The organism is Streptomyces sp. NPDC052052 (assembly GCF_040680455.1).
GTDB lineage: Bacteria > Actinomycetota > Actinomycetes > Streptomycetales > Streptomycetaceae > Streptomyces.
On record NZ_JBFAWU010000019.1, the window covers coordinates 1 to 115,343 of the forward strand.

General features: G+C 70.3%; 87 protein-coding genes, 2 tRNA genes, 2 pseudogenes and 1 CRISPR repeat array (1 of these 92 running past the window's edge). Of the genes and pseudogenes, 48 read left to right on the forward strand and 43 right to left on the reverse strand.

Annotation, left to right across the window (positions count from 1 at the left end):
- Positions 1-107 precede the first annotated feature (107 nt).
- The 7 genes from AB0L71_RS22465 to AB0L71_RS22495 form a co-directional block, all read right to left on the reverse strand.
- Positions 108-1,253: a dipeptide ABC transporter ATP-binding protein gene (locus AB0L71_RS22465; RefSeq protein ID WP_365245746.1), complete on the reverse strand. Its 1,146-nt coding sequence runs from the start codon at positions 1,251-1,253 to the stop codon at positions 108-110.
- Positions 1,246-2,307 (reverse strand): ABC transporter ATP-binding protein, encoded by a 1,062-nt coding sequence (locus AB0L71_RS22470; protein WP_365245749.1) that lies wholly within the window; start codon positions 2,305-2,307, stop codon positions 1,246-1,248. The genes AB0L71_RS22465 and AB0L71_RS22470 overlap by 8 nt, the downstream gene beginning before the upstream one ends.
- A gap of 11 nt (positions 2,308-2,318) precedes the next feature.
- Positions 2,319-3,260 (reverse strand): ABC transporter permease, encoded by a 942-nt coding sequence (locus tag AB0L71_RS22475; protein WP_365245752.1) that lies wholly within the window; start codon positions 3,258-3,260, stop codon positions 2,319-2,321.
- Positions 3,253-4,185: an ABC transporter permease gene (locus tag AB0L71_RS22480; protein WP_365245755.1), complete on the reverse strand. Its 933-nt coding sequence runs from the start codon at positions 4,183-4,185 to the stop codon at positions 3,253-3,255. The genes AB0L71_RS22475 and AB0L71_RS22480 overlap by 8 nt, the downstream gene beginning before the upstream one ends.
- Before the next feature lie 165 nt (positions 4,186-4,350).
- A complete protein-coding gene (locus AB0L71_RS22485; RefSeq protein WP_365245758.1) occupies positions 4,351-5,991 on the reverse strand; it encodes an ABC transporter substrate-binding protein in 1,641 nt (546 codons plus the stop codon).
- A gap of 436 nt (positions 5,992-6,427) precedes the next feature.
- Positions 6,428-8,299: a translational GTPase TypA gene (typA, locus tag AB0L71_RS22490; RefSeq protein ID WP_365245761.1), complete on the reverse strand. Its 1,872-nt coding sequence runs from the start codon at positions 8,297-8,299 to the stop codon at positions 6,428-6,430.
- Between the two features lie 436 nt (positions 8,300-8,735).
- Positions 8,736-11,081, reverse strand: a complete 2,346-nt coding sequence (locus tag AB0L71_RS22495) for an ABC transporter family substrate-binding protein (protein WP_365245764.1) — start codon at positions 11,079-11,081, stop codon at positions 8,736-8,738.
- 566 nt (positions 11,082-11,647) lie between these two features.
- Between AB0L71_RS22495 and AB0L71_RS22500 the strand changes: the two genes are divergently transcribed.
- Together AB0L71_RS22500 and AB0L71_RS22505 are read left to right on the forward strand one after the other, a co-directional pair.
- Complete coding sequence (locus tag AB0L71_RS22500; RefSeq protein WP_365245767.1) at positions 11,648-13,777, forward strand: TPM domain-containing protein; 2,130 nt, start codon at positions 11,648-11,650, stop codon at positions 13,775-13,777.
- Positions 13,778-13,884: 107 nt separating this feature from the next.
- Positions 13,885-14,598, forward strand: a complete 714-nt coding sequence (locus AB0L71_RS22505; protein ID WP_365245770.1) for a PspA/IM30 family protein — start codon at positions 13,885-13,887, stop codon at positions 14,596-14,598.
- Between the two features lie 34 nt (positions 14,599-14,632).
- On the opposite strand, the gene AB0L71_RS22510 is transcribed toward AB0L71_RS22505, so the two are convergent.
- The 6 genes from AB0L71_RS22510 to AB0L71_RS22535 form a co-directional block, all read right to left on the reverse strand.
- Positions 14,633-17,182: a SpoIIE family protein phosphatase gene (locus AB0L71_RS22510; RefSeq protein ID WP_365246071.1), complete on the reverse strand. Its 2,550-nt coding sequence runs from the start codon at positions 17,180-17,182 to the stop codon at positions 14,633-14,635.
- Positions 17,183-17,372: 190 nt separating this feature from the next.
- Entirely contained in the window at positions 17,373-17,801 is a 429-nt protein-coding gene (locus AB0L71_RS22515) for an ATP-binding protein (RefSeq protein ID WP_365245773.1), read from the reverse strand.
- A gap of 194 nt (positions 17,802-17,995) precedes the next feature.
- On the reverse strand, positions 17,996-18,400 hold the full coding sequence (locus tag AB0L71_RS22520) for a (deoxy)nucleoside triphosphate pyrophosphohydrolase (protein WP_365245776.1): 405 nt from the start codon (positions 18,398-18,400) through the stop codon (positions 17,996-17,998).
- Between the two features lie 42 nt (positions 18,401-18,442).
- Positions 18,443-18,625: an SPOR domain-containing protein gene (locus tag AB0L71_RS22525; protein WP_365245779.1), complete on the reverse strand. Its 183-nt coding sequence runs from the start codon at positions 18,623-18,625 to the stop codon at positions 18,443-18,445.
- A 247-nt stretch (positions 18,626-18,872) separates the two neighbouring features.
- The gene (locus AB0L71_RS22530) at positions 18,873-19,625 is read right to left on the reverse strand and encodes a GntR family transcriptional regulator (protein WP_365245782.1); all 753 of its coding nucleotides are present in this window, start codon (positions 19,623-19,625) and stop codon (positions 18,873-18,875) included.
- 242 nt (positions 19,626-19,867) lie between these two features.
- A complete protein-coding gene (locus tag AB0L71_RS22535; RefSeq protein WP_365245785.1) occupies positions 19,868-21,454 on the reverse strand; it encodes a S8 family peptidase in 1,587 nt (528 codons plus the stop codon).
- Between the two features lie 255 nt (positions 21,455-21,709).
- On the opposite strand from AB0L71_RS22535, the gene AB0L71_RS22540 reads away from it, so the two are divergent.
- Entirely contained in the window at positions 21,710-22,807 is a 1,098-nt protein-coding gene (locus tag AB0L71_RS22540) for a threonine synthase (protein WP_365245788.1), read from the forward strand.
- A gap of 78 nt (positions 22,808-22,885) precedes the next feature.
- Entirely contained in the window at positions 22,886-25,558 is a 2,673-nt protein-coding gene (locus AB0L71_RS22545; protein ID WP_365245791.1) for a discoidin domain-containing protein, read from the forward strand.
- Between the two features lie 6 nt (positions 25,559-25,564).
- Here the strand turns inward: AB0L71_RS22545 and AB0L71_RS22550 are convergent, their stop codons facing one another.
- The 3 genes and pseudogenes from AB0L71_RS22550 to AB0L71_RS22560 all read right to left on the reverse strand — a co-directional run bounded on the left by AB0L71_RS22550 (position 25,565) and on the right by AB0L71_RS22560 (position 29,803).
- Positions 25,565-27,040: a choice-of-anchor A family protein gene (locus AB0L71_RS22550; protein WP_365245794.1), complete on the reverse strand. Its 1,476-nt coding sequence runs from the start codon at positions 27,038-27,040 to the stop codon at positions 25,565-25,567.
- A 232-nt stretch (positions 27,041-27,272) separates the two neighbouring features.
- A pseudogene (locus tag AB0L71_RS22555) lies at positions 27,273-27,449 on the reverse strand (alcohol dehydrogenase); the annotation flags it as partial.
- 32 nt (positions 27,450-27,481) lie between these two features.
- The gene (locus AB0L71_RS22560) at positions 27,482-29,803 is read right to left on the reverse strand and encodes an MMPL family transporter (RefSeq protein ID WP_365245797.1); all 2,322 of its coding nucleotides are present in this window, start codon (positions 29,801-29,803) and stop codon (positions 27,482-27,484) included.
- A 181-nt stretch (positions 29,804-29,984) separates the two neighbouring features.
- Here AB0L71_RS22560 and AB0L71_RS22565 point away from each other — a divergent pair, with 181 nt between their 5' ends.
- The 3 genes from AB0L71_RS22565 to AB0L71_RS22575 all read left to right on the forward strand — a co-directional run bounded on the left by AB0L71_RS22565 (position 29,985) and on the right by AB0L71_RS22575 (position 33,944).
- Positions 29,985-30,779 carry a TetR/AcrR family transcriptional regulator gene (locus AB0L71_RS22565; RefSeq protein ID WP_365245800.1) on the forward strand — a complete coding sequence of 265 codons (795 nt, stop codon included), beginning with the start codon at positions 29,985-29,987 and terminating at the stop codon, positions 30,777-30,779.
- A gap of 156 nt (positions 30,780-30,935) precedes the next feature.
- Positions 30,936-31,244 (forward strand): heavy-metal-associated domain-containing protein, encoded by a 309-nt coding sequence (locus AB0L71_RS22570; protein WP_365245803.1) that lies wholly within the window; start codon positions 30,936-30,938, stop codon positions 31,242-31,244.
- 141 nt (positions 31,245-31,385) lie between these two features.
- A complete protein-coding gene (locus AB0L71_RS22575; protein ID WP_365245806.1) occupies positions 31,386-33,944 on the forward strand; it encodes a heavy metal translocating P-type ATPase in 2,559 nt (852 codons plus the stop codon).
- A gap of 553 nt (positions 33,945-34,497) precedes the next feature.
- Here the strand turns inward: AB0L71_RS22575 and AB0L71_RS22580 are convergent.
- From AB0L71_RS22580 to AB0L71_RS22590, 3 genes are all read right to left on the reverse strand, one after another.
- Entirely contained in the window at positions 34,498-35,787 is a 1,290-nt protein-coding gene (locus AB0L71_RS22580) for a citrate synthase (RefSeq protein WP_365245809.1), read from the reverse strand.
- A 129-nt stretch (positions 35,788-35,916) separates the two neighbouring features.
- Positions 35,917-38,217 carry an ATP-dependent RecD-like DNA helicase gene (locus AB0L71_RS22585; protein ID WP_365245812.1) on the reverse strand — a complete coding sequence of 767 codons (2,301 nt, stop codon included), beginning with the start codon at positions 38,215-38,217 and terminating at the stop codon, positions 35,917-35,919.
- A 102-nt stretch (positions 38,218-38,319) separates the two neighbouring features.
- Positions 38,320-38,715, reverse strand: a complete 396-nt coding sequence (locus tag AB0L71_RS22590; protein ID WP_365245815.1) for a VOC family protein — start codon at positions 38,713-38,715, stop codon at positions 38,320-38,322.
- Between the two features lie 389 nt (positions 38,716-39,104).
- On the opposite strand from AB0L71_RS22590, the gene AB0L71_RS22595 reads away from it, so the two are divergent.
- Both AB0L71_RS22595 and AB0L71_RS22600 read left to right on the forward strand, forming a co-directional pair.
- Positions 39,105-39,554 (forward strand): universal stress protein, encoded by a 450-nt coding sequence (locus tag AB0L71_RS22595; protein WP_365245818.1) that lies wholly within the window; start codon positions 39,105-39,107, stop codon positions 39,552-39,554.
- Positions 39,551-40,660, forward strand: coding sequence for an adenylate/guanylate cyclase domain-containing protein (locus AB0L71_RS22600; RefSeq protein ID WP_365245821.1), 1,110 nt, complete (start codon positions 39,551-39,553; stop codon positions 40,658-40,660). Before AB0L71_RS22595 ends, AB0L71_RS22600 begins: the two co-directional genes overlap by 4 nt.
- A gap of 229 nt (positions 40,661-40,889) precedes the next feature.
- Here the strand turns inward: AB0L71_RS22600 and AB0L71_RS22605 are convergent, their stop codons facing one another.
- Positions 40,890-41,807, reverse strand: a complete 918-nt coding sequence (locus tag AB0L71_RS22605; protein WP_365245823.1) for an EamA family transporter — start codon at positions 41,805-41,807, stop codon at positions 40,890-40,892.
- A gap of 125 nt (positions 41,808-41,932) precedes the next feature.
- Here AB0L71_RS22605 and AB0L71_RS22610 point away from each other — a divergent pair, with 125 nt between their 5' ends.
- Both AB0L71_RS22610 and AB0L71_RS22615 read left to right on the forward strand, forming a co-directional pair.
- Positions 41,933-42,907: a LysR substrate-binding domain-containing protein gene (locus tag AB0L71_RS22610; RefSeq protein WP_365245826.1), complete on the forward strand. Its 975-nt coding sequence runs from the start codon at positions 41,933-41,935 to the stop codon at positions 42,905-42,907.
- A 98-nt stretch (positions 42,908-43,005) separates the two neighbouring features.
- Positions 43,006-44,859, forward strand: a complete 1,854-nt coding sequence (locus AB0L71_RS22615) for a glycoside hydrolase family 3 protein (RefSeq protein WP_365245829.1) — start codon at positions 43,006-43,008, stop codon at positions 44,857-44,859.
- A gap of 69 nt (positions 44,860-44,928) precedes the next feature.
- On the opposite strand, the gene AB0L71_RS22620 is transcribed toward AB0L71_RS22615, so the two are convergent.
- Together AB0L71_RS22620 and AB0L71_RS22625 are read right to left on the reverse strand one after the other, a co-directional pair.
- Positions 44,929-46,392, reverse strand: coding sequence for a S28 family serine protease (locus AB0L71_RS22620; protein WP_365245831.1), 1,464 nt, complete (start codon positions 46,390-46,392; stop codon positions 44,929-44,931).
- A gap of 104 nt (positions 46,393-46,496) precedes the next feature.
- A complete protein-coding gene (locus tag AB0L71_RS22625) occupies positions 46,497-46,868 on the reverse strand; it encodes a hypothetical protein (protein WP_365246074.1) in 372 nt (123 codons plus the stop codon).
- A gap of 232 nt (positions 46,869-47,100) precedes the next feature.
- On the opposite strand from AB0L71_RS22625, the gene AB0L71_RS22630 reads away from it, so the two are divergent.
- A complete protein-coding gene (locus tag AB0L71_RS22630) occupies positions 47,101-47,604 on the forward strand; it encodes a hypothetical protein (RefSeq protein ID WP_365245834.1) in 504 nt (167 codons plus the stop codon).
- Positions 47,605-47,638: 34 nt separating this feature from the next.
- Here AB0L71_RS22630 and AB0L71_RS22635 read toward each other — a convergent pair whose 3' ends face one another.
- The gene (locus tag AB0L71_RS22635; RefSeq protein ID WP_365245837.1) at positions 47,639-51,448 is read right to left on the reverse strand and encodes an ABC transporter ATP-binding protein; all 3,810 of its coding nucleotides are present in this window, start codon (positions 51,446-51,448) and stop codon (positions 47,639-47,641) included.
- A gap of 232 nt (positions 51,449-51,680) precedes the next feature.
- Here AB0L71_RS22635 and AB0L71_RS22640 point away from each other — a divergent pair, with 232 nt between their 5' ends.
- Positions 51,681-52,052, forward strand: coding sequence for a hypothetical protein (locus tag AB0L71_RS22640; protein WP_365245840.1), 372 nt, complete (start codon positions 51,681-51,683; stop codon positions 52,050-52,052).
- 75 nt (positions 52,053-52,127) lie between these two features.
- Here AB0L71_RS22640 and speB read toward each other — a convergent pair whose 3' ends face one another.
- Positions 52,128-53,096: an agmatinase gene (gene speB / locus AB0L71_RS22645; RefSeq protein ID WP_365245843.1), complete on the reverse strand. Its 969-nt coding sequence runs from the start codon at positions 53,094-53,096 to the stop codon at positions 52,128-52,130.
- A 177-nt stretch (positions 53,097-53,273) separates the two neighbouring features.
- Between speB and AB0L71_RS22650 the strand changes: the two genes are divergently transcribed.
- The 4 genes from AB0L71_RS22650 to tesB all read left to right on the forward strand — a co-directional run bounded on the left by AB0L71_RS22650 (position 53,274) and on the right by tesB (position 57,731).
- Entirely contained in the window at positions 53,274-54,800 is a 1,527-nt protein-coding gene (locus AB0L71_RS22650; protein ID WP_365245846.1) for a PucR family transcriptional regulator, read from the forward strand.
- A gap of 206 nt (positions 54,801-55,006) precedes the next feature.
- Positions 55,007-55,420, forward strand: a complete 414-nt coding sequence (locus AB0L71_RS22655) for a peptidase inhibitor family I36 protein (RefSeq protein ID WP_365245849.1) — start codon at positions 55,007-55,009, stop codon at positions 55,418-55,420.
- Positions 55,421-55,678: 258 nt separating this feature from the next.
- Entirely contained in the window at positions 55,679-56,836 is a 1,158-nt protein-coding gene (locus tag AB0L71_RS22660; RefSeq protein ID WP_365245852.1) for an acyl-CoA dehydrogenase family protein, read from the forward strand.
- Between the two features lie 19 nt (positions 56,837-56,855).
- Complete coding sequence (tesB, locus tag AB0L71_RS22665) at positions 56,856-57,731, forward strand: acyl-CoA thioesterase II (protein WP_365245855.1); 876 nt, start codon at positions 56,856-56,858, stop codon at positions 57,729-57,731.
- Between the two features lie 85 nt (positions 57,732-57,816).
- On the opposite strand, the gene AB0L71_RS22670 is transcribed toward tesB, so the two are convergent.
- From AB0L71_RS22670 to AB0L71_RS22685, 4 genes are all read right to left on the reverse strand, one after another.
- Positions 57,817-58,596 carry a phosphatase gene (locus tag AB0L71_RS22670; RefSeq protein WP_365245858.1) on the reverse strand — a complete coding sequence of 260 codons (780 nt, stop codon included), beginning with the start codon at positions 58,594-58,596 and terminating at the stop codon, positions 57,817-57,819.
- A gap of 107 nt (positions 58,597-58,703) precedes the next feature.
- Positions 58,704-60,212: a DUF6056 family protein gene (locus tag AB0L71_RS22675; protein ID WP_365245861.1), complete on the reverse strand. Its 1,509-nt coding sequence runs from the start codon at positions 60,210-60,212 to the stop codon at positions 58,704-58,706.
- Positions 60,213-60,276: 64 nt separating this feature from the next.
- Positions 60,277-61,746 (reverse strand): glycosyltransferase, encoded by a 1,470-nt coding sequence (locus tag AB0L71_RS22680; protein ID WP_365245864.1) that lies wholly within the window; start codon positions 61,744-61,746, stop codon positions 60,277-60,279.
- Between the two features lie 246 nt (positions 61,747-61,992).
- Positions 61,993-62,610 carry a TetR/AcrR family transcriptional regulator gene (locus AB0L71_RS22685; protein WP_365245867.1) on the reverse strand — a complete coding sequence of 206 codons (618 nt, stop codon included), beginning with the start codon at positions 62,608-62,610 and terminating at the stop codon, positions 61,993-61,995.
- A 96-nt stretch (positions 62,611-62,706) separates the two neighbouring features.
- On the opposite strand from AB0L71_RS22685, the gene AB0L71_RS22690 reads away from it, so the two are divergent.
- The 12 genes from AB0L71_RS22690 (at position 62,707) to AB0L71_RS22745 (ending at position 76,941) form a co-directional block, all read left to right on the forward strand.
- On the forward strand, positions 62,707-64,329 hold the full coding sequence (locus AB0L71_RS22690) for a carboxyl transferase domain-containing protein (RefSeq protein ID WP_365245870.1): 1,623 nt from the start codon (positions 62,707-62,709) through the stop codon (positions 64,327-64,329).
- A gap of 7 nt (positions 64,330-64,336) precedes the next feature.
- The gene (locus tag AB0L71_RS22695) at positions 64,337-66,430 is read left to right on the forward strand and encodes a biotin carboxylase N-terminal domain-containing protein (RefSeq protein ID WP_365245872.1); all 2,094 of its coding nucleotides are present in this window, start codon (positions 64,337-64,339) and stop codon (positions 66,428-66,430) included.
- Entirely contained in the window at positions 66,427-67,386 is a 960-nt protein-coding gene (locus AB0L71_RS22700) for a hydroxymethylglutaryl-CoA lyase (protein WP_365245875.1), read from the forward strand. The genes AB0L71_RS22695 and AB0L71_RS22700 overlap by 4 nt, the downstream gene beginning before the upstream one ends.
- An 8-nt stretch (positions 67,387-67,394) precedes the next feature.
- On the forward strand, positions 67,395-68,561 hold the full coding sequence (locus AB0L71_RS22705) for an acyl-CoA dehydrogenase family protein (protein ID WP_365245878.1): 1,167 nt from the start codon (positions 67,395-67,397) through the stop codon (positions 68,559-68,561).
- A 170-nt stretch (positions 68,562-68,731) separates the two neighbouring features.
- Complete coding sequence (locus AB0L71_RS22710; RefSeq protein WP_365245881.1) at positions 68,732-69,400, forward strand: YdcF family protein; 669 nt, start codon at positions 68,732-68,734, stop codon at positions 69,398-69,400.
- Between the two features lie 187 nt (positions 69,401-69,587).
- Positions 69,588-69,803, forward strand: coding sequence for a type II toxin-antitoxin system VapB family antitoxin (locus AB0L71_RS22715; protein WP_365245884.1), 216 nt, complete (start codon positions 69,588-69,590; stop codon positions 69,801-69,803).
- Between the two features lie 163 nt (positions 69,804-69,966).
- Positions 69,967-70,608, forward strand: a complete 642-nt coding sequence (locus tag AB0L71_RS22720) for a GNAT family protein (RefSeq protein ID WP_365245887.1) — start codon at positions 69,967-69,969, stop codon at positions 70,606-70,608.
- Between the two features lie 212 nt (positions 70,609-70,820).
- Positions 70,821-71,672: a siderophore-interacting protein gene (locus AB0L71_RS22725; protein ID WP_365245890.1), complete on the forward strand. Its 852-nt coding sequence runs from the start codon at positions 70,821-70,823 to the stop codon at positions 71,670-71,672.
- A gap of 233 nt (positions 71,673-71,905) precedes the next feature.
- Positions 71,906-73,354 carry an aspartate aminotransferase family protein gene (locus tag AB0L71_RS22730; RefSeq protein WP_365245893.1) on the forward strand — a complete coding sequence of 483 codons (1,449 nt, stop codon included), beginning with the start codon at positions 71,906-71,908 and terminating at the stop codon, positions 73,352-73,354.
- Entirely contained in the window at positions 73,338-74,615 is a 1,278-nt protein-coding gene (locus tag AB0L71_RS22735; RefSeq protein WP_365245896.1) for a lysine N(6)-hydroxylase/L-ornithine N(5)-oxygenase family protein, read from the forward strand. Before AB0L71_RS22730 ends, AB0L71_RS22735 begins: the two co-directional genes overlap by 17 nt.
- Entirely contained in the window at positions 74,612-75,157 is a 546-nt protein-coding gene (locus AB0L71_RS22740) for a GNAT family N-acetyltransferase (protein ID WP_365245899.1), read from the forward strand. Before AB0L71_RS22735 ends, AB0L71_RS22740 begins: the two co-directional genes overlap by 4 nt.
- Positions 75,157-76,941, forward strand: coding sequence for an IucA/IucC family siderophore biosynthesis protein (locus AB0L71_RS22745; protein ID WP_365245902.1), 1,785 nt, complete (start codon positions 75,157-75,159; stop codon positions 76,939-76,941). Before AB0L71_RS22740 ends, AB0L71_RS22745 begins: the two co-directional genes overlap by 1 nt.
- Before the next feature lie 109 nt (positions 76,942-77,050).
- Here AB0L71_RS22745 and AB0L71_RS22750 read toward each other — a convergent pair whose 3' ends face one another.
- Positions 77,051-78,673 (reverse strand): beta-N-acetylhexosaminidase, encoded by a 1,623-nt coding sequence (locus AB0L71_RS22750; RefSeq protein ID WP_365245905.1) that lies wholly within the window; start codon positions 78,671-78,673, stop codon positions 77,051-77,053.
- A 346-nt stretch (positions 78,674-79,019) separates the two neighbouring features.
- On the opposite strand from AB0L71_RS22750, the gene AB0L71_RS22755 reads away from it, so the two are divergent.
- Together AB0L71_RS22755 and glmS are read left to right on the forward strand one after the other, a co-directional pair.
- Positions 79,020-79,295, forward strand: a complete 276-nt coding sequence (locus AB0L71_RS22755; RefSeq protein ID WP_365245908.1) for a hypothetical protein — start codon at positions 79,020-79,022, stop codon at positions 79,293-79,295.
- Between the two features lie 43 nt (positions 79,296-79,338).
- On the forward strand, positions 79,339-81,168 hold the full coding sequence (gene glmS / locus AB0L71_RS22760) for a glutamine--fructose-6-phosphate transaminase (isomerizing) (RefSeq protein WP_365245911.1): 1,830 nt from the start codon (positions 79,339-79,341) through the stop codon (positions 81,166-81,168).
- 469 nt (positions 81,169-81,637) lie between these two features.
- On the opposite strand, the gene AB0L71_RS22765 is transcribed toward glmS, so the two are convergent.
- Positions 81,638-82,159 carry a universal stress protein gene (locus AB0L71_RS22765; protein ID WP_365245914.1) on the reverse strand — a complete coding sequence of 174 codons (522 nt, stop codon included), beginning with the start codon at positions 82,157-82,159 and terminating at the stop codon, positions 81,638-81,640.
- 937 nt (positions 82,160-83,096) lie between these two features.
- On the opposite strand from AB0L71_RS22765, the gene AB0L71_RS22770 reads away from it, so the two are divergent.
- From AB0L71_RS22770 to AB0L71_RS22790, 5 genes and pseudogenes are all read left to right on the forward strand, one after another.
- Positions 83,097-84,326: a helix-turn-helix domain-containing protein gene (locus tag AB0L71_RS22770; RefSeq protein ID WP_365245917.1), complete on the forward strand. Its 1,230-nt coding sequence runs from the start codon at positions 83,097-83,099 to the stop codon at positions 84,324-84,326.
- Positions 84,327-84,336: 10 nt separating this feature from the next.
- On the forward strand, positions 84,337-84,939 hold the full coding sequence (gene orn, locus AB0L71_RS22775; protein WP_365245920.1) for an oligoribonuclease: 603 nt from the start codon (positions 84,337-84,339) through the stop codon (positions 84,937-84,939).
- A 125-nt stretch (positions 84,940-85,064) separates the two neighbouring features.
- Positions 85,065-85,137: transfer RNA gene (locus AB0L71_RS22780), tRNA-His, on the forward strand.
- Positions 85,138-85,764: 627 nt separating this feature from the next.
- Positions 85,765-86,049 carry a hypothetical protein gene (locus AB0L71_RS22785; RefSeq protein ID WP_365245923.1) on the forward strand — a complete coding sequence of 95 codons (285 nt, stop codon included), beginning with the start codon at positions 85,765-85,767 and terminating at the stop codon, positions 86,047-86,049.
- A gap of 479 nt (positions 86,050-86,528) precedes the next feature.
- Positions 86,529-87,005 (forward strand): annotated as a pseudogene (locus AB0L71_RS22790) (HAD family hydrolase); the annotation flags it as partial.
- Positions 87,006-87,564: 559 nt separating this feature from the next.
- Here the strand turns inward: AB0L71_RS22790 and AB0L71_RS22795 are convergent.
- Positions 87,565-88,104 carry a flavoprotein gene (locus AB0L71_RS22795; RefSeq protein ID WP_365245926.1) on the reverse strand — a complete coding sequence of 180 codons (540 nt, stop codon included), beginning with the start codon at positions 88,102-88,104 and terminating at the stop codon, positions 87,565-87,567.
- A gap of 131 nt (positions 88,105-88,235) precedes the next feature.
- Between AB0L71_RS22795 and AB0L71_RS22800 the strand changes: the two genes are divergently transcribed.
- Complete coding sequence (locus AB0L71_RS22800) at positions 88,236-89,420, forward strand: helix-turn-helix transcriptional regulator (RefSeq protein WP_365245928.1); 1,185 nt, start codon at positions 88,236-88,238, stop codon at positions 89,418-89,420.
- Between the two features lie 443 nt (positions 89,421-89,863).
- Positions 89,864-90,052: a hypothetical protein gene (locus AB0L71_RS22805; RefSeq protein WP_365245931.1), complete on the forward strand. Its 189-nt coding sequence runs from the start codon at positions 89,864-89,866 to the stop codon at positions 90,050-90,052.
- 533 nt (positions 90,053-90,585) lie between these two features.
- Positions 90,586-91,345: a CRISPR direct-repeat array (repeat unit 29 nt; unit sequence CTGCTCCCCGCGCGTGCGGGGATGGTCCC).
- Positions 91,346-91,375: 30 nt separating this feature from the next.
- Here AB0L71_RS22805 and AB0L71_RS22810 read toward each other — a convergent pair.
- From AB0L71_RS22810 to AB0L71_RS22845, 8 genes are all read right to left on the reverse strand, one after another.
- Positions 91,376-92,410 (reverse strand): LacI family DNA-binding transcriptional regulator, encoded by a 1,035-nt coding sequence (locus AB0L71_RS22810; RefSeq protein WP_365245933.1) that lies wholly within the window; start codon positions 92,408-92,410, stop codon positions 91,376-91,378.
- A gap of 319 nt (positions 92,411-92,729) precedes the next feature.
- Positions 92,730-94,193 carry a GH1 family beta-glucosidase gene (locus AB0L71_RS22815; RefSeq protein WP_365245936.1) on the reverse strand — a complete coding sequence of 488 codons (1,464 nt, stop codon included), beginning with the start codon at positions 94,191-94,193 and terminating at the stop codon, positions 92,730-92,732.
- Positions 94,194-94,313: 120 nt separating this feature from the next.
- Positions 94,314-95,231 carry a carbohydrate ABC transporter permease gene (locus tag AB0L71_RS22820; RefSeq protein WP_365245939.1) on the reverse strand — a complete coding sequence of 306 codons (918 nt, stop codon included), beginning with the start codon at positions 95,229-95,231 and terminating at the stop codon, positions 94,314-94,316.
- Between the two features lie 15 nt (positions 95,232-95,246).
- Positions 95,247-96,245: a sugar ABC transporter permease gene (locus AB0L71_RS22825; protein WP_365245942.1), complete on the reverse strand. Its 999-nt coding sequence runs from the start codon at positions 96,243-96,245 to the stop codon at positions 95,247-95,249.
- 185 nt (positions 96,246-96,430) lie between these two features.
- Positions 96,431-97,756 carry an extracellular solute-binding protein gene (locus AB0L71_RS22830; RefSeq protein ID WP_365245945.1) on the reverse strand — a complete coding sequence of 442 codons (1,326 nt, stop codon included), beginning with the start codon at positions 97,754-97,756 and terminating at the stop codon, positions 96,431-96,433.
- A 772-nt stretch (positions 97,757-98,528) separates the two neighbouring features.
- Positions 98,529-100,025, reverse strand: coding sequence for a cellulose binding domain-containing protein (locus tag AB0L71_RS22835; protein ID WP_365245948.1), 1,497 nt, complete (start codon positions 100,023-100,025; stop codon positions 98,529-98,531).
- A 130-nt stretch (positions 100,026-100,155) separates the two neighbouring features.
- Positions 100,156-101,616 (reverse strand): HAMP domain-containing sensor histidine kinase, encoded by a 1,461-nt coding sequence (locus AB0L71_RS22840; protein ID WP_365245951.1) that lies wholly within the window; start codon positions 101,614-101,616, stop codon positions 100,156-100,158.
- On the reverse strand, positions 101,613-102,332 hold the full coding sequence (locus tag AB0L71_RS22845; RefSeq protein WP_365245954.1) for a response regulator transcription factor: 720 nt from the start codon (positions 102,330-102,332) through the stop codon (positions 101,613-101,615). The genes AB0L71_RS22840 and AB0L71_RS22845 overlap by 4 nt, the downstream gene beginning before the upstream one ends.
- 89 nt (positions 102,333-102,421) lie before the next feature.
- Between AB0L71_RS22845 and AB0L71_RS22850 the strand changes: the two genes are divergently transcribed.
- On the forward strand, positions 102,422-102,973 hold the full coding sequence (locus AB0L71_RS22850) for a hypothetical protein (protein ID WP_365245957.1): 552 nt from the start codon (positions 102,422-102,424) through the stop codon (positions 102,971-102,973).
- Positions 102,974-103,019: 46 nt separating this feature from the next.
- Here the strand turns inward: AB0L71_RS22850 and AB0L71_RS22855 are convergent, their stop codons facing one another.
- Positions 103,020-103,946 (reverse strand): fused MFS/spermidine synthase, encoded by a 927-nt coding sequence (locus tag AB0L71_RS22855; protein ID WP_365246077.1) that lies wholly within the window; start codon positions 103,944-103,946, stop codon positions 103,020-103,022.
- A 139-nt stretch (positions 103,947-104,085) separates the two neighbouring features.
- Positions 104,086-104,526, reverse strand: a complete 441-nt coding sequence (locus tag AB0L71_RS22860) for a hypothetical protein (protein WP_365245960.1) — start codon at positions 104,524-104,526, stop codon at positions 104,086-104,088.
- A gap of 240 nt (positions 104,527-104,766) precedes the next feature.
- Here AB0L71_RS22860 and AB0L71_RS22865 point away from each other — a divergent pair, with 240 nt between their 5' ends.
- The gene (locus tag AB0L71_RS22865) at positions 104,767-106,113 is read left to right on the forward strand and encodes a tetratricopeptide repeat protein (RefSeq protein ID WP_365245963.1); all 1,347 of its coding nucleotides are present in this window, start codon (positions 104,767-104,769) and stop codon (positions 106,111-106,113) included.
- A 119-nt stretch (positions 106,114-106,232) separates the two neighbouring features.
- Here the strand turns inward: AB0L71_RS22865 and AB0L71_RS22870 are convergent, their stop codons facing one another.
- On the reverse strand, positions 106,233-106,829 hold the full coding sequence (locus AB0L71_RS22870) for a histidine phosphatase family protein (RefSeq protein WP_365245966.1): 597 nt from the start codon (positions 106,827-106,829) through the stop codon (positions 106,233-106,235).
- Positions 106,830-107,066: 237 nt separating this feature from the next.
- Here AB0L71_RS22870 and AB0L71_RS22875 point away from each other — a divergent pair, with 237 nt between their 5' ends.
- The 7 genes from AB0L71_RS22875 to AB0L71_RS22905 all read left to right on the forward strand — a co-directional run bounded on the left by AB0L71_RS22875 (position 107,067) and on the right by AB0L71_RS22905 (position 113,537).
- Positions 107,067-108,140, forward strand: a complete 1,074-nt coding sequence (locus AB0L71_RS22875; protein WP_365246080.1) for a phosphatase PAP2 family protein — start codon at positions 107,067-107,069, stop codon at positions 108,138-108,140.
- The gene (locus AB0L71_RS22880; protein ID WP_365245969.1) at positions 108,025-109,209 is read left to right on the forward strand and encodes a hypothetical protein; all 1,185 of its coding nucleotides are present in this window, start codon (positions 108,025-108,027) and stop codon (positions 109,207-109,209) included. The genes AB0L71_RS22875 and AB0L71_RS22880 overlap by 116 nt, the downstream gene beginning before the upstream one ends.
- The gene (locus tag AB0L71_RS22885) at positions 109,200-110,813 is read left to right on the forward strand and encodes a hypothetical protein (RefSeq protein WP_365245972.1); all 1,614 of its coding nucleotides are present in this window, start codon (positions 109,200-109,202) and stop codon (positions 110,811-110,813) included. The genes AB0L71_RS22880 and AB0L71_RS22885 overlap by 10 nt, the downstream gene beginning before the upstream one ends.
- Positions 110,810-112,144, forward strand: coding sequence for an AAA domain-containing protein (locus AB0L71_RS22890; RefSeq protein ID WP_365245975.1), 1,335 nt, complete (start codon positions 110,810-110,812; stop codon positions 112,142-112,144). Before AB0L71_RS22885 ends, AB0L71_RS22890 begins: the two co-directional genes overlap by 4 nt.
- Before the next feature lie 88 nt (positions 112,145-112,232).
- A complete protein-coding gene (locus AB0L71_RS22895) occupies positions 112,233-112,574 on the forward strand; it encodes a hypothetical protein (protein WP_365245978.1) in 342 nt (113 codons plus the stop codon).
- A gap of 194 nt (positions 112,575-112,768) precedes the next feature.
- Complete coding sequence (locus tag AB0L71_RS22900; protein ID WP_365245981.1) at positions 112,769-113,473, forward strand: hypothetical protein; 705 nt, start codon at positions 112,769-112,771, stop codon at positions 113,471-113,473.
- A tRNA-Lys gene (locus tag AB0L71_RS22905) sits at positions 113,464-113,537 on the forward strand. Before AB0L71_RS22900 ends, AB0L71_RS22905 begins: the two co-directional genes overlap by 10 nt.
- Positions 113,538-113,638: 101 nt before the next feature.
- On the opposite strand, the gene AB0L71_RS22910 is transcribed toward AB0L71_RS22905, so the two are convergent.
- On the reverse strand, positions 113,639-114,913 hold the full coding sequence (locus tag AB0L71_RS22910; RefSeq protein ID WP_365245984.1) for a M6 family metalloprotease domain-containing protein: 1,275 nt from the start codon (positions 114,911-114,913) through the stop codon (positions 113,639-113,641).
- Positions 114,914-115,322: 409 nt separating this feature from the next.
- Between AB0L71_RS22910 and AB0L71_RS22915 the strand changes: the two genes are divergently transcribed.
- Positions 115,323-115,343 carry the 5' portion of an EAL domain-containing protein gene (locus AB0L71_RS22915; protein ID WP_365246083.1) on the forward strand. The gene runs 1,794 nt beyond the window's last position, so the window shows 21 of its 1,815 coding nt (coding positions 1-21); it begins with the start codon at positions 115,323-115,325; its stop codon lies off the right edge, out of view.

The following is a 115,343-nucleotide window of genomic DNA, read 5'->3' on the forward strand; positions in this document are numbered from 1 at the left end:
GCCGTGCCCTTCTACGAACGCGCGCTCGCGGGGGCGGAGGCGCTCGACGTCGAGGACCGTCACGGGGTGTATCTGGGTTCCGGGCCGCCTGCGTCATGCGCGTCGTTCTAGGAAGCCGCGCCGACGACGTCCTTCTCCTCGGCGAAGTGGCACGCCGACTCGTGCGAGGCCGGGGTGTTCGCGGACTTGAAGCGCTCGGGGACCGCCAGCAGCGGCATGTCCGTGGCGCACTTGTCCTGGGCCTTCCAGCAGCGCGTGCGGAAGCGGCAGCCCGACGGCGGGTTCGCCGGCGACGGGACGTCACCGGAGAGGATGATCCGCTCGCGACGGTCGCGGGCATCGGGGTCCGGGACCGGGACCGCCGACAGCAGCGCCTGGGTGTAGGGGTGCGTCGGGTGGTCGTAGATCTCGGTGTCCGTACCGATCTCGGCCATCTTGCCGAGGTACATCACACCGACCCGGTCCGAGATGTGCCGGACGATCGACAGGTCGTGCGCGATGAAGAGGTAGGAGAGGTTGAACTCGTCCTGCAGCTTCTCCATCAGGTTGATGACCTGCGCCTGCACCGACACGTCGAGCGCGGAGACCGGCTCGTCGCAGATGATGATCTCCGGGTTGAGCGCCAGACCACGGGCGATGCCGATGCGCTGGCGCTGACCGCCGGAGAACTGGTGCGGATAGCGGTTGATGTACTCCGGGTTGAGACCCACGACATCCAGGAGGTCCTGCACCTTGCGGCGCCGGTCGCCCTTGGGGGCCACCTCGGGATGGATCTCGAAGGTCTCCCCGATGATGTCGCCCACCGTCATCCGGGGGTTCAGCGAGGTGTACGGGTCCTGGAACACCATCTGGATGTTGCGGCGCACGGCCTTCAGCGCGCGGCCGGACAGCTTGGTGATGTCCTGGCCCTTGTAGAAGACCTCACCCGCGGTGGCCCGCTCCAGCGTCATCAGGAGCTTGGCGACGGTGGACTTGCCACAGCCGGACTCGCCCACGATGCCGAGCGTCTCGCCCTGGTACAGGTCGAACGAGATGCCGTCGACGGCCTTGACGGCGCCGACCTGCTTCTTGAACAGAATGCCCTGGGTCAGCGGGAAGTGCTTGACCAGGTTGCGGACCTGGAGGATCGGCTCGCCCTTCGACACCGGCGCGTCGATGGCGGCCACGGCCTCCGCCTCGGTGGCCGCGTCGACGGTCTCCACTTCGGTGACGTTCGGGGTGGCGTCCACGGGCTCCTTCTCGATGTCAGCCATGGATCGTCTCCTTCCAGAAGTGGCAGGCGCTGCGGCGGCCGACCAGCTCGGTGCCGTCCTGCTCGGCCACCGGGCTCAGCGCCGGGATGTCCGTACGGCAGATGTCCTGCGCCATCGTGCAGCGCGGGTTGAAGGCACAACCCGTGGGCACGTTGAGCAGGTTGGGCGGCAGGCCCTTGATCGCGAAGAGCTCCTGGCCCTTCTGGTCCAGGCGCGGGATCGACTCCAGCAGACCCTTGGTGTAGGGGTGCGCGGGGCGCTTGTAGATGTCGTGGACCGGGGCGGTCTCGACGATCCGGCCCGCGTACATCACGGCGATCTTGTCGGCGACGTCGGCGACGACGCCGAGGTCGTGCGTGATCAGGATCAGACCCATGTTGTACTCGCGCTGAAGCTCGGCGAGGAGGTCCATCACCTGGGCCTGCACGGTCACGTCGAGCGCCGTCGTCGGCTCGTCGGCGATGATCAGGTCCGGCTCCAGCGCCAGCGCCATGGCGATCATGATGCGCTGACGCATACCGCCGGAGAACTGGTGCGGGTAGTCCGAGACCCGGGCCTTGGCGGCCGGGATCTTGACCTGGTCCATCAGCTCGATGGCCTTGGCCTTCGCGTCCTTCTTGGACATGCCCTGGTGGACCCGGAACATCTCGCCGAGCTGGTAGCCGACGGTGAGGACCGGGTTCAGCGAGGAGAGCGCGTCCTGGAAGATCATGGCGATCTTCTGGCCGCGGATCTGCCTGCGCTCCTCGTAGGACATCTTCAGCATGTCCTGGCCGCGGAAGAGGATCTCGCCCTGCGGGATCTTGCCGGGCGGCATGTCGAGGATGCCCATGACGGCCTGCGCCGTCACGGACTTGCCGGAGCCCGACTCACCGAGAACGGCGAGCGTCTCACCGGCGTCCACGCTGTAGTTGACGCCGTTGACGGCCTTGACCACACCGTCGCGGGTGTGGAACTCCACATGCAGGTCGCGGACTTCGAGCAGCGGGCCGACGTGGTCGTCGTCACCCGAGCGGGGGGCCGAGACGTCGGCGGTCTTGTCGATGGTAGTCACGTACGCCCTCCTTATCGCGTCTTCGGGTCGAGGGCGTTACGGACGGCTTCGCCGAGCATGATGAACGCCAGAACGGTGATGCTGAGCATGATCGACGGGTACAGCAGGATGTGCTGTGCGACGCGGATCTGGCTGGCCCCACCGGAGATGTCGATGCCCCACGAGACAGTCGGGGAGGCAAGACCGAGACCGAGGTACGACAGCGTCGCCTCGGCCGAGATGTACACACCGAGCGAGATGGTCGCGACGACGATCACCGGAGCCATGGCGTTCGGCAGGATGTGCCGGAAGAGGATCCGGCCGGTGCCGGCACCCAGAGCCCTGGCGGCCTGTACGTAGTCCGACTGCTTGATGGTGATGACCGCACCACGCATCACACGCGCGATCTGTGTCCAGCCGAGGAACGCCAGGGCGAGGACGACGACCCAGACCGTGCGGTCGGTGAACGCCTGAAGGACCACCATGGCGCCGAGCAGGAACGGCAGCCCGAGGAAGATGTTGGTGAAGCCGGAAAGGAGGGCGTCGACCCAGCCACCGAAGTAGCCGGACACCATGCCGATCAGGCCGCCGAACACGGTCACCAGCACGGTGACGGAGATACCGACGATCACCGAGGCACGGGTGCCGTAGATGAGACGTGCGTAGACGCTGCGGCCCTGGACGTCGTAGCCCAGCCACTCGGGCGAGCCGACCTTGCCGAGCTCGGGCTTGCCCAGGTAGTGGTGCACCAGGTCGCCCGAGGTCGGCGACGCACTGGTGAACAGGCCCGGGAAGGCCGTCATCACGAGCAGGATCACGATGAGGAAGGCCGAGATGAGGAAGTACCAGTTGGAGCGCAGGTCGATCCACGCATCGCCCCAGAGGCTGCGGGCCTTCTCGGCCTTCACCGGCTCCGCCGACAGCGCGGTCTTCGGGTCTTCGGTCACGGGTGCGGTCTTGATCGCGTCAGGCATAACGGATCCTCGGGTCCAGGACCGCGTACAGCAGGTCGACGATGAGGCTCATGAAGAGGTAGACGAGCACCAGGATGGTGACCAGTCCGACCAGGGTGGTGCCCTCGCGCCGGACGATCGACTCGTAGATGGTTCCGCCGACACCCTTGACGTTGAACAGGCCCTCGGTGACGACCGCGCCGCCCATCAGGGCGCCCAGGTCGGTGCCGAGGAAGGTGATGACGGGGATCAGCGAGTTGCGCATCAGGTGCACACCGATGATGCGGCGCTTGGGAAGTCCCTTGGCCACGGCGGTACGCATGTAGTCCGAGCGCAGGTTCTCGGCCATGGTCGTGCGGGTCAGTCGTGCCACGTAGGCGAGTGACAGCGATCCGAGCACGATGGCCGGCGCTATCAGTTCGTCCCAGTTGGCGTCCATCGAGACGTTCGGCTCGATCCAGCCGAGCTGGAACGCGAACACCGACTTGACGATGAACCCGAGAACGAAGACCGGGATGGAGATGATCAGCAGCGTGAAGACCAGGATCACGTTGTCCGAGAGGCGACCCGCACGAAGACCGGCGATCATACCGAGGCCGATGCCGAGCACGATCTCGAGGATGAACGCCATGCTGGCCAGGCGCAGGGTGACGGGGAACGCGTCACCGAGTACGTCCGTGACCGGCCGGCCGCTGGCTATCTGCGTGCCGAAATCACCGTGCAGGACGATGCCTGTCATGTAATTCCAGTACTGCTGCAGGATCGGCTGGTCCAGCCCCAGTTGGTGCCGCATCGCGGCCAAAGTAGCAGGGTCCGCACCCTTGTCCCCGAAAAGTCCCCGCACGGGGTCGCCGGGCAGCGTGTAGACCATCAGGAATATCAGCAGAGTTGTCCCGATGAAGACCGGGATCATCTGGAGCAGTCGTCGTGCGACATAGCGCCCCATGGTGCCTCCATGTAAGTGGCAAGCGGCAACCGACAGGCCCTCCCCCGTCACCGGCCCCAGTGGGGTCATCGGTGACGGGAGAGGGCCCCCCGGCCACGGCGTGCAGGCTGGTGCGAAACCGATGTCAGTGTCGGTCCCGCACCGGCCCGCGGACTACGTCGTCGGTTACTTCTTGACCTGAACGTCGGTCAGGATCGGGTCGCCGTCCTGGGCGTACTTGACGTTCTGGACCTTCTCCGAGTAACCGGCGTTGACCTTGTAGTACCAGAGCGGAATGGTCGGCATGTAGTTGACCAGCTCCTTCTCCACCTCCTGGTACCCCTTGACCGACTCGTCGAGCGTGGCGGCGGAGTCCGCGGCCGCGATCTTCTTGTCGAGGTCCTTGTTGGAGAAGAAGCCGTTGTTGCCGGCCGCTCCGGTGCGGAACAGGTCGCTGATGAAGTTCGCGTTCACCGGGTAGTCGAGCACCCAGCCGCCGCGGTAGAACGACTTGACCTGCTTGGCGTCACGGGCGTTCAGGTCGGCCTGGAAGTCGGCCTTCGAGTCGCCGGCGCAAGCGACACCGGTCGCCTGGGTGATGCTGTTGCAGACAGCCTCGACCCATTCCTTGTGGCCGCCGTCGGCGTTGAACTGGATGTAGATCTTGTTACCGGGAACACCGCCGCCCTCCTTGATGAGAGCCTTGGCCTTCGTCGGGTTGTACGTGGTGACGTCACCCGCGACGTTCGGCTGGTAGCCGAGAACACCCTTGGCGACCCAGCCCGTGGCCGGCTCGCGGGTGCCCTGGAGCACGGTCTTGGTGATCGTGTCCCGGTCGATGGCCATCGACAGGCCCTGCAGGACCTTCGGGTCGGTGTCCTTCCACTGCTTGGTGTACATGGCGACACCGAGCGTCTGGATCGCGGAGTACGCCTGGGACACCGCGCGGTCACCGAGGTCGGACTTGTAGACCGGGAGGTCCTTCGGCGCGATCTGGCGGAGCACGTCGACGTTGCCGGACTTCAGGTCCTCGTAGGCGGTCTCGAGGGTGGTGTAGTTCTTGAAGATCACACCACCGTTCTTCGCCTTGTCGGGACCCTGGTAGTCGTCGTTGCGGACAACCTTGATCTGCTTCTTGTGGTCCCAGCTGACGAACTTGTACGCGCCGTTGCCGACCGGCTTCTCACCGGCGGCCTTCGGGTCCGCGTAGAAGGACTCGGGCAGCGGCGAGAAGACCGTGTAGCCGAGCTTGTACGAGAAGTACGGCAGCGGGTTGTTGAGCTCGATGGTGAAGGTCGAGTCGTCGATGACCTTCAGGCCCGACATGGCGTCGGCCTTCGGCTTGGCCTTCTCGCCGTCGGGGTGGACGTCGGAGAAGCCCTTGATGTCGGCGAACCAAGAAGCGTTGGTCTGGGCGTTCTCGATGTTCGCGGCCCAGTTCCACGCCTTGACGTAGGACTCGGCGGTGACTGCCGTTCCGTCGTGGAACTTCCAGCCGTCCTTGAGCTTGACCGTCCAGAGCTTGCTGTCCTTGGTGTCGACCGACTCGGCGTTGACCATGACGAGCTTGCCGGACGCGTCGTAGTCGACGAGCTGCGAGAAGATCGCGTCGGTGACGATGCTGCCGTTCGACTCCATCGTGTTCGCCGGCTGCAGCGGGTTCTGCGGCTCACCGACCTCGACGGAGAAGATGCCGTCGGCGTTGACCGCGCCCTTGGCACTGCTGCCGTTGTCCTTGCCGCTGTCGTCGCCGCCACCACAGGCGGTCGCAGCCAGGGCGATGAGTGCCGCTCCCGCGACCCACTTGGCGCTCTTGGCACCACGCATGGGTTTCCTCCTCATGAGTCCACTTTTGACTACAAGAGGGGCACTGGACCGATACACCGACACCCCTGACGGTGATCGTTTTCAGTGCCCCGAGTGTGCTCGTGAGTCGGCACTCCCCACAGTGCGTGACCCATTGACCCGAGCTCAATGCAGCCAACTATTAAGTACAGCCGGGCTGTAAACCACACTTAAAGGGTCTCGGTTTGACAACATCGAGAAGGCATGGATGACCGAAATCCGGACAAACCAATCCCAGACAGACAGGCTCGAAACGGACTGTTAACACGCGTTTCGGAGAGCGACGGTCGATAACCGGACGCCTCGGGCAGAAAATCGGGTTGACGAGAAGACCCGGACTCCCCATGTGAACGGGAGCCCGGGTCTCATGTCAATGGCTGGGACGATTCTTCCTGAGGATCATCCCTCGGGAGCCTGGTCAGCGCTTGGCGCGCGACGCGGCGCGGCCGCGCTCCTTCTGGTCCAGGACGACCTTGCGGATACGCACGGTCTCCGGGGTCACCTCGATGCACTCGTCCTCGCGGCAGAACTCCAGGGACTGCTCCAGGGAGAGCTTGCGGGCCGGCACCACGTTCTCCGTGGTGTCCGCCGAAGCCGCACGCATGTTGGTGAGCTTCTTCTCCTTGGTGATGTTCACGTCCATGTCGTCGGCGCGGGAGTTCTCGCCGATGATCATGCCCTCGTAGACCTCGGTGCCGGCCTCGGTGAAGATGACACCGCGCTCCTGGAGGTTGACCATCGCGAACGGCGTCACCGTGCCCGCGCGGTCGGCGACCAGCGAACCGTTGTGGCGGGTGCGCAGCTCACCGCACCACGGCTCGTGGCCCTCGAAGATCGAGTGGGCGATGCCGGTGCCACGGGTCTGGGTCAGGAACTCCGTGCGGAAGCCGATGAGGCCGCGGGACGGAACGACCCACTCCATCCGGACCCAGCCCGAGCCGTGGTTCGTCATCGTCTCCATGCGGCCCTTGCGGGTCGCCATCAGCTGGGTGATGGCGCCGAGGTGCTCCTCGGGGGAGTCGATCGTCATGCGCTCGACCGGCTCGTGGGTCTTGCCGTCGATCTGCTTGGTGACGACCTCGGGCTTGCCGACCGTGAGCTCGAAGCCCTCACGGCGCATCTGCTCGACGAGGATCGCCAGGGCGAGCTCGCCACGGCCCTGGACCTCCCAGGCGTCGGGACGCTCGGTGTCCAGGACGCGGAGCGAGACGTTACCGATCAGCTCACGGTCGAGGCGGTCCTTCACCTGGCGGGCGGTGACCTTGTGACCCTTGCCGCCCTTGCCGACGAGCGGCGAGGTGTTCGTGCCGATGGTCATCGAGATGGCCGGCTCGTCGACCGTGATCAGCGGCAGCGCGATCGGGTTCTCGGGGTCGGCCAGGGTCTCGCCGATCATGATGTCCGGGATGCCGGCGATGGCACAGATGTCACCCGGGCCCGCCTTCTCGGCCGGCTTGCGGGTGAGCGCCTCGGTCATGAGCAGCTCGGTGATGCGGACGTTGGACATCGAGCCGTCGCGCTTGATCCAGGTGACGGTCTGGCCCTTGCGCAGCTCGCCCTGCTCGACGCGGCAGAGCGCGATACGGCCGAGGAAGTTGTCGGCGTCCAGGTTGGTGACGTGGGCCTGCAGCGGCGCGTCCTCGTCGTACTCCGGGGCCGGGACGTGCGACAGGATCGTGGAGAAGAACGGCTCCAGGTTGTCGCTGTCCTGCGGAACGGTGCCGTCCTGCGGCTTGGTCAGCGAGGCGACGCCGTCACGGGCGCAGGCGTAGACGATCGGGAACTCGATCTGGTCCTCGTCCGCGTCCAGGTCCAGGAACAGGTCGTACGTCTCGTCGACGACCTCGGCGATCCGGGAGTCGGGGCGGTCGGTCTTGTTGATGCAGAGAATGACCGGCATCTTCGCGGCGAGTGCCTTGCGCAGCACGAAGCGGGTCTGCGGGAGCGGGCCCTCGGAGGCGTCGACGAGCAGCACGACCGCGTCCACCATCGACAGACCGCGCTCGACCTCGCCGCCGAAGTCGGCGTGGCCGGGGGTGTCGATGATGTTGATCGTGATGGGTTCCCCGCCGTCCTTGGGGTGATACTTCACCGCCGTGTTCTTGGCGAGGATCGTGATGCCCTTCTCACGCTCCAGGTCGTTCGAGTCCATCATGCGTTCGTCGAGGTGCTCGGCGGCGTGCGCGGCGAAGGCACCGGCCTGCTTGAGCATGGCGTCGACCAGCGTGGTCTTGCCGTGGTCGACGTGGGCAACAATGGCTACGTTACGGATGTCGTGGCGCGTGGGCATGGGTGGCTTGCGCTTCTCTCGGATCGTGGGATCAGGCGTCTCAGTCGCTCTCGGGTCCTCGTACGCCCGCCGGGCGGACACGCCACGGCTGTCCCCATGGTACGGGGCTGACAGGTCCGAGGCTTCCGGGCCCGATCCGCGAGACCGCTCACAAGCCGCTCTTCCACCGGTATCCAGCAGGTATTCAGCCGGAATTCAGCTGGTGTGACCTGGACAACGAGGCCTCGCCAGGGTGTGTGACCCGGACAACGGGGCCGCGCCGGGGGTGTGCGCGGTGGCCGGCGGGCAGGGACGGACACGGACACCGAAAGGTACCGGCGGCCACCGAAAGGTACCGCGGGACACGGAGAGACGCGCAGGACTCCCTTGCCCGCCAGGGATGCCGGCGGGCAAGGGAGGGGAGTCGGTTCTGCTGCGTTTTCGGAACCGAGGCCCGCTACTTCCTGGTGTGCGCCGGAGGTCCGGCGGGCTGCGGCGCCTTGAAGCCGATGTCCTGGTAGCGGGGTGCGCCGAAGCCGAAGGCACCGACGTTCACCAGCTTCCGGTCGGTCGCCACGAGCTGCGGGCGCTGGTAGAGCGGAATCGATCCGGCGGCGGCCCAGATCCGTGCGTCCGCCTCCTTCATCAGGTCCCGGGAGGTTTCCTCGTCGAGCTCCGAGACTGCCTGCTCGAAGAGCTGGTCGATGTGGTCCGTACCGACGCGGGTGTAGTTCTGCTCGACCAGCAGGGAGCCGTCGGTGGCCGGCACCGGCTTGGCGAAGACCGGGCGGTCGTCGGTGGCCGGGTAGGCGGTGACGGGCCAGGAGTACAGGGCCAGGTCGTAGGCGCCGGATGCGATGTGGTCCTTGAAGTAGCTGTCGTCGGAGACCTTCGTGACGGTCGTGCCGATGCCGATCGAATCGAGCATCTCCGAGATCTTCCGTCCGACCGCCCGCAGCGGCTCCGAGCCGGGGCCGGCCGGCAGGACGAAGCGCAGGGACAGCACCTTGCCGTCCTTGCCGAGCGGGCCGCGGCGCGTGTCCGGGGCCTGTGCGGGGGCTGCGGTGCCCGCGGGGGCGTAGGCGCCGGTGACGCCGTCGCGCGGCCGGCCACCGGGGGCGGCCTCGTCGGTGCCGGTGCCGGCCAGGTGTCCGGCCTGACGCCGCAGGGCGGCACTGTGGAGTGCGGCGGCGGAGGTGGTGGTGAGGACCTGGGAGCCGTCGTGAACCGCCTCGGTGCCGCCCGGCCGGTTGTCGTCGGTCCCGTGCCCGGGGGCGGTGTCGCCGGCCTTGTCGTCGGTCCCGCCGGGCTTCCCGGACGAGGCGGCCTTGTCGTCCTTGCCGGGGGTGGCGTCCTTGTCCGCCCCCTTCTTCTCCCCTTTCTTCTCCCCCTCGCTGCCCGCCTTGGCGCCGTCCTTCTCGGCCGCACCCTCCCGCGTCCAGCCCGCGTCGGCCAGCAGGGCGCGGGCCTCCTCGGCGTCCTCGCCGCCCAGTGCGGCACTGCTGTCCTTGTACGCAGGCTGCCCGGCCAGGGCCAGGTGGCTGCCGAGCGGCGTGGCGGGCAGACCGAGCGGTTTGAGCACGGTGTCGGCGAGCTCCTGACGGTTCAGGGCCCGGGCGACCGCCCTGCGCACCCGTTCGTCGGCGAGCGGCCCGGACTCGCCGTTGAGCGCGAGCTGGGTGTAGGCGGGCTCCAGCGACTTGCGGACCGCGTACACGCGCAGCTTGTCCTGCTCGCCGGTGTACGCCTCGGCGGCCTCCCTGGCCTTCTCCCTGGCCGCCTGCGCGGCCGCCGCCTTCTGCTCGTCCGAGCCGTGTGCCTCGGCCCAGGAGCGCAGGGCGGCGGCCGGACCGGACCCGGTGTCGGGGCCGGGGCCCTGGGCGAGCTGCTGTCCCTTGCCGCCCGCGCCGCTGGATGCCTGCACGATCCGCTGTGCGGTCGCGGCGTCGACGTCGGCGACGCCGACCTTCCCCTCGGCCAGGGCCTCGGCACGGTCCTGCGGCGGGACGGCCTTGAAGACCAGCGAGTCGAGCTTGGCCCGGGTGCCCCACCACCGCGGGTTGCGGACCAGGGTGACCTCGCCGTTCGCCGTGTCCACGCTGCCCAGGCCGAACGGTCCCGCGGTGGCCTTGAGCGTGGTGCGCGCCTCGTCGTTGAAGGCGCCGGGCGAGCCGGTCACCTCCTTCGGGTACAGCGGGGAGAACAACGAGCGCCAGTCCGCGTACGGCTTGGCGAAGGTGACCCGGACCTCCTGGTCGTCGGCGCCGCGCTCGATCTTCTCGATCCGCTCGTAGCCGGCGTTGCGGGCGGTCCAGAACGCCGAGTCCTTGCCGTTCAGCGCCCGCCACTGGGCCACGAAGTCGGGCGCACCGATCTCCCGGCCGTCGCTCCACACCGCCCGCGGGTTGATCCGGTAGAGCACCACCTGCCGGGGCTCGCGCTCGACGACCTTCGCGGACTTCAGATAGTCCCGGTTGATCCGCGGCCTGCCCGTTGCGTCCAGCGGGAAGAGCGTCGGCAGCACAGCGCCCGTGATGCGGGTGGTGGCGCTGTTCGCGTCGGCCTGGAAGGCGTTGAGGGTGGTGGGCGCGGCATCGACCGCCCAGTCGACCGTGCCGCCGTCGGCAACCAGGCTGCGGGCCGCGACCGCGATGTCCTGCGGGGTGGCGGTCCCGGTCGAACCGTTGCTGCCGTCGTCGGAGCTGCAGCCGGCCAGTACGGGGAGCGTCAGCACACCCGTCGTGAGGAGCGCGAGCGAGCGGCGCTTTCGGGCCGTCCCCCGCGGGACGCCGACGTGGGACATGCTGATACCTCCGGGGCCGGCCCGGGCCACCCGCACGCGAGTGTCCGGATGTGTGCGTATGTGGGGGCATATGCAGTTGATCAGATTGATCCGCCCGTCCACTGAAGGCGCCTGGATGCGGGAGACGGCGCAGACACGGCGTCGACGCCCGAAACCTCACTCGCGCGGCGGAGAAACGTGCGACAGAAGAGGTCCGCACGCTTCACCATGCAGGTGTGAGGCGCGTCGCTCCCCGGTGTATGAACACGACCACGCACGATCGCAAAACGAGCGCAAGTCATGTCACGGATACAGGACTTGACGGTGTTTCAGCACGGTTTCGAGGACTTGTTCCGACCGCCGGCCGACCGGAACGGGGTCTCGCGCGGCCGCGCGAGGCCGAGGCGGATCCGGCGCCGCCCGAAGCCGCCGCATCCGCGCCCGCACGTCCGCACCCCTCCCTGAGCGCAGGGGCGCGGTCGCAGCGCGGACGGCGTCGCCTCCGGTTGCGGTTCCGGCGACCGGGTCGGGGGTGACGGAACGTCGCCGGGTCGCGGGTGACAGAAGAGGGACATAACCTCACAAACGTGACACCGCCCCTGAGTACCCGAATATCCCTGCCGGGCCGGGCCGTTCTCGCCGTGCTGTCGGCGGTGTACTGGCTCGCTCTCCCCACCGCACCGACCGCCCGCGCCGACGATCCCGTCACCCTGTCCAAGGACGGACAGATCACCGACAGAGTGGGGGCGCTCGGCGACCGCAAGAACCAGGTCGCGGCCGCGCTCGACCGGCTGTACGACGACCAGCGCATCCAGCTCTTCGTGGTGTACGTACGGGGCTTCTCCGGGCGTACCGCGCAGACCTGGGCCGACGAGACGGCCGAACGCAACGGCCTCGGCAACGACGACGTACTGCTCGCCGTCGCCACGCACGACCGGCAGTACGCCTACACCGTCGAACAGGGCGCGCGCCTCACCGACGCCCAGCTCAAGGACGTGGCGGGCACGGCCATCGAGCCCGCCCTCAGGAAGCACGACTGGGCCGGCGCGGCGATCGGCGCCGCGAACGGCTACTCCGCCGTACTGGCCGGCAAGCCGGTACCCACACCGACGATCACCCCCGGCGCCGCCGACCCCGGATCGGGGAGTTCCGGCGGGGCGGGTGCCACCGATCTGATTCTGCCGGTGGCCGTCGCCGGCGGAGCGGCCGCGATCGCCGGCTACGCCTACACCCGGCGCAAGCGACGGACCACGACCCGCACCACCCCCGGGGCGACCGGCTGGGGACCGGCCGCCGCCGGTTCGGACGGCCCGCCCCCGGCCCCGACCCCGTTGCCGGAGCTCGACAGCCGGGCGAAGGAGGCCCTGGTCGGCACCGACGACGCGGTCCGCACCAGCGAGGAGGAACTGGGTTTCGCCACCGCCCAGTTCGGTGAGGAGGCCGCGGCCCCCTTCACCGAGGCCGTCGGCTACGCGAAGGGCGAGCTGACGGCCGCGTTCCGGCTGCGTCAGCAACTGGACGACGCCTTTCCGGAGGACGACGCGACACGGCGCCGGATGCTGGACGAGATCATCAGTCGCTGCACCGACGCCAACACCCGCCTCGACGCCGTGTCCGAGGACTTCGACCGGCTGCGCGCCCTGGAACGCAACGCTCCGCAGGCCCTGGCCACCGCCGAGGAGGCATTTCGTACGCTCACCGGCCGCGTCTCCACCGCCGAGGCCGCTCTGACGACGATGCGCGATCAGTACGCGGAGTCGGCCTCCGCACCGGTCGGCGACGCCGTCGAACAGGCCAAGGACCGGCTCGTCTTCGCCACGTCCCACCTCAACCGCGCCCGGCAGTCCATGGACGGCGGGGACAACGCCGCCGCCGCGGTCCATGTACGGGCCGTCGAGGCAGCGGTCGACCAGGCAACCACCCTCGTCGACGCCGTGGACCGCCGAAGCCGGGAACTCGCGGAGGCGGCGGGCAAGCTGCCCGCCGCGCTCACCGAGACGGAGACCGACCTGGCCGACGCGGGCGGGCTGCTCAGGGGCACCGCCGAGGGTGCGTCGACGGCGGACCTGCGGGGCCGGATCGCGCGTGCGGAGTCGGTGCGCGACGGCGTGCGGGAGGAGATGCGGGCAGGCCCGTACGACCCCATCGACGCACTGCGCAGGGTGGAGGAGGCCGATGCGGCGCTCGACGAGGCGCTGACCGGCGCCCGCGAACGGGAGCAGGGCGACGAGCGGGCCCGCTCCCTTCTCGACCAGGCGACGCTCGCCGCGCGGTCGACGATCGCCGCCGCGGCCGACTACATCACCACGAACCGCGGGGCCGTGGGCAGCCAGGCCCGTACCCGCCTCGCGGAGGCCCAGCGCCGGCTCGACCGGTCCGGCGAGCTGGCCGGCGCCGACGACCCCCAGAGCGCGCTGGCCGAGGCGCAACAGGCGGACGCGCTGGCCGGGCAGGCGCGGAGCCTGGCCGAACAGGATGTGCGGTCGTACGGGGGTCGCGGCGGCGGCATGGGCGGCACCCAGAACGGCGGCGGGGTCAACGGCGCGGTGCTCGGCGGGATCATCCTCGGCGGACTCCTGGGCGGCGGCCGCGGCGGGGGTGGCCGCGGCGCGGGCTACGGGGGCGGCTTCGGCGGAGGTTTCGGCGGGGGCGGCGGTCCGGGCAGTTTCGGCGGCGGGGGTACGCGCGGCCGACGTGGCGGCGGCGGCCGTTTCTGAACCGGGCGGTGCCGGTTGCTCCGCAGCCGCCGTCCCGGTCGTCGTCCGGCGGCGGGGGCGCCGGCCCAGCACTTCATTGGTACGCATCCACACACAGGAGAGACGTCATGACCAAGCAGACCATCCTCGGCCGGGTCACCCAGCTGGCGAAGGCCAACATCAACGCGTTGCTGGATCAGGCGGAGGATCCGCAGAAGATGCTGGACCAGCTGATCCGCGACTACACCTCCAACATCTCGGAGGCCGAGCAGGCGGTCGCCGCGACCATCGGAAATCTCCGGCTGATGGAGCAGGACCACCGGGAGGATGTCGAGGCGGCGGCCGAGTGGGGCGGCAAGGCGCTCGCCGCCAGTCACAAGGCCGACGAGTTGCGGACGGCCGGGGCTGATGCGGAGGCGGACAAGTTCGACAACCTGGCCAAGGTCGCGCTCGGCCGTCAGCTCCAGTCGGAGAAGGAGGCGAAGACCGCGGAGCCGTCCATCGCCTCGCAGACCGAGGTGGTGGAGAAGCTCAAGTCCGGCCTGGACCAGATGAAGAGCAAGCTGACGGAACTGAAGTCCAAGCGGGACGAGCTCGTCGCTCGCGCCAAGTCCGCCCAGGCGCAGAACCAGATGATGGATTCCGTCAAGAACATCAATGTGCTCGACCCGACGAGTGAACTCAACCGTTTCGAGGACAAGGTCCGGCGCGAGGAGGCGAAGGCGCTGGGCAAGCAGGAGCTTGCCGCGTCGTCCCTGGACGCCCAGTTCGAGCAGCTGGACAGCCTGGGCGACAACGCCGAGATCGAGGCCCGTCTCGCCGCCCTGAAGACGGCCTCCTGACGGACGGCACCCCGGCCGCGGCCGCCCCCACCGGTCAGTACATGCTCAGCAGCTGTTCGACCGTGGGCTCGGCGGCCGGCCCGCCGTCGGGCAGCTCCAGTTCGAACCAGACGGTCTTGCCGCGCGGTGTCCGTCTGGAGCCCCAGGCGGCACTCAGCAGTCCGACCAGCTGCAGCCCCCGGCCGCCCTCGTCGGTGTCGCGGGCCCGCCGCCGCCTGGGCTGGACAAGACCCGCGTCCCACACCTCGCACACGAGCGTACGGTCGCGCAGCAGCCGGAGCCTGATCTCCCCCTCCCCGTACCGCAGGGCGTTGGTGACCAGTTCGCTGACCAGCAGTTCGGCGGTGTCGGCCAGTTCGCCGAGGTCCCAGGCGAGCAGCTGGTCACGGGCCAGTTCCCGGGCGCGGCCCACCGAGCGGGGCTCGCGGGGCAGCCGCCAGTCGCCGACGGCGTCGGCGGGCAGCCCCTGGATGCGGGCCATGAGCAGGGCGATGTCGTCCTCGCCGTGCCGGGTGTGGAGGGTGGTCAGTACGTGGTCGCAGACGTCCTCCAGCGGTCGCCCGGATTCGACGAGCGCACCGCGCAGGGAGTCCAGCCCTTCGTCGAGCGGATGGTCGCGGGACTCGACCAGGCCGTCCGTGTAGAGGGCGAGCAGGGCGCCCTCCTTCAGTTCGACCTCGACCTCCTCGAAGGGTTCGCCGCCGACACCGAGCGGCATCCCGGGCGGGACGTCGAGCAGCACGGCCGGTTCGCCCGGATCGACCACGGCCGGAGGGAGATGGCCGGCGTTGGCGAAGGTGCACCGCCGGGTGACCGGGTCGTAGACCGCGTACACACAGGTCGCCAGGTACACCTCGGAGAGGTCCGCGTCCCGGGACTTGTGGGCGGCGGCCCGGGAAGGCCACTGGACGCCGCCGCCGAAACCGTCGGACGCGAAGGAGCCACCACCGGGGGTACCGAGCCCGCGGGCGACCTCGTCGAGGGCGGACAGCACCTCGGCGGGTTCCAGGTCCAGCAGGGCCAGGGTCCGCACGGCGGTGCGCAGCTCCCCCATGGCCACGGCGGCCCGCAGTCCGCGGCCCATGACGTCTCCGACGACCAGTGCGGTGCGGTGGCCGGGAAGTTCGATCACGTCGAACCAGTCGCCGCCCACCTCGGTGGCCGTGTTGCCGGGGAGGTAGCGGCAGGCGATGTCCAGACCGGCGGCCTCGGGGTCGCCCGGCGGCAGCAGGCTGCGCTGGAGGATCAGTGCGCGCTCGTGCTCGCGCCGGTAGAGGCGGGCGTTGTCGATGCAGACCGCGGTCCGGGAAGCGAGTTCGGTGGCGAGTGCGCGGTCCCGCTCCCCGAAGGGTTCGCTGCCCTTCGTACGGGAGAACTGGACGAGGCCCACCACCGTGTCGTGCGCGACCATCGGTACGGCGAGCGTGGACTGGACGAAGCCCCGGTCGTCGCCGGGCACGTCCTCGACATGACCGGTGCGCAGCGCGATGGCACAGGGCGAGTTGAACGAGAAGCGGTGGACGGCGCCGAGCGCGGGCGGGCCCGGCCTGGTGGTGGGTGCGGCGGGCAGGGCGCCCGAGACCGCGCTGGCGAGGGCGACACGGCACAGTTCCGCGGAGCCGCCGACGGACTCCTGGCGGAGCGAGTCCCAGCGGCCGGGCGGGGCGTCGTCACCGGTGAGCAGCCCCTGGTAGAGGTCGACCGAGGCGAGGTCGCAGAAGCCGGGCACGGCGACGTCGAGGAGCTCGCGTGCGGTGGTCTCCAGGTCGAGGGAGTTGCCGATGCGGGCGCCGGCCTCGTTGAGCAGGGCGAGGTTGCGGCGGGCGCTGGCCGCCTCGCGGGCGGCGATGTGCCGTCGCGTCACGTCGGTGGCCAGTCCGGCGATGCCGATGGGGCGGCCCGATCCGCTGTGCACGCGGTAGAGGTTCATGGACCAGTGGCGGTTCTCGGTGTCGCCGGGGGCCATGCCGACGAGCTGGAGGTCGGTCACGGAGGCGCCAGTCTCCAGGACCCGCTTCAGGGTGGCGGTGAGCCGGTCGGCCTCGGAGCGGGCGAGGTAGTCGTCGACCGTGCGGCCGCGGTGCTCGTCGGGCCGGCCGCCGAAGACGGTGGCGAAGCGTTCGTTGGCCCGTATCACCGTGAGGTCCATGCCGAAGAGCACGAACCCGAAAGGAGACTGGCCGAATATCGCCTGTGACGCGGCAAGGTCCGTCTCGATGCGACGCAGCGCGCGGACATCGACGACGATACAGATCGCGGCCCGCTCGCCGGTCTCCGTCTCGCCCGGCATCACATAGATCTCGGCGAGCCCGTCCGCGGCATCCTCGCCCGGTATCCGGAAGGGGACGAGGCCCGTCCACTCCTTGCCGTCGAGGATCTCGCCGACCCGGCGGTGACCGTCCCTGCGCAGTTCCGCGGGCATGAACGCCTCGACCGGATCCGTGCCCACCGCCTTCTCCGCGGGAATGCCGAAGAGCCCGGCGGCCCGCCGGCTCCACTGCTCGATCAGGCCGTCAGGGCCGATCGAGAAGGAGGCGACCCTGATGTAGTCATAGATCGAGCCAGGCGGGCTGCTCTGCCACACGATGTCGCCCGTCGTCCCAGGTATTTCGCTCACGCGACCGTCCCCTCCAGCTCACACACCGGACCGGTCCTTCCCGCAGTATTCAGCACTACGACCCCTACCGACACGGCGTTCACGATCACAGCACGGTCTCAGTCCCTTTCAGCCAGGTTCCGAGCCTCCGGTGATCGCTGTGCGTCCCACCCCTCTCCTAACCAGGCAGGGCCAACTCGAACCACACGGTCTTGCCGGTCTTTCCTCGCCGGGTCCCCCAGCGGCGAGCGGAACAGGCCACGAGCTGCAGCCCTCTGCCGCTCTCGTCATCGGGTCCCGGCCTGCGTTCGGTGGGCGGATCCGGAAGCGGATCGGAGACCTCCACGAGCAGTCCGGGGCGGGCCGCGGGGACGTGGCCGTTGGGATGGGGGCGCCGGAGCCGTACCCCGATGGGGCCCGATGTGTACTGCAGGGAGTTGGTCACCAACTCGCTGACCAGCAGAACTGTCATGTCTCCGACGGCGGCGTCGAGCCCCCAGCCGCGCAGCGTCTCATGGACGGCATGCCGCGCGGTGCGTACGGAATCCGGCACAGCCGGAAAGGTCCACTCGGCGCAGTCGTCTTCGGTGTCGGTCACGCCGATCACTTCCCAAGACCAGCAACAGGGCACCTCGCGTACGGGCACAGTGAGGCACATACCCGGCATTCGGGGCAAAATATCGTCCGGGTCGGCACGTGGGGCGTACGGACGTATGACTACGCATGCGAACGGATGTACGTAGAGAAAGGGGCGCACGCCCCACTGGGCACGCGCCCGCACGATCCACACGGACTCCCGGATCAGCTCGACGAACTGTCCGGCAGCCGGCGCATCGCCTCCTCGACGGCGGGCAGATCCTGCTCCAGCCAGTCGACCGCACAGCTCTCACCGGGCCCGAGCCAGCGCAGTTCGTCATGATCCTGAAGCGGTGCGGGCACCCCGGACACCAGGCGGGCCGTCCACACCCGGAGCACATATCCCGGCTTCAGCGGCCATTCACCGGGGATGCGCTCCAGCGGTTCCGCCTCCACGCCGAGTTCCTCGCGCAGTTCCCGTACGAGCGCCTGCTCACCACTCTCACCGGGCTCAATTTTCCCGCCGGGCAATTCCCACCGGCCAGCCAGCTCGGGCGGGGCGCTCCGGCGCGCGGCCAGGAGGCGCCCCCGGTCGTAGACGGCCCCGGCCACCACCACACGATCACTCATGAGCCGGAGCGTAACGCCCACCCGACCCCCGTGCCCGAGCCGCTACGACTGGGCGCCCCCCTTGACGCGCTCCACCCAGTAGAGCTGCTTGTGGCCGTGGACATCGAGCTGGTCGGCGATCCGCTGAGCCTCGCCCTGCGTGGCGTATCTGCCGACGCGGTAGCGATTGCCGTTGTCATCCTGCCGTATCACCAGCCAGAGGAGTTCGGCACCGCTTTCGTTCATCGTCCCCCTGCTCGGCATCGCGCCCCTCCCTCGCACGGCGTGCACGTTTCTGAGCATCCCCAGGAAACCGCAATACGCATATGCCGGAGCCTACCCCTGACCTTCACTCAACGGATCGGTAATGACACAAAGGGGCACTGATCCAGCCATAAAAGGGACGAATAAAAGGGGCGCACCCGGCTGGATGCGCCCCTTTTCGCACGCCTATGACGTGCCACTGCTCCGACGTGCCGTCGTCGGGCTTCGGTCACCTGACCGGAAGGTGGTACCCGACCCGGAAACGGTCTGCGGGCACCACGACGTCCGCCGTCTCCACCGGGCGACCCGATGCGTAGTACGTCCGCTCGATCACCATCACCACATGGCCCGGTACGCCGCCCAGCGCCAGGAGCTCCTCCGCCAGCCCCGGACGCGCGCCGACCTGCTCGGCCACGTTGTCCACGACGACATCGATGGCGGCCATCCGCTCGACCACCCCGCAGCCGCCCAGCGGCCCCTCCTCCGGCAGCATCACCGGCGTACGCCCCGTCACGGCGAGGGGTTCCCAGGAGGTGGAGAGCATCACCGGCTCCCCGGCTTCCCGGAAGGTGTATCGCGTGCACATCACCCGGTCACCCGGCTCGATGCCCAGCCGCTCGGCGATCTCGCCGCTCGCGTCCTCCTGCTCGCTGCGGGACTCCCAGGTCCCCTGCACCCCCTCCGCCGTCTGCTCCTGGCGGAACGGGCTGCCGCCGGCCCCGGGCTGGTAGCCGGAGCGCGCGATCCGGCGCGGGACCGGCCGCTCGCGCACATACGTCCCGGAACCGGAGCGCCCCTCGACCAGCCCCTCGGCCATCAGCACCTTGCGCGCCTCCAGCGCGACGGTGTCCGAGACGCCGTACTCCTGGCGGATACGGGCTTGCGAGGGCAGCCGTGTGCGCGGCGGCAGCGAACCGTTGACGATCTTCTCCCGCAGATCGCTCGCCACGCGCAGATAGGCGGGCTGCTCACCGAAAGTCACAAGCCACTCCCAACGGGTTGACAGTCTGCAACAGACTGGCAACCGTCGGTTGTTGGCCGCAAGTGCAGGCCAGGGTTTCACCCGAAGTGATGATTCGCCAGGGTGCGATGTGTATCCGGCCGTCGGACGGCACGCGGTCTCCCGTCACGACGGCGCAACGGCCCCGGCGCACGCCGGATGGGGCGGCCGCCGGTGCGACCGCCCCACGCGTTCAGCGGAATTGCTGACTCACAAAGCCGTCATCAGAACTGCAGGGACCAGGAGTTGATCGTCCCGGTGTCCGCCGCGGCGTCGTCGGTGACTCGCAGCTTCCAGGTGCCGTTGGCCACCTCCGAAGAGGCGTCCACCGAGTAGGTGGTCACCACGTCGTCAGCGCTGCCGCCCGTCCCGTCCGCCTTCAGGTTGTAGACCGAACCGTCGGGCGCGACCAGGTCGATCGTCAGGTCGCCGATGTAGGTGTGCGAGATGTCGACGGACACGGCCAGCGCGGACGGCGCGTTGCCGGTGACACCGCTGACGGTGATCGGCGACTCGACGGTGGAGTTGTCCGCGATCGCGTAGCTGGTCGCGCTCTCGAACTTCTCGCCGGTCGGCGGCGTGGTGGTGGAATCGCCCACGTTCAGCAGCAGGTTGGGGGAGCCCGTGCCGGGGCTCGTCACCACTCCGGAGCTGGCCGCGGAGACCAGTGCCGCGGAGACCTGGGCCGGGGTGTCGCTCGGGTGGTCAGCCAGGTAGAGGGCCGCGGCGCCGGCGACGTGCGGGGTCGCCATCGACGTGCCGGAGATCGTGCTGGTGGCGCTGTCACTGCTGTTCCAGGCCGAGGTGATCGACGAACCCGGGGCGAAGATGTCCAGCAGGCTGCCGTAGTTGGAGAAGCTGGAGCGGGCGTCCGTGCTGGTCGTGGAGCCGACCGTGATGGCCTCGGGGACCCGCGCCGGGGACTTCGAGGAGGCGTTGGTGGACTCGTTGCCCGCGGCCACGGCGTAGGTGACGCCGGAGGCGATGGAACTCTGCACGGCGGCGTCGAGCACGGAGTCCGCGTCACCGCCCAGGCTCATGTTGGCGACGGCCGGCTTCACGGCGTTCGCCGTCACCCAGTCGATGCCCGCGACGACCTGCGCGGTCGTGCCGGAGCCGCTGTCGTCCAGGACCCGGACGGCGACGATGTCCGCCTTCTTGGCGACGCCGTACGTCGAACCTGCGACGGTGGCGGCGACATGGGTGCCGTGGCCGTAGCCGTCCTGCGCGGTGTCGTCGTCGTCGATGGCGTCGTAGCCGTACGAGGCCCGGCCGCCGAAGTCGCTGTGGGTGATCCGGACACCGGTGTCGATGATGTACGCGGTGACACCCTCACCCGCGTTGTCCGGGTAGGTGTAACTCTGGTTCAGCGGAAGGTTCTGCTGGTCGATCCGGTCGAGTCCCCACGACGGCGGCGAGGTCTGGGTGTCATTGACCCTGAAGGTCCGGTTCTGCGAGACGGACTCGACCGCGGGGTCGGCGGCGAACTTCTTCGCCTGGGCCTCGGAGAGTTCGACCGCGTAGCCGTTGAGGGCGGCGTGGTACGTCTTCTTGATCTCGGCGCCGTACTCCTTGGCGAGGGCCTTGCCCTTCGCGGAGCCGGCGTCGACCGCCGATTCGTCGAGCGTGACGATGTAGCTGCCGCTGATGGCGCCCGGGGCGCCCGCGTTCTCGATCCGGCCTTCGACGGAGGCGCCGCTCGCGGTGGCGGGTAACGCCGCCGCGGTGGACAACACGAGTGCGGCGCCGGTCAGGAGTCCGGCGGCGGCGAGCCTTCGGCGCGTGTGGGGGGTATGACGCATCTCTGGCATCTGAGGGGTCCTCCTCGATTGCGGTGCACTGGTGGGGGGAGTTCCGCGTAGTGCGGAGCGGAACGGGGCAGGCCGAATCGAGCCGAGTGGACTCGAAGAGCATGGGCATGACAAGAACGCGCTTCGGATTCCGCGCCGCCCACGGCCCGGCCCGACAGCGAAAGATTGACCGATCCATAGGAATCGCACAAGGGTGCGTTGGCGGATGCCATGACTCCGCCATGCACGCGCCACATGCCTGACATGCTGAGGGGCATGGTCATGTATGTCTGCCCGCAGGACGGCACCCGCGCCGACGTCACCGCCCTCACCTGGTGCTGTCCCGAGTGCCGCGGCCCCTGGGACCTCGATTTCGAGGTGGCCGCCCCGCTCTCGCTCGACTCCCTTGCCGGGCGCGTCAATTCACTGTGGCGTTACGAGGAAGCGCTGCCCCTCGCCGCGCCCACGACCACCCTCGGCGAGGGCCGCACCCCGGTCGTCCCGCTCACCGACACGGTCTCGGCCAAGCTCGACTTCCTGATGCCGACGCTCTCCTTCAAGGACCGGGGCGCCGTGATGCTCGCCGAGCTGGCCCGCCGACTGGCGCCCGAGCGCGTCGTCGCGGACAGCAGCGGCAACGCGGGCACGGCCGTCGCCGCCTACTGCGCCCGCGCCTCGCTCCCCTGCACGGTGTACGTCCCCGAGGGCACGTCCCCGAAGAAGACCGAACAGATCCGGGCCCACGGCGCCCGTCTGGAAGTCGTCCCCGGCGACCGCGAGGCCGCCGCCCTGGCCGCCCGTACCGAAGCCGACGCCCCCGGTACCTTCTACGCCTCGCATGTCTTCAACCCGTACTTCCTGCACGGCACGAAGACCTACGTGTACGAACTGTGGGAGGACCTCGGCGGGCGCCTCCCGGACGCCCTCGCGGTACCGGTCGGCAACGGCACCCTTCTGCTCGGCGCGGCCCTGGCCACTGCCGAACTCCACGCCCTGGGGCTGATCGACGAACGGCCGGCGCTCATCGCCGTCCAGGCCGAGGCCGTGTCGCCGCTGGCCGCCGCCTTCCGCGCGGAGGCGGACGGACTGCTCGACGCCCCGGCCGGCCCCTTCTCCCCCACCCTCGCCGAAGGCATCGCCATCCCCCGCCCGCCACGGGCCGGTGCCATCCTGGCCGCGGTCCGCGCGTCGGGCGGCACCTTCCTCACGGTGACCGAGGATCAGATCCGGGCGGCACAAAGGGACCTGGCCGCCCGCGGGCTCTATGTGGAGACGACGGGCGTCGCCTGCTGGGCGGCGGTCGGCGGCTGGACGGACCGGCACGTCGTCGTGCCCCTGTGCGGGGCGGGTCTCAAGACCGGCCTGGCGGACTGACCGGAGCCGCCGCCCGTTCACCCGCGCGCCGCGCGCCGTGCACCGGCGCCCGGTGCACGCGTCCCTACCGTCAGTACGGTGAGCCTCTCCCGGGTCTGCCTCCTGTCCCTGACGTCCCTGGTCGCGGGCGCCCTGATCGCGCCGCTGCCGCCCGCCTCCCACGCGGCCACCGCCCCTCCTGCCGCGCCCACCGGCTGCGGCCGGGACACCGACCCCGCCTGGGCCCTGTCCTCCACCCGGTTCGGCGAGGCCCACGGCTACCACCCCTACGTCGGCAACGGCTATCTGGGCCACCGGGTGCCGCCCACGGGCGCCGGCTACGCCGCGCCGGGCGGGAAGAGCGGCTGGCCGCTGTTCACCCCTCGCTACGACGGCGCCTTCGTCTCGGGCCTGTACGGGCGTCAGAAGGGCCTCGCCGCGGGCCGCGAGGTCATCGCCGCGCTGCCGAGCTGGACGACCCTCGACGTACGCGTCGGCGACGAGACCTTCGGCCCGGCGACACCCCGGGACCGGATCTCGCACTACCGCCAGACGGTGTTCCTGCGCTGCGGCCTGGTCCGTACTTCGCTGCGCTGGACCACGGCCGACGGGCGGGCGACGGACCTGACGTACGAGGTGCTCGCCGACCGGTCCGAGGTGCACACCGGGGCCGTACGCCTGCGCATCACACCGCACTGGAACGGCGAGGTCACGGTCACCGGCCGCCTCGACGCGCGGGGCGCACGCCGGATCGGGCTCGGTAGCAACGGAACGTTCCGGACCGAGGGCACGGGAACGGCGGGCGCGATCGTCCAGACCCTGCGCACCGGCGCACCCGGGGCGGCGCGCACCACGGACGGTCTGCCCGAGACGAACCGGGAGAGCTCGACGAACCGGGAGAGCTCCGCGAGTCGGCTGCGCAACACCGTCCGGGTGCATGACGGGCGCACCGCCACGTTCGAGAAGTACGTCGGAGTGGACACCGCGCTCACCTCGTCCGACCCTCGCCGGGCCGCCCGCGCGGCTTCCCGGCGGGCGGCCCGGCTCGGCTGGTCCGGCGTCCTCGCCGAGAACAACGCCGCCTGGCGCCGGGCCTGGGCGGCCGACATCTCCGTTCCGGACAGCCCCGAGCTGCAGAAGTGGCTGCGCTCGGCGCAGTACGGACTGCTCGCCTCCGCCCGGACCGGGTCCCGCGACAGCATCGCCCCGGCCGGTCTGACCAGTGACGACTACGCGGGCCTGGTGTTCTGGGACGCCGAGACCTGGATGTACCCGGGGCTCCTGGCCACCCGCCCCGAACTGGCCCGGTCGGTCGTCGAGTACCGCTACCGCACGCGGGCGGCGGCCCGTGCCAACGCCGCGTCGCTGGGCCTGCGGGGCCTGTTCTACCCCTGGACGAGTGCGAGCAGGGGCGTTCTGCGGTCCGAGTGCCACAGCTGGGACCCTCCGCACTGCCTCACCCAGATCCACCTCCAGGGGGACATCTCACTCGCCGTGTGGCAGTACTACCTGGCGACCGGGGACCGTGACTGGCTGGCCGGCCACGGCTGGCCGCTGCTCAGCGGGATCGCCGACTTCTGGGTCTCGCGGGCCACCGCGAACAGCGACGGCAGCTACTCGCTCAAGAACGTCGCGGGCCCCGACGAGTACAGCAACGGCGTCACCGACGGGGTCTTCACCAACGCGGTCGCGGCAACCGCCCTGCGCAACGCGGCCCGCGCGGCGCAGCTGCTCGGCCGCCCGGCACCGGCACAGTGGGCGCGGGTCGCAGACGGTCTGCGCATTCCGTACGACCCGAAGCGAAAGCTCTTCCTCCAGTACGCGGGCTACCGCGGCTCGACGATCAAACAGGCCGATGCGGTACTGCTGATCCACCCGCTCGAATGGCCGATGGCATCCGGTGCGCGGGCGGCCACACTCGACTACTACGCCGAGCGCACCGATCCGGACGGCCCGGCCATGACGGATTCGGTCCAGGCGATCGCCGCGGCCGAGATCGGCGCAGCGGGCTGCGTCACGTACACCTATCTCCAGCGCTCCGTGCGCCCGTTCATGCGCGGCCCGTACGCCCTCTCCAGCGAGGCCCGGGGCGCGAAATCCGGTGCGCAGGACCTGCTTTCGGGGTCACCGGCCCAGGACTTCCTCACCGGGAAGGGCGGCTTCCTCCAGGTCTTCACGCACGGTCTGACCGGCCTTCGGCTGCGGGAGGACGGGGTGCGGCTCGACCCGCTGCTGCCGCCGCAGCTGGGCAGGGGGGTGACGCTGACGGGACTGCGCCACCGGGGCAGTACGTTCGACATCGCGATCGGTCCCCTGACGACGACGGTCCGGCTGACCTCCGGTGCCCCGTTCACCGTCCACTCCCCCACCGGTCCCCGCCTCCTCACCGGTTCGCTCACTCTCGCCACCCGTCGCCCCGACCTGGCCCGGACCGCGGACGCGGCGCGCTGCCGTCCGGTGACGGCCACGTCCGAGACGCCCGGCCTGTACGCGGCCGCGGCGGTGGACGGCAGCCCGGCCACGTCCTGGTCCCCCGACGGCGCGACGGGCGCGCTGACGGTGGACCTGGGACGTGGGGCCCCGGTGACCTCGATCATGCCGGAGTGGACCGACGCGCCTGTGTCCTCCCACGGCCTGGAGACCTCGGTGGACGGCAAGGACTGGCGGCCTTACCGGCCGGGGGCGACAGCCCGGTGGGTGCGCCTGACGGTCACCTCGGACGACCCGCAGAAGCCGGTGGGGGTAAGGGAGTTGAGGGTCACGCAGCCCTGAGGGCTGTCAGTGACGCCGCGGGCGTCGGCGACCGAGCAGGAGCGCACCGGTCGCGACCGCCGTCAGTGCCCCGCCTGCCGCGTAGAGGGCGGCCGATGTCCCGGTGTCGGCCAGCCGGCCGCCCGACGTCCCGGAGTACCCGCCGCCGAGACCGGGCGAGCCGAAGTCCTGCGGGGTCAGCAGGTGGGACGGGGCCGTGGTCGTGCTCGTGGTCGTGGGATCGGGGGGCGTGGGGGTCGGGGTCGGCTCGGACTCCGTCGGCGTCGGTGTGGGCTCGGACTCCGTCGGCGTGGGGGTGGGCTCGGACTCCGTCGGGGTCGGCGTGGGGGTGGGCTCGGACTCCGTCGGCGTCGGCGTGGGCTCGGACTCCGTCGGCGTCGGGGTCGGTGTGGGCGACGGCTCGGTGTCCGGGCCGCAGCTCACGTCGGCGGCGAACGGGAACTCGTGGATCTCGCCGGCCGTGACCGATCCCGTGCGGTCGCCGGTCAGCGGACCGGCCGTCAGCTCCTTCACGATCACCGTGCCCTCGATGTTGGCCGGGTCCAGGTCCGTGAGGTGCGCCCTGGGAGCGAAGACCGTGCCCTCCAGTGAGTCCCCGTCGGCCATGGTGATGGCGGTCGCGTCGGGGAAGTTCCAGAGCATGTACGGGGCCTGCTCGCCCGAGGCCCCGGCCGTATTGGGCACGTGCCAGGTGTACTCGCTGTTCGTCCCGGTCGTGTCCGTGTTCACGATGAGGGGTGTCGTCGCCGACGGACGCGTGTCGAAGACCATCTCGGAGATGTTGTTCAGCGCCTCGCCCGTCAGGTTCAGCACGTTCGTACGCCCCTCGGTCAGGTCGACGTGCACCCTGGTACCGGGCGGGATGCTGTCCGGATCGAGCGCGTTCCCGGCGTCGTCGCGCAGCACCACGTCGGTCCCACAGGTGCCGAGGGCATCCGAACGGTCGCGGTAGGTGGCGAACAACGCGTCGAGGTCCGGCAGTCCCGTGGTGTCCGTGACCGACGCGGCGCTCTGATGCGCTGTCAGCTCGATCCGTGGTGTGGAGTCGTACGCCGCTCCCTCCGCCACCGCGCGGGTGGCGGCGCTCGCACCGTTGGAGTCCCGGTCCAGGATGGAACTGCCGGTCGGGTCGCCGATCTTGAGATAACCGTTGTTGAGCACCCGCAGGACGCCCTGTGGCGCACTGCCCGCGTAGTCGACGCGCCCGCCCACGAGGAGCGCGGTGGGCTGCGTGTCGCCGGGCGCGATGAATGAACCGGTGGTGTGCAGGGCCACGTTGTACCCGGGGCCGAACGTCAGGTCCCCGCCGACGGCCACCGATCCTTCCGTCTCGGTACTGCCCAGCGTGGCGCCTTCCTGGACGAGGACGCCGAAGCCGTTGTTCCCGGCTATCGGATTGCCGGAGAACTCGGCCGAGGCGGGAACGACGGCGGCCAGACACAAGGTGCAGGCACTGGTGATGACGAGCGTGGTACGTCTCATACTGGGACGCTAAGCACACTTTTCCCGCCAATCGGGTGAAGGCGCCCCGAACCGTGCCGAGGCTCAGCCATCTGGCGTACACCGGCACGGCCCGGATTCCCGCCCGCCGCCGCGGGAGTGACCCGTCCGACGCCGCCGTGCCGTCATCCCTGACCGACATGGCTCTGCGCATCCCGGTCAGTCCGGCGAACAGCAAGCGAACGCTGGACCCGTACGTCCCACACCGTTCGGGGGCGTCCACGCACTCCACTTCGCCGAACCTGCGGGCCCGCTCGAGAGCGTGCGCCGAGAGGTCGACCGCGACGACCCGGGCCCTGCAGACCTCCGCGATCATGACGGTAGGCAGTCCGACTCCTCCGCAGCCGCGCACCGCGACCCACTCCCCCGGCGCCACCCGCCCCTGGGCGACGCGCTCCTCGCCCGTCGTCCGGGCGGCCGAATCTAGGCCCCGCTGGTGGCTCTCTCCCGCTCCGGGGCGCTCGCCGGTATCTCCTCGGCCGGCACCGGGGCGGACCCGCCCTCGCTGAGGCCGAACCTCCGGTGCAGGGTCCGCAGCGGCGCGGGCGCCCACCAGGTGACCTTGCCCATCAGCTTCATCACCGAGGGAACCAGCAGGCTGCGCACGACCATGGCGTCCATCAGGACGGCCAGGGCTATGCCGAGACCCAGCATCTTGGTGTTGGTCACCCGTGATGTTCCGATGGCGACCATCACCACCGCCAGGATCACCGCTGCCGCGGTGATCAGCCCACCGGTGTGCCGCAGACCGAAGGACACCGACCGTTCGTGGTCCCCGGTGCGGTCGTACTCCTCCTTGATCCGGGAGAGCAGGAAGACTCCGTAGTCCATGGAGAGTCCGAAGGCGACGCAGAACATCAGGACCGGCAGTGTCGTCTCTATGTCTCCGGTGCTGGTGAAGGAGAGGGGTCCGGACAGATGCCCGTCCTGGAAGACCCAGACGACCGCTCCGAACATCGCCGTGAGGCTCAGGGCGTTGAGCACGACTGCCTGAAGAGGGATCAGCACGCTTCCGGTGAGCAGGAAGACCAGGAGCAGTGTCACCACCACGATGATGCCCACCGCCCAGGGCAGCCGTTCCGCGATGGCGTGCTTGGAATCGACCAGGACGGCCGCCGTACCTGTCACCGAGGTGTCGAAGGGGGCGGGCTCGGCCCGGAGGTCCCGGACGAGCTGTTGGGTCCCCTCGCCCACGGACTCGCCCTCGGGCTGGACGTTGTAGTAGGCGAACCGGCCTGCCGTGATCGGGCCGTCGACCCGCTGCACACCGGGGAGTCCGGCGATCCTGTTGCGATACTCGGCGTACTGGGTCTGCGTCGCAGGCCCCTCCACGAGCACTTCGAGGCCGCCGCCCGGACTCCCGGGGAAGCCGTCGCGGATGTGCTGCTGGACGATGTGGGACTCGGCGGTGGCGGGCAGCTGGCGGTCGTCGGCCGTACCGAACTTCACCCCGAGGAAGGGCAGACCGAGCAGGACGAGGCCCACGGTGGTGACGAGGGCGAACACCGGTGCCCGCCGCATCACGAGGGCCGCGAACCGGCCCCATCCGCTGCCGGATTCGGCGGACGCCGATGCGGTTGGTGTTGAGGACGCGGTTGCTGACGGCGCTGCCTGCTCACCCGGGCGGCCACGACGGGGGTCGCCGGAGTCCTCCTCCGAGCGCGCATGCACCCGCCCGCCCCCGCGCCGCAGCAGTCGGCGCAGGTCCAGGGCGTCGACCCGTGGTCCGAGCAGCATCAGCGCGGCCGGAAGCAGGATCAGTGCGGCGGCCGCCGCCAGCAGCACCACGGCGATCCCCGCGTAGGCGAACGAACGCAGGAAGTACTGCGGGAAGACGAGCATCGCGGCGAGCGACACCGCCACGGTCAACGCGGAGAACAGCACCGTGCGGCCGGCGGTGCGCAGCGTCGCGCCCACCGCCGAGCGGGGCGCGGCCCCGGCGGCGAGCTCCTCCCTGAACCGGCGCACGATGAACAGCGCGTAGTCGATGGCGAGTCCGAGACCGAGAGCCGTGGTGAGATTCAGGGCGAAGACCGAGACATCGGTGAACTCGGTGATGCCACGCAGCACGGCGTTCGTCCCCAGGATCGCGACGATGCCCACGCCGAGCGGCAGCAGGGCGGCGACGGCGCTGCCGAAGACCATGATCAGCAGCACGAGCGTCACCGGCAGGGCGATCAGCTCCGCCCGCAGGAGGTCCTCCTGGATGATCGTCTGCATCTGGTGCCGTACGGCGACCGGGCCACCGACCGAGACCTGCACCGGTCCGTGTGTGCCGCGGTAGACCGGGGCTATCCGGTCCAGGACCTCGCCCATCGCCCGCTCGTCCCCTTCGATCCGGGCGGCGATCAGCGCCTCCCGCCCGTCCTCGGCACGCAGCGCGGGTGACGTGCTCTGCCAGTACGAGCCGACGCCCGTGATGCCCTCCTCGGCGGCGAGCCGCTCGGTCAGCCGGGTCGCCGCGGCAGCCACCGCGGGATCGTCGACCGAGGTGGTGCCACTGTCCACGAGCAACAGCAGATTCGGCTGGGAGGCAGGGAACTCCCGCTCCAGCACCTTGGTCGCATAGGTCGACTGGCCGTCCGGAGCCTCCCAGCCCCCACTGCCGAGACGGTCGGCCACTCCACTGCCCACGAACACGGCGAGCGCCGTGATCACCAGCGCCGCGAACAGGGCGAGCCGTGGTCGCGCTGTGACGAAGCGGGTCCAGCCCCCCAGACGCTGCGGGCCATTGGCCTCAGGCATGGCACGGTGCCCCTTCCCCCCGGATCCGGCGGCGCGAGGCGGCCAGAGACGGCGGCGCAGGGCAGCATGGATCAGTCGTTGCCGATTAGGCTGGCAAACACGAGCCATCGCTCGCATTTCCTCAAGAATGCGAGCGACCGCTCGCGTTTGTCAATCGCATCATGAAAGCTGGGGATTGACCGTGTCGGAGGCCAGAGGAACGGGCGCCGGGACAGGCGCCGGGGCGGGCACTGGAGGCAGCACGGGCGCACGGCGCACCAAGGGCACGGGAGCCACCCCCCCGAGCCCAGGAGGCAGCGCCACCAGCACCGGCGGCACCCCCGCCGAAGCAACCCCGGGCGCCCCTCGCCCACGCCGCCGCCAGGCACGCGGCGAAGCCCGGATCGCACAGCTCCTCAGAGCGGCGGCCAACGTCTTCTGCACCACCGGCTACACCGCGGCGAGCACCAACGCCATCGCCCGCGAGGCCGGCGTCTCGCCGGGCACGCTCTACCAGTTCTTCCCCAACAAGGAGGCCATCGCCGTCGAGCTCGGCGACCAGCTCCTCAACCGCTGGCGGGAGACGTACGGGGCCGCCTTCCTCCCCGACCACCTCACGCTCCCGCTGGACCGGATGCTCGACGCCGTACTCGACCCACTGATCACCTTCAACTGCGAGAATCCGGCGTTCACCGTCCTGATGCAGGGCTCCGAGACCCCCGGAACGATCCATCAGGGGCACGAGGCGCTGCACACGGCCGTACTCGACCGCATCGAATCGATCCTCACCAGTCAGCTGCCCGACACTCCGCCCGCCCAGATCACCCGCATCGCGAACATGATCCTCACCCTGTTCAAGGGCGGACTCGATCTGATCATGACTCACGAGGGCGAGGAGAGGGAGGCGTACATCAGGGAGCTGAAAGCCGTGCTGTTCCGCTACCTGGAGCCATGGGCCGACATCGCCGCGCCGCCCGCTCCCCCGAGCACCCCGTGACACATGCCCCCCACTCACCCCGACCGGACCACCGGACACGCACATTCATACCCCCTAGGGGTATAGTGTGATGAGTGTCGGGCACATCGGGCCCCACCCGGGCCTCCGACACCTCATCCCTGCGTCATCCCTGCGTTCGCCAAGAAGGAGAACACCATGTCCGCCGAGACCCAGCTCCCCCAGGCCAACGGCTCCTGCTGCTCCCCCGGCGGCGCCTGCCACGACAGTGCGGGCTCCGACGCCCCAGCAGGCGCGGTGACCACCGTCTACCAGGTGTCCGGCATGACGTGCGGGCACTGCGAGGGCGCCGTCTCCGAGGAGATCTCCGGCATCGAAGGCGTCACCTCGGTGAAGGCCGTCGCCTCCACCGGCCAGGTCACCGTCGTCTCCCGGACCCCGCTGGCCGACGACGCCGTGCGCGCCGCGGTCGACGAGGCCGGCTACGGGCTCGTCGGCCGGGCCTGATCGCCCTCGGGGCGCATCGGGCTGAGCCCCCTACGCCCATCGCCACCGGATACATCGGCATCGCCTCCTCCGCCGCCGGGCCGGAACCGACCAGCGGATACTGGTGGGGTACGGCCCGCTCGGCATTTCGGGAGTTCAGCCATGCACAGCGCAGCAGAGACCGCGACCCCGGCAGCGGAGAGTTCGCGGGCCGAACTCACCATCGGCGGGATGACCTGCGCCTCCTGCGCCGCCCGCATCGAGAAGAAGCTCAACCGGATGGACGGTGTCACCGCCACCGTCAACTACGCCACCGAGAAGGCTCGCGTGGCCTTCGGCCCGGGTACCGATCTCACGGATCTGATCGCCACGGTGAAGAAGGCCGGCTACACCGCGGAGCCGGTACGCCACCTCGCACCGGAAGCTCCTCCCACCCCGGCCTCGTCCCCGGACGGCGAAAGGGTCACCCCGGACAGCGCCTTTGCGAACGCCGCGGAGGAGGGCGCTGCCCACAGCGCCCCGGTCCGCGCCGAGCAACCCACCGAGAGCCGGACAGCCACCGAGACCGGCACCAGAGCCGACCTCGACACTTCCACCGAGGCCCGCGCCGAAGCCGACGCAGCGGCCCGAGCCCAAGCCGAAACCAAGGCCCGAGCCGATACCGAGGCCCGAGCCCAAGCCGACGCAGCGGCCCGCGCCCAGGCCGACGCAGCGGCCCGCGCCGACGACTCCGCCAAGCGGAAGGCCGTCGACGCCCTCGCCTCACTCCGTCAGCGCCTCGTCGTCTCGGCGATCCTCGCCGTCCCCGTCATCGTGCTCGCGATGGTCCCCGCCCTCCAGTTCGACTACTGGCAGTGGCTCTCCCTGACTCTGGCCGCCCCCGTCGTCGTCTGGGGAGGACTGCCGTTCCATCGCGCCACCTGGGCCAATCTCCGGCACGGCGCGGCCACCATGGACACCCTGGTCTCGATCGGCACCCTCGCCGCCTTCGGCTGGTCCCTGTGGGCACTGTTCCTCGGCGACGCGGGCATGGCCGGAATGCGGCACGGCTTCGACCTCACCGCCTCGCGTCACGGCGCCTCCTCGACCATCTATCTGGAGGTCGCCGCCGGGGTCGTGACCTTCATCCTGCTGGGCCGCTATCTGGAGGCGAAATCCAAGCGGAAGGCCGGTTCCGCCCTGCGCGCGCTGATGCACCTGGGCGCGAAGGACGTCTCCGTGCTCCGAGGCGGAACCGAGGTGCGCGTCCCCGTCGCCCGGCTCCGGGTCGGGGACCGTTTCCTGGTCCGCCCCGGCGAGAAGATCGCCACCGACGGCACCGTCGTCGAGGGCACCTCGGCCGTGGACGCCTCCATGCTCACCGGCGAGTCCGTCCCGGTCGACGTGGGCGTCGGCGACACCGTCACCGGGGCCACCCTCAACGCGGGCGGCCGGCTCGTCGTCGAAGCCACCCGGATCGGCGCCGACACCCAACTCGCCCGGATGGCGAAGCTCGTCGAGGACGCCCAGAGCAGCAAGGCCGCCGCGCAGCGCCTGGCCGACCGGATCTCCGCCGTCTTCGTCCCCGTGGTGCTGGTCCTCGCCCTGGCCACCCTGATCACCTGGCTGCTGATCACCCACGACGTCACCGCCGCATTCACCGCCGCGGTCGCCGTACTGATCATCGCCTGCCCCTGCGCCCTGGGCCTGGCCACCCCCACCGCCCTCATGGTCGGCACCGGACGCGGCGCCCAGCTCGGCATCCTCATCAAGGGCCCCGAAGTCCTGGAGACCACCCGCCGCGTCGACACCATCGTCCTCGACAAGACCGGCACCGTCACCACCGGAAAGATGACCCTGCTCGACGTACACACCGCCGACGGCACCGACGAACACGACGTCCTCCGCCTCGCCGGCGCCCTGGAACACGCCTCCGAGCACCCCATCGCCCGGGCCGTCGCCACCGGAGCCACCGAACGCACCGGCGCACCCCTGCCCACACCCGAGGACTTCACCAACGTCGCGGGCCTCGGCGTCCAGGGCATCGTCGACGGACACGCCGTCCTCGTCGGCCGGGAACACCTGCTCGCCGACGCGGGCATCGACATTCCCTCCTCCCTCTCCGACGCCGTGGCCGACGCGGCGGCGCGGGGCCGGACCGCGATCATGGTCGCCTGGGATGGGCAGGCGCGTGGCGTCCTCGCGGTCGCCGACGCGGTCAAGGAGTCGAGTGCGGCAGCCATCGCCGAGCTGCGCCGGCTCGGGCTCCACCCCGTTCTGCTGACCGGCGACAACCGCGCGGTGGCCGACGCCGTGGGCCGCACCGTCGGGATCGACGAGGTCCACGCCGAGGTCCTCCCGGACGAGAAAGTCCACGTCATCGAGCAACTGAAGGCCCAGGGGCACGCCGTCGCCATGGTCGGCGACGGCGTCAACGACGCGGCGGCACTCGCCACCGCCGACCTGGGCCTGGCGATGGGCACCGGCACGGACGCCGCCATCGAGGCGAGCGACCTGACTCTCGTTCGTGGAGATCTCAAGGTGGCGGCCGACGCGATCCGGCTCTCCCGACGCACCCTGGCCACCATCAAGGGCAACCTCTTCTGGGCATTTGGTTATAACGTTGCTGCACTACCCCTTGCGGCATTTGGCCTGCTCAACCCTATGATTGCGGGAGCGGCGATGGCGTTCTCATCGGTCTTCGTCGTGACCAACAGCCTGCGCCTGCGCGCCTTCACGTAACTTCCACAAAGAGATTTAGATCACACCGCTTTCAGGGTAACCATTCGGCGGGTTCGCAAGTCTTAGAGTGCGATGCCATGGATGTCTTGGGGGACGTCCATCGGAGCGTCTTGGGGGACGCTTCGGGCAAGCGTTTGGCCGGGGGACGTGCACCGGGGAGCTTTGAGCGGCCCTTCCGTGCGTGCGTACCCCGGCGGACCGCATGGAGATACAAGTGAAGAGCGCAACTCGCAACAGATGAGGAGCGCGCAGGAGCTTCGGCTCCCTTGGACGCCCGGCCGGATCCCGTGGGGGGAATCCGCTCCGGGATATGGGAAGCGCCTCGCTGTCGGCCCGTGGGGGGATCGATGGCGAGGCGCTTCTCTCTCTGCCGTCCCGCGGCAGTCCGGCCCCGAAGAAGACACCCGGGGACCCCAGGGCCCCCCAGGCGCACCCCACGAGTCGCGCCGGACACGCAAATCGCCCCGGACACCGCGCTCTGTACGAAAGCGCGGCACTCGGGGCGAAGACGACCGGCCTCAGCGGCCGGGGTGGCGCAGAGGCCGTACGGGGCTCAGCGGCCCTCGACCGGGACGAAGTCGCGCAGGACCTCGCCGGTGTAGATCTGGCGCGGGCGGCCGATGCGGGAACCCGGCTCCTTGATCATCTCGTGCCACTGGGCGATCCAGCCGGGGAGGCGGCCGAGCGCGAAGAGCACGGTGAACATCTCGGTCGGGAAGCCCATGGCCCGGTAGATCAGGCCCGTGTAGAAGTCCACGTTGGGGTAGAGGTTGCGCGCGATGAAGTACTCGTCGGAGAGCGCGTGCTCCTCCAGCTTCAGCGCGATGTCGAGCAGCTCGTCGGACTTGCCGAGCGCGGACAGCACGTCGTGGGCCGCAGCCTTGATGATCTTGGCGCGCGGGTCGAAGGACTTGTAGACGCGGTGTCCGAAGCCCATCAGCCGGACGCCGTCCTCCTTGTTCTTCACCTTGCGGATGAAGGAGTCGACATCGCCGCCGTTGGCCTGGATGCCCTCGAGCATCTCCAGCACCGACTGGTTGGCGCCACCGTGCAGGGGGCCCCACAGCGCCGAGATGCCGGCGGAGATCGAGGCGAACATGTTCGCCTGGGAGGAGCCGACCAGGCGCACGGTGGAGGTCGAGCAGTTCTGCTCGTGGTCCGCGTGCAGGATGAGCAGCTTGTCGAGCGCCGAGACGACGACCGGGTCCAGCTCGTACTCCTGGGCCGGGACCGAGAAGGTCATGCGCAGGAAGTTCTCGACGTACCCGAGGTCGTTGCGCGGGTAGACGAAGGGGTGGCCGATCGACTTCTTGTAGGCGTACGCGGCGATCGTCGGCAGCTTGGCCAGCAGGCGGATCGTCGAGAGGTGACGCTGCTCCTCGTCGAACGGGTTGTGGCTGTCCTGGTAGAACGTGGACAGCGCGCTGACGACCGAGGACAGCATCGCCATCGGGTGGGCGTCGCGCGGGAATCCGTCGAAGAACCGCTTGACGTCCTCGTGCAGCAGCGTGTGCTGGGTGATCTCGTTCTTGAAGGTCGACAGCTCGTCGGGCTTGGGGAGATCGCCGTTGATGAGCGTGTACGCGACCTCGAGGAAGGTCGAGCGCTCGGCGAGCTGCTCGATGGGGTAGCCGCGGTAGCGGAGAATGCCCTGCTCACCGTCGAGGTAGGTGATGGCGGATTTATAGGCTGCGGTGTTGCCGTATCCGCTGTCCAGCGTCACCAGACCGGTATTGGCCCTGAGCTTCCCGATGTCGAAGCCCTTGTCGCCGACGGTGCTGTCGATCACCGGGTAGGTGTACTCGCCGTCGCCGTACCGCAGTACTACAGAGTTGTCGCTCACGTCATCCCTCACCGACGTAGTGCCTCTTCTTCGAGGTTCCCTGACTGTCTCCACCCTCCCCCATTTGGCTCAGGAGAGTGCACTCGAGGTCGTCCATTGGACCTACTCGCGGCACTGAGTGCCGCGAACTTACTCATCCTGCCCCTTTGCCTCCGGTTCCGGAAGAGCCGCGTGACGTATCCCACCGTTTTGATCGATCATTTTTTCCGAGGATCCTCCGCCCGAGCCTCCCGACAACCGATAATCGAGCGCCGTACAGCGCCTGCCTGCGGAAACCGTGCGGACCGCCTGGCCGATCGCCTGCCGCGAGCCGACCAGCACGACGAGCTTCTTGGCTCGGGTCACGGCGGTGTAGAGAAGGTTCCGCTGGAGCATCATCCAGGCGCTCTTGGTGACGGGGATGACGACGGCCGGGTACTCACTGCCCTGGGAACGGTGGATCGTCATGGCGTACGCGTGGGCCAGCTCGTCCAGCTCGTCGAAGTCGTAATCGATCTCCTCGTCCTCGTCCGTGCGGACGGTCAGCTTCTGTTCGTCCAGGTCGAGGGCGGTGACGACGCCCACCGTGCCGTTGAAGACGCCGTTCTCACCCTTGTCGTAGTTGTTGCGGATCTGGGTTACTTTGTCGCCGACCCGGAAGACCCGGCCGCCGAACCGCTTCTCGGGAAGGTCCGGGCGGCCCGGGGTGATGGCCTGCTGGAGCAGGCCGTTGAGCGTGCCCGCACCGGCCGGTCCGCGGTGCATCGGGGCGAGAACCTGTACGTCGCGCCGCGCGTCCAGCCCGAACTTCGCCGGGATACGGCGCGCCGCGACGTCCACCGCGAGCACGCCCGCGTCCTCCGTCTCGTCCTCCACGAAGAGGAAGAAGTCCTTCAGACCCTGCGTGAGCGGCGGAATCCCGGAGTTGATCCGGTGCGCGTTGGTGACGACGCCGGACTGCTGGGCCTGGCGGAAGATCGTGGTCAGCCGGACCGCCGGAACGGGGCCGCCGTCCGCGAGGAGATCACGCAGCACCTCCCCCGCGCCGACCGACGGCAGCTGGTCGACGTCCCCGACGAGGAGCAGATGGGCACCGGGTGCCACGGCCTTCAGCAGCTTGTTGGCGAGGAGCAGATCCAGCATCGACGCCTCGTCGACGACGACGAGATCGGCGTCCAGCGGACGGTCCCGGTCGTATGCGGCGTCCCCGCCCGGCTTGAGCTCCAGCAGCCGGTGCACGGTGGACGCCTCGGCCCCCGTCAGCTCGGAGAGCCGCTTGGCCGCCCGCCCGGTGGGGGCGGCCAGCACCACCTTGGCCTTCTTGGCGCGGGCCAGTTCCACGATGGACCGTACGGTGAACGACTTCCCGCAGCCGGGGCCGCCGGTCAGGACGGCGACCTTCCGGCTCAGCGCGAGCCGGACCGCGGCCTCCTGCTCGGGTGCCAGATTCGCCCCGGTACGGATGGCGAGCCAGGCCAGTGCCTTGTCCCAGTCGACGTCCGCGAAGGCCGGCATCCGCTCCTCGGGCGTCCGCAGCAGCCGCTGCACCTGCGCGGCGAGCGCGACCTCGGCCCGATGGAACGGCACCAGGTAGATCGCCGTGACCATCTCGCCGCCCTCGGGCGACGGCACCTTCTCCCGTACGACGCCCTCGGGATCCTCGGCCAGTTCGGCGAGGCACTCGATGACCAGCCCGGTGTCGACCTGGAGGAGCTTCACCCCGTCGGCGATCAGCCGCTCCTCGGGAAGGAAGCAGTGGCCCTGGTCGGTGGACTGCGACAGGGCGTACTGGAGCCCGGCCTTCACCCGCTCCGGGCTGTCGTGCGGGATGCCGACGGCCTGGGCGATCTTGTCGGCGGTGAGGAAGCCGATGCCCCAGACGTCGGCGGCCAGCCGATAGGGCTGGTTCTTCACGACGGAGATCGACGCGTCCTCGTACTTCTTGTAGATACGGACGGCGATGGAGGTGGAGACACCGACACCTTGGAGGAAGACCATCACCTCCTTGATCGCCTTCTGCTCCTCCCAGGCCGCGGCGATCATCTTCGTCCGCTTCGGGCCGAGCCCCGGGACCTCGACCAGGCGCTTCGGCTCCTTCTCGATGATGTCGAGGGTGTCGACCCCGAAGTGCGTGGTGATCCGGTCCGCCATCACCGGCCCGATGCCCTTGATCAGGCCGGAGCCGAGGTAACGGCGGATGCCCTGGATGGTGGCGGGCAGCACGGTCGTGTAGTTCTCCACCATGAACTGCTTGCCGTACTGGGAGTGCGAGCTCCAGCGCCCCTCCATCCGCAGGGACTCGCCGACCTGGGCGCCGAGCAGCGAGCCGACCACGGTCAGCAGATCACCCGCGCCCCGGCCCGTGTCGACGCGGGCGACGGTGTACCCGTTCTCCTCGTTGGCGTAGGTGATGCGCTCCAGGACGCCTTCGAGCACGGCCATGTTGGACATGCTTCGACGGTACCGGGGAGGTACGACACCTCTTCTCGGGCCTGTGCGCCGAGGCCGTACACCGCAGCCGGGGCCGGTGCGGCCCGAGCCGGCCGGAAGGCCCTAGTGCTGCGGTGCCAGGGTGCGCAGGACGCAGAACTCGTTGCCCTCGGGGTCTGCCATGACGACCCAGCTCCGGCCAGGGCCCTGGCCCACATCCACTGTGGCGGCGCCGAGGCCCAGCAGCCTGGCCACCTCGTCCTCCGTGCTGCCGTCGATCGGGCTGACGTCCAGGTGGAGCCGGTTCTTCACCGTCTTGCCCTCGGGCACCCGGATGAACAGCAGGGTGGGCGGCATCTGTCGGGCCCGGACCTCCTCGACGGTCGGCACCCAGGAGCCGATCTCGACCTTGCCCTCGCTCCGGTCGATCACCGTGAAGCCCAGGACCTCGCACCAGAAGGCCGCGAGCCGCTCCGGATCGTGGCAGTCAACGGTCAACTCGGTGAACCTGCTTGTCATGATTCCCCCAGACATTGCGAACGAGCTCAGAGTAGGCCGCCCGTCCGACAGATTCGAGATCTTTCTGGCCGGGGAACTCCTGGACGGTGTCCGGCGCCCCGCCTCGCCGACTCACTGGTCCTCGACGTCCGGTTCCCCCGGCGCTCGTCTTCTCTGCCGACGACTGGTCCTCGTTCGTCGCCGCGATCAAGGACGGCCACCTCAACGACTGAGCCAGTCCCGCCGGAATCACTCTGCGCCCCTCAACCCGTAGACACAGACACCGGGTTGAGGGGCGCATTCGCGTACGGGCGGTCGAGCTCACCGTCACACCTCCTGCCCCTTGCCCGGTAGACCGACCACCCTTATTTTACTTGGGAGTAAGTTTACTTCCAAGTAAGGAGCTTGACTTGACCGCCTATCAGACCGTCATGGTCGGCACGGACGGCTCGGAGTCGTCGTTAGCAGCGGTCGACAGGGCGGCCCGGCTGGCCGCCGTCTGCGAGGCCGAACTCGTGATCGCCTGCGCGTACATGCCGATGCGCGGGCACGAACTCGCGCAGGCGCAGGACCAACTGGGCGCCGAGGCGTATCAGGTGGTGGGCTCGGCGCCCGCTGAGCACACCCTGCGTATCGCCACGGACCGGGCCCGCGCGCAGGGCGCGATGAAGGTGCGGTCGGTCGCGGTGGAGGACGAGCCGGTCGCCGCACTCGTACGGGTCGCGCGAGAGTGCTCGGCCGATCTCGTGGTCGTCGGGAACCGGGGCCTGCGCTCGCTGGCCGGGCGCATCCTCGGCTCCGTCCCCGCGGACATTGCCAGAAAGGCAGGGCTCGATGTTCTGATCGTGCACACCACATGAGTGCGGCAGACGCAGCGGAGGAACCAGTAGCCCCGTCCGGCGTCGAGGATCTGCGACGGATCATCGAGGAGGTACTGCTCGGCGGCGGCCGCATCTGGACGAAGCGGGACATCGCCGAACGGGCCGGGGTGGAGCCCGAGCGCACCGTTCAGATCTGGCATGCGCTCGGGTTTCCGGCGGTCGACGACGACGCGAAGGTCTTCACCGACGCCGATGTCGACGCGCTGCGCGCGGGTGAACGGCTCATCGAGGCGGGGCTCATCACCGAGGAGACCGAGACGCTGATGGCCCGCGCGCTGGGGCATCATCTGTCCCGGCTCGCCGAATGGCAGGTGCACACCCTCTGGTCCTGGGTGAATCGCGAATCGGGACTCCCTCTGGACGGCCGGGAGTTGATGGATCGCGCCGTGGAACTGCTGCCGGAGATGGAGCTGATGCAGAGGCATGTGTGGCGTCGGCATCTTGCGGCGTATGCCGGACGCGCGCTCGCCGAGGCGGAGGACCATGTCGTTGTCGGAGCGGGGCAGGGGCACGGCGGGCCCGGAGTTGTAGCGGTTGGCGGGCCGACGCTGCCTCGGGAGGGTGCCGACGTCCGTGACCTGGCGGTGGGGTTCACCGACATGGTCGGCTACACGCGAATGACCCGTGGACTGGACAACGGCGAACTCGTGCAGGTGCTCAACCGGTTCGAGGGCCTCACCGGTGATGTGGTCGCCGAAGGCCGGGGCCGGGTGGTGAAGACCATCGGCGACGAGGTGCTGTTCGTCTGCGAGTCGGCGTCCGCGGCTGCTGACATCGCCCTGGAGCTCACCGCCCGGGCCAGGGCGGAACAGAGCCTGCCGCGGGTGCGGACCGGGCTGGCCCATGGCGCCGTCCTCAGCCGCTTCGGAGACGTGTACGGGGCAACGGTGAACGTCGCGGCCCGGCTCACCGCGGTGGCCCGCCCCGGCACCGTGCTGGTGAACACCGCGCTGGCCGGTGAACTGGCCGGCCTGGCGGCATACGAACTCAAGGGACTCCGCCCGGTGTCGGTACGCGGATACAGCAGGCTGCGACCCGTGCTGCTGCGGTCGCATCGCACCCATGAGGCGGCTGCGAGGCGGTAGGCGTGCCGCCGGCAACCCGGGCCGGCAGGGTCCATGCGCCCACACAAAGCAAACGGGGTCCGGCCACAAGACCGGACCCCCTCGCTTTCCCCCGTTTCCCCCCGTCAGGGCTCCCCATTCCCCCCGGACCCCTCCCCGGAAGCACCCGACGCCAGATACGACCCGCCAGAACATGACAGGGTTGCATGTCTTGACGATCTCTTTACTTTTGTCGGTGAAAAGGCTCTCATCAGGCGTGTTCCGAGGCCCGGGACCGATACCCATCCAGCACATCCGATCCTCCGTCCGCCCGGCGCGTGCCCGCCAGGGACGTCAGCGCCACCCCGCCGACCAAGAGCGCCGCCGCGCACCACCGCAGCGGGCTCACCGACTCGTCCAGCAGCAGCGCGGCCGAGGACATCCCGAAGACCGGGACGAGCAGCGTGAACGGGGCCACCGACGAAGCCGGGTGATGCCGCAGCAGGAACCCCCAGGCCCCGAAGCCGAAGACGGTGGTGACCCAGGCGACGTAGGCGATGATCCCGGCACCGCTCCAGTCGAGCGCCGCCAGTGCGTCGGCGTCGCGGTCCCAGCCCTCGAAGAGGAGGGAGAGGCCGAGCAGCGGGAGCACAGGCACGGTCGAGACCCAGACCATGAAGTTGAGGGAGTCCGGTGGCGCCGCCTTGCGCGTCAGCACGTTGGACACGCCCCAGCAGGCCGCCGCCGCGATCACCAGACAGAAGGCGAGGACCGGACCGCCGGCGCCCTCGTCGACCGCGGCCACGGCGATGCCCACGAGGGCGATGAGCATCCCCAGCACCCTGGTCCTGCCGGGGCGTTCGCCCAGCGCGAGTGCCGCGAAGAGGGCCGTGAAGACCGCCTGGACCTGGAGCACGAGGGAGGAGAGGCCGGCCGGCATTCCGCGGTCCATGCCGATGAAGAGCAGTCCGAACTTCGCCACTCCGAGGGCGAGTCCGACCCCCACGATCCACTTCCACGCGACCTTGGGCCGGCCGACGAGGAAGACCGCGGGCAGCGCGGCGACCAGGAAGCGCAGGGCGGAGAAGAGCAGCGGTGGGAAGTGCCCGAGGCCGACCTCGATGACGACGAAATTGACGCCCCAGACGGCAGTCACCAGGACGGCCAGGGCGATGTGGGGAGGACGCATGCACCGAGGATCACCCGCTTCGACCATTTAGCACCAGCGCGGATTTCTTCATGGTGGAATTGAGCGTTGCTGATGAATCGTGAGGGGGTCAATCCATCGGAAGGCCCTGTTCCAGGGAGGTTCCGATGCTCGATCTGTCCCGACTGCGCGCGCTGCACGCCGTCTCCGTCCACGGCTCCGTCGCGGCGGCCGCCGCCGCGCTCGGCTACACCCCGTCGGCGGTCTCGCAGCAGATCAGCAAGCTGGAGCGGGAGACCGGTACGACGCTCCTCGAACGTCGCGGGCGAGGTGTCGCGTTGACCGAGGAGGCGCTTCATCTGGCCGATACGGCCGAGCAGTTGCTGGCGCTCGTGGAGCGCGCCGAGACGGTGCTGGAGGAGCGCAGAGGACTGCCGACGGGGCGGCTCTCGATCGGCGCGTTCGCCTCCGCGGCGCGCGGGCTGCTGCCCGACGTGCTGGCCGGGCTGAACCGGGACCATCCCGCCCTGGACGTCCGGCTGACCGAGGTCGATCCGCATATCTCGGTCGACCTGGTGGCCAAGGGGGTGATCGACCTGGCGGTCGCGCACGACTGGGACATCGCCCCGCTGCCCGCCCCGGAGGGCGTGGCACAGGCGGTGATCGGTGACGACCGGTGCGATCTTCTGGTGCCCGAGGGCCACCGGCTCGCCGGGCGGAAGGCGGTGCGACGCGAGGAGTTGGCGAAGGAACGGTGGATCTGCCAGCCGCCGGGGACGGTCTGCCACGACTGGCTCGTACGGACGCTGCGCGCGGCGGGCTACGCGCCGGACATCCGCCATCAGGCGGAGGAGAACCACACCCAACTGGCCTTGCTCGCCGCCGGTCTCGGGGTGGCGTTGATCCCACGGCTGGGGCGGGGGCCACTGCCGGCGGGCGTGGTGGCGGTGCGGCTCGATCCCGTACCGGTGCGCCGGTTGTACGCACTGTGGCGCACGGAGGCGGCCCGGCGCCCCGCGATCACGGCGGCGGTGTCGGCGCTCCAGGCCCACGGGGCCACGGTGGGGCTGGAGCAGGGGCTGCCCGGATTCGACCGCGCCCGCTCCGACACCGGGAGGGCTCAAAACGGTCCGAACACTTGACCGGAAGTTATTTTCTGGATATCCGTGATCCCTGGAAGTTTCTTTCACGCTCTTCTTCCACCATCACCTCGTCCCTGAGTACGGCCGAAGGAGCTCACGTGCACCACCGCCCCTCCAGACGCACCCTCCTCACTGCTACCGCCGCAACCGCCGCAGTCGCTGTCACAGGTGGAGTTCTCGCCCCTGGTGCCGTCGCCGCGCCGACGTCCGCGAGCGGCGGAAGCTACGGCTCAGCCGCCACCACCGCACGCCTCAAGCGGCTCATCTCCCGGATGAGCCTGGAGGAGAAGGTCGGGCAGCTCTTCGTGATGCGGGTGTACGGGCACTCCGCCACCGAGCCCGACCAGGCCGACATCGACGCCAACCTCTCCGAGATCGGGGTCCGTACGGCGGCCGAGCTGATCGCCAAGTACCACGTCGGCGGGATCATCTACTTCGCCTGGGCGCACAACACCCGTGACCCGCACCAGATCGCCGACCTCTCCAACGGCATCCAGAGCGCGGGTCTCGCCGGCCCGACCCCGCTGCCGGTCCTCATCGCCACCGACCAGGAGCACGGCATCGTCTGCCGCGTCGGCGAGCCCGCCACCCTGATGCCGGGCGCGATGGCGCTGGGCGCGGGCGGTTCCCGGTCCGACGCCCGCCGGGCGGGGCAGATCGCGGGCGCCGAGCTGGCCGCGATCGGCATCAAGCAGAACTACGCCCCGGACGCCGACGTCAACGTCAACCCGGCCAACCCGGTGATCGGCGTACGCTCCTTCGGCTCCGACCCGCAGTCCGTGGCCGGGATGGTCGCCGCGCAGGTGAAGGGCTATCAGCGCGGCGGAGTAGCCGCCACGTCCAAGCACTTCCCGGGCCACGGCGACACCAGCACCGACAGCCACACCGGCCTCCCGGTCATCAACCACACCCGGGAGCAGTGGGCAGAGCTGGACGCGCCGCCGTTCCGGGCCGCGATCGCGGCGGGCATCGACTCGATCATGACCGCGCACATCGTGGTCCCGGCGCTGGACCCGTCCGAGGACCCGGCGACGCTGTCCCGTCCGATCCTCACCGGCATCCTGCGCGAGGAGCTCGGCTACGACGGTGTCGTGGTGACCGACTCGCTCGGCATGGAGGGCGTCCGCACCAAGTACGGCGACGAGCGGGTCCCGGTTCTCGCGCTCCAGGCCGGCGTCGACCAGCTGCTCAACCCGCCGAACCTCGCCGTCTCCTGGAACGCCGTTCTGGAGGCCGTGAAGAGCGGCGAGCTCAGCGAGGCCAGGATCGAGGAATCGATCCTGCGCATCCTGCGGCTGAAGACGAAGCTCGGGCTGTTCGACGACCCGTTCGTCACCCACGAGGGTGTGGACCGTACCGTCGGGACGAAGCCGCACCTCGAGGCCGCCGACCGGATCGCCGAGCGCACCACCACCCTGCTCGCCAACGAGGGCGCGGTGCTGCCGCTCTCCCGCCTCTCCCACAAGAACCTCCTCGTGGTCGGCGCCGATCCGGCCTCCCCGTCCGGCACCACCGGCCCGCCGACCACCACGCTGGCGACCGCTTTCGGTGAACTCGGCTACGCGGCAACGGCGCTGTCCACCGGAACCGCCCCCTCGAAGGCGAAGATCGACGAGGCGGTGGCGGCCGCGCAGGGCAAGGACGCGGTGATCGTGGGGACGTACAACGTCTCGGCGACCAGCTCGCAGCGCACCCTCGTGAGCGCCCTCGCGGCGACCGGCATCCCGGTGATCACGGTCGCGATCCGCAACCCGTACGACATCGCCCGGCTGGAGGGGACCGGATATGCGGCGAACCTGGCCACGTACTCCTGGACCGATGTCGAACTGCGGGCCGCCGCCCGCGTGATCGCGGGACGCGCCGAACCGAGGGGCAAGCTGCCGGTGCCGGTGCAGCGCGCGGACGATCCGACGCAGGTGCTGCACCCGGTCGGTTACGGGCTGACGTACTAGAGATCCGGTAACCCGGGAAGGGGCTGTGCGGCCGAGCCGCACAGCCCCTTCCCTCTGTCCGAGGTGCGGCTACGGCCGCAGCCTGCGCTCGTTCTTCACGTCCTGCTTGTCGAGCCGGGCGTCGAACTTCGCGAGCGCCTTCGCCTTCGTCGGGTCCTCCTGCACGGCGGCCGGGGCCACGCCCGCCCAGCGCAGGATGGCGGCGGTGGCCGTCGCCTTGTCGTCCGCGTCGAGCCCAGCCACCTTGGAGCCGTGGTTGCCGCCCGCCACGGTCATGACGTAGCTGTCACGGGCGCCCGCCCCGAGCCGGAAGCGCTCGGCGCCCCACGGGTCGTTCTCCCCGTACACGTACAGCATCTGATGGGCGTTCTGCTTCACCCAGGTGTCGACGTCGCGCATCGCCGACGGCTGGAACTTCATCGGGATGGAGCGCGGCACGAAGGTGCGCGGCGGCTGGTACCCGTACCGGCTCAGATTGCCGAGCCAGGGCTGCTTGATGTCCGGCGAACCGAGCTGGGTGCCCGCCTGGTAGTAGTACGGGGTGTACCGCTCCAGGCCCTGGTCGGCGTAGGCGGAGAAGCCGGAGATCTCGTCGATCGAGTCCCATATCGCCTGGTCGGTCGCGTGGGTGGCATCGGCCGGGATGGTGTCGCAGTCGGACAGCAGGCTGTACTGCCAGAACGCCCAGACGTAGTCCATCACCACGGCTTCGTACGCCTTGTCGAGCGAGCCGACGGTGTCGAAGGTGTAGCCGTTCTCGGCGGCGTACTCCTGGTACTGCTTCTCCAGCGGCTCGCGGCGTATCAGTGCTTCGCGCTGCACACCGTTCAGCCTGTCCCGGCACTCCTGGGTGCCGACGTTCTCGAAGAAGCGGTCGTACGCCGAGTCCTCCTTGTTGACCACGTCGTTGGGCGCGACGTACGCGACGACGCCGTCCATGTCCCGCGGGTAGAAGCGCTCGAAGTACGTGGCGGTCATGCCGCCCTTGGAGCCGCCGGTGGCCAGCCAGTTCTCGGTGTAGATCTGCTTCAGCGCGGTGAACACCCGGTGCTGGTCGCTGGCGGCCTGCCAGATGTCGAGCTTGGACCAGTCGGCGGGCTCCGGGCGGGACGGCGTGAAGAACCGGTACTCCAGGGAGACCTGGTTGCCGTCGACGATCTGGGTCGGCTCGGAGCGGCTGGGGTTCGTGGAGACGTTGTAGCCGCTGGTGTAGAAGACCGTCGGGCGGGACGTGTCCTTGTGCAGCAAGGTGATGCGCTGCTGGAAGGTGCCCTGGGACGGGTGCCGGTGATCGATCGGCTGGGTGTACTCGAGGACGAAGTAGCGGTAACCCGCGTACGGCTTCTCCTCGATGAGGCTCATCCCCGGGATGGCCAGGATGCGGTCCTTGATGTCCGTGCTCGTGCCGCTGTCGACAGCGCTTTGAAGGGCTGTCGGTTCCGCGGTGGTGGCCGCCTCGGCCGAGGCGCCCGTCGCGCTCACCACACCGGTGAGCATCGCGAGCGACAGCACCCCTCTGAACACCTTGCGCATGCACCCTCCCCTTGACTCGTGGAACGTGGCTTGATTCACAACAGATTTCGTGAACCTAGCGGGGAGACACCCCGGCCGCCAGCCCCTGTCGGCAACCGCCGCCGTCAGCAGAGAACCCAGCCCGTGGAGGCGGAACGCCCCGAGATCGTGGCCGAGGCCCGGACGCACCGGTTCAGCGCATGGACCGTCACGGGGCCGGCCCGACGGGTGTACCGGCCGCTGTCGACGACCGGACTGCCGCCGCGGGCCTGGATCGTCACGGACATCCTGCGGCGCGGGCCCGGGTGCTTCGCGACCGCGACCGCGCAGGCGTAGGAGCGGCTCCGGAAGAGACGCAGTTCACCGGTCCTGAACGGGACCGTCTTCCCGGGGCGCCCGGCGCAGGGGGTCGCGGCATCGGCGCTGTTCGCCGTGGTGCCGCCGAGCACCAGACCGGCAGCGGCCACCAGCGGCAGAACGATCAGACGCGCAAGCATCCGATACGCCCGGCCGCCCCGGTCGATCACTCCGGCCTTTCCGGTCCCTCTGATCACCCGCAGCCCCCTCACCCGATCGAACACGCACGCCACCCATCGCCACCTCCCCGTACATGCGTACGACGCAGGAGGCCATCCGGAGGTTGCACCCGGCGTGCTCCGGCTCACGGGCCATCAGTTCGCCACACCATGACCCCACCAGGACAGAACCGCACGAAAGGCAGGAACTGCCATGCCCCGACTCCGTCACGCACAGCGCCCCCGAGGCCTGCGCGCCGTCGGCCGGACCCTGCTCGCCACCACGGTGCTGACCGCTCTCGCCGCGGTCCCGGCCGCCGCGGCGGCCACCCGGGCGCCGGCGATCGTCCCTGCGGCTGCGACAGGCCATGCCGTCGGCGTCCCGGCCCACCAGCGGGTCGCCCACTTCTACGGGGCCTACGTCGACGCCGTCACCGCCCGGGGCGGCGGCGGGCTCGCCACCGCCCTGAGGACCTTCTATCTGACGCCCCACCTGCGCACCCAGCTCGACGCCTGGGAGCGGCGGAACCACGCGGACGGGGTGCTCCGCGCCCAGAACACCCCGCTCGCCTTCCGGGTCACCCCGGGCGACAGCGGCGCCGGCCACACCTGGTCGAAGGTGCGGCTCACCTGGAGCAACGGCAAGCACCCCAGGTACACCTACCTGACCGTGCAGTCGGACCTGCGGACCGGCCGGATCTCCGGCATCAGCGGGTGAACCGACTGAACCGGCCGGACCGGTGGCCCCGGGCTCACACCCCCGCGGGCTCGTCCTCCCCTATGAAGGTCCGCCACAGCACCGCGTAGTGCCCGTCCCGGGCCAGGAGTTCGTCGTGCGTGCCGTCCTCGACGACCCGGCCGTGGTCCATCACCACGACCCGGTCGGCGCGGGCGGCGGTGGTCAGCCGGTGGGCCACGACCAGGGTGGTGCGGCGCCCGGTGAGACGGTCGGTCGCCTGGTTGACCAGGGCCTCGCTGGCCAGGTCGAGGGAGGCGGTCGCCTCGTCGAGCAACAGGACGTCCGGGTCGACGAGTTCGGCGCGGGCCAGGGCGATCAGCTGGCGCTGACCGGCCGAGAGGTTGCGGCCCCGCTCGGCGACCTCGTGCAGATAGCCGCCGTCCAGGGTGGCGATCATGTCGTGGGCGCCGACGGCCCGCGCCGCCGCCTCCACCTCGGCGTCGGTGGCCCCGGGCCGCCCGTACGCGATGGCGTCGCGGACCGTGCCGGCGAAGAGGTACGCCTCCTGCGGCACGACTCCGAGCCGGTGCCGGTAAGCCGTGAGGTCGAGGTGGCGCAGATCGGTGCCGTCCGCCGTGACCCGGCCGCCCGTCGGGTCGTAGAACCGGGCGACGAGCTTGACGAGGGTGGACTTCCCGGCGCCGGTCTCACCGACGAACGCCACCGTCTGCCCGGCCGGGATGCGCAGGTCGACGCCGGTGAGTGCTTCCTCTGCCGCCTCGGCTTCCTCTGCCTCGTCTGCGGAGCCGGAACTGGTGCCGGTGCCTGTGCCTGTGCCTGTGCCGTAGGAGAAGGTGACGTCCTCGAAGGCGATCTCGCCGCGCAGCGACAGCACGTCCACCGGTTCGTCCGGGGCGTCGGTGGAGGTCGGCTCCCGCAGGAGTTCCTGGATGCGCCCCAGGGAGACGGTGGCCTGCTGGTAGCCGTCGAAGACCTGGGAGAGCTGCTGCACCGGGGCGAAGAACAGATCGATGTAGAGGAGGTACGCGACCAGGGCACCGGCGGTGAGCGTGCCGTGGTCGACCCGGCCCGCACCGACGATCAGGACGGCGGCCGCGGCCACCGAGGACAGCAGCTGGACGAACGGGAAGTAGACCGAGATCAGCCACTGACCGCGGACCCGGGCCGTGCGGTAGTGGTCGCTGCGCTCCGCGAACCGGTGCGCCCCGTCGTGCTCGCGGCGGAACGCCTGCACGATCCGCAGCCCGGACACGGACTCCTGGAGGTCGGCATTGACGGCACTGATGCGTTCCCGGGCCAGTTCGTACGCCTTGACGCTCTCGCGGCGGAAGAAGACCGTGCCGATGACCAGCACCGGCAGCGTCGCGAAGACGACCAGAGCCAGCTGTACGTCCAGGACCAGCAGCACGGCCATGATGCCGAAGAAGGTGACGACGGAGACGAAGGCCGTGACCAGACCGGTCTGCAGGAACGTCGACAACGCGTCCACGTCCGTCGTCATCCGGGTCATGATCCGACCGGTCAGCTCGCGTTCGTAGTAGTCCAGACCAAGCCGCTGGAGCTGCGCGAAGATCTTGAGCCGCAGTGAGTACAGCACCCGCTCGCCGGTCCGGCCCGTCATCCGGGTCTCGCCGATCTGCGCCGCCCACTGCACCAGCACGACCAGCAGGGCCAGTGCGGACGCTGCCCAGACGGCACCGAGTGCGAGCTGGGTGACACCCTGGTCGATGCCGTGCCGGATCAGGATGGGCAGCAGCAGCCCACCGCCCGCGTCCACCGCCACCAGGGCCAGGCTCACCAGCAGCGGCAGCCCGAAGCCGCGCAGCAGCCTGCGCAGCCCGTACGACTCCTCGGCACGGACGGCCCGCGCCTCGTCGATGTCCGGTGTGTCGGTGGCCGGCGGCAGCGCCTCGACCTGGGCGAGGAGTTCGGGTGTCGCGGGCATGCCCGCAGCCCCGGTGTCGCGCGGCTCCTCCTTGCGGATCCACAGGCGGGGACTGATGCCTCGCTCGGCGTCGAACTCGGCGTCGAGTTCTTCCTGGAGCGCACGGTCGTCCTCGGGCGTGGGGTCCGTCGCGTGGCTGGGCCCCTGGTGTCCGGGCGAGGTGCCGCCCAGCTCGTCCGGGTCGGTGAGCAGTCGGCGGTAGAGCGCGCACCGGCGCTCCAGTTCCTCGTGCGTGCCGATGTCGGCGAGCCTGCCGTCCTCCAGGACGGCGATCCGGTCGGCCAGGCCGAGGGTGGAGCGGCGGTGGGCGATCAGGAGGGTCGTCCGCCCGGCCATCACCTGGCGCAGCGCCTCGTGGATCTCGTGCTCGACGCGGGCGTCGACGGCGGAGGTGGCGTCGTCGAGGAGGAGCAGCCGGGGATCGGTGAGGATGGCGCGGGCGAGAGCGACACGCTGACGCTGGCCGCCGGAGAGGGTGAGGCCGTGCTCGCCGACCTTGGTGTCGTAGCCGTCGGGCAGCTGGGCGATGAACCGGTCGGCCTGGGCGGCCCGAGCGGCTTCCTCGATCTGTTCCTGGGTGGCGTCGGGGTGCCCGTACGCGATGTTGGCGCGGACGGTGTCGGAGAACAGGAAGCTGTCCTCCGGTACGAGGCCGATGGCGGCGCGCAGGGACCGCTGGGTGAGTTCGCGGACGTCGTGACCGCCGACCAGGACGGCGCCGTGGGACACGTCGTAGAAGCGGGGCAGCAGCAGGGAGACGGTGGACTTCCCGCTGCCGGAGGCGCCGACGACGGCGACGGTCTCACCGGGCTCGATGGTCAGCGAGAACCCGTCGAGGACGGGGCGGTCCTCGGTGTAGCCGAACCGTACGTCGTCGAACTCCACGCTCGCGGGGGCGTCGGCCGGGAGTTCCTTGGTGCCGTCTGTCATGGACGGCTCGGTGTCGATCAGTTCGAGTACCCGCTCGACGCCGGCCCGGGCCTGCTGTCCGACGGTCAGGACCATGGCGAGCATGCGGACCGGGCCGACGAGCTGTGCGAGGTAGGTGGAGAACGCGACGAAGGTACCGAGGGTGATCTCGCCCCGGGTGGCGAGCCAGCCGCCGAGGGCCAGCATCGCGACCTGGCCGAGCGCGGGGACGGCCTGGAGGGCGGGGGTGTAGCGGGCGTTCAGCCGGATCGTCCGCAGCCGTCCGGCGAAGAGCCTGCGCCCGACCTCGCGGAGCTTGCCGGTCTCCTGCTCCTCCTGCCCGAACCCCTTGACGACCCGGACCCCGGAGACGGCCCCGTCGACGACCCCGGCGACGGCGGCGGCCTGGCCCTGGGCGTACCAGGTGGCGGGGAAGAGACGGGCCCGCGAGCGGCGGGCGATGAACCAGAGGGCGGGGGCGACGGCGATCGCGACCAGGGTGAGCAGCGGCGAGAGCCACGCCATGACCACCAGGGAGACGAGGAAGAGCAGGATGTTCCCGATGGTCATCGGGAGCATGAACAGCAGGCCCTGGATCAGCTGGAGGTCACTGGTGGCGCGCCCGACGACCTGCCCGGTGGACAGCTCGTCCTGCCGCTTCCCGTCGAGGCGGGTGATCGTCCCGTACATGTCGGTCCGCAGGTCGTGCTGGACGTCGAGGGCGAGCCGGCCGCCGTAGTAGCGGCGGATGTAGGTGGACACGTACACCAGCAGGGCGGCGACGACGAGCAGCCCGGTCCAGCCGGCGAGGGACCGCGTGCGATCGCCGACGACGTCGTCGATGATCACCTTCGTGATCAGCGGGACGAGGGCCGTCACCGCCATCCCGGCGAGCGAGGACCCGAGCGCCAGCAGCACATTGCGCCGATAGCGCCAGGCGTAGCCGCCCAGCCGACGGGCCCAGCCCGGGGCCTGCGCCGCGCCCCGTGTCTCCCCTGCTTCCGTCACCGGTGCCTCCTGTTCGACCTGGACCGCCGCAAGGCACCAACGCGACGGGCGGCGGATTTCATCCCGCCGTCACAGAAGACCGGTCCTTGGTCGGAGGCGTGTGCGACGTCCTGCCTACGACCGGTGTACGTACGGTGTTCCCGGGCCTGGCGGACCGGGTAGGGATGCCCGCGATCGCGGAAGCGGCTCCCCCGCTCGAACGGGGCTCCGCCGACGGACACGGGGAGGGACCATGCCGGACGACCTGCCTACCGACGCGCATATCTGCGGGCAGCTGTACGCGGCCCTGGAGGTGCTGCAGCGGCTGGGTGACATCGGGTTCCGCGCGCTGGGACGCGAGGAGTCGCGGCAGCGGGCGGCGAAGCGGCCCCGTACGGAGATGACCGTGCCGCTGCACACGGCCGGCAAGTCCCTGTACTGGGCACGGCTGCGGGGCAGGGGTGCCGCGGCGGGCGCGGTCTTCCGGCAGATCCCGGACCTGATGCCCTCGACCCGGGATCTGCCGGCCTCGCTGTCCGAGGAGCAGCAGAAGCAGTTCCTCCAGGGCCGGCAGGCGCAGCTGGACGTCATCGAGAAACTCGTGCGGGAGGCCGGCGGGCGCTGATCCGCCCGGCCCCCGACTACCGCGGGCGCTGCTCCGCCCGTGTCCCCGGCTGCCGGGGACACGGGCGGGCCGGACTCACTTGGTGCGGGCCGCGGCGATCTGACGGGTCATGATCGTCGTCAGTTCGTACGCCGTGTGGGAGGCGGCGACGGAGGTGATCTCGGCGTGGTCGTACGCGGGGGCGACCTCGACCAGGTCGGCGGAGACCAGGTTGCAGGAGGACAGGCCGCGGATGATCTCCAGGAGTTCGCGGGAGGTCAGGCCGCCGGCCTCGGGGGTGCCGGTGCCGGGGGCGTGCGCCGGGTCCAGGACGTCGATGTCGACGGAGATGTACAGCGGACGGTCACCGATCCGCTGACGCAGCTGGTCGGCGACCTCGTCGGCACCGCGGCGCATGACGTCGGCCGAGGTGACGATGCCGAAGCCCATCTTCGCGTCGTCGTCCAGGTCCTGCTTGCCGTACAGCGGGCCGCGGGTGCCGACGTGGGAGAGCGCGGAGGTGTCGAGGATGCCCTCCTCGACGGCCCGGCGGAACGGGGTGCCGTGGGTGTACTCGGCGCCGAAGTAGGTGTCCCAGGTGTCGAGGTGGGCGTCGAAGTGGAGCAGGGCGACCGGGCCGTGCTTCTTCGCGACCGCACGCAGCAGCGGCAGCGCGATGGTGTGGTCGCCGCCGAGCGTCATCAGCCGGGCACCAGTACCGAGGAGGTCGCCGGCGGAGGCCTCGATCGTCTCGACGGCCTCGTTGATGTTGAACGGGTTGGCGGCGATGTCGCCGGCGTCGGCGACCTGTGCGAGGGCGAACGGCGAGGCGTCCTGCGCCGGGTTGTACGGGCGCAGCAGGCGCGAGGCCTCCCGGATCGCGTTGCCGCCGAAGCGGGCACCGGGGCGATAGGAGACACCCGTGTCGAAGGGCACGCCGACGACGGCGACATCGGCGGTGCCGACCTCGTCGAGGCGGGGCAGCCGGGCGAACGTCGCGGGCCCGGCGAACCGCGGTACGCGGGAGGAGTCGACGGGACCGCGCGGCGTTTCGTTACTGCTCATGGCGGGTGCCTTTCTTGTTGCGGTGCGGATGACACGGGTCCGGTCCTGTCGCTGTGCGGGTGACACAGGTCCGGTCGGATGCGCACGTTGCCTATCAGGACGACGGTAGGTGGCCCACAGGCGAGGCTGAAGTGTACGTTTCATCCATAATCGGAGCCTTCGATGGATGGAGCGTCCATGCCGGAAGCCAGGGCCGGGCACACTCCGGCACCCAGCGGCAGCTCATCGCCTCCTGCCGGCCCGTCCGGCCCGTCCAGTCCGTCCTCCCCAACCACTCCCCCCACTCCACCCATCCCGCTCGGCGAGCTGCTCGCCCGGGAGGAACTGGGACTGCGCCGGATCGCGGGTCCGGCCGAGGCCGAGCTGCTCTGGGTGCACACCTCGGAGATGGCCGACCCGTACCCGTATCTGCTCGGCGGCGAGCTGCTGCTGAGCGCCGGGGTGCTGCTCAAGGACCCGGACGCGTATGTGGCCCGGCTGGTGGAGGCGGGTGCGGCGGCGCTCGGCTTCGGGGTGACGCCGGTGTTCGACACGGTGCCGCAGGCCCTGGTCGAGGCGTGCGACCGGCACGGGCTGCCGCTGCTGGAGGTGCCGCCCCAGACCCCGTTCACGGCGATCGCCCGCGCGGTGTGGCGGCTGATGGCCGAGGCCCGGCACCGTGAGCTGCGCCGGGTGACCCGGGCCCAGCAGGCCCTGGCCACGGCGGCGGCCCGGCCCGACCCGGTTCCCGCGGTGCTGCACCAGTTGGCGGCCCAGCTGGGAGGCCGGGCGGTGCTGCTCTCCGCGGACGGCGAGGAGCTGCACGCGGCGGGTCGCCGTCCGGACCCCGATGTCGATGCGGCGCTGGCCCGGCTCGCCCGGGTGGTCTCCTCGGTGACGCGCCCTGCCCCGACGTCCGCCACCGACGCGGTGCGGGACGCGCACCTGTCCGCGTACGCGCTGGGCGGCGGCCAGGGCCTGGTGCTTGCGCTGGCGGCGGCCCGGCGCGCGGCGGGCGACCACACCGTCGCCGGGGTCGCGGTCGTCCTGCTCTCCCTGCTGGCCACCCCGCACCAGGGCGCCGACGCGGCGGGCCGGTCCGCCGCCCTGGTACGGATGCTGCTGGGCGCGGGCCCTCAGGATGTGGCCCCGCTGCTCGGCGGCGCCGAGGAGTGGACGGTGGTGCACGCGCGCCGCAGCGGCGGCGGCCCGCTCGATCCGCTGACCGTCGGCGCGCTGGGCACCGCCCTGGGCTCCGCACTGATCGACGCGGGCCGCGCCGGGGGGCCCGTCAGGGTGCTGGTCCCCGGGGGCGATCCGGTCACCCCGCAGGCCGGCTGGACGCTCGGCGCCTCCACCCCGGCACCCCTCGCCGCCCTGGACCTCGCCGACGGCCAGGCAGCCCGCGCCCTGGGTCGCGCCGTCGCCACCCGCGCCCCGCTCGCCCGCCACTGCGCCGGCACCCGCGGGCTGGCCGGCCTGATCCCGCCCGACCAGGCCGAGGCGCACGCCCGCGCCCTCCTCGCCCCGTTGACCGAGACCCTGGCCGAGACCCTGCGCTGCTGGCTGAGCCTGCATGGCAGCTGGGACCGCACGGCAACCGCCCTCCAGGTCCACCGCAACACGGTCCGCCAGCGCATCGCCCGCTGCGCGGCGCTGCTGGACGCGGACCTGGACGACATGGATGTACGGACGGAGCTGTGGTTCGCGCTGCGGCAGCAGTGAGCGACGCCCATCCGTGACGGCGGACACCCGGCGGGGCGGGCAGCCGACGTCGGTGTGTACGCCGGTGCACGCCGACGCACCCCGGGCCGCCGCACACGCTTCGGGCGCCCCTCCTCCCGCCCTGGCTTCTGCCGTAACAGCCCTGCCACGCTGAATGTCACCAAGCGTGCACGATCCATCACCGAGAGGAATGAAAGGGCTCCCTCATGCATCGCATCGCCGCACTCGCCGCCACCTCGCTCGCCCTGACCCTGGGGCTCGGCGCCGGCCCCGCCGCCGGGGCCGCCGAGAACGCCGCCGCGAGGAGTGCCACCCAGCTCTCCACCACCGAGAACGCCCGCGCCTCCTACAACTGCACCCCCGGGTACTTCTGCATCTACAGCGACTGGAACGGGGGCGGGACCCGTTGCCAGTGGTCGGACTCGAGGCGGGCGAACACCGCCGACAACTGTTCCTTCATCCAGCGGGGCCAGAACGTCCGCTCCGTGTGGAACTCGACCAAGCACCGCGTGCAGTACTACACGCAGACCAACTACCACGCCCGGGTCGGATCCACCCCCGCCGGAGGCGGCGGCAACCTTCAGGGGAACTACCAGATCCGCTCCTTCAAGCCCCAGTGACCCAGGCCCCGCCGAGCCGCGCCCGTTGACCCATGCCCCCGCACGGGGACATGGCGGGAGCCCTCCCCGCTGCCGCCGGGGAGGGCTCCCGTGCGCCCACGCACCCGCGATCACGGCCCCGCGCCGACATGTCACGCATCACCCTGGACAGCCTCGGTGACCGCCGGGTAACTTTTGACCAGAACTGAGCAAGCGCTTAGACAGCCTGGCCGTAGTTCACCCGCACACCCGCCCGCTGCTGACCAAGGAGGCACCCCCGTGCGCCGTACGGTATTCAACGAGGACCACGAGGCGTTCCGGGAGACCATCCGCGCCTTCATCGAAGCCGAGGTCGTCCCCGTCTACGACGAGTGGTTCGCGGCGGGCCAGGTGCCCCGCGACTTCTACTACAAGCTCGCCGAGCTGGGCATATTCGGCATCGAGGTGCCGGAGGAGTACGGCGGCGCCGGCATCGAGTCCTTCAAGTTCGAGGCGATCATCTCCGAGGAGTGCGCCCGCGCAGGCGTCACCTTCGGCGGCTCCGGTGTGCATGTCCTGCTCTGCCTGCCGTACATCAAGGCGTACGCCACCGAGGAGCAGAAGAAGCGCTGGCTGCCGGACTTCGTGAGCGGCCGGACGATGTACGCCATCGCCATGACCGAGCCGGGCACCGGTTCGGACCTGGCCGGCATGAAGACCACCGCCAAGCTCTCCGAGGACGGCACGCACTACGTCCTCAACGGCGCCAAGACGTTCATCACCGGCGGCGTCCACGCCGACCGGGTCATCGTCTGCGCCCGCACGGACGCGCCCAGGGCGGACGACCGGCGGCACGGCATCTCCCTCCTCGTCGTCGACACCACGTCCGAGGGCTACTCGGTCGGCCGCAAGCTCGACAAGCTGGGCCTGCGTACCTCCGACACCGCCGAGCTGGCCTTCGTCGACGTCAAGGTGCCGGTGGAGGACCTCCTCGGCGAGGAGAACAAGGGCTTCTCCTACCTCGGCCAGAACCTGCCGCAGGAACGTCTCGGCATCGCCGTCGGCGCCTACGCCCAGGCCAAGGCGGCCATCCGGTTCACCCAGAGCTATGTGCAGGAGCGCACCGTCTTCGGCAAGCCCGTCGCGTCCTTCCAGAACTCCAAGTTCGAGCTGGCCGCCTGCCAGGCCGAGGTGGACGCGGCCGAGGCCGTCTGCGACCGCGCCATCGAGGCCCACGACGCCGGTGAACTGACCGCCGCCGAGGCCGCCTCCGCGAAGCTGTTCTGCACCGAGGTCGCCCACCGCGTCATCGACCGCTGCCTCCAGCTGCACGGCGGCTACGGCTACATGAACGAGTACCCGATCGCCCGCCTCTACGCCGACAACCGGGTCAACCGCATCTACGGCGGCACCAGCGAGGTGATGAAGTCGATCATCGCCAAGTCCATGGGCCTGTAGGAACGGCTACGTTCTCTTCATGAGCGCAGCACTTGACTCCCTGCTCGATCTGCTCGACCTGGAGCGGATCGAGCAGGACATCTTCCGGGGTGCGAGCCGTTCGGCCTTCGTGCCTCGTGTCTTCGGCGGCCAGGTCGCGGCCCAGGCCCTGGTCGCCGCGGGCCGAACCGTACCGGCGGACCGGGCCCCCCACTCCCTCCACTCCTACTTCCTGCGGGCGGGCGACCCGGGCGCGCCGATCGTCTACAACGTCGACCGCATCCGGGACGGCCGGTCCTTCACCACCCGCCGGGTCGTTGCCGTCCAGCACGGCCAGCCGATCTTCCATCTCTCGGCCTCGTTCCAGACGTACGAGGAGGGCCTGGAGCACCAGGCGGCCATGCCGCCCGCCCCGGACCCGGAGACGCTGCCCACGGCCGCGCAGATGCTGTCCCGGTACGCGGACCGCTTCAGCGGTCCGGAGGTGGTGGACCGGCTGCTCGAAGCACGGGCCGCCGTCGACCTGCGGTACGTGGACGCCCCGCCCCTCGGCACGGTCGGTGTGCCGCGTGAACCCCGTTCCCAGGTGTGGTTCCGCACCAACGGCAAGCTCGCGGACGACCCGTTGCTGCATGTCTGCATGGCGACGTACGTCTCCGACATGACGCTGCTCGACTCGGTGCTTCTCGCCCACGGGCGAGGGGGCTGGGCGGTCGGCGACGTGGTCGGCGCGAGCCTGGACCACGCGATGTGGTTCCACCGCCCCTTCCGGGCCGACGAGTGGCTGTTGTACGACCAGGAGTCGCCGTCCGCGTCCGGCGGGCGCGGGCTCGGTCAGGCGCGCATCTACACCCAGGACGGGCGGCTGGCGATCACCGTCATCCAGGAGGGCGTGGTCCGCGTCCCCCTCGGCTGACCCTCCGCCCCGGTCCGGCGGACCGGGGCGGTCCCTGGCCTCGCGGACCGGCCGTGCCGAGCACGGCCGGTCCGGCACGGCCGGTTCAGAGCAGCCCCGCCGCGTCCAGCAGGTAGTCCGTCAGCGGGTCGTAGAACCGCGGGTCCACCACGTGGTCGTCGAGCGGTACGGCCACCTGGAGCGTCCCCTCGGCCTCGCCGAGGAACAGCGCCGGGTCGTTGCAGTCCGCGTACCCCACCGCGTCCAGCCCGCGCTGCGCCGCGCACCCCGCCCACCCGTGGTCGGCGACCACCAGGTCGGGCAGCGGCCGGCCCTCCCGTTCCAGTCCGTCCAGGATCGCGGCCATCGGGGCGGGCGAGTGCGTGTGCCAGAGCGTCGCACCGCGCTCCTGCACCGCGACGTCCGCGAACTGGAACACCATGCCCTCGTCGGCCACCAGCCCCGAGGGAATCCGTACGATCTCGCATCCGGCAGCCCGCATCGCCTGCGCGGTCTGCCGGTGCACATCGAGGAGTCCGCCCGGGTGACCGGTCGCGAACAGCACCCGCTGCGCCCCCTCCGCCGCCTTCCGCAGCCGTGCCGCCATCCGCTCCAGGGCGTCGACCGTCAGCTCCGGGTCGATGGTGTCCTGCCCGAACCGGTGCTCCGGGTCGTCGCTGACCCCACAGCGCTCCGCCATCACGGCCAGCACGTCCTGCTCGTCGCGCCACCGGTCCCCGAGCTCCAGCCCCAGCCAGTAGTGCCGGTCGCCGTTGGCGAGCTTGCGGTAGTGGGAGAGGTTGTTGTCGCGGGGTGTGGCGACGTCTCCGGCGATGCGCGTACGGACGAGGTGCTCGACGAGGGCGGCACGGCTGGGTATCGGCATGAGCCCATTGTGCCGTCCGGTGTGCGCAGTGTGCCGGGTGTCCTGCACGGCGGACGGGACGGTTGCCCGTCGGGCCGGCCGCCTTGCGCGCCGGCCGCACCTGCCGATCAGGGCAGCCTGGTCCCGTGCGTGATCTTGTCGAGGTGGTAGTACTGGGCGACGCACTGGCCGGGCCACAGCCTCTTGCCGTGGTTGCCGAACGGCTCCACCATTCCGCTGACCGACACCGGTGTGTACGGAAGTACTCGGGCGCCGCCCGCCACCTGTTCCCTCAGCCACCGGTCCTGCCGGTCCCAGCGCTGGGCGCGCACGTCCATCTGCTGCCCCAGTCGGTACAGCGGGACCGCCAGTCCGACGCAGGCGACGGCGCACACGGTCGCGGCGACCGCCGCCGTCCCCGCACGGATCCCCCACCTGCTCGTACGCAGCGCCCGTCCCAGCAGGGCGCCGACGGCGACCAGGAGCAGCACGAACAGCAGGAGGAAGTCGCCCCAGATGCGCGATGCCGTCCCCACGCTCGCCCCGAAGGCGGGGTAGGCGACGACGACGCAGAGGTAGCCGGAGACCAGGAAGGCGAGGAATCCGATGAGGACCGGGAGGAACGGCCTGCGGCGCAGCGACCCGTCCGGCACGTCCGTTCCCTTCCTGCCCTCGCGCACCAGCAGGCCCAGCAGTACACCGACGGCGACCGCTCCCAGGTACTGCCAGGTGGTGAAGACCGTCCCCAGGATGTGCCCGAACTCCCGCAGGGCGGTGGCCAGTGCCTTGGGGCCGAGCATGGAGGCGGTGTCGGCGCCGAACCGTGCACGCCGGTGACGGGCGCCGGGTGACAGGTACAGGATGGCCGTCCCGACCGCGACCCCGGCGAAGGCGACCAGGCACCAGATGCGCGTGAGGGTCCGGCCGGCCCCGGGAAGGGCCCAGCGGCTGATCAGCAGGACGGCGGCGAGCATGACGAAGGCGACGACCGATGTCTCCTCCGACAGGGTGCCGATGAAGATCCCGCCCAGGTAGGCGACGCCCAGCGCCAAGGAGCGCCCCCAGCGTGTCCGTGCGCGCAGCAGCGGGATCACGGCGGCGCAGGCCAGCACCGGTGCGACGGTGTGCGAGACGGAGGATGCGGGCCAGTAGAAGGTCTTGTACGGGTTGGGCGTCGCGAAGAAGAAGACCACCGCCACCGTCGCGGCCACCAGCAGCGCGAGCCCGCGTGGCGCGGTCAGCCCGGCCCGCTTGAGCACGGAGACGATCAGGGCCCAGAGAATGCCCAGCATGAGCACCCCGCTGACCAGAGCGAACCATTGATGGCCCGGGACGCCGAAGGATCCGTACGCGACAACGAGCAGCGCGTTGGCGATGCGTCCGTTGTCGTGCAGGAAGAACTTCCCGATCATCCCGGAGGCGCCTTGGTCCCGTACGACCGGGAGAAAGCACCAGTCGTCGCCTCCCGGGCGGACCAGGCGGCCGATCCAGAAGGCCGCACCGAGCAGGGCGAGCGGCAGCAGGGCGAGGCCGGTCGTCCAGATCGCCGCCCACCGCCGCGCCCGGTCCGAACGGGCTCCCGGCCGGGGAGAGTCCTCGGTGTCCTGCTGGGTCCTCTTCGACGTGTCAGCGGTCATGTGCACGGGTGCCCTTCGTACGGTGCTCGCGCCTTGCGCGCCAAGGGGGTCAGGCGGTGCGGGTTCACGGTGGGGTGGGTCCGGCCGGGGTCTCGGCCCGGCCGGCGTTCTGCCGGGCCAGTGCGGCACCGGAGTCGATGGCCCAGCGGGCGATCAGGAACGAGAAGGGAATGGCGAGGATTCCCGCGGCCACCGCGGCAATGTTCTTGCCCATGCCCAGCCTGCTCACGCCCAGATAGAGAAGAATTCCGGTGAGTACGAGATTGACGACGCTCGACAGGGGGAACCGGACGAAGGCCTGCCAGGTCGGCTTCGTGCGGCAGGTGATATAGGAGTTGAGCAGGAACGATCCCACGAAGCTGACCACGTATCCGATGATGTGTGCGACCAGATAGGGAATCCAGGCGTTCAGCATCGCGTACACGGTCAGATATACCGCCGTATTGACAATTCCGATCATTCCGAAAGCGATGAACTGCCGTATGGTGCGGAATCTGGACGCCCCGAGCGCGGTCGATCCGGTACGCCGCACCGGCGGCTTCCCGGATCCGGGGGCGGACGGGCCCGGACGCGCTCCTGCCGGGATGTCGACCGGGACCGGCTTCGGGGACTCGCTCGTCTCGCGCACCACATAGTGCGGGCGGCGTTTCGACTCGGAGTAGATCCGTCCCACGTATTCGCCGATGACGCCGAGCGTGGCGAGCTGGATGCCGCCGAGCGCCACGACGGCGGTCAGCAGTGTGGTGTAGCCGGGGACGGCGACCCCGTGCCGAACGACGCCGGTGATGATCCACAGGGCGTATCCCAGCGCGGCCAGCGCGAGCGCGAGGCCGGCGTGGATGGCCAGGCGCAGGGGGCGGCTGTTGAAGGAGATCAGGCCGTCGATCCCGTAGTTGAACAGGCGCCTGCCGCCCCATTTCGAATTCCCCGCCGCACGCTGGATGTTCCGGTAGGTGAAGCTGGCGGTGTCGAACCCGATCCAGGAGAAGATCCCCTTGGAGAACCGGTTGGTCTCGGGAAGTGACAGCACGGCGTTCACGGCATGGCGCGACAGCAGCCTGAAGTCGCCTTCGCCGTCGACGACCTCGACCTCCATGCACCGGCCCATGGCCCGGTAGTAGGCGGCACTGAGAAAGGCGCGCAGGACCCCTTCTCCGGTCCGGTCCCGCCTCGCGACGACCTGGTCGTATCCGCGCTGCCGCAGTTCCAGCATGCGGGGCAGCAGTTCGGGCGGATGCTGCAGGTCGGCGTCCATGAGGACGACGGCGTCGCCGCGGGACATGCGCAGCCCCGCGAGCATGGCCGCCTCCTTGCCGAAGTTGCGACTGAAGGAGGTGTAGCGGACCCGTCGGTCCGCGGTGGCGAAGGAGCCGATCCGGGCCCGGGTCCGGTCGCTGCTGCCGTCGTCGACATAACAGATCTCGAAGGTCCGCCGCATCGGTTCGAGGACGGAGATCAGTGCGCGGTGGAATGCATCGATCACCTCGCCCTCGTTGAAACAGGGCACAACGATCGACACCTGACATGTTTTCATTTAATTTCCCCATCAGGCACCATGAGGCGTGGGAGCGGGCGCTCAAACCATATGCCTGGGGGTCACCGCGACACTCCGACCGAGAGGCTCGCGGGAGAAAAGGAGGGGGGATTTTAGGGAATCACTTCTTTCCGCCCGCATGAATTCATATGCTCAGCTTCAGGTCGGATATGAGGCATGTACTCATGGGCACTCCCGCGAGCGCACCCCTGGACGCGCCGGGCAGGCGCGGCACGACGCGACACCTCAGGCGCGCGCCGCCGCCTCGAACGCCCCGCGCGCCAGCCGGTGCAGCAGCGCCGCGGTGTCCGCCCGATCCGGCTGCGCGCCGGGGCGGCCCAGGTGCGGGGTCGAGTTCAGCAGCCCGAAGACGGCGTGGACGGCCGCGCGGGCCTCGTGCTCGGGCAGGTCCGGGTACAGCTCGCGGACCACCTCGACCCACACCTCGACGTACTGCCGCTGGAGCTGCCGGACCCGCTTACGGTCGGTGTCCCGGAGGCGGTCCAGCTCGCGGTCATGGAGGGTGATCAGGGGACGGTCGTCGAGGGCGAAGTCGATGTGGCCCTCGATGAGCGCGTCGAGCAGGGCCTGCGGGGAGCCGTCCCCACGGGCCGCGTCCTGCGACACGCGCAGCCGCCCGCCTGCCAGCAGGCGCTCGCTTATGCCGACCAGCAGCTCGGCGAGCATCGCGTCCTTGCCGGGGAAGTGCCGGTACAGACCGGGGCCACTGATCCCGACGGCGGCGCCTATCTCGTCGACGCCGACGCCGTGGAAGCCGCGCTCGGCAAAGAGGCGGGCGGCCTCCTTGAGGATCTGCTCGCGGCGGGTGGGGGCCGCGACGCGGGCGGCGGCATGGGTGCTCATGAGGATTCATTCTAGACAGGGGGGTTAGCGGTCGTTAACCTGAAGGTGCGTTAACGATCATTAACTACTGCGGCAAGGGCGAAGGGGCTCGACACGATGCAGCAGGCACCGGTGCTGGCGAGCGCGGCCGATCCCGCCTCCGAGGCCTGGCAGGCCAACGAGGCGGCGCATCACGTGCTCGCCGAGGAGCTGCGCAAGCGGCTCGCCACGGCCAGGCTCGGCGGGGGTGAGAGGGCCCGCGCCCGGCATGTGGCGCGCGGCAAGCTGCTGCCCAGGGACCGGGTGGACACCTTGCTCGATCCGGGCTCCCCCTTCCTGGAGCTGGCCCCGCTGGCGGCCGAGGGGCTGTACGGGGGCGCCGCCCCGGCCGCCGGGGTGATCGCCGGGATCGGCCGGGTCAGCGGCCGGGAGTGCGTGATCGTCGCCAACGACGCGACCGTCAAGGGCGGCACGTACTACCCGATGACCGTGAAGAAGCATCTGCGCGCCCAGGAGGTGGCGCTGGAGAACCGGCTCCCCTGCCTGTACCTGGTCGACTCCGGCGGGGCGTTCCTGCCGATGCAGGACGAGGTCTTCCCGGACCGGGAGCACTTCGGCCGGATCTTCTACAACCAGGCCCGGATGTCCGGGGCCGGGATTCCGCAGATCGCGGCGGTGCTGGGCTCGTGCACCGCGGGCGGGGCGTACGTCCCCGCGATGAGCGACGAGGCGGTGATCGTCCGCAACCAGGGCACGATCTTCCTGGGTGGTCCGCCGCTGGTGAAGGCCGCGACGGGCGAGGTCGTGACGGCCGAGGAGCTGGGCGGCGGCGAGGTGCACTCCCGCACGTCCGGGGTGACCGACCATCTCGCCGAGGACGACGCGCACGCGCTGCGGATCGTGCGGACCATCGTCGCCACGCTGCCCGAACGGGGCACGCTCCCCTGGCCGGTGCGGCCGGTCGAGGAGCCGAAGGCCGATCCCGCCGGCCTGTACGGCGCCGTCCCGGTCGACTCCCGCACCCCGTACGACGTCCGCGAGGTGATCGCCCGGGTGGTCGACGGCTCCCGTTTCGCCGAGTTCAAGGCGGAGTACGGGACGACGCTGGTCACCGGCTTCGCCCGCATCCACGGCCACCCGGTCGGGATCGTCGCCAACAACGGCATCCTGTTCTCCGAGTCCGCCCAGAAGGGCGCCCACTTCATCGAGCTGTGCGACCAGCGCGGGATTCCGCTGGTCTTCCTGCAGAACATCTCGGGCTTCATGGTCGGACGGGACTACGAGGCCGGCGGCATCGCCAAGCACGGCGCCAAGATGGTGACGGCGGTCGCCTGCACCCGCGTCCCGAAGCTGACCGTCGTGGTCGGCGGATCGTACGGCGCGGGCAACTACTCGATGTGCGGCCGCGCCTATTCACCGCGCTTCCTGTGGATGTGGCCCAACGCGAAGATCTCCGTCATGGGAGGCGAGCAGGCCGCGTCCGTCCTCGCGACGGTCAAGCGCGACCAGCTGGGCGACGACTGGAGCACGGCGGACGAGGAGGCCTTCAAGGCCCCGATCCGCGAACAGTACGAGACCCAGGGCAATGCCTACTACGCCACGGCCCGGCTCTGGGACGACGGTGTGATCGACCCGATGGAGACCCGGCAGGTGCTGGGGCTCGCCCTGACCGCGTGCGCCAACGCCCCCCTGCCCCCCAAGGATCCCGCAGCGCCCGGCTTCGGCATCTTCCGGATGTGAGGAACAGATGACGATGTTCGACACCGTTCTGGTCGCCAACCGCGGCGAGATCGCGGTACGTGTCATCCGTACGCTGCGCGCACTGGGCGTCCGCTCGGTCGCCGTCTTCAGCGACGCGGACGCGGACGCCCGACACGTGCGGGAGGCCGACACGGCGGTACGGATCGGCCCCGCACCCGCCTCGATGAGCTATCTGAGCGTGCCCGCGCTGCTGGACGCGGCCCGGCGCACCGGCGCGCAGGCCGTCCACCCCGGGTACGGCTTCCTCGCCGAGAACGCGGGCTTCGCGCGGGCGTGCGCCGAGGAGGGCCTGACCTTCATCGGCCCGCCCGCGCAGGCCATCTCGCTGATGGGCGACAAGATCCGGGCCAAGGAGACGGTCGCGGCGGCCGGGGTTCCGGTGGTGCCGGGCTCGGCCGGGAGCGGTCTCACCGATGCCGAGCTGGACACCGCGGCCCGCGAGATCGGGACGCCCGTGCTGCTGAAGCCCTCGGCGGGCGGCGGCGGCAAGGGCATGCGGCTGGTGCGCGACGCGGCCCTGCTCGCGGACGAGATCGCGGCCGCCCGGCGCGAGGCCCGTGCCTCCTTCGGCGACGACACGCTCCTGGTGGAGCGGTGGATCGACCGGCCCCGGCACATCGAGATCCAGGTGCTCGCGGACGCCCACGGCCAGGTGATCCACCTCGGTGAGCGCGAGTGCTCGCTCCAGCGCCGCCACCAGAAGATCATCGAGGAGGCGCCCTCCGTCCTGCTCGACGAGGCCACCCGCGCGGCGATGGGGGCCGCGGCCGTGCAGGCGGCCCGCAGCTGCGGTTACGTCGGCGCGGGCACGGTGGAGTTCATCGTCCCGGGCGACGACCCCGCCGCGTACTACTTCATGGAGATGAACACCCGCCTCCAGGTCGAGCACCCGGTCACCGAGCTGATCACCGGCCTGGACCTGGTGGAGTGGCAGCTGAGGGTCGCGGCGGGCGAACCGCTGCCGTACGCCCAGCAGGACATCGCGCTCGCCGGCCATGCGGTCGAGGCCCGGATCTGCGCGGAGGACCCCTTCCGCGGGTTCCTGCCGTCCGGCGGCAGGGTGCTGGCGCTCCACGAGCCGCAGGGCAACGGCGTACGGACGGACTCCGGGCTCTCCACGGGCGGCGAGGTCGGCAGCCTGTACGACCCGATGCTGTCGAAGGTCATCGCGTACGGCCCGGACCGCGCCGCCGCCCTGCGCCGACTGCGTGCGGCGCTCGCGGACACGGTCATTCTCGGCGTGCCGACGAACGCCGGCTTCCTGCGCCGGCTGCTCGCCCACCCGGCGGTGCTGGCCGGCGACCTGGACACCGGCCTGGTGGAGCGCGAGGTGGCCGGGCTGGTGCCGGAGGGCGTGCCCGAGGAGGTGTACGCGGCGGCGGCACTGCTGCGGCAGCGGTCCGCCGCGGACGGCTCCGCGGCGGACGGCTCCGGCTGGGTGGACCCGTTCTCCGTCCCGAACGGCTGGCGACTGGGCGGCACCCCGGCCCGTACCGTGCACGCCTTCCGGGTGCCGGGCCACGACCCGGTGCAGGTCTGCCTGCGCTCCTTCCCGGCGGGCACCGAGCTCACCTTCGGCCACGTCGGGGAGGGCGCACAGCCGCCGGAACCCGCGACGGGCGCCTGCGGCCCGCTGGCCCCGATGCCGGGCAGCCCGGAGACCGCCGGGCTGATCGAGCTGTCCCCGCACCGCCTCGTCCTCGAACTGGCCGGTGTCACCCACACGTTCACCCACGCCGAGTCCCCGGACGGGATCTGGCTGGGCCGCGACGGCGACACCTGGCACGTGCAGGACCACGACCCGGTGGAGGCGTCGCTGGCCGGCGCGGCCCGTTCCGGGGCGGACACCCTCGCCGCGCCCATGCCCGGGACCGTCACCGTCGTGAAGGTGGCGGTCGGGGACGAGGTCGTGGCCGGTCAGAGCCTGCTCGTCGTGGAGGCGATGAAGATGGAACACGTCATCTCCGCCCCGCACGCCGGAACCGTCACCGAGCTGGACGTCACCGCCGGCACCACGGTCGCCATGGACCAGATCCTGGCCGTGGTGGCACCCGCCGCAACCCCCGGGGAGGACGCATGACATCCCGCACCCTGCCCATGTCCGTGCCCGCCCGGGGCCTGCCTCCGCGGGTGCGCATCCATGAGGTCGGGGCCCGCGACGGGCTGCAGAACGAGAAGACCGTCGTACCGACCGCGGTGAAGGCGGAGTTCATCCACCGCCTCGCCGCGTCGGGCCTGGCCACCATCGAGGCGACCAGCTTCGTGCACCCGAAGTGGGTGCCCCAACTGGCCGACGCGGAGGACCTGTTCCCCCGGCTCGCCGACCTCGACGGCGTCGCCCTGCCGGTGCTCGTACCCAACGAACGCGGGCTCGAACGGGCCCTGGCGCTCGGCGCCCGCCGGATCGCCGTGTTCGGCTCGGCGACCGAGACGTTCGCCGCGCGCAACCTCAACCGCGGCGTCGCCGAGTCGCTCACCATGTTCGAACCGGTGGTCGCCCGGGCCAAGGCCGACGGGGTGCATGTCCGCGGCTACCTGTCGATGTGCTTCGGCGATCCCTGGGAGGGGCCCGTCCCGGTCCGTCAGGTCGTCCGGGTCGCCAAGGCGCTGATGGATCTCGGCTGCGACGAGCTCTCCCTCGGCGACACCATCGGCGTGGCCACACCCGGCCATGTGCGGGACCTGCTCCTGGCACTGAACGAGGCGGGGGTACCCACCGACACCATCGGTGTGCACTTCCACGACACCTACGGACAGGCCCTCTCCAACACCCTTGCCGCGCTCCAGCACGGTGTGACCACCGTGGACGCCTCCGCGGGCGGCCTCGGCGGCTGCCCGTACGCGAAGAGCGCGACCGGAAACCTCGCCACCGAGGATCTCGTGTGGATGCTCGACGGCCTCGGTATCGAAACCGGGGTCGACCTCGACGTGCTCACCGCCACCAGCGTCTGGCTCGCCGAACAACTGGGCCGACCCAGCCCGTCCCGCACCGTCCGCGCGCTCTCGGAGCAGCCGGCGCCGTCCCACAAGGAGTGACACCTGCCATGCCCCTGGACCACCGGCTGACCGCCGAGCACGAGGAACTGCGGCGCACCGTCGAGGAGTTCGCCCACGACGTGATCGCGCCGAAGATCGGCGACCACTACGAACGCCATGAGTTCCCGTACGAGATCGTGCGGGAGATGGGACGGATGGGGCTGTTCGGCCTGCCGTTCCCGGAGGAGTACGGCGGCATGGGCGGCGACTACCTCGCCCTCGGGATCGCCCTGGAGGAACTCGCCCGGGTCGACTCGTCCGTGGCGATCACCCTGGAGGCCGGGGTCTCGCTCGGCGCGATGCCGGTGTACCACTTCGGTACGCAGGAGCAGAAGGAGCGGTGGCTGCCGAAGCTCTGTTCGGGCGAGGCGCTCGGCGCGTTCGGCCTGACCGAGCCGGAGGCCGGCTCGGACGCGGGCGGCACCCGCACGACGGCGGTGCGCGACGAGGCCACGGGCGAGTGGGTGATCAACGGCTCCAAGTGCTTCATCACCAACTCCGGTACGGACATCACGGAGCTCGTCACGGTCACGGCCGTGACCGGCCACAAGGAGAACGGCGCCCCGCTGATCTCCTCGATCATCGTGCCGTCCGGCACCCCCGGTTTCACGGTCGCCGCCCCGTACTCCAAGGTCGGCTGGAATGCCTCGGACACCCGTGAACTGTCCTTCACCGACGTCCGCGTGCCGCTGGAGAACCTGCTGGGCGAGGAAGGGCGCGGCTACGCCCAGTTCCTGCGCATCCTGGACGAGGGCCGGATCGCCATCGCCGCCCTGGCCACGGGCCTTGCCCAGGGCTGCGTGGACGAGTCGGTGAAGTACGCCCGCGAGCGCCAGGCCTTCGGGCGGCCGATCGGCGCCAACCAGGCCATCCAGTTCAAGATCGCGGACATGGAGATGCGGGCCCACATGGCCCGCATCGGCTGGCGCGACGCGGCGTCGCGCCTGGTGGCGGGCGAGCCGTTCAAGAAACAGGCGGCGATCGCGAAGCTGTACTCCTCGACGGTCGCGGTGGACAACGCCCGCGAGGCGACCCAGGTCCATGGCGGTTACGGCTTCATGAACGAGTACCCGGTGGCCCGGATGTGGCGCGACTCCAAGATCCTGGAGATCGGCGAGGGCACCAGCGAGGTGCAGCGGATGCTGATCGCCCGGGAGCTGGGGCTGCCGAACTGACGCGGCCCCGGGGTGCGCGCGGGCGGGTCCGCAATCCGGGCCCGCCCGAACTACCTTCCGGGCCGGTCACCGGGGCAGGCCCCGGTGCCGCTGCCGGTGCAGCGCGCCGATCGCCCGTACCTGCCGTCGCGTAGCAACGTCCCGGACTCAGCTCACAAGAAAGGGTCGCAGTGATCTCCACGCAGGTGTGGTCGGACGCCCAACTCCTCTGGGACTACCACCTGATGCACCACGATCCACGCCCCTGCTCAGTGGCGATCGGGCTCGGGAGTCACGACCTGAACGTGGCCGATACGGCCGTGAGTCTCTACCGGCGCGGCATGATGCCCCTCATCGTCTTCACCGGCGCGACCAGCCGCACCACGCGCGACCGTATGCCCCGGGGCGAGGCCGTGCACTATCGGGAGCGGGCGCTCGAACTCGGCGTCCCCGACAACGCCGTGCTCGTCGAACCGCGCGCCCGCAACACGGGCGAGAACATCCGCCTCTCCCGGGCCCTGCTCGAAGAGTCCGGCGTCGAGGTCTCGTCCGTGCTGCTGATCAGCAAGCCGTACGAGGAACGGCGTGCCCACGCCACAGCGCGCAAGGTGTGGCCGGGCGTCGAGTTCGTGAGCGCGTCGAGCCCGATGACGTTCGAGGAGTACGTGGCCTCCATCCGAGACGACCGTCTGGTGATCGACATGCTCGTCGGCGCATTGCAACGCCTGATGATCTATCCGGCTCAGGGGTTCATGGTCGCCGACCCCGTTCCTGACGAGGTGGGAGCCGCGTACAGGCGGCTGTGTCGCGCGGGCTTCACGAGCCGGCTCGTGGCGGGCGAGGCCGACGCCGGCCACTGAGTGCGGCATCCGAGCAGCGCAGCAAGAATCCGGCGACCGTTCACGTCCCGCGCTTCGGAGCCACGTAGACCGGCTCCTGGCTGGGCCTGCCCGTTACCCGACCGCAGCGGTGGTCCTGACAACCCGGACCGTATGCGACGTATTGGGGCCTTCGCGCATATCAAGCCCACATTCCAGGAGGCCCGCAATGACCAAGTCCCTGGCAGATATCGACGATCAGATGCTCGCCTTGGCCCAGCAGCAGCTCGGTACGTCCACCAAGCGGGAGACGATCAATCGCGCACTGGCGATGGCCGCTGCAGCCAGCGCGGACGACCGGGCGCGTGCGCTGAGATGGCTACAGGACAATGCGGAGCAGTTTCTGGACTTCGACGTACTCGGAGAACGGGAGACCGGTCCGTGAGGTACCTCGCCGACATGTCCATCGCCAAGGTCTGCCCCGACATCGCGATGGTGCGGCTCCAGACTCCCGACAGCTGACCGGGGCTCTCCTCGTCCGGGGCCACGGCCTGCGCCCACCCCGCAATTCGTTCGACAGCACACCACCCGGGCGGCAGAGTCCCCGCATGACACCACACCACTGGCCGCTGCACGGTCTCCGGATCCGCACGCGCCGCCTCGAACTACGGCTTCCCGAGCTGGAGTTGCTGGACGACCTCGCATCGGTCGCCGCCGAAGGGGTGCACGCACCGGACGCGATGCCGTTCACGTTCCCCTGGACCGACGGGTCGCCCGCCGAGCGCGGCAGGGCCACGTTCCAGCATGTGCTGGCCACCATCGCCGACTGGTCCGCGCGGGACTGGACCCTGAGCCTCGCCGTGCTGCACGAGGGCCAGGCGGTCGGGCGGCAGGACGTGACGGCGAAGGACTTCGCCGTGACCGGCGAGGTCTGCACCGGCTCCTGGCTGGGCCTGGTCCATCAGGGCCAGGGCATCGGCACCGAGATGCGGGCCGCCGCGCTGCATCTCGCCTTCGCCGGTCTCGGGGCCCGGACGGCGGTCTCGGCCGCGATGACCGACAACCCGCGCTCACTGGGTGTCTCGCGTCGGCTCGGCTATCTGCCGGACGGGCTGGAGGTCGCCGCGGTACGGGGTGCGCCCGTCACCCTGCAGCGGCTGCGGCTCGACCGCGCCGGCTGGGAAAAGCACCGGACCGTCGAGGTGACGATCGAGGGACTCAACGGCTGCCGGGAGGAGTTCGGGGCGTGACGCCGATGACCGAGCGGCGTCTGGCGTCGGCCAGAAGCCCGGTGACGGAGCGACAAGCAGGCGACCGGCCGAATTCCCGGTGAACGACCGGGAGTCCGGTGAGTGACCCTTGGGGTACCGTCGAATGTTCAATGAGGTTAGGCTAACCTTTCTTCGAACGTACCGGCGGCCGGTCCCCGGCTTCGCTTCCGGTTCCTGGGAGGAGCCCCCGCATGACGATGACCGTCGCACCCCCCATCGCCCCGTTCCGGTTCTTCGACCTGACCGTCCTGCGAACCCGGAGACTCGGACCCTCCATGATCCGGGTCACCTTCGGCGGCCCGGGACTCGACGGCTTCGCCGCCGGGGGGCGCGACCAGAGCCTGTCCTTGTTCCTGCCGCACCCCGGCCAGCCGGAACCGGTCGTTCCGGTTGATTCGGACGGCAACTGGTACGCCGCCTGGCGGGCCCTTCCGGACAACGTACGGGCCGTCATGCGCTCGTACACCGTGCGCGCCCAGCGCCGCGCCCCCGACGGGGCGACCGAGATCGACATCGACTTCGCCCTGCACGGGGACGGCGGACCCGCCTGCCGCTGGGCCGCCCTCGCCACCCCCGGCGACCGGCTCAAGACGCTGGGACCGGCCGTCGAGGACAACAAGGCCGTCCGCTTCCGCCCTCCCCAGGACACCGACTGGGTGCTGATCTGGGCCGACGAGACCGCACTGCCCGCCGCGTCCGCCGCCCTGGAGTGGCTGCCGGCCGGCATGGAGGCCCGGGTCTGGCTGGAGGTCCAGCACGCCGAGGACCGTCAGGCCCTGGACATCACGGCCAGAGCCCGGATCACCTGGCTGGTGAAGGACGAGGGCGCCCCCACCGCCGCGGAGGCCGTCCGGGCGGCGGAGCTGCCCGAGGGGGTGCCGTACGTGTGGATCGCGGGAGAGTCGTCACAGATGCGCGAGCTGCGTCGACACCTCGTCCAGGAGCGGCGGTTCGACCGCCGCCGGGTGACGTTCGTCGGGTACTGGCGCCGCGGCCTGAGCGAGGAGCAGCTGCGCGAGGCGGCGCAGAGTACGGACGACTGACCACACCCCCTCGCCTGCGGGCAGGGCTCGCACTTTCGCCCACGGGCCGGACTCGGCCCACCGGGCGAAAACGGCCACCCACACCCGGAATTCGGACAACCTCTCCCCCCACGGGGCAGACACCCTCCCGAGTGGAAGTTAGGTTAGGCTAACCTTACTTCGATATCGGGCCCTCACCCCCCTCTCTGTCCTGAGGGCCGATGAAGTTACCCCGCGTCCGGGAGGACCCCTTCATGCGTTCGCACCTGCTCAACGACACGAATGCGGAGCACTACCGGCGCTCCGTGACCGCGGGAGTCGAACGGGTCGCAGCCAAACTCGCCGCCACGGAACGGCCGTTCACCGGAGTACCGGTCGATGGACTCGCCCCCGTCGTGGACGCGATCGACCTGGACCAGCCGCTGGGCGATGCGTCGGCCGCCCTCGACGAGCTCGACCGGGTCTATCTCCGTGACGCCGTCTACTTCCACCACCCCCGCTACCTGGGTCACCTCAACTGCCCGGTCGTCATCCCCGCCGTCCTCGGCGAGGCCGTGCTCTCGGCCGTGAACTCCTCCCTGGACACCTGGGACCAGAGCGTGGGCGGCACCCTCATCGAGCGACGGCTGATCGACTGGACCGCGGCCCGGATCGGTCTCGGGCCCGCCGCCGACGGCGTCTTCACCAGTGGCGGCACCCAGTCCAATCTCCAAGCCCTGCTGCTCGCCCGCGAAGAGGCCAAGACCTCGCCGCAGCACTTCACCCGGCTGCGCATCTTCACCTCCGAGTGCAGCCACTTCAGCGTGCAGAAATCGGCGAAACTCCTCGGTCTCGGCCCGGACTCGGTCGTCGCCATTCCCGTCGACCACAACAAGCGCATGCAGACGGCGGCCCTGGCACGCGCGCTGGAGCAGTGCGTCGCCGAAGGCGGCGTCCCGATGGCGGTCGTCGCCACCGCGGGCACCACCGACTTCGGTTCCATCGACCCTCTGCCCGACATCGCCGAGCTGTGCGAGCAGTTCTCCACCTGGATGCATGTGGACGCCGCGTACGGCTGCGGGCTGCTGGCCTCCGGCACGCGCCGCCACCTCCTCGACGGCATCGAGCTCGCCGACTCGGTCACCGTGGACTACCACAAGTCCTTCTTCCAGCCGGTCAGTTCGTCCGCGGTGCTGGTCCGCGACCGGGCCACGCTGCGCCACGCCACGTACCACGCCGAGTACCTCAACCCGGAGCGGACGGTCGCCGAACGCATCCCCAACCAGGTGGACAAGTCGCTCCAGACCACCCGCAGGTTCGACGCCCTGAAACTGTGGATGACCCTGCGCATCATGGGCGCGGACGGCATCGGCGAACTCTTCGACGAGGTCTGCGACCGGGCCACCGAGGGCTGGCGGATGCTCGCCGCCGATCCGCGCTTCGAGGTCGTCGTCGAACCCCAGCTGTCCACGCTGGTGTTCCGCTACGTCCCGTCCGACGTCACCGCGCCCGCCGAGATCGACCGGGCCAATCTCCACGCCCGCAAGGCGCTCTTCGCCTCCGGTGAGGCCGTGGTCGCCGGCACGAAGGTCCGCGACCGCCAGTACCTGAAATTCACCCTGCTCAACCCCGAAACGACCGCGCACGACATCGCCGCGGTACTCGATCTGATCGCCGGCCACGCCGAGCAGTACCTGGGAGACTCCCTTGACCGCGCTTGCTGAACCCCACGACTTCATCGGCATCGGGCTCGGCCCGTTCAATCTCGGGCTGGCCTGCCTGGTCGAGCCGATCGACGAGCTGAACGGGGTGTTCCTGGAGTCCAAGCCGGACTTCGAATGGCACGCCGGGATGTTCCTCGAAGGGTCCCATCTCCAGACGCCGTTCATGTCGGACCTGGTCACCATGGCCGACCCGACCTCGCCGTACTCGTTCCTGAACTATCTGAAGCAGCGCGGGCGGCTGTACTCCTTCTACATCCGGGAGAACTTCTACCCGCTGCGCACCGAGTACAACGACTACTGCCGCTGGGCCGCCGCCCAGCTGGACAGCATCCGCTTCAGCACGACCGTCGAGTCGGTCAGCTACGACGAGGGCTCCGAGCTCTACACCGTCACCACCTCCACCGGTGACGTCCTGCGGGCTCCGCGGCTCGTCCTGGGTACCGGCACGTCCCCGTACGTCCCGGACGCCTGCCAGGACCTGGGCGGCGACATCCTGCACAACTCCCGCTACCTGGAGAACAAGGCCGCTCTCCAGGCGAAGAAGTCCATCACCCTGGTCGGCAGCGGGCAGAGCGCGGCGGAGATCTACTACGACCTGCTCTCCGAGATCGACGTGCACGGCTACCAGCTCAACTGGGTGACGCGCTCGCCGCGGTTCTTCCCGCTGGAGTACACCAAGCTGACGCTGGAGATGACCTCTCCGGAGTACATCGACTACTTCCACGCGCTTCCCGAGGAGACCCGCTACCGGCTGGAGACCAGCCAGAAGGGCCTCTTCAAGGGCATCGACGGCACCTTGATCGACGCGATCTTCGACCTGCTCTACCAGAAGAACCTGCCCGGCCCCGCCCCCACCCGCCTGCTCACCAACTCCTCGCTGAACTCGGTGGGTTACGAGGAGAGCACCGGCACGTACACGCTGGGTCTGCACCAGGACGAGCAGGACAAGGACTACACCCTGACCACCGAGGGACTGGTCCTCGCCACCGGTTACCACTACCGCCCGCCGGCCTTCCTCGACGGCATCCACGACCGGCTGCGCCGGGACGGCCACGGCCGCTTCGACGTGGCCCGCAACTACGCGATCGACACCACCGGGCGCGGTGTCTTCCTGCAGAACGGGGGCACGCACACCCACTCGGTCACCTCGCCCGACCTGGGCATGGGCCCCTACCGCAACGCGTACATCATCGCCGAGCTGCTCGGCCGTGAGTACTACCCCGTCGAGAAGTCCATCGCCTTCCAGGAGTTCGCCGTATGACCGCCGGCCTCGGCACCTTCACCTTCCGCCCGCTGGACCCCGTCGACGACGCCCCCCTGGTGCACGGCTGGGTCACCCACCCGAAGGCCGCTTTCTGGATGATGGGTGACGCCGAGCTCCACGACGTCGAGCGGGAGTACGGGGCGATCGTCGCGCACCCGCACCACGACGCCTTCATCGGCCTGCACGACGGGGAGCCCGCCCTCCTGATGGAGCGGTACGACCCCGCCGAGGTCGAGCTCAAGGGCCTGTACGAGGCCGAGCCCGGTGACATCGGGATGCACTTCCTGGTCGCCCCGACGGACACCCCGGTGCACGGCTTCACACGCGCCGTGATCACCGCCGTGATGAAGGAGCTCTTCTCCGACCCGTCCGTACGCCGGGTCGTCGTCGAACCCGACGTACGCAACAGCGCGGTGCACGCACTCAACAAGGCGGTCGGCTTCGAGGTGCTGGGCGAGATAGCCAAACCGGAGAAGAACGCCCTGCTCAGCGCCTGCACACGGGAACAGTTCAGTAGCGCCATCGGAGTTGATGCCTGATGTCCTCCCAGATCACCGACGCCGCCCACCTCACCCCCGAGCGCTGGGCCACCGCGAGCCGGCTGCTGATCCGCAAGGCGCTCGCCGAGTTCAGCCACGAGCGGCTGCTGGTCCCCGCACCGCTCGGCGAGGACCGCTACGCGGTGCGCAGCGACGACGGGGCGACCGAGTACCGCTTCACCGCGCGGCTCTTCGCCCTCGACCACTGGCAGGTCGAGGCCGACTCGATCAGCCGTCACCGACACGGTGCGGAACTCCCGCTGGACGCCGCGGAGTTCTTCGTCGACCTGCGTGCCGCGCTGGGCCTCTCGGCAGAGATCCTTCCGGTGTACCTGGAGGAGATCTCCTCCACCCTGGCGGGCACGGCGTTCAAGCTGACGAAACCGCCCGTCACCTCCGCCGAGCTGGTCCGCGCCGGGTTCCAGGCGATCGAGACCGGCATGACCGAGGGCCACCCCTGCTTCGTCGCCAACAACGGGCGGCTCGGCTTCGGCGTGGACGAGTACCGGGCGTACGCCCCCGAGGCGGCGGCCGACATCCGCCTGGTCTGGCTCGCCGCCCGCCGCGACCGCGCCACCTTCACCGCGGGTGCCGGACTCGACTACTCCTCGCTGCTCGAGGGCGAGCTGGGCGAGGAGACGCTGGCCCGGTTCGCGGCCACCATGACCGGGCTGGGGCTCGACCTCGACGACTACCTGCTGATACCCGTCCACCCCTGGCAGTGGCGGAACAAACTGGCCGTCACCTTCGCCGGGGAGGTCGCGCGGCAGTATCTGGTGTGCCTGGGCGAGAGCGACGACACGTACCTGGCGCAGCAGTCGATCCGCACGTTCTTCAACACCAGCAACCCGCACCGGCATTACGTCAAGACGGCGCTGTCGGTCCTCAACATGGGGTTCATGCGCGGGCTCTCCGCCGCGTACATGGAGGCCACCCCCGCGATCAACGACTGGCTGGCCGAGCTGATCGGGCGCGACGAGGTGCTGCGCGGGGCCCGGTTCTCGATCATCCGGGAGCGGGCGGCCATCGGGTACCACCACCGGACGTACGAGGCGGCCACCGCGAAGGGCTCCCCGTATCTGAAGATGCTCGCGGCGCTGTGGCGGGAGAGCCCTCTCCCGGGCCTGGCACCCGGTGAGCGGGTCGCGACCATGGCCTCGCTGCTCCACACCGACCACGAGGGCGGCTCCGTCGCCGCCGCGCTGATCGCCGAGTCGGGCCTCGCGCCGGAGGTGTGGCTGCGCCACTACCTGGACGCGTACCTGGTGCCGGTGCTGCACTGCTTCTACGCCTACGACCTGGTGTTCATGCCGCACGGCGAGAACGTCATCCTGGTGGTCGAGGACGGGGTCGTACGGCGCACGATCTTCAAGGACATCGCCGAGGAGATCGCGGTGATGGACCCGGACGCGGTGCTGCCGCCGCAGGTCGAGCGGATCCGGGCCGAGGTTCCCGAGGACATGAAGCTGCTCTCGGTCCTCACCGATGTCTTCGACTGCTTCCTGCGCTTCCTGGGGTCGGGGCTGGCGAACGAGGGCGTGCTCGACGAGGAGACGTTCTGGCGGACGGTCGCCGAGTGCGTCACCGGGTACCAGGAGTCGGTGCCGGGCCTCGCCGACAAGTTCAAGCAGTACGACATGTTCGCCGAGGAGTTCGCGCTGTCCTGCCTCAACCGGCTCCAGCTGCGCAACAACAAGCAGATGGTCGACCTGAACGACCCCTCCGGGGCCCTTCAGCTGGTCGGCACGCTGCGGAACCCGATCGCGCCGTTCCAGGCGGTCTGACGGTCCCCGGCCGCCGGACGGACCCGAGGACCGGGGCCGTCCGGCGGCTCTGAAACCGGGGCCGTCCGGCGGCCGTGAACACGACAGCCGGCAGGCGGCCCCGGTCACCTCACCGCGCGGCCCAGGGAACCTCCGGCGCGCGGTGGTAGCAGATACCGAGTGCCGCGAAGCGCGGCCCCTGGGCGCCCAGCCGCACCTTGTACGCGCCCCAGTCGTGCGTGGACGCGGGCGACCAGCCCAGTTCCGCCACCCCCGGGAGCCTGGGGAAGGCCATCTGCTCGATCTCGTCGCTGTCGGTCAGGGTCTCCGACCAGAGCGGCGCCTCGACGCCCAGGACGGCATCCTGCGGCACGCCGTCCAGATAGCTCGCCGGGTCCCAGTCGTAGGAACGCTGGACGGAGACGTAACCGGCCCAGGCCAGGCCCAGCACCGTGTTCTTGTCGTACTTCATGTCGAGGTAGCTCCGGTCCGCCGGGGACAGCACCAGCTTGGTGCCCTTCACCGCGGCGTCCGCCACCTGCTTGCGCTCGGCCGCCCCCTTCCGGTCGTAGCCCCAGTACTGGGCGACCGCCCCCTTCACGGGGGTGGCCCCGGTCAGCTGGTGCCAGCCGATCACCGTCTTGCCGTATCTGCCGACGGCGGCCTGCGCCTTGTCCATGAAGGCCACGTAGTCGTCGTGGCTGGTGGAGTGGGCCTCGTCGCCGCCGATGTGGAGGTACCTGCCGGGGGTGAGCGCGGCCAGCTCCCGGATCACGTCGTCCACGAAGTCGTAGGTGAGGGCCTTCTGGGCGCAGAGCGAGCTGAAACCGACGCTCGTGCCGGTGTAGAGCGGCGGCGCCACGCCGTCGCAGTTCAGCTCCGGGTAGGAGGCGAGCGCCGCGTTGGTGTGGCCGGGCAGGTCGATCTCCGGGACGACCTCCAGATAGCGGGAGGCGGCGTAGCGGACGATCTCCCGGTAGTCGCTCTTCGTGTAGAAGCCGCCTGCGCCGCCGCCCACCTCGGTCTGCCCGCCGTGGGTGGCCAGCCTCGGCCAGGAATCGATGGCGATCCGCCAGCCCTGGTCGTCGGAGAGATGCAGATGGAGCTTGTTCATCTTGTACAGGGCCAGCTGGTCGATGTAGCGCTTGACCTCGGCGACGGAGAAGAAGTGCCGGGAGACGTCCAGCATCGCGCTGCGGTAGGCGAAGCGCGGCGCGTCCGTGACCGTGCCGCCCGCGACCTCCCAGGGGCCCTGCTGGCGGCTCCTCCTCTCCACGGCGGCCGGCAGCAGCTGACGCAGCGTCTGGACGCCGTGGAAGAGCCCTGCCGGGGTCCGTGCGGTGAGGGTCACGGAGCTGTGGTTCGACTTCAGGAGGTAGCCCTCGGCACCCGCGCCGCCGGCCTGCGGGTCGAGCCGGAGCCGGATGCCGTCGCTGCCGCGGCCGGTGACCGGCAGAGCGTACCCGGTGGACGGGCGCAGGATGTCTGCGAGGTAGTAGCCGATGCTCCGGGCCTCGCCGGAGTGGGCCTCGACCCGGATCCGGGTGTCCGCGGAGAGGGTGTACGCGGAACCGCCGGGCTTCGCCTCGGCGGGCGCGGGCAGTATCTGCCCGAACGGACGGGGTGCGGACGCGGCGGCCGCGCCGCTGCTCGCCGACGCCGTGCCGGCACCGGAGATTCCGAACGCTGTGACGAGCAGCAGCGAGCCGAGGAGACGGGGAAGGGCGGTGCGCTGTGTGCTGTGCAGTCTCACAAGCCGGGTCCCTTTCAACGGGTTCACACCTGTGGATCCCCTGACCGCGCTTCACCATGCGTATGGTCGACATTACACACGGTCAGCCTTAGACCACTTCCCGTTCCGCACCCGGGGAATCCGCCTTTCGGCGGAATTCATCCGGCATGACGACGGGCGGACCGTCGACGGAGAGTGGGAGCGGGCCGCACCCGGCCGCGGGAAGGGTGCTTACGAAAAGAAGAACAGCCGGACCGACGGGGTCGAGCCCGATGTCGAACCCACCCGCGAGAACATTCACACGCGATTCTGCCCGATATCGGGCAGAATTGTTGCGTAAGCGCCCCGTCCACAGCAATATCAACGAGTGCTCGAACGCCGCCCGTCGCATGACGACCTCATCGATCACCTGGTGCGCAGCACCGCGCTCCAGCGCGGTGAAGCCGCCCGGGTGATCCTCGACGTGCTGGCGTACTTCGACGAGACGACCGAGGACTTCGTCCGCCGCCGCCACCGTGAACTGCAGTCCGGCGGCCTGGTGAACGCGGAGATCTTCGAGCGGATCGCGGCCGAACTGCCGCACCGGGCGGTCGCGCCGCCGGAGCTCTCGCTCCGCCAGCTGCGCCGCATCGTTTACGGCTGAACAACGGGCATCACAGGTACGTCGATGGAGGGGCAGAGAATCCATGTGCGGAATCGTCGGATACATCGGGAAGCGTGATGTGGCTCCGCTGCTGCTGGAAGGGCTGCAGCGGCTGGAGTACCGGGGTTACGACTCGGCGGGCATCGTCATCACCGGCAAGGCGCCGGCCGGGAAGCCCGCCGCCCTGAAGATGGTCAAGGCGAAGGGCCGGGTCCGCGAGCTGGAGGCCCGCATCCCCAAGCGTTTCACCGGCACCACCGGTATCGCCCACACCCGCTGGGCCACCCACGGCGCCCCGAGCGACGAGAACGCGCACCCGCACCTGGACGCCGACCACAAGGTCGCCGTCGTCCACAACGGCATCATCGACAACGCCTCCGAGCTCCGTGCGAAGCTCGTCGCCGACGGCGTCGTCTTCCTCTCCGAGACCGACACCGAGGTCCTGGTCCACCTGATCGCCCGCGCCCAGGCCGAGACCCTGGAGGAGAAGGTCCGCGAGGCGCTGCGCTCGGTCGAGGGCACGTACGGCATCGCCGTCATGCACGCCGATTTCAACGACCGCATCGTGGTCGCCCGCAACGGCTCCCCGGTCGTGCTCGGTATCGGCGAGAAGGAGATGTTCGTCGCCTCCGACGTCGCCGCGCTGGTCGCCCACACCCGCCAGGTCGTCACCCTCGACGACGGCGAGATGGCCACCCTCAAGGCCGACGACTTCCGTACGTACACGACGGAGGGCTCGTCCACGACGGCCACGCCGACCACCGTGGAGTGGGAGGCCGAGTCGTACGACATGGGTGGCCACGACACCTACATGCACAAGGAGATCTCCGAGCAGGCGGACGCCGTCGACCGGGTGCTCCGCGGCCGGATCGACGACCGTTTCTCCACCGTGCACCTCGGCGGCCTCAACCTGGACGCCCGCGAGGCGCGCGGGGTCCGCCGGATCAAGATCCTCGGCTGCGGCACCTCGTACCACGCGGGCCAGATCGGCGCCCAGCTGATCGAGGAGCTGGCCCGTATCCCCGCGGACGCCGAGCCCGCCTCGGAGTTCCGCTACCGCAATCCGGTCGTCGACCCCGACACCCTGTACGTCGCGGTCTCCCAGTCCGGTGAGACGTACGACGTGCTGGCCGCCGTCCAGGAGCTCAAGCGCAAGGGCGCCCGGGTCCTCGGCGTGGTCAACGTGGTGGGTTCGGCGATCGCCCGGGAGGCCGACGGCGGTACGTACGTCCACGCCGGCCCCGAGGTCTGCGTCGTGTCCACCAAGTGCTTCACCAACACGGTCGTCGCGTTCGCGCTGCTCGCCCTGCACCTGGGCCGGATCCGGGATCTGTCGGTCGCCGACGGCAAGCGGATCATCGAGGGGCTGCGCAGGCTGCCCGCCCAGATCAGCGAGATCCTGGCGAACGAGGACGAGATCAAGAGGCTGGCGGCCGAGTACGCGGACGCCAAGTCGATGATGTTCATCGGCCGGGTGCGCGGCTACCCCGTCGCCCGGGAGGCCTCGCTGAAGCTCAAGGAGGTCTCGTACATCCACGCGGAGGCGTACCCCGCCTCCGAGCTGAAGCACGGGCCGCTGGCGCTGATCGAGCCCGCCATGCCGACGGTCGCGATCGTGCCGGACGACGACCTGCTGGAGAAGAACCGCGCCGCGATGGAGGAGATCAAGGCCCGCAACGGCCGCATCCTCGCCGTCGCCCACCAGGTGCAGGAGAAGGCCGACCACACCATCGTCGTGCCGAAGAACGAGAACGAGCTGGACCCGATCCTGATGGGCATCCCGCTCCAGCTCTTCGCCTACCACACGGCACTGGCCATGGGCCGCGACATCGACAAGCCGCGCAACCTGGCGAAGTCCGTCACCGTGGAGTAGACACCCCGCGGAGCAGGCGCTCCGCACGGCTGTGCCCGACAGGGCAGCGCGGAGAACGGCATCCGGACGTCCGGTCCCTGCCCTTCTCCGCGCCGCTGTCGCGTTCCTCGGCCGCTCCCGGTCCGGGCGCCGGACGACGGCCGGGCCGGGGGGCGAGAAAGCATCGACCTCGCCACCGCGCACGACTCGGGTGTGACCGGTATCGGACGCCAGGAGGGCAAGCCCCGGGCGAGATGGACGGGACAGCGGCGCCTGCACCCCCGCGGGAACATCCCCGACCGCGCCGGGAGCCCTCAGGGTGCGGCGGCCAAGCTCCCCCGCGGACCCCGGCGCACCCTGCATCCGTTCCCGGCCCCTCTCTCCGAGTCGGCGGACTGCCGGTTTCCGCAGGCGACTTGACGCCATGTCAACCAACGGCAGGCAACTCGTGACGGGTGTGACGGCGACGACGTCCCGGGACGGGGGAAGTTCAGGGAATGACGACGACCGGGCGCTGTGCGCGCCGTGCCAGACGCCCTGCCACGGAACCGAAGATGCGGCCGACGACGCCGTGGGTGGAGCCGACGACAATCGCGTCGGCCGAGTACTCCCGGCCGACCTCCTCCAGCTCGTGACAGATGTCCCCACCGCGCTCGACGAGCACCCAGGGCACCTCGGAGAGGTAGTCCGCACAGGCGAGCTCCAGGCCGAGCACCTCGGTGCGGTGGTCGGGCACATCGACGAAGACGGGCGGCTCACAACCTGCCCAGACCGTGGTCGGCAGCCGGTTGGCGACATGGACGATGATCAGGCCGGAACCCGATCTCCGGGCCATCCCGATCGCGTACGCGAGAGCACGCTCACTGGAGGTCGAGCCGTCGAAGCCGACGACGACCCCGTGCCGGAAGGCAGGATCGCAGGAATGGCGTGTTTCTTCGACCGCCTGCGGGTCCGACATGGGATCGGCTACCTGCTTGCGGTCGGCGGGTTCAGGGAATTCGTGACCGGCCATCGGTGTCTCGGCGAAGAGAGTCCTCGTGAGGAGAGCGACGTGGGGAAGGTGCGTCGTGGGACGGTGCTGCGGTGTCCGGGAAACATCTTCCCAACCCCTTACCCCCAAGGGTACGGCGCCACTCCTGCACTGCCCAGACCCACGCAAAGCGCGTAGGACGTTTCACGGAGCATGCCCGAGGCAGCCCCGTATGGCAATGCCGGTTGCGCAGTACACCGGCGTCACGGGTCCGACCGGCGCCCCTCGACGGCCGGGCGGCATCGTACCCGCGGGCCGTTTCCACGGCGCCCCCGGCACGGGCCGGCCCGGGAGGGAGCACGCGGCCGCCGCCCGTCGCCGGAGCGGCGGGCCGCGCCCAGGAGTCACCTCGCATCCGCCGAGGCCCACCGACCCCGCCCGGACCGCTCACCCGGGACCGGGAGCGATATCGGGCCTTCTGCCGGATTCCCTCCGGGAGTGTCCGGCATGCGACGCTCCACACGTCCGGCCGCCCGATCCGCCGAGGGGTGCAAAGAAGTGGCCTCTTCCTGGGGTTGTGCGCCGGTCCAACAGCTGAATCACGCATGCACAACCATCTATTTTCAGCCAACTTCCCAACCCTTCCACTTCCTTGCAGGATTGGCCGAGCAACCCCCTTGCCACCAGGCCGGAAGAGACCGCACGGTACGCTTCCACCCGATGGGGACGGGCCATGAAGGAGAGACCCTCTTCCCTCCGCGGCCACCGAGTGCAACCCTTCGTGATCGAACGCTTCCCGCCAAGTTGCCTTGTCGACATAACGCCGGTTGGTGAACTTGTCACGTCGGCACCACGGGAAGCAGTAGATTCGATCTTGGGCATCGAGGACGGGGACTCGTGCAGGACCGAGGGGAAAAGTGCGGGAACGACAGGCCCGTAAGGACCAGGAAGACGCGAACACCGAGGGGGGCTTAGCGTCATGAGCCAGGACTCCGCCATCGCAACGGAGGCTGTACGGAAGCTCAGTGGACGACGACGACGGGAAGTCGTCGCCGTGCTGCTGTTCAGCGGCGGCCCCATCTTCGAGAGCTCGATCCCGCTCTCCGTCTTCGGAATCGACCGTCAGGACGCGGGAGTTCCGCGCTACCGACTCCTCGTCTGCGCCGGGGAAGAGGGGCCGCTGAGGACCACCGGCGGGCTCGAACTGAGCGCGCCGTACGGGCTGGAGGCGATCAGCAGGGCAGGCACCGTCGTGGTGCCCGCCTGGCGTTCGATCACTTCGCCGCCGCCCGCCGAGGCACTGGACGCGCTGCGCCGCGCCCACGAGGAAGGGGCCCGCATCGTCGGGCTGTGCACGGGCGCATTCGTGCTCGCCGCCGCCGGACTGCTGGACGGCCGCCCGGCGACCACGCACTGGATGTACGCACCGACGCTGGCCAAGCGCTATCCGTCGGTGCATGTCGACCCGCGTGAGCTCTTCGTCGACGACGGCGACGTGCTCACCTCCGCCGGGACGGCGGCCGGGATCGATCTCTGCCTGCACATAGTCCGCTCGGATCACGGCACGGAGGCCGCCGGGGCACTGGCCCGTCGGCTCGTCGTGCCGCCGCGGCGCAGCGGCGGTCAGGAGCGCTACCTCGACAGGTCTTTACCTGAAGAGATCGGCTCCGACCCCCTCGCCGAGGTCGTGGCCTGGGCCCTGGAGCACCTCCACGAGCAGTTCGACGTGGAGACGCTGGCCGCGCGTGCCTACATGAGCAGGCGGACCTTCGACCGGAGGTTCCGCTCACTCACCGGCAGCGCGCCGCTCCAGTGGTTGATCACCCAGCGGGTCCTGCAGGCGCAGCGGCTGCTGGAGACGTCCGAGTACTCGGTCGACGAGGTCGCGGGTCGTTGCGGCTTCCGTTCGCCGGTCGCGCTGCGCGGACACTTCCGGCGCCAGCTGGGCTCCTCCCCCGCCGCGTACCGGGCGGCCTACCGGGTCCGTCGACCGCAGGGCGGGGAGCCCGTCGCCCCGGCGACCGAGCCGATGGTGCCCGCACAGGGCACCCCGGCGGGCCGCCGTACCACGGTCGCGGCAGCCCCACCGGGTCCGCTCGCCGTCCCGTCGGCGGCGGTCGGGGCGGGGCAGTCGGAGTACGGCAAGCCGGACCTCGACGCGTATGCCGCGGGGCGCCCGACCCTGCCGGGTCAACGGAGCGCCCCGTAGGCTGGGGGCCATGAACGACCGCATGGTGTGGATCGACTGCGAGATGACCGGGCTCTCGTTGACGGAAGACGCACTCATCGAGGTGGCCGCACTGGTCACCGACTCGGAGTTGAACGTGCTCGGCGACGGGGTGGACATCGTGATCCGGCCGCCGGACACGGCCCTGGAGACGATGCCCGAGGTGGTGCGCCAGATGCACACCGCCTCGGGCCTCCTCGACGAGCTGGCCGGGGGCACCACCCTGGCCGACGCCGAGGCCCAGGTGCTGGCCTATGTCCGCGAGCACGTGAAGGAACCCGGCAAGGCCCCGCTCTGCGGAAACTCGGTCTCCACCGACCGCGGTTTCCTTGCTCGGGACATGTCAGCCCTGGAGAGCTACCTCCACTACCGGATCGTCGATGTGTCCTCGGTCAAGGAACTGGCGCGCCGCTGGTACCCGAGGGCGTACTTCAACAGTCCGGAGAAGAACGGCAACCATCGGGCACTCGCCGACATCCGGGACTCCATCACGGAGCTGCGCTACTACCGCGAGGCCGTCTTCGTGCCGCCGCCCGGCCCGGATTCGGAGCGCGCCAAGGCAATCGCGGCACGTGTCGCGCCGCCCACGCCGTAGGACCGCGTGAAGCCGCTGGTCACGGACCTTTCCGAGGACGTGACCAGCGGCCGGACAACGGAGGCGCGAGCACCCTCTCAGACCCTGTACACTTTTTCTCGGCCGGTCAGAAAAGACCGGGCATGGTGGGTATAGCTCAGCTGGTAGAGCACCTGGTTGTGGTCCAGGATGTCGCGGGTTCGAGTCCCGTTACTCACCCTGAATGATCAGCCCCTGACCTGGGAAACGGGTCGGGGGCTGATCTCTTGTCGGTTCACGGCCCCACCACGACCCGACGCCCCCCTCGAACCGGGCCCGCTTCCCTGCCCTGGTGACCGTCAGGAAGCGTGCACGGAAAGACGGCACCCTCGCCTATCCGGTCCGGTGGGTGTGGGGCGGCCGCGCAGCGGAAGCAACGAACCCGAGCTTCGGTGACAAGATGTCAGCCGACCGGTTCAGAAACTCGTCGACCCCAGGGCGAGCAGCACCCCACGACTGCCCGCCGAAGGCCGAGCAGGCCCGACGCCGGATTGCACTCTCCGCCGCCCAGGTCGACCGTGTACGCAAGCGGACCGCTGGGCGTCGCCGCCGGCGGAACAACCCCTCGCACGACAGGTTCGGCCACGTCCGCGAGGCCGACGGGAGCGCTCACGTCTGATCCATCCCCGACGGGACCCATGGGAACATCACCACGCACAGGCAGTAGTAAGTAGTGTCCAGGTATTTCATGACTTATGCGGCCATGCGAGTGCCCGAAAGATTCGCAACGCTACGCTTTGATCCCTTTTCGTGCATCGTTCTCCACGGAGCTGCCCGATCCCGGGCAGTGCAGCGAAGGAGAACACCATGAAGAACGTCCGGAAGATCGCAGCGGTGGCCGTGGCTACCTGCGGGATCCTCCTCGCCGGCATCGGCGGGGCCAGCGCCGACCCCCGCAACGGGATGGAGGAGCACAAGGGAGGGGACGACATCCCCGTCCTCAGCCAGTTCAAGTACCTCGACTGGGACAGGTCGCCCTTCTGCGGAATCCAGATCAAGACCGAGGAAAGCAAGCAGAAGACGTCGTGCCCGGTGGTGCACCAGGAGCAGCCCTACAACAGCCCGATCTACATCGTCACTTTCGGGGACTGATCTTTTTTCTTTCACAGCGGTCCGACGGCTCGCCCGTCGGACCGTTTTTCCATGTCGGGGCGTTGGCAGGCAGGTGTGGTCGCCCCTGCGCCATGCTGTAGTCCCCTCGGAGGGCGTCGCGGACCGGCCTGAGCAGGGGCACACGGCGCCCGCGGAGTGACGCGACCGGGACGGAGAGCGACCGGGGCAAGCCTGGGCGCTCCGAGCCGCTCAGGGGCCCGGCGGAGGGCCCCGGACGACCGATCTCCCGCGCTCGGTGCCGCGGACCGCGCCTCGACCACCGGGCCCGCCATGAACTTCGCCAGTGGCAGTCACACCGGCCGAGGACAGCGGGCGGCGACATGTTCTCTATGTGGTTCCGCGGCTACGGAGATACCCCGGCCGCTCGTTCTGCTCGCGGCCCGCAGGGCGGGACACCCCCACGCACACAGGGAGACCGCGACAGACCGTCCGCGTTGTGTCGCGAATAACAAGCTGCGGCCGAGCGGGAGAAGCGCGCGCAGTCTGGGAAAGCCGAGCACTTCGACGAAACCGACCTGTACCCGGACGTCCGGCTGGCTCTTGCGCAGCTTCGAGCCGATGGGCTCTGGCTCTGCATCGCGGGCAACCAGACCGTGCGCGCGGGCAGCATCCTCCGCCAGCTGTTCACCGACGACGTCGATCTGATCGGCACGTCGTACGACTGGGGCGCCAGCAAGCCCGACCCGCTGTTTTTCGAGCGCGTCGCCGATGTCGTTCCCTATGAACCGAGCGAGATCCTGTATGTCGGCGACCGTGTCGACAACGACCTGCGTCCCGCAATAGCCGCCGGGATGCACGCCGCGCTCATCCGCCGAGGGCCGTGGGGCACCATCCAGTGGGACACCACCGAAGCGCGGGACCTGCCCACGTTCCGCATGGAGTCGCTGGTCCAACTCCCGGAAGAGATCAAGCAGTTCAACGAGCGAGCGCGCTGACCGTCGTCATCCACCCGTACAGCCGCTCATCGAGCTTCCGCAGGCATCGCTCACGCTGGTGCGCAACCAGGACCGGAACCCGCACCAAATGAAGGAGAGTTGGTCCTGACGCACGTCACCCCTCTGCCGGCGCCCAGACCTTGCGTGCACCCCGGAACAATGCGGTGGTCAGTACCGCCCGGAGTCACCCGCATCTCATGCCTAACTTTTGTTCAGCAATGTCCGAATCAGTGAAAGCCATTGGATTCAGGGTTCGTGACAGATAAAGTCGCAGGTCAGTCCGTCTGCTCCCCGCGCGTGCGGGGATGGTCCCGAGTGCTGGTGGCTCACGTCCTCGCCCGAGGGCTGCTCCCCGCCCAGGCGGGGATGGTCCCGTCACTACGGTCCGTACCGGGGCATCCGCGTCCTGCTCCCCGCGCGTGCGGGGATGGTTCACTCCTGCCCGAAAAATGAGATCAGCTGTCTGCCTACTGAGCTCAGCAGACCCCCTTGAGCCGACAGGGCACTTCATGCTCCCAGATGCCATTGTTCGCCCTCGGCCGAGCCACCATTTCCAGCGTCAGCCGGTAACGGCACTGATCACGTCCAGGGCCAGATGCCACGGGTACCCGTCCGGGCGAGGCTCGCCAGGCGGGTTCGGCTCGAAGCCTCCCTCGCCGTAGAGCACCGTCACGCCGGCGCCGCGCAGCGTCTCCACCGACCGGCTGAAAGCCGGGTGTCGCACGTAGGCGGCGTTCACGCACGGCATCGTCACCGTCGGGATGCGCTTCCCGATTCCCTCAGCCACTACGCCGACGATGAATGACGACGTCAGGCCGAGGGCCCAGGAGTTGATGGTGTTGAACGTGGCCGGCGCGAGCAGGATTGCGTCCGCCGGCGGCCATACGTCCGGCTCGCCCGGCAGTTTGTACTCGGAGCGCACCGGGTGGCCGGTCAGCTCCTCCAGCTTGTGCAGTTGCGGCCCCAGCCATTTCGCGGCAGTCTCCGTGAGCCCCAGGCAGACGTCCCAGCCGCGGCCTTGGCCTTCCGCGATCACTTGGCCCGCTTCGAGCACCGGCGGGGCTGCAGAACCGAACAGGTACAGCACGCGAGACGTCATGTGCCCATCCCACCCTCCGGGCCAAGGACATGCAACCACCCCCCGAACCGGGAGGATCAGGGGCGACGCGGGGTCTTGCATGATGCGGCGCGGGTACCGTTCCGGATGACGAGTCAGGAACGGAGACCCGTATGCCCAGACGGGAAGACGACCACACAGGCGCCCGGATCAAAGAGCAGCGGAGACTCGCCAGGCTGACACAGCGACAGCTCGCGGACCGGATCCCGTACTCGTACAGCCTGCTCAACCAAGTCGAGTGCGGCGCCAAACCGGCGGGCGTCGACTTCGTCGCGGCGGTTGCCCAGGCACTCCGGATCGATGTCACCGTGCTGACGGGACAGCCCTACGTGACCGAACTACAGCAGGACCGCCTCGCCGAGCTTGTCCGTCCTATCAGGGAGGCGCTTGACCTGTACGACCTGGGAGCCGACGACGCCATTCCCGACAGGTCGGCTGAGCAACTGATCGCCGGTGCCGAAGGTCTCTGTGCCCTGGTGCGGGCAACTCGTTTGAGGAACGCTGCCCGCATGTTGCCCGCCACGATCTCCGAACTCACCACCGCGGCTTGGCGAGCCCAGTCGACGGAACTGTGGCAGGCGCTCGCCTCTACGTACCGCACCGCACACGACATCAGTGTGAAGCTGGGCTACTACGACCTGAGCTCAGTCGCCCTGGACCGCATGGACTGGGCAGCCTGTCGGGCCTCTGACCCGTGCCTGGCAGCCATCCGGCAGTACATGCGGGCTTTGGTGTACTTCCGGGAGGGCGAGTACACGATCGGGCAGCGTCTCGTCGCTGCCGGCCACGGCATCGTCGGCGCCGCAGAGCAGACCCGGGAGGCTGTCGCCGTCACCGGGCAACTTCACCTCGGGGCCTCAGTCATCGCAGCCCGCGCCGACCACCAGAGCGCGGTCGATACGCACATTGCAGAGGCGAAGCAGTGTGCCCAACAGACCGGTGACGCTTCCGAAGTGCACTGGCTGAGCTTCGGCCCGACGAACGTCGCCTTGCACCGCATGTCTGCCGCGGTCGAGATGCGGCAGTACGACGAAGCCCTGAAGCAGGCCCGGAAGATCAAGCTGCCGACGGCTCTGGCCACATCTCGGCGTGCCCACTTCCTCATCGACAGAGCCCGCGCAGAAATGGAGACCGGCCGCACTGAAGCCGCACTGAGCAGCATCATCGATGCCCGGCACGTCGCGCCGGAACAGACGCGCTACCACCCGGGGGCTCGGGAGACCCTCAAGGGCTTGGTGCACTCCGCACGTCGCACCCCTGACGCCCTCGGCCACATGGCCGCCTGGATCGGCCTGTAGCCACACTCTCCCCCTGAGCTGCCAACGCTCACGAATCTGTGAGCGTTGAACCCTTCCCGGCCCGTCACTCTGTTTCTCACCTGATCAGTGACGAGTCGGAGATGCCATGCCCGCAAGGGAATTACCGCCGGTCAGCGCACTGACCAGCAATCAGCAGCGCGGAGCGAACTGCGTCTGGTGCGCGGCGCCTTTGTCGAATGACGCTGCGCACAACCTCGGCCCACGTCCTGTGGATGCGTACGGAACTTCGGTTCACTGGTTCCCCCGTTGCTGTCACTCCTGCTGGAAGGGCCGCACGTGATCACTCCCACGAAACGGGCCTCGGGCCCGGACACCGCGTATCGCACCTGGCTGGGTCACACCGTGGCCTGCGCCACCTGCCGTATCGGAGCCGCGTGCCCGACCGCCGTACGGCTCGGCCGCGTCTGGCGGGAGACCCGTCGATGATCTGCATCGACTGCGACCGCGTGATCACGGGCCCCTATGCGACCGTCGCCCACGGCACCTCCATGAGCGGAGCCCGCGAGGACATGTACGCACACCCGCCCGGCTCGCCGGCCTGCAAACCCACACCCCGATCCGGCAAGGCGCGCCTCAGGCGAGCACTGGACCGTGACGCACGCCCCCTGTGACCTCCCGCCCCGCGACTGTCGCCGATCGGTCGCGGCCGGGCTCTACTGCACCACCGGAAATGGGCGGCTATTCCCCAAGACCTGCGCGCCCCGGCCCCTGCCAGTGCGCCCGACGATATCCAGCCGGGTCAGTCTGGGCTGGTGCCGGCGGCGCGAATGCCGTCCCCTACGGCCCAGCGACTGCCGGCCGATCACTCCCGCGTCCAATCGCTGTCGGACACTCTCGACTCTGGCATCTTCCAGTGGCCCCCACCAATGCCGAACTGAACTCATTAGAATGGAATTTGAGTGTCGGAGTGGGTCAAGGGCGGGAACAAAACCGAATCGAGTCCCGCCACCCGCCCTGAATGACGGAGGGTTGATCCATGACACACGTCAACCCTCCGCGCTCTTCAGAAGCTTGGGAGCACCACCGGAACACGATGGCCGGTCCTCCACGACCCCACACCCATACCTTTCATTCAGAAATGTCCGAATCGGCGAAAGTCATTGATTTCAGGGCTCGCGGCAGATAAAGCCGCAGGTCAGCCAGTCTGCTCCCCGCGCGTGCGGGGATGGTCCCAACTATCTCGCCGACGTTCCTTTCGGAGCCGACTGCTCCCCGCGCGTGCGGGGATGGTCCCTCCGCACCGCTCGAACCCCTCTGAACCTCTCTCTGCTCCCCGCGCGTGCGGGGATGGTCCCGTCCGTCGGGCAACGGTGACCGGCCTCGGCCACTGCTCCCCGCGCGTGCGGGGATGGTCCCCGCCAGGGGCTCAGCGGGATGATCGGCTTCGACTGCTCCCCGCGCGTGCGGGGATGGTCCCCTCGACCTGCTGCGGTGCAGATCCACGGAGGTCTGCTCCCCGCGCGTGCGGGGATGGTCCCGTCGACGGCCAGGTGCTCGTACCCGGCGTGGACTGCTCCCCGCGCGTGCGGGGATGGTCCCAGCCCGTCGTCCACGACCGTGCACGTCGAGCACTGCTCCCCGCGCGTGCGGGGATGGTCCCTGCGCCCATGTGCGTTCGACGTGCTTCGTTTGCTGCTCCCCGCGCGTGCGGGGATGGTCCCGCCCGGCTGATGTCGGTGAGGCTGAGGGGTTCCTGCTCCCCGCGCGTGCGGGGATGGTCCCGTGGTGCAGCGCCGGGAATGGACACTGCACATCTGCTCCCCGCGCGTGCGGGGATGGTCCCCACACCGGAACGTTACGGCCTGGTCTGCGAACTGCTCCCCGCGCGTGCGGGGGTGACCCCATCGGCACCCGTTTTAGCGAGACCGGCTCGCACTGCTCCCCGCCCACGCGGGGATGCCCCCGAAAGGCCCCCGCGCCCCTCCCCACCCCCCTCACGAGGAGTCGCGGACGACCAGTTCCGTGGGGAGCACGATCTGCGGGCGCTCCTTGTTGGAGCCCGCGATCTCCTGGAGCAGTACGTGGGCCATCATGCGGCCCATCTCCTCGATCGGCTGGCGCACGCTGGTGAGCGCCGGGTCCATGTGGCGGGCCACGGCGGAGTCGTCGAAGCCGATGAGGGCCACGTCGTCCGGGATGCGCCGGCCGGCCTCGCGCAGCACCTGGCGGGCCCCTACGGCCATGACGTCGGAGGCGGCGAACACCGCGTCGACATCGGGGCGCAGGGCGAGCAGCTCGCGCATGGCGCGGGCGCCGCCCTCCTCGGTGAAGTCGCCGGGGGCGATCAGCCGTTCGTCCGGTTCGAGGCCGGCCGCGGCGATGCCCTTGCGGTAGCCGTCGAGGCGGCGCTGCGCACCGTAGACGTCGAGGCGTCCGGCGATGGTCGCGATGACCCGGCGACCCCGGGAGACCAGGTGTTCGACGGCGGCGCGGGCGCCCTCGAAGTTGTCCGAGTCGACCGAGGCGAGCGGTTCGGAGCCGGATCTGCGGCCGCTCATCACCGTCGGCATGCCGAGCTGCTCCAGCAGGTCCGGGAGCGGGTCGTCGGCGTGGACGGAGACCAGCAGCACGCCGTCGACGCGGTGCGCGGTCAGATACTGGGCCAGCCTGCGCCGCTCGCGGTCGTTGCCGACCAGGGTCAGCAGCAGCTGCATCTCGGTGTCGGCGAGCGCCGCGCCGACACCGCGGACGATGTCGGAGAAGTACGGCTCGGCGAAGAAACGGGTCTCCGGCTCGGGCACGACGAGGGCGATGGCGTCCGTGCGGTTTCCGGCGAGCGCACGGGCCGCGCGGTTGGGTACGTAACCCAGTTCGGCGACGGCCGCCTCCACCGCTTCGCGGGTCTGCGCGCTGACCCGGGGGGAGCCGTTGATGACACGCGAAGCCGTGCCTCTCCCCACCCCCGCCCGTGCCGCGACCTCTTCGAGGGTGGGCGGCCGCCCACCGCTCCGTACTCGCGCTGCCGTCATGGCTGCCTCCCGTTCGCGGTCAATTTCTCACAGTCGGATACCCGAACCAAGTCCTGGTGCTGGGTCCCTCGACCTTCGGCATGCCCAGGCGGCCTCTCCACAGGACCAGAAGTGGGAGCGCTCCCATCCTATGTCCATGACGGTTCGGGTTCCGCGACCTCGGGAGAAAGCGCGGAAACCCCGGAGAAAACCCCTGGGAAAGACCCGAGAAGACCGGAGAAGACCCGGGAAGACCGGAGAAAAGGGGGAAACGACGGGAGAAAGGGCGGAAACGACGGAGACCCGGCACGGACGGCCGGGTCTCGGGTCGGGGTGCGGGTCAGCCCAGGTCGGTCACCGGAGGCAGCGCGTGGCGGCGGATGACGTCGGAGTACCAGTGGGCGCTCGCCTTGGGGATGCGGCGCTGGGAGGCGTAGTCGACGTAGACGGCGCCGAAGCGCTTGGAGTACCCGTACGCCCACTCGAAGTTGTCCAGCAGGGACCAGAGGAAGTAGCCGCGGACGTCGGCCCCGTCGGCCACGGCCCGCAGCACGGCGCCGAGGTGGTCGCGCAGGTACGCGATCCGCTCGGGGTCCTCCACCCGGCCCTCGGGCGAGACGTAGTCGTCGAAGGCCGCACCGTTCTCGGTGACCATCAGCGGCAGGCCGGGGTTGTCCCGGGCGACGTCCATGAGCAGGTTGTACAGCCCGTTGTGGTCGATGGCCCAGTTCATCGCGGTGCGCGGCTTGCCCTCGGCGAGGTGGAAGGCGACGTGCTCGGAGCCGGGCCACGGGGAGTACTCGCTGTTGCCGTGGCCGTCGTCGCGGGAGTCGCCGGAGCCGTCGGCGGGCGTGGAGACCAGCGTCGGCGTGTAGTAGTTGATGCCCAGGACGTCGATCGGGCGGGAGATGGCCGCCAGGTCGCCGTCGTGGACCAGCTTCGACCAGTCGACCAGGTGGCTGGTGTCGGCGATCAGGTCCTCGGGGTACGCGCCGTGCAGCATCGGGCCGGTGAAGACGCGGTTGCCCACCGCGTCGATCCGGCGGGCGGCGTCCGCGTCGGCCGCGCTGTCGGTCAGCGGGCGGACCTGGTGGAGGTTGAGCGTGACCGAGGTCTGCGCGGTGGCGGGGATCCGGTCGCGCAGGACCTCCATCGCCCTGCCGTGGGCGAGGTTGAGGTGGTGGGCCGCGCGCAGGGCGGACGCCGGGTCGGTACGGCCGGGGGCGTGCACGCCGGAGCCGTAACCGAGGAAGGCCGAGCACCACGGCTCGTTGAGGGTGGTCCAGGTGCCGACGCGGTCGCCGAGGGCGCCGGCCATGATGGCGGCGTAGTCGGCGAAGCGCTCGGCGGTCTCCCGCTGCGGCCAGCCGCCGGCGTCCTCCAACTCCTGGGGCAGGTCCCAGTGGTAGAGGGTCGCGACGGGCGTGATGCCCGCTTCGAGCAGCTCGTCGACGAGCTTGCGGTAGAAGTCCAGCCCGCGTTCGACGGCGGGGCCGCGGCCGGTGGGCTGCACCCGGGACCAGGAGACGGAGAAGCGGTAGGCCTTGAGGCCGAGCTCCTTCATCAGCGCCACGTCGTCGCGGTAGCGGTGGTAGTGGTCGGCGGCGATGTCGCCGGTGTCACCGTTGCGGACCTTGCCCGGAGTGCGGCTGAAGGTGTCCCAGATGGAAGGGGTACGGCCGTCCTCGGCCGCGGCACCCTCGACCTGGTAGGCGGCGGTGGCCGCCCCCCAGACGAAACCGGTCGGGAAGCCCGCCGTCTCGGGCGCCTGCTTCGGGGCGATGTCGGGTCGTACAGCTGTCATGCGGGAGCGCTCCCAAGGGTGGACGAACAGGGTCTGATGAAGGTGGGACTCCGGGCCCGCACGGCCTGTGGTCAGGGAACAGGCCGTACGGGAGATCCGGAGGTGACGGGTGACGCGGTGTCACCCCTTGACGGCGCCGGACATGATTCCCCCGACGATCTGCTTGCCGAAGATCACGAAGACCACGAGCAGCGGCAGGGTGCTGATCAGCGCACCGGCCATCACGATGCTCTGGTCGGGGGTGTAGGAGGCGCTCAGCTGGCCGAGGGCCACCTGGAGCGTGGGGTTCTGCTGGTTGAGGGCGAGGTAGGGCCAGAAGAAGTCGTTCCACGCCTGCACGAAGGTGAGCATTCCCAGCACCATCATCGCGGGGCGGGCCACCGGCAGCACCACGCTCCGCACGATGCGGAAGTTGTTCGCGCCGTCGATCTTGGCGGCCTCGATGAGTTCGTAGGGCAGTGCCTCGCTCAGGTACTGCCGCATGAAGAACACGCCGAAGGCGCTCACCAGGGTCGGGAAGATCACCGACTCCAGCTTTCCGCCCCAGCCGATGTCGGACATCATCATGAACAGCGGGACGACGCTGAGCTGCGGCGGGATGGTGAGGGTGGCGATGACCCCGGTCATCAGCGCGCCGCGGCCCCGGAAGCGCATCTTGGCGAAGGCATAGCCGGCCAGGGTACAGAAGAAGAGCGTCGCGGCCGTGATGCAGAGCGAGACGATGAAGCTGTTGACGATCGCCTTGCCGAGGTTGGCCTGGGTCCAGGCCGCGTCGAGGTTGTCCAACAGCCGCCCGCCGGGCAGGAACGGCGGTGTGGAGGCGAGCACTTCGTCCTGGGTGTGGGACGCGGCCACCAGGGTCCAGTAGAGCGGCAGGAGCGAGCCGATGCCGACGACGGTCAGGGCGATGTAGGCGAACGGGCCGCCCTTCAACTGCTGGCCGGCGCCCGGCTTGAAGCGGGACGGGCGCCGCGTCGCCCGGTGGGCCGGCTGCGCGGTACCGCGCGCCGGGGCTGTGGTGGGGCTGGTCATGGTCATGGAAATCGCTCCCGGTCAGACCGCGGATTTGCGTACGAAGCGGCCGATGAGCCAGTTGACCGCGGCGATGATCAGCAGGAGGGCGAGCATCGCCCAGGCCACTGCGGCGGCCGGACCGAGGTGCCCCAGATTCCAGCCGTAGTTGTAGAGGTAGACGCTCAGCGTCTCGTACTGATGCTCGTTGCCGCCGATGGCTCCGAGCGTGCCGCCCTCCAGCAGCAGGGGCTCACCGAACAACTGCATGGAGCCGATGGTCGAGATGACGATCGTGAAGAGGATCGTGGGCCGCAGCGCGGGGATGGTCACCTTGCGGAACTGCTGCCAGCGCGAGGCGCCGTCCAACGATGCGGCCTCGTACAGATCGGTCGGTACCGCCTGCATGGCGGCCAGGTAGATCAGGGTGTTGTAGCCGGTCCAGCGCCAGATCACGATGACCGAGATCGCGATCTTCGAAGTCCAGTGGCCGTTGACCCAGTTGGTGTCGCCGAGGCCGATGAAGTGGAGCGCCCAGTTGAGCAGGCCGCCGTCGGCCCGGAAGACCAGGGCGAAGACGAGGGCCGCGGAGGCGACGGAGGTGGCGTACGGGGTGAGGATCACCGTCCGCCAGAAGGTGCTGGCCCGCAGCTTGTAGTTCAGCAGGTGGGCCAGGCCGAGCGCGACCAGCAGCTGCGGAACGGTCGACATGACCCCGATGAGGAAGGTGTTGCCGACAGCGGTCCAGAACTCGGAGTCGTGCAGGATCTTGTCGAAGTTGCCCCAGCCGACCCACTCCATCTGGTCCAGGCCGGTCATCTCCACCCGGTGCAGGGCGATCCATCCGGTGTACAGCAGCGGGTAGAGGCCGAAAGCCCCGAAGACGAGGAAGAACGGGGCTATGTAGGCGTACGGCGACGCCTTGTCGTCGAACCTCCAGAGCCGGCTGCGCCACGCAGACCGGTGGGGGCCCGCCGAGGTCTTCTGGGGACCGCCGGGTGGCGGGGCGTATGCGTCCCGGGTGGGAGTCGAGGTGGCCACGGGCGGGAGTCCTTCCCTGCGTTGCTGGGTTGCCGGTACTTCGATCGATCGCCCAGGTACGGGGCTGGGGGGCCCGGGGCGTGGTGGCTGAGGTGCGAGGTGGCTGCCGAGAGCGACCGGGGCCGGGCGGGATCGTGCACGCGCCGGTGCGGGCGGCTCCTGGGGGCCGCCCGCACCGGCGAAGGTCAGCCGATCGCCTTGTCGATCGACTCGGTGGCAGCCTTCCACGCGTCATCCGCGCTGGTGCCGCGCTGCTCCATGTTGTTGATCTGGGTGGAGATGGTGTCCTTGATCACGCCGTCCTTCGGGCCGAGGACCGCCTCGGGGATGGACTTGGCCTCGTCGGCGTAGATCTGCCCGATCGGCGCGTCGTTGAAGTACTCCAGCGTCGCGTTCTTCACGTCGGCCAGCTCGTAGGCAGCCTTGTTGGACGGGAAGCTGCCGATCGCCTTGAACACGGCGGCCTGCTGCTCGGGGGCGGTCAGCCACTTGACGAGCTCGCTGGCCTCGGCGACGTGCTTGCCCGACTTGGGCACGGCGAGGAAGGAGCCACCCCAGTTGGCGGCGGTCGCACCGGGCGCGGTGGTGATGCTCCACTTGCCCTTGTTGGCGTCACCGGCGTTGACCGAGATCTGGCCGGCCATCCACGCGGGGCAGGCCACGGTGGCGGCGGTGCCCTTGCGCAGGGCGGCCTTCCACGGGTCGCTGAACTGGGCCAGGCCCTGCGTCAGCTTCTTGTCCGCGGCCTCGGCCGCGAGCTGCCAGCCCTGCTTGACGCTGGCGCTGTCCTTGTAGATCGCCTTGCCGCTCTCGTCGTAGTACTGCTCCGCGTTGGAGCTCACCACGGCGTTGAACATCGCGCTGGCGGAGTCCATGAAGTACGTGCCCTTGGGGGCGTTCTTCTTGTACTTCTCACCGAGCTTGAGGTAGTCCTCCCAGCCCCCGGCGACCAGCTTGGCCACCTCTGCGCGGTCGGTCGGCAGGCCGGCCTTCTCGAACAGCTCGGTGTTGTAGCAGAGGGACATCGGGCCGATGTCCGTACCCGCGCCGATCACCGCACCGCTGGACGTGGTGGCCTGCTTCGCCTTCCAGGAGACCCAGTCGTCGACGTTGATCACCTTGCTGAGGTCGGCGAAGGAGTCCGCCTTGGTGTCGACGATCTCCTTGATCCGGCCGACCTCGAGGCCATGGACGTCGGCGAGACCGCTGCCCGAGTTCAGCTGCTGGAGCAGCTTCGGGTAGTAGGTCTTCTCGTCTGCGGTGACGTCTTCCTTGACCGTGATGTTCGGGTGCAGCTCGTGGTACTTCTCGAAGAGACCGGCTTCCTTGTAGCCGAACTGCCCGAAGTCGGCGACGGTCAGCGTGATCTTCCCGTTCGCATCGGAGCTGTTGTCCGAGGAATCCGAGTCGCTGCTGCAGCCGGTCAGCAGCAGGGCTGCAGCCGACAGGCCGGTGGTGGCCAGAACCGCGGCTCTGCGGCTCCGTCCGGCGACGGTGCGGGTGATACGCATTCCACTACTCCTTGTTCCAGGGTGGGACTGGCGTTCTAACGGGGCGGCATACGCACTGGTGGGTGCGGCTGCCAACTGGCTCAGGGGGGAGAACACGGGCAGTGCCGTTCGAGCGGAGGAAACCACTCGATGTGGGAGCGCTCCCATGCGTCGATGTCGGAAGGTTGCTGCCTCAAGGGGGTGGGTGTCAAGAGTTGAAGACGCTTCCGTTGCCCGAGTGTGTCCTGCAAGTCACGAGACCGTGTCCCGCCCAAGTCTTGCCATATCCGCCGCAGGCCGTCCGAACCTCTGCGGTTTTCCGGAAAACCGCAGGTCAGAATGGTTTCTGAGGGAGGGTGACGGAGGGGTGAGATCGAGCCACCGCCGCTGTGTCGCATTTTGGTCCGCCGTCGGAAGCGGCGCGGTCATCTCCGGTTCACCTCCGATCGCCCGCCGGAAGGTGAACGGGCTATCGCGCGCGGCGGGGGCTCCGGGGCGGATCCGCCTTCTTTCTCCGAAGCCGCACCCCTGGGAAGGCTGCGCGCAACCGGGCGGGCGTCGATTCCGGTTCGGCCCGTGCGGTGCGGCCCGCCGGCATCGAGCGGCGGCGGGGCAGCAGGGGGCAGCAGCATGGAACGTACGGGAGCGGCACGGTCCGGGACCGTGCCGCTCCGGGAGGGTGGTGCCCCGTACGTGGGGGCGCACCCCGGCCGGATGTGGGGGTGTGGGGGCCGGCCGGGATGCGCGGGGAGGGTGATCCGTGGGGGTCGGTGGTCTGCAGGGGGTGGCGCGGCTACTTGTACGCGCCGAACGCCTTCGTGAACGCCAGCGGCTCCTGGGCGATGGAGCTGCAGGTCGCGTCGGCGCTCGGCTTCGGCCCTCCCGTGCACGCCTTGTCGCGGGTGCCCGACCACATCGCCAGCCGGCCGATCCCCTTCTGTCGGGCGAATTCCACCAGCTGGGTGGCGTCCGCGACCGTGAAGACCTCGGTGCTGACGTCGTTGACACCGATCATCGGTGTCACGGCCACGGCCTTCCAGGCGGCGGCGTCCGAGAGTCCGAGCACGCCCTTGATCTGGGCCTGGGTGGCGGTGGCCGCCTGGATCGCGTACGTGCCCATGTCGCCGCTGTACGAGGAGCCGTAGTCCATCGCCATGATGTTGACCGCGCCGACCGTGACACCGCTCTTCTTGGCACCGGCGATCAGATCGACGCCCGGCTGGGTCAGCCCCTCGGGCATGACCGGCAGGGTGAAGGAGACGTCCAGGCCGGGGTGGGACTTCTGGAGCTGTGCGATGGCCTGGGAGCGGCGGGAATTCGCCGCCGTGTCGGGCAGTGCGCCGCCCTCGATGTCGAAGTCGACCTTGGTGAGCTTGTAGGTGTCGATGACCTTGCCGTATGCCGTGGCGAGGTCGGAGGCGGAGGTGCACCGCAGGGCCAGTTCGGCGCCGACGGCCCCGCCGAAGGAGACCCGGACGTCGCCCCCCTTGGCACGCAGCGCGCCGATCTGGGAGGCCACCCGGTCGTCGCCGAGTGCGGTGACGCCGCCCCAGAGCGGGGTGCAGCCGCCGCCGGCGGTGACGAAGGCGAGGTGGAACTCCTTCACCCCGGTCCTGGTGACGGTGTCGAGGAGGTCGTAGGCCGGGTAGAGCGAGGTGTCGATGTACGGGGCGAAGCCCGCGCTGCTCGTCGAACCGCCGCCACCGGTCTCGGTGGGGGTGGGCGTGGGGGTGGCCGTGGGGGTGGCCGTGGTGGTCCCGGTCGGCTGCGGCGTCGGGGAGGTGGTCGCCGTGGCGGTGGGGGTGGGGGTCGCGGTCTCGGTGGGGCGGCCGCTGGGCTCCGGGGTGCCCGAGGTGTCCACGGAGCACTTCGCGTGGTTGATGAGGCATCCGGCCGGGTCGGCGGCCGTGCCGGTCGAGGAGGTGACGAAGCCGACGGTGACCGACGCGCCGGGCGCCAGCCGCTTGTTCCAGCTCGCGGGCTTCACCGTGACATGGCGGCCGCTGACGGTGTGGTCACCGTTCCACAGAGAAGAGAGTGCGGTGCCCGCGGGCAGGTCGAATTCCAGCGTCCAGCCCGACTGCGCCGTGTCGGTGTCGTTGGTGATGACGTACTGCCCGGTGTAGCCACTCCCCCAGTCGCTGGTCCTGGTGTACGCGGCTGCCACCGAGGCTGCCTGGGCCGTCCCGGTGAGGGCGAAGGCCGCCCCGCCGATGACGGCCGCGGCGACGACCGCGCCGATCGCCTTGCTCCTGGTGCTCGCCGTGCGCCGGTGCGTCCTGGTGCCCATCGGGTGCCTGCCTCTGTCCTGCGGGGGTGGGGTGCGAGGAGCACGCTAGCGACCGACAACCCGACAAATCGCTTCTTCCGGGCCCGGATTGAGGATCTTAGGACTGCCTTAAGGAACGCATCGGCGCTGGTTAAAGGTTCGGACCCGGATCGGACCGGAATCGGCGCGACACGTCCCCGAGGACCGCCCCGCGTCGCCGCCTCCCCACCCGGTGGCCGCGCCCGCCGCGCTCCGGGCGCCGGCCGTCGAGCCCGATCCAGATCCGTATCTCCGCCCCGCCGAGCACCGAGCGGCCGATCCGCACATCGCCGCCGGTGGACTCCGCGACCCGGCGGACGATGTCGAGACCGAGTCCGGTGGAACCCACCGCCGCCCCGGTTCCGCCAGGGCCGATCCGGCCGCTGCCGCCCCGCTCCAGGGCCGCCTCCGGGTCGGCGATGCCGCCGCCCGCGTCCGAGACCAGCACGATCACGGCGTCACCGCTGTGGTGCACATCGACCGCGAAGGCGGTTCCCTCGGGGGTGTGCCGGAAGACATTGCCGAGCAATGCGTCGAGGGCCGCGGCCAGTTCGGTGCGCGCGACCGGGATGCGGGCCGTACGGTCCACTCCCGCGAGGCTCACCTTCCGGCCCTCGTCCTCGGCGAGCGCCGACCAGAAGGCCATCCGTTCCCTGATCACCTCGGAGACGTCGCAGCCGACGCCCGGCCCGCCGCCGCGCCCCTGGGTCTGCGGGCGCTGTTCGCGGGCGGTCCTGATGATGATGTCGACCTCGTGCTCCAGCTGTTCGACCGCGGCCCGGGTCTGCTCGGCGGCCGGGCCCTCGCCGAGCGAAGCGGCGTTGAGCCGGAGCACGGTGAGCGGGGTGCGCAGCCGGTGCGAGAGATCGGCGGCCATTTCCCTCTCGGCAGCGAGGAGTTGTACGACCTGGTCGGCCATGGAGTTGAATGCCGAGGCGGCCGAGCGCAGTTCGGCCGGCCCTTCCTCCGGAACCCTGGTCCCCAGCCTTCCCTCGCCCAGGTCTCGGGCTGCCGCCGCGAGCCGTCCGGCGGGCTGCACCATCCGTACGCCGAGCCGGTCCGCGACCGCGACGGAGCCGACGACCAGTGCGACAGCAACGCCCGCCAGTATCAGCCAGGCGGCGGTGACCCCGTGGGTGACCTCGTCCTCGGGCACGAACACCTCGACGACGGCGATGCCCCCGGAGCCCAGTGCGGTCGGCTGGAGCAGCACGGAGCCGCCCGGCACCCCGCTGATCGAGGCGCGCCCCGACTTCCGTACGGTCTCCAGGTCCTTGCGGGCGGCGCGCCGGGTTCCGATCTCCACCGGCACGCTGCCCGTCTCCTGGGTGGCGGGGATGTGCACGGCCATCCGGCCCGCGCCGCCCGGCTCGGTGGTGAGCACGGCCGTTTCGAGTTCGGTGCGGTCGGTGGTGATCGAGAGGGTCGGCGCGATGGTGGCGGCCTGCCGCTCGGCGTCGGAGAAGGCGCGGTCGCGGGCCATCTCCTTGACGACCAGACCGAGCGGTACGGCGAAGGCGATCGCGACCATCGCGGTCACGGCCAGGCAGACCTTGACCAGGGCCCATCTCATGCGGGCCGGTCCGGGCCGAGCGGCTGCACCGCGGGCGGCTGGAGCTTCACGCCCACTCCGCGCAGGGTGTGCAGATAGCGGGGTCTGGCGGCCGTCTCGCCCAGCTTCCGTCGCAGCCAGGAGAGATGGACGTCGATGGTCTGGTCGTCGCCGTAGGACTGCTGCCAGACCTCGGCCAGGAGTTCCTTGCGTGCGACGACGACTCCGGGCCGCCCGGCCAGGAAGGTCAGCAGGTCGAACTCACGTCGGGTGAGGTCGAGTTCGGTGCCGTCGAGTTCGGCCCGGCGGCGCAGCGGGTCGATGGAGAGCCCGCCGACCCGGATGACGCGCGGCGCCGGTGCCTCGCTCCCGGCCGCGCGCGAACGACGCAGCACGGCGGCCATCCGGGCGGAGAGGTGCTCCACCGAGAACGGCTTGGTCAGGTAGTCGTCGGCACCGTCGTTGAGGAGCCGGACGATCTCGCTCTCGTCGTCCCGCGCGGTCGCGACGATGACGGGTACGTCGGTGATGCCGCGCAGCATCTTCAGCGCCTCGCCGCCGTCGAGGTCGGGCAGGCCGAGGTCGAGGACGACGACATCGAAGCGGAAGTGGGCGACCTCGCGCAGCGCTTCGAGCGCGGTGCCGACACTGCGCACCGTGTGGGAGGCCTCGGTCAGGTGCCGGATGAGGGCGGATCGCACGAACTGGTCGTCCTCGACCACGAGCACACTTGGCATGGGCGGCACCGTACGCCATCCGGAGGCCCGCGGTCCTGTCCGTGGGGGTTCGGGGACGGTGCGGGGTCCGGTGGTGCAGGATGTGCCGGATGCAACGAGGACTCGTACACGTGCTCGCGTGGTTGCTCGCCACCGGGGCGGCGGCCACGCTGTCGTGGTGGGGTGTGCACACGGTGATGGCGGGCACCGCGTACGACCCGCCGCGTGCCGTACCGATCGCGGCGGGCGCCCGCGGCGCCCGGTTGCCCACCGAGGAGTTGTCGTCCTCGACCCAGCGCCCCGAAGCGGCGCCGTCCCCGTCGCCCTCGCCCACCGGCACCGCTCCCCGCAGCGCCCCCGCGACCTCCGCGTCCCCCTCCCGGCAGCCGTCCCGGACCCCGGCGGCCGGCAGCCCCTCACCGGCCCGCTCCACCGCGCGTCAGGGCGCGGTGAGGAACTACGCGACGGACGGCGGCCGGGTCGTCTTCGAACTCGGCGACGACTGGGCGAAGCTCGTCTCGGCGACTCCGGCGCCCGGCTGGTCGATGCAGGTCTGGACGAACGCGGCGTGGATCCGGGTGAACTTCAGCCGGGACGACGGCACCACGGTGTCGGTCTTCTGCACCTGGAACGACCATGCGCCCCAGGTCGACATCGTCTGACCGGTCCGGGTGTCGCGGGCGGGCGCCCGGGACACCCGGCGGTCCCTCAGTCGAACGTCGAGGGCGGGGGCGCCGGTGACGGTCGCGCGTCGGCGTCGCTCACCGCGGCCGTGCCGCCGGTGAAGTCGGCGAGCGCACGCCCGTGTTCGACGCGTCCGGAGTGCGGGTCGGAGGCGACCCGGCGGGTGAACTCGGCGACCTTCGGGGGCACGTCCGAGGCGAGCAGTACCGCGTTGCCGAAGCGGCGACCGCGCCAGACGGCCGGATCGGCGGCGAGCGCCAGCTCCGGGAAGACCGCGGCCGCGGTGGCGATCTGGCCGCGCAGATGGGTCAGCGGCGGGCCGTCCGCGAGGTTGGCCACGTAACTCCCGCCGGGCTTCAGCACCCTGCGCACCTCGGCGAGGAACTCGGTGCTGGTGAGGTGGGCGGGGGTCCGAGCCCCGCTGAAGACATCGGCGATGACGAGATCGGCCCAGTCGTCCTGGATCTTCCCGAGGCCGGCCCGGGCGTCGGTGGTGCGGACCCGGATCCTGGCCTGCGGGTCCAGCGGCAGTTCCCGGCGGACCAGTTGGACGAGTGCGGCGTCCACCTCGACGATCTGCTGGGTGGAGCGGGGCCGGGTCGCGGCGATGTAGCGGGCGAGCGTGAAGGCGCCGCCGCCCAGGTGCACGACGTGCAGCGGCTGCCCGGGAGGTGCGACGAGATCGGCGATGTGGCCGATCCTGCGCTGGTACTCGAAGGACAGACAGGTGGGGTCGTCGAGGTCCACATGGGACTGGGGGGCGCCGTCGAGCGTCAGCGTCCAGGCGCGCGGGCGCTCACGGTCGGGCACGAGTTCGGCGAGAGCGCCGTCCACCGGCTCGGCGATGGGCGCCGCCCCGCGCCCGGTCCCGCGTCCGGTCCCGCGTTCGGTCCTGGCGTCGGACCGCTTGTGGCCCCCCGCGCCTCTGCTCGACGCTCCTCGACGTGCCACCGCTGCTCGTGCCTGCTCACCGCTCATCGTTCCGGGCCGGTACGGACCGGCCGTGCCGGAAGGTTCCGCCACGGGTCCATTATCGGCGCGTCCGCAGGAGCCCCGGCCGGTCGGGTCCGTGCCGGCGGTCGGTCCGCGGTCAGCGGCGGTTGTCGGCCGCCTCGATCAGCCGGGCCGCCTGGTCGAGTGCGGCCCTCAGCACGGCCGGGTCCGTGACCGGGGCGTCCTCCCCGGGCGGCAGCAGCCAGCCGCTGCCGGTGGCCGGCGGCTCGGCCGGCATGCGCAGCCCGCGGCCGTCGGTCCGCGTACAGGCGCTGCCCGGTACGTCCCAGGCGTCGGCGGTCCCCGGGGGCACCAGGAACCCGACGATGGCGCAGGCACCGTCGTGCAGGACCGGGCCGACGGACTCCTGGTCGGCGCCCCGGCGGAGGATGTCCACGGCCTCCAGTCCCTGGCGGGCCGGGACGGTCACCAGGTCACAGGGAATGGCACCGTGGTCCTGACCGGGTGCCGGGGCACCGCTCGCAGCCGGGGTGGTCGCAGTCGTCCGCGAACCGGCCTCCGTGCCGATGTGCAACAAGGGACCTCTCCTCTCATCGCCGGGCGGAGCCGGATTCCGTCTCCACAGGGACCAACGCCCTGACAGCGTCAAGGGCTACGGTGCCGCGCCGCCGCAAAGGGTGGCAGTTCATGGCAGATCACGGGTGAGAAGTCTGCTTTTGTCAGCAAACGCCGTGTGCGCAGGGTGCCGCAGCCGGTACGTTCTTGCTCCGCCGGGAACCGGAACCTGGAACCCGGCTGCACCGGAGAGGGCTCAGCCATGGTGTCGACAGGGGTAGTTCCCAACCTCGCCTTCCGGCGGCTGCGCGGACCGCGCTCGGCCGGGGAGTTCGCGGCCGCGGTACGCAGGTCCGCCCGCGAGATCGGCGAGCAGGTCTCGTGCGACGCCCGGTACATCGGACGTGTGGAGTCCGGCGAGATCCGTTGCCCCAACTACGCGTACGAGCGGGTCTTTCTGCACATGTTCCCCGGTGCCACCCTGGCGGATCTGGGCTTCTCACCGCGCGAAACGGTACGCGGGCGGGGAGGCCGGTCCGACGCCGAACCCCCACCGCCCCCCACGCTCCACAGCCAGACCGACGAGGAGAGCGACGTGCTGCGTCGCGCATTCATGACGAACGGCACCACCGCGGTGGCCGCCGCAACCCTGGGACTCGGTCTCGGCGGCACATCCGCCGCCGCTGTCCCGTCCGCCCGGCACCGGGTCGGCGAGGCCGAGGTGACCGCCGTCGAGAAGGCGGTGCGGGAGATCCGGCTGCTCGACGACCGGCACGGCGGCGACGGTCTGTACCGCAGGGCGTCCCAGCCGCTGCGGGCGGCGTACGCGCTGCTCGACTCCGGGACCGCGGCCAAGCGCTCCACCGCCGACCGGCTGCACACCGGGGCGGGCGAACTGGCCATCTCGGTGGGCTGGCTGGCCCATGACTCGGGCCGGTTCGAGGACGCCCGCTCGCACTATGCGGAGGCCCTGGCCACGGCGCGGGTGGCCGGTGACGGGGCGCTCGAGGCACATGCGTTCTGCAATGCGTCGTTCCTGGCCAGAGACATGGGGCGGCCCCGTGAGTCGGTGCGCGCGGCCGAGGCCGGGCAGCGGGCGGCGCAGCCGCTGGGCTCACCCCGGCTGCTGGCGCTGCTGGCCCTGCGGGAGGCCGGGGGCCGGGCCGGGCTCGGGGACCGCACGGGCTGCGAACGGGCGATCGGACGGGCGCACACGGCGTTCGGACGCGGTCCGGCCGACGCCGATCCGGAATGGATGTCCTTCTTCCGGGAGGCGGAGCTGGAGATGCTGGAGGCCCAGTGCTGGTCGGCGATGGGCGACTGGTCCCGGGCGGCCCGCCACGCTCTGCGGGCGACCCGCCTCCAGGACCCGCACTTCACCCGGAACCTGGCGCTGTACCGGGCCGAGCTGGCCTGGGATCTGGTCCGGGCCGGCCGGTCGGCGGAGGCGGCGGGGGCGGGCCATCAGGTGCTGGACCTGCTGAACCAGGTCCAGTCGTCCCGGATCCGGGCCATGCTCGCAGCGGCGGCGGAGGCGCTGTCCCCGCAGCGGGCCGCGCAGGAGGTGCGGGGATTCCTGGACAGGTACGCCGAGGTGTCGAAGGGGTAGCCGGCGCGGAACGGGCAGCCCGCGCCCCCGGATGATCCGGTGCCGCCGGGCTCGCGCGTCCGGTGCCGCACCCTGCCGCGGGATGATCGGTGCCGCCGGGATCCTCTGCCGGACCCGGCTCAGCGCTCCAGGTGGCCCGTGTCGTTCCAGCGTTCCATCGCGGGTGCTCCGTACGCCCACCCCAGCACCGAGAGCGAGGTCGGATCGAGTCGGATGCGCGCCGCGAACGACACGTCCTCGCCCAGCCACCGCGCCCCCAGCGCCCGCAGGATGTGGCCGTGGGCGAAGACCAGGACATCGCGCTCGGCCGAGCGCGCCCACGCGACGATCTCGTCGGCACGGGCGGACAGCTCGGCCAGGGTCTCCCCCTGGGGCACCCCGTCGCGCCAGATGAACCAGTCCGGGCGGATCGCCTTTATCTGGGCCGGCGTCATCCCCTCGTACGCCCCGTAGTCCCACTCCAGCAGCGCGTCCCACGGTTCGGCCCGGTCCGCGAAGCCCGCGATGTCGCAGGTCTCCTTGGCCCGGAGCAGCGGGCTGGTGCGGACCTCCAGACCCGGCAGGTCCGCCCACGGCCTGCGGTGCAGCCGCTCGCCGAGGAGCTTGGCACCCGCCCGGCCGCTGTCGAGCAGGGGGATGTCCGTCCTGCCGGTGTGATTGCCCTTGACCGACCATTCCGTCTGGCCGTGCCGGGCGAGCAGGATACGCGGTGCCATGACGGCTCTCCCTGAAACTGAGGTCGGAGGACGGAGATCAACAAAACACGAATCAGATCTTCCGGTTTTCCCATCATCGCGCACGCCTGCCGGAAGCAACCCCGGGGCCGGGACCCGCGTCCCTCCCTGAGCGGAGAAGTCCGCATACCTGGGGCATCCGTCCTGGGAACCCCGGGGAAAACGACCACCGACCCGCGCCGTACGGTTGAACGCCCGCCGTCGCCGCACGCACACATGATGGAGAGCTTCCGGATGCAGTCAGCCAGCACCGCACCTGTGCCGGTCTCGCAGCCCCGTTGGTGGACCGAGCTGCCGCTGCTGGCTCTGGTGTACGGAGCCTACTCGGCGGGCCGGCTGGTGGCGCGGGGGGATGTGTCCACGGCCGTCGACCACGGTCTGCGCATACTGCATCTGGAGAAGGTGCTCCGCATCAACTTCGAGCACCCGCTCAACCGGCTGCTGACCGCCCGCTCCTCGCTCGGCATACCCGCCGACTTCGTGTACGCGACGTTGCACTACGTGATAACCCCGGTCGTTCTCATATGGCTGTTCCGCCGTCACAAGGCGGTGTACCGCAGGGCCCGCACCTGGCTGATGACCTCGACGCTGTTCGGCCTGATCGGCTTCACACTGATGCCGACCTGCCCGCCCCGGCTGCTCGACGCCGCCCACGGTTTCGTCGACACGATGGCGCAGTACAGCTCGTACGGCTGGTGGGGCACCGAGGCGAGCGCCCCGCGGGGCATGGGCGGTATGACGAACCAGTACGCGGCGATGCCGAGCCTGCACGTCGGCTGGGCGCTCTGGTGCGGAATCCTGATATGGCGCCACGCGCGGCACCCGCTCGTCCGGGCCCTGGGGGTCCTCTACCCCCTGGTCACCACGTTGGTGGTGATGGGTACGGCCAACCACTACTTCCTCGACGCCGTCGCGGGCGCTGCCGTGATGGGGGTCGGGGCGCTGCTGGCGAGGCCGGTGCTGCGCATCGCCGACCGGGTCAGGAGCCGGGTCGCGGACCGCTTCCCGCGGTTCGCCGGGGTCACAGCGTCCCCGGCCGACGGTGAGACCGCGGTCGTGACATCCCCGGTCACTGGTGACACCGCGGCCGTGACGTCCCCGGTTGTCGGTGCCGGATGCAAGACTTCGGCGGGTGAGCGAATCCCTGGCCAGCGGACCACCTCCGCAGACTCCCCCCATGCCGCGCCATCGGCCGACGCAGACGCCCCGGCAGACCGGGCACCCCGGGCCGAAGCCGTTGCCCCCGCAGGAGCGGGAGCAGCGGGGGACGGCACTGCGCCGGCGGATCGCTGAGCTGCGGGGCCCGGCCGTTCCGCCGCGTCCGCTGGACGCCCGCGCACTGGCCGCCCTCGCCGCCAATCCGGGCTGCCGGCGCCGCGCCCTGCTGGACGGGGCCGGGGTGGACAAGGCCAAGCTGGCCGACGCGCTCGGTTCACCGGCTCCCTTCGGCCAGTCCCAGTTCGCTCTCGTCCGGGGCAACGCCTTCGAGGCCAGGGTGAAGGCCGACGGCGGTACGGAGCTGATGCGGCTGCTGTGCGAGCGCCTCGGCGGCGGCGAGGCTCCGCGCGAGGTCGTGGTGCCCGATCTGACCGCGGCCGGCCCCGAGGGCCGCGCGGCCCGTACGGCGCTGGCGCTGCGGGAGGCGACCGGGGCGGGCGGCTGGGCCCTGCTGGACCACCCGATGCTGGCGCTGGAGGTGGCGGGATCTCCCGCCTATCTGGAGCCGGACGCGGTGGCGGTGCACCCCGACGGCACCTGGACGGTTGTGGAGATCAAGTCCTTCCCCATGATCGACGGCTCCGCCGACGCGGCGAAGGTCGGTGCGGCGGCCCGGCAGTCCGCCGTCTACGTCCTGGCACTGGAACGCATCGCGGAGCTGACCGAGGGCGCGGCGGTGGACCACCGTGTGCTGCTGGTCTGCCCGAAGGACTTCTCCAACCTGCCCACCGCCTCGGTCGTCGACGTACGCAAACAGCGTGCGGTCACCCGGCGCCAGCTGGCCAGGCTGACCCGGTTCGAGGAGATCGCGGCGGCCCTGCCCGAGGGCACCACCTTCGATCCGGGGTGCTCCCGGCAGCAGCTGGACGCCGCGGTCGAGTCGGTCGCCGCGGCGTACGCCCCGGAGTGCCTGGCCGCCTGCGAGCTGGCCTTCCACTGCCGGGCGAAGGCCCGCGCGGCCGACGCGGTGGAGGCGCTGGGGCGGAGCGTGCGGGGCGAGCTCGGCGGGCTGACGACGGTGCGGGCGGTCCTGGCCGCGGCCGCGGGCAAGGAGGGCGACCCGACGGATCCGACGGTAGCGGCCCTGCGGTGTGCGGCGGCGCTGCGCGCCGAGGCGTTGGAGGGCGGAGCGGCATGTCGCTGATCAGCACCCTGGCCCGGCTGGAGGCCGTGGAGAGCGGGCGCGCGCAGCCGTTGACGACGGTCCTGCACCGCCATCTCACCGACCGGCCGCTCGTCCTGGTGCCCCTGACCACGGCCGGTGAGGCGGGCGCACCGCTGGGCGCGCTCGTCGGGACCGACCGGGACGCGCCGCGTCTGCTGACGGTGCCGCAGCCGCGCGACCGGGATCTGCGCTTCGCGTTCCTGGCCGAGCTGGCCGAGCAGGTGCTGCCGCACATCGAGGCGTACGAGGACGTCGTCGAGCCCGCCGAGCGGAACGAGACCGATCCGGAGACCGGCAAGAAGGTCAAGGTCGAGGTAGACCTGTGCGCGGACGCGCCGCAGTTGATCGTGCCGAGCCGGGCGGGCATCGAGCTCGTACGACTGCTCGGCCGCTCCATGCGGTTCCGGCGGACGGCCGAGGACGATCCCGACACCCCGTATCCCGCCCCGGCCCGCGTTCCGTTGCTGGGCCGCTGGCTGACGCACTACGGGGAACGCTCCAGGGTGCCGGGCTCCTCGCTCCTGCTGGCCGCGACCGATCTGCTGAACCGGCACTGGGCGACCGGGCAGAGCAGTCTGGAGGACCAGCACCTGGGTGCGCTGCTGGCCTGGATCGACACCCCGCCGGGCGGTCGCGGGGACCTGGCCGCGCTCCGTGCGGAGCTGGAGCGGGACGGCGAGGGGCAGCTGTGGTGCCCGCCCGCCGGTCCGGCCACCGACCCGGCGTTCGACAACAAGCTGCTGGCGCCCGCCATCGAAAAGTACGACCGGGCGCGCACCGCGCTCGCGACGGCCGAGGACGGTCCGACGGCCGACACCCGGCTCGCCGCACTGTCCGCCGCCGAGCGGGAGATCGGGGCCCTGCTGGCCCGGGTGATGCGGCCGACCTGGGACGCGGTGTGGCGGGGTCTCGATCTGCTGAAGGAGCTGCCCGAGGGGGCGCGGGCCGAGGACCGCTGGACCAGGGACCGCTGGTCGTTCACCGGCCACCGGGACCGGGTGCGTTCCGGTGAGCCCCCGCAGCCGCGCCGGGACGACGCGGTGACGGCGGCGCAGAAGCTGGCCTCGCGCGAGACGGCGCAGGCCCAGCTGGACGCGCAGGAGGCGCTGGACGATCCGCTGGTGCTGGCCGGGCGGCGGCTGGCCGGTGAGGCGTTCGTCGGCGAGGTGACGGAGGTCGTGATGGCGTACAGCGATTCCAAGCGCCCCTCCCCCCGTCCGCTGGTCACGGTCCGCACCGACGAGCGCCCGCATCTCGGCGAACGCTCCAAGGTGTACCGCTCGTTGGACGGCCGGCCGCAGACCGCCGAGTTCGTGAGTCACACGGCGGAGCCGGACGACGGGGGCGCGCCCTCGCTGGTGCTGCGGATCACCGACCGGATGGGCCGCGGCAAGGAGCCGGCCCCGGGTTCGGTGCCCGAGCCGGGCGACCGGATCGCCTGGACCCTGTTCGAGCACGATCAGCGCGGCGGTCCGAAGCTGCCGGATCCCGAGGAGACGCCCTGGACGCACGGCGGCCCGCCGGGCTCCGCCGCCGTGCGGGCCGAGAGCCCCGATCCCGTGACACCGGAGGACCTGCTGTGACGGCCGTATTCGACCCGGGCGCCCAGGCCGCGCAGGCGACCGACGCGATCCTCGCCGACACCCTGCGCGGCAGGTCCCGCGGCATCGTGGTGGACTCCCCGCCGGGCGCGGGGAAGTCAACGCTCGTGGTGCGCGCCGCACGCGAACTCGCCGCGGCAGGACACCCGTTGATGGTGGTCGCGCAGACCAACGCACAGGTGGACGACCTGGTGGTGCGGCTGGCCGAGAAGGACCCGGAGCTGCCGGTCGGCCGGCTGCACAGCAGCGACTCCGATCCGTACGACACGGTGCTGGACGGCCTGGCCAACGTACGGAAGTCGGCCAAGGCCGCGGATCTCGCGGGCCTCGACATCGTCATCTCGACGGCCGCCAAGTGGGCGCACGTGAAGAACGTCGAGCCGTGGGGCCACGCGATCGTCGACGAGGCGTACCAGATGCGTTCGGATGCGCTGCTGGCCGTCGCCGGTCTCTTCGAACGGGCTCTGTTCGTCGGTGACCCGGGCCAGTTGGACCCGTTCTCGATCGTGGGTGCGGACCAGTGGGCGGGGCTGAGCTACGACCCGTCGGCGAGCGCGGTCTCCACCCTGCTCGCGCACAATCCCGGACTGCCGCAGCACCGGCTGCCGGTGTCGTGGCGGCTGCCCGCCTCCGCCGCGCCGCTCGTCTCGGACGCGTTCTACCCGTACACCCCGTTCCGCAGCGGTACGGACCACGGGGACCGGCGGCTGTCGTTCGGCGTCGCGTCCGACGGCTCGGCGCCCGACCGGGTGCTGGACGAGGCCGCGGAGTCCGGCTGGGGTCTGCTCGAACTCCCGGCCCGGCACACCCCGCGCACCGATCCGGAGGCGGTGCGGGCGGTGGCGTTGGTCGTCCGCCGGCTCCTGGACCGGGGCGGCGCGGCGACGAGCGAGCGCTCCCCGGAGCCGGTCGCGGTGACGGCGGACCGGGTGGCGGTCGGCACCGCCCACCGCGACCAGGCGGCGGCGGTACGGGCGGCACTCGCGGAGCTCGGTGTGACAGGCGTGGCGGTGGACACGGCGAACCGGCTCCAGGGCCGCGAGTTCGACGTGACGGTGGTCCTGCACCCGCTGTCCGGCCGCCCGGACGCCACGGCGTTCCACTTGGAGACGGGCCGCTTGTGCGTCCTTGCCTCGCGCCACCGCCATGCGTGCATCGTGGTGTGCCGGGCGGGCGTCGCGGACCTGCTGGACGAGCACCCGTCGACGGAGCCGGTGCAGTTGGGGGTCACCGTCAAGTTCCCGGACGGCTGGGAGGCGAACCATGCCGTGCTGGCCCATCTGAACGAGCACCGGGTGCCGTGGCGGCCGTGAGCCCCCGTCCCGGGATCCGCGATGTCCCCTTGCGCGACGTTGGAGAATGGAGGGTGGCCGTCGGGCCCACCGAAGGAGGACACACCACATGGCACAACCCGAGCGGAAGGAGCAGCAGCGGCTGCGTCCCGCGCCGCTGCTCTTCGAGCCGTCGGTCGCGGTCGCCGATCCTGAGCACTTCTTCGACCTGGAGTCGATGGAGGATCCGGGCGAGCTGCTGAGCCGCGCCACCGAGCTGACCCTGGCGTTCCGTGCCGCGACCGACCGTGCGGTGGAGTTCCAGGCGATCGCTGCCGCCCAGCTCGCCGATCCGAGCCGGTTCGACCGGCTCACGATCGCCGACATCGCGGAGCGGGCGGAGTGGACCGAGGACTACGCGAAGAAGATGGTCGAGTTCGGCTGGAGTCTGCTGGGCGGTCACACGCCCTGACCGCGGGACCGGCCTCCTCCCACCGTCGTGCGGGTTCGCCCGGTTCCGCCGATCGCGCCGGTCTCGTCGGTTCCTGACACCGGGCACCTCCATTGGCATATGCCGGGGTGCAAAATACTCCTCGGCGCCCCACCCTGTCCCGCTTTCCGGCAACTCTCGGGATCCGCTCCGTCACGCCCGGTAGACATGGATCCATGAGCACACGGCTGCCAGACGAGACGACCCTGCATCGCAGCGACACCCCCCACCACGGCACCGGCCTCCGCTCCTTCCCGCAGGCCCGCGCGGCGAACCGGACCGCCCGGATCACGGCGGCCGGCGCCGCCTGGCTCGCGGGCGCCACGGCCTATCCGCGCAGCACCCTGGTCCAGTGGGAGTCCCACCCCACCTTGCCCGGGGTCCTCCCGTGCGGTTCGGCCTTCGACGTGGTGAACGTGCCCGCACTCTTCGGGCGCCGGATGCTGGGGCACCTGTGGACGGACGGCCCCGGCTCCGGCCCCGTCGCCACCCACCGCGGGCGGATGCTGCTCTTCGCCTCCCCCGGCACCGCCCAGCGGTTGCCGTCGCTGCTCGACTGGGAGGAGTGGGGCGGCGGTCTCGAACCACGGGGCGGCACGGATCGGCGGCAGGACCGGGGCGACGGAAGGGTTCCGTCGCTGCTCTGTCACGGCACCGGGGACGCGGTGACCGTACCCCCGCTGACCTGCACTTCCTCCACGCCGGGCCCGCGCTGGGTGGTCGCACCCGACACCCGCGCCCCCTGGCTGCCGGGTCCGGACGTGCTCCTCTGGGCCTGCGTGCGGGTCGCCCGGTCGACACCCGCACCGGCCGACCAGGATTCGATTTTTCCTCCCGCCGATCAGGGTGCTAATGTCTACGACGTCAGCAGGCGCCGCTAGCTCAGTTGGTTAGAGCAGCTGACTCTTAATCAGCGGGTCCGGGGTTCGAGTCCCTGGCGGCGCACAGACAGAAGAAGCCCTCTCGCATACGCGAGGGGGCTTCTTCGTGTGCGCGGGAAGGCATGTGCACCGAGGGCGTGCGCCTCGGGACGCGGCGCCGGCGCCTCACACCCCCGTGACGATCCGGACCGTCCAGGCGCCCGACGGTTTCTGGTCGGCAACCTCGACCCGGGCGTGCGCGCCGGGGATGGTGTACGTCTCACCGACCCGCAGCGGGGCGTCCGCGAGCGGAGGGTAGACGGAGCGCTCCCAGCAGGCGTCGGAGTGCGGATGGGTGTCGATGACCTCGATCGGGCCACCGCCCGACGGGGTTCCGTTGCGTACCCGGTAGAGCAGGATGCCCTCGGCGCACGTCGTGCGGTCGTTGCCGGTCGCGCTGCGGGCCTCGATGGCCACGGCGCTTCCCTCACCGGTCCTGATCACCGCGAGCCGGGTGCCGAGGGAGGCCCCGGGGACGGGCACGGCGGAAATCGGCTCCAGGGTGATGTCCCGACTGCGCTGGACGCACACCACCTGCCTCTGGTCCAGCCAGCCCACCTTCCACTTGTGCCAGCCGAAGAAATCCGGCGCGAGGCCGAACTGGCTGCCCATGACGTCCCAGTCGCCGACATGGGTGTCCCAGTCGCCCTTGCCGTCGGACGGCCGGTGGTAGAGGTCCGGCAGGTCGAAGACGTGCCCGGTCTCGTGGGCCAGGACGTTGTGGTCCGGCGGGTGCTGTTCGAAGACGGTGACGATGCGCCGGATGTCCGTGCCGTCGGCGTGCAGCGGGCGGTCGAAGTTGACGACCTTGGTGGCGTCGGCGTCGACGCCGGGGGCGTCCGGGTCCGCGACCAGGTAGACGATGTCGAAACGGGAGAAGTCGACCTCCGGATCGGCCACCGCGATGGCGTCGCGCAGATAGGCGCTGCGCCGTTCGTTGTTCCAGTCACGCTGTATGCCGTACCAGGTGGACGCCTTCGGCATCTGGATCCACTGCTGCAGCGGGTGCGGGCGCAGGGTGAACTTCCCGTACGAGGCGCGCTGGAAGAACTGGGTGGTGGCGGGGAAGTAGTCGGCGACGAGTTCCCCGGGGGTGGCGGTGGGGCGGTGGTCCGGGAAGGAGACGAAGACCATGATCGCGTCCAGCGAGTGGTCCGGGCGGAGATAGGCGTCGTTCCAGTCCTCCAGGCCGAGCGAGTGGTGGACCTCGGTCCGGGGCAGCGCACACGGCCCCGCTTCGCTGGTGAGCGCCGCGGCCGGCCCGGTGACCAAGGAGGTGGCAGCGAGCGCCAGCAGGGAGGTCACCGCCGCCGCGACACCGCGCAGGCTCGGCCTCTCCACTCCCCCGGCTCTGCGCTGACGCGGCACGTCCACCTCCGGGTGCGGGATACGGTCACCCATCCACCCTGTGATGATTTACGGCTTTCGTCCTGCTGGGCTGCCCCAGTCGAGTCAGCGACCTATCGAGACGTTTGCCGTCACAGACAGTCATGATCGCTCACTGGGATACCGCGAGAGAGCCGAATCGCTCACAAACGATCAGCCAGGGGCAAACCGGATCGATGTGCGACTGACCCAAGTGGGGCGTACGCGGGGCGCGGAAGGGCCCGGCGCTGGAACGCCCCGCGCCCCAGCCTCTATGCTTCACCAGGCTTTCCCGCGTGGTTACCGCCTCCGACGACGGCGCCCCGCGCGGCGGGCCAGTCCGGCCACACCTGTTCAGGACAGAACTGCACGGCGGGAGCGAGCGGTGAGCGGTACCTCCGAAGGGCCGGGGCGCGCGGCGGGCGCAGCCGCCCCTTCCGCAGGACTGTCGATCACGGAGCGTCAC

Excerpts from the sequence above, each read along its gene's own strand:
- AB0L71_RS22465 (WP_365245746.1), bottom strand. The coding sequence starts at position 1,253 with ATGGCTGACATCGAGAAGGAGCCCGTGGACGCCACCCCGAACGTCACC.
- AB0L71_RS22475 (WP_365245752.1), bottom strand. The coding sequence starts at position 3,260 with ATGCCTGACGCGATCAAGACCGCACCCGTGACCGAAGACCCGAAGACC.
- AB0L71_RS22480 (WP_365245755.1), bottom strand. The coding sequence starts at position 4,185 with ATGGGGCGCTATGTCGCACGACGACTGCTCCAGATGATCCCGGTCTTC.
- AB0L71_RS22485 (WP_365245758.1), bottom strand. The coding sequence starts at position 5,991 with ATGCGTGGTGCCAAGAGCGCCAAGTGGGTCGCGGGAGCGGCACTCATC.
- typA (WP_365245761.1), bottom strand. The coding sequence starts at position 8,299 with ATGCCCACGCGCCACGACATCCGTAACGTAGCCATTGTTGCCCACGTC.
- AB0L71_RS22495 (WP_365245764.1), bottom strand. The coding sequence starts at position 11,081 with ATGTCCCACGTCGGCGTCCCGCGGGGGACGGCCCGAAAGCGCCGCTCG.
- AB0L71_RS22505 (WP_365245770.1), top strand. The coding sequence starts at position 13,885 with ATGACCAAGCAGACCATCCTCGGCCGGGTCACCCAGCTGGCGAAGGCC.
- AB0L71_RS22520 (WP_365245776.1), bottom strand. The coding sequence starts at position 18,400 with ATGAGTGATCGTGTGGTGGTGGCCGGGGCCGTCTACGACCGGGGGCGC.
- AB0L71_RS22525 (WP_365245779.1), bottom strand. The coding sequence starts at position 18,625 with ATGAACGAAAGCGGTGCCGAACTCCTCTGGCTGGTGATACGGCAGGAT.
- AB0L71_RS22535 (WP_365245785.1), bottom strand. The coding sequence starts at position 21,454 with ATGCCAGAGATGCGTCATACCCCCCACACGCGCCGAAGGCTCGCCGCC.
- AB0L71_RS22540 (WP_365245788.1), top strand. The coding sequence starts at position 21,710 with ATGGTCATGTATGTCTGCCCGCAGGACGGCACCCGCGCCGACGTCACC.
- AB0L71_RS22550 (WP_365245794.1), bottom strand. The coding sequence starts at position 27,040 with ATGAGACGTACCACGCTCGTCATCACCAGTGCCTGCACCTTGTGTCTG.
- AB0L71_RS22560 (WP_365245797.1), bottom strand. The coding sequence starts at position 29,803 with ATGCCTGAGGCCAATGGCCCGCAGCGTCTGGGGGGCTGGACCCGCTTC.
- AB0L71_RS22570 (WP_365245803.1), top strand. The coding sequence starts at position 30,936 with ATGTCCGCCGAGACCCAGCTCCCCCAGGCCAACGGCTCCTGCTGCTCC.
- AB0L71_RS22575 (WP_365245806.1), top strand. The coding sequence starts at position 31,386 with ATGCACAGCGCAGCAGAGACCGCGACCCCGGCAGCGGAGAGTTCGCGG.
- AB0L71_RS22585 (WP_365245812.1), bottom strand. The coding sequence starts at position 38,217 with ATGTCCAACATGGCCGTGCTCGAAGGCGTCCTGGAGCGCATCACCTAC.
- AB0L71_RS22590 (WP_365245815.1), bottom strand. The coding sequence starts at position 38,715 with ATGACAAGCAGGTTCACCGAGTTGACCGTTGACTGCCACGATCCGGAG.
- AB0L71_RS22600 (WP_365245821.1), top strand. The coding sequence starts at position 39,551 with ATGAGTGCGGCAGACGCAGCGGAGGAACCAGTAGCCCCGTCCGGCGTC.
- AB0L71_RS22605 (WP_365245823.1), bottom strand. The coding sequence starts at position 41,807 with ATGCGTCCTCCCCACATCGCCCTGGCCGTCCTGGTGACTGCCGTCTGG.
- AB0L71_RS22610 (WP_365245826.1), top strand. The coding sequence starts at position 41,933 with ATGCTCGATCTGTCCCGACTGCGCGCGCTGCACGCCGTCTCCGTCCAC.
- AB0L71_RS22620 (WP_365245831.1), bottom strand. The coding sequence starts at position 46,392 with ATGCGCAAGGTGTTCAGAGGGGTGCTGTCGCTCGCGATGCTCACCGGT.
- AB0L71_RS22625 (WP_365246074.1), bottom strand. The coding sequence starts at position 46,868 with ATGCTTGCGCGTCTGATCGTTCTGCCGCTGGTGGCCGCTGCCGGTCTG.
- AB0L71_RS22630 (WP_365245834.1), top strand. The coding sequence starts at position 47,101 with ATGCCCCGACTCCGTCACGCACAGCGCCCCCGAGGCCTGCGCGCCGTC.
- AB0L71_RS22640 (WP_365245840.1), top strand. The coding sequence starts at position 51,681 with ATGCCGGACGACCTGCCTACCGACGCGCATATCTGCGGGCAGCTGTAC.
- speB (WP_365245843.1), bottom strand. The coding sequence starts at position 53,096 with ATGAGCAGTAACGAAACGCCGCGCGGTCCCGTCGACTCCTCCCGCGTA.
- AB0L71_RS22650 (WP_365245846.1), top strand. The coding sequence starts at position 53,274 with ATGCCGGAAGCCAGGGCCGGGCACACTCCGGCACCCAGCGGCAGCTCA.
- AB0L71_RS22655 (WP_365245849.1), top strand. The coding sequence starts at position 55,007 with ATGCATCGCATCGCCGCACTCGCCGCCACCTCGCTCGCCCTGACCCTG.
- tesB (WP_365245855.1), top strand. The coding sequence starts at position 56,856 with ATGAGCGCAGCACTTGACTCCCTGCTCGATCTGCTCGACCTGGAGCGG.
- AB0L71_RS22670 (WP_365245858.1), bottom strand. The coding sequence starts at position 58,596 with ATGCCGATACCCAGCCGTGCCGCCCTCGTCGAGCACCTCGTCCGTACG.
- AB0L71_RS22675 (WP_365245861.1), bottom strand. The coding sequence starts at position 60,212 with ATGACCGCTGACACGTCGAAGAGGACCCAGCAGGACACCGAGGACTCT.
- AB0L71_RS22680 (WP_365245864.1), bottom strand. The coding sequence starts at position 61,746 with ATGAAAACATGTCAGGTGTCGATCGTTGTGCCCTGTTTCAACGAGGGC.
- AB0L71_RS22685 (WP_365245867.1), bottom strand. The coding sequence starts at position 62,610 with ATGAGCACCCATGCCGCCGCCCGCGTCGCGGCCCCCACCCGCCGCGAG.
- AB0L71_RS22690 (WP_365245870.1), top strand. The coding sequence starts at position 62,707 with ATGCAGCAGGCACCGGTGCTGGCGAGCGCGGCCGATCCCGCCTCCGAG.
- AB0L71_RS22695 (WP_365245872.1), top strand. The coding sequence starts at position 64,337 with ATGACGATGTTCGACACCGTTCTGGTCGCCAACCGCGGCGAGATCGCG.
- AB0L71_RS22700 (WP_365245875.1), top strand. The coding sequence starts at position 66,427 with ATGACATCCCGCACCCTGCCCATGTCCGTGCCCGCCCGGGGCCTGCCT.
- AB0L71_RS22705 (WP_365245878.1), top strand. The coding sequence starts at position 67,395 with ATGCCCCTGGACCACCGGCTGACCGCCGAGCACGAGGAACTGCGGCGC.
- AB0L71_RS22715 (WP_365245884.1), top strand. The coding sequence starts at position 69,588 with ATGACCAAGTCCCTGGCAGATATCGACGATCAGATGCTCGCCTTGGCC.
- AB0L71_RS22720 (WP_365245887.1), top strand. The coding sequence starts at position 69,967 with ATGACACCACACCACTGGCCGCTGCACGGTCTCCGGATCCGCACGCGC.
- AB0L71_RS22725 (WP_365245890.1), top strand. The coding sequence starts at position 70,821 with ATGACGATGACCGTCGCACCCCCCATCGCCCCGTTCCGGTTCTTCGAC.
- AB0L71_RS22730 (WP_365245893.1), top strand. The coding sequence starts at position 71,906 with ATGCGTTCGCACCTGCTCAACGACACGAATGCGGAGCACTACCGGCGC.
- AB0L71_RS22740 (WP_365245899.1), top strand. The coding sequence starts at position 74,612 with ATGACCGCCGGCCTCGGCACCTTCACCTTCCGCCCGCTGGACCCCGTC.
- AB0L71_RS22745 (WP_365245902.1), top strand. The coding sequence starts at position 75,157 with ATGTCCTCCCAGATCACCGACGCCGCCCACCTCACCCCCGAGCGCTGG.
- glmS (WP_365245911.1), top strand. The coding sequence starts at position 79,339 with ATGTGCGGAATCGTCGGATACATCGGGAAGCGTGATGTGGCTCCGCTG.
- AB0L71_RS22765 (WP_365245914.1), bottom strand. The coding sequence starts at position 82,159 with ATGGCCGGTCACGAATTCCCTGAACCCGCCGACCGCAAGCAGGTAGCC.
- AB0L71_RS22770 (WP_365245917.1), top strand. The coding sequence starts at position 83,097 with ATGAGCCAGGACTCCGCCATCGCAACGGAGGCTGTACGGAAGCTCAGT.
- orn (WP_365245920.1), top strand. The coding sequence starts at position 84,337 with ATGAACGACCGCATGGTGTGGATCGACTGCGAGATGACCGGGCTCTCG.
- AB0L71_RS22785 (WP_365245923.1), top strand. The coding sequence starts at position 85,765 with ATGAAGAACGTCCGGAAGATCGCAGCGGTGGCCGTGGCTACCTGCGGG.
- AB0L71_RS22795 (WP_365245926.1), bottom strand. The coding sequence starts at position 88,104 with ATGACGTCTCGCGTGCTGTACCTGTTCGGTTCTGCAGCCCCGCCGGTG.
- AB0L71_RS22800 (WP_365245928.1), top strand. The coding sequence starts at position 88,236 with ATGCCCAGACGGGAAGACGACCACACAGGCGCCCGGATCAAAGAGCAG.
- AB0L71_RS22805 (WP_365245931.1), top strand. The coding sequence starts at position 89,864 with ATGATCTGCATCGACTGCGACCGCGTGATCACGGGCCCCTATGCGACC.
- AB0L71_RS22810 (WP_365245933.1), bottom strand. The coding sequence starts at position 92,410 with ATGACGGCAGCGCGAGTACGGAGCGGTGGGCGGCCGCCCACCCTCGAA.
- AB0L71_RS22815 (WP_365245936.1), bottom strand. The coding sequence starts at position 94,193 with ATGACAGCTGTACGACCCGACATCGCCCCGAAGCAGGCGCCCGAGACG.
- AB0L71_RS22820 (WP_365245939.1), bottom strand. The coding sequence starts at position 95,231 with ATGACCATGACCAGCCCCACCACAGCCCCGGCGCGCGGTACCGCGCAG.
- AB0L71_RS22830 (WP_365245945.1), bottom strand. The coding sequence starts at position 97,756 with ATGCGTATCACCCGCACCGTCGCCGGACGGAGCCGCAGAGCCGCGGTT.
- AB0L71_RS22835 (WP_365245948.1), bottom strand. The coding sequence starts at position 100,025 with ATGGGCACCAGGACGCACCGGCGCACGGCGAGCACCAGGAGCAAGGCG.
- AB0L71_RS22840 (WP_365245951.1), bottom strand. The coding sequence starts at position 101,616 with ATGAGATGGGCCCTGGTCAAGGTCTGCCTGGCCGTGACCGCGATGGTC.
- AB0L71_RS22845 (WP_365245954.1), bottom strand. The coding sequence starts at position 102,332 with ATGCCAAGTGTGCTCGTGGTCGAGGACGACCAGTTCGTGCGATCCGCC.
- AB0L71_RS22850 (WP_365245957.1), top strand. The coding sequence starts at position 102,422 with ATGCAACGAGGACTCGTACACGTGCTCGCGTGGTTGCTCGCCACCGGG.
- AB0L71_RS22865 (WP_365245963.1), top strand. The coding sequence starts at position 104,767 with ATGGTGTCGACAGGGGTAGTTCCCAACCTCGCCTTCCGGCGGCTGCGC.
- AB0L71_RS22870 (WP_365245966.1), bottom strand. The coding sequence starts at position 106,829 with ATGGCACCGCGTATCCTGCTCGCCCGGCACGGCCAGACGGAATGGTCG.
- AB0L71_RS22875 (WP_365246080.1), top strand. The coding sequence starts at position 107,067 with ATGGAGAGCTTCCGGATGCAGTCAGCCAGCACCGCACCTGTGCCGGTC.
- AB0L71_RS22880 (WP_365245969.1), top strand. The coding sequence starts at position 108,025 with ATGCCGCGCCATCGGCCGACGCAGACGCCCCGGCAGACCGGGCACCCC.
- AB0L71_RS22885 (WP_365245972.1), top strand. The coding sequence starts at position 109,200 with ATGTCGCTGATCAGCACCCTGGCCCGGCTGGAGGCCGTGGAGAGCGGG.
- AB0L71_RS22895 (WP_365245978.1), top strand. The coding sequence starts at position 112,233 with ATGGCACAACCCGAGCGGAAGGAGCAGCAGCGGCTGCGTCCCGCGCCG.
- AB0L71_RS22900 (WP_365245981.1), top strand. The coding sequence starts at position 112,769 with ATGAGCACACGGCTGCCAGACGAGACGACCCTGCATCGCAGCGACACC.
- AB0L71_RS22910 (WP_365245984.1), bottom strand. The coding sequence starts at position 114,913 with ATGGGTGACCGTATCCCGCACCCGGAGGTGGACGTGCCGCGTCAGCGC.